The organism is Flavobacterium sp. ZB4R12, assembly GCF_048276375.1.
In the GTDB taxonomy this organism is placed as follows: Bacteria; Bacteroidota; Bacteroidia; order Flavobacteriales; family Flavobacteriaceae; genus Flavobacterium; species Flavobacterium gawalongense.
Window position 1 is genome coordinate 1 of sequence record NZ_JBLNKS010000001.1, and the last position, 115,343, is coordinate 115,343.

Here is a 115,343-nt window from a genome sequence, read left to right on the forward strand (position 1 = left end):
GCATTAGAGATGCAACGCATGTTAGGTCACAAGCGTTATGAACCCATTTGGTTTATGATGCACAAAATACGCCGAGTGATGAGCAAACGTGATGAGAAATATCAATTAAAGGGTTGTATTGAATTTGATGAAGGATTCTTTGAAAGGGTTGACAACAAAGATATTATTGAAGAAAAAGGCAGCGAAAATAGTCAAGAACCTACCCAGAATAAAAGAGACCGTGGAAGTGAAAGACAAGCAAAAGTATTGGTGATGGTTGAATCTGAACCCAGTATCGCCGCACCAAAAAAAGGCAAGCCAAACAGAAAAGTTGGTTATCTAAAAATGGTAGTTATGGAAGATTTAAAATCAGAAACTATTAATAAAGAGGTTGAGAAATCAGTAGATAAAATAGCATCTGTATTGTCTGATGGCTATACTGGATATGCCAAACTTAAAGAAGTGATAACAAACCATTATGTTGTAGTGGAACCAAACAAGCAAAAATCGGCAAAGGTATTTCCTTGGGTAAACAGAACAATCAGTAATGCCAAGAAAGTACTTTTAGGCATCCATCATAATTGCGTAAATCAACAATATGTACAGAATTATCTTGACGAGTTCTGCTACAAATTTAACAGAAGATATTTTGGGGACAAACTATCGGATAGGCTTATGATTGCTGCATTAGAAACAACTTGGTATTAGTTACGGATAGTCATATTGTGCTTTATCATTGTTCCTGTTGTTTGGGAATAGATTGTTTTCATTCCTCGAAAAGATAGAAGGGCAGAAAGCCAGTTTTTTTTCATTTCCATTTTTTTTTATTTCAACAAAAGTTCTGCAACATGTTATTTTGATTATTCAGATCTAACTATTATTTTATTTATTGAACTATTATATTCTTCATTTGAAAAGCCACTGCCTATTTAACTGGCAAATAATTCTTGTTGAAAGAATATATTAAACTCACATTCATGACGAAATCCTTGCTGGTTAAATCCGTTTTAATTGTTTTATTGATGAAGGATTGTAATGAAATGGGATATTTTTTATTTGCCAAGGTAAAACCTGAAGAAAAGTATACTCCGTCTTTACCGTCAATATTTAAATAATAAACTTGTGGATTGAACTTTAAAAAATAATCTTCTGTAAGTTTAATATTTGAAAAATTACTGTTCAAAGTTATGAAATGGGTATTCTTGCTGGAGCTTTCCTTCATCCCTTTAGAATACAAATAATAAACTCCTACACTTACGTTTTTTCTGAGGATATAATTGGGAGAAATTTCAGTAGCAAAATATCGCTGACTAGTAATTATCTCCTTGTCAACTCCATTGACTGTATTGGTAATTGTCTTGAATATAAGAGCAGGATGCGCCCCTATATTTAAATTAAATCGATCAGTCTTTAGCAACTTGTACCTCCCCCAAAGAACGATAGACCATGGTTTTCCTTCCAAAGAAAATCGAAACTGTGGTTCAAATGTAAATTTTTTACCCATTGCCAATTCAATTATACCTGCAGGTTTCCCCAAGGAAAATGTAGGTATTATCGAAATACCATTATTCGTTATTGTGGCTGATGCGCTAAACTGACTAGGGGATTTTGTAGTATCGGCATTTTGAGCAAAGTTGTAATGGCTACTTAGGACGCATAAGGCAACCGTAACCCATAAACATAAGCACCTTCTTTTATTCAATACAGTCATATTTTTTGTTTTCTTATTAAAGAACAAAGTTAGATTGATTATTATGCTTGATGTTAAATAAAATCAAACCTTCCTTGTTCGAGTCGCTTGTAAAAAACCGCAAATCCGTCACCATCCCAATAAAGCAGTTTGATGTGGGTTTTAGATTTATTATTATTATTTCTTAACGCTGTATTTTTCAGTTCTGGCATCTCTGATTAGCCCTTTCCAGTTTAATCCGAAACCAAAATCATACCCATTTCCGTTAGTATCTACATAAGGAATCATGTCGTGAGGAACATCTTCCATTTGTTTTTCAACGGTAGACATGTTCAATGGCATTTGTAAAGGCAATAATCCAGAAGGCTCCGTTTTTCCAGAAACAATATCCATTAGAGCTTCTACTTGTACACCAAATTCACCCACTATTGCATCAACTTCTTTTTCAAATTCACCAAAAACCATTGGATTTGAAATGTTTATTGAAACAATTACCGGTTTCCCATTCATCGCTTTTTTAGTTTCAAGAATCGTATTTAAATCCGGATAGGAATTTGATTTAGATGTTTTATTCAAATACGATCTGTTTGTAATCGTTGGGTCAATCACAGGATCTCCAGCGGCTATACTTTGTGGTCTGGCATCAACTGCCGTATAATCTTTTAATTGCAAACTGATCGGAACATATCCATTTCCACCGGCTTCCCTATCGGCTCTGCTGTATCCGCCGCTTATCGGACTTTTGATAAATACGATGGCAAAATCAGCTTTAGCGGGATCATCCGTTACGGTATAATATTTTTTAATCAATTCTAAATTAATAGGATATTCAATTTTTTCAGGAACCGGTTGACCAAAAAAGTTGATTCCTGCAGGAGTAACTCTTTTCGGGATATATACCGTCTTTCCTTTTGCGATTGGCAAGGTCTTATTTTGATTTTTAATCATCACAATAGACTTTAATTGTGTATCATAGCCCGCCTTCATAAATTCAGGTTGACCCACAATTGCTTTGGTCTCATTGGGATCTAAATAAGAATTTTCAAATAATCCCACTCTAAAAATATTCAAAAGTAAACGAACCGCTGACTGCTCAAAACGCTTACGCATAAAAGTTTCTCCATGTTCTTTAATTCCCATTTGGTACGCTTCAAGCACAGGCTTAATGTCATTATTTCCGCCAAATTGATCCACCCCGGCCATCATAACTTTATAATGTCTTTCGGCAACACTTAATTTTTCAACACCCCATGATTTACCTGCAAAGACATCAGGTGTAGCTCCTTCATTTGCTGTAATCAACCAGTCCGTACAAACCACGCCGTCATAACCGTATTTATTTCTTAATAAATCAGTAATGATATATTTACTAAATCCGTTTCCAACATTCTCACCGTATTTTTTATCCTGACCATACGAAATCGTATAATACGGCATAACTGCCGATGCTTTTTTAGTTTTTCCGTTCAATTTAAAAGCTCCTTCTAAAAAAGTTTTTAAATGGGTTTCAAAATTATTTCCTGGATACACTGCAAATTTTCCATACGCAAAATGACCATCACGACCTCCTTCTTCCGGACCACCACTTGGCCAATGTTTTACCATTGCGTTGACACTTTGATTTCCCCATCCATCATAAACATCAATTGATTTCGGGGATGTTTGAAATCCATCTACATAGGCTCTTGCCATGTCTGTCGCTAATTTTGGGTCTTCGCCAAAAGTGCCCACAAAACGATTCCATCTTGGTTCTGTTGCTAAATCAATCTGTGGAGATAAGGCTGTAGTAATTCCCAGGGCTCTGTATTCCTTAGCAGCAATTAATCCAAATTTTTCCGTAATAGCGGGGTCAAAAGTGGCCGCCAATCCCAATTCCTCAGGCCATTGTGATATGGAGCCGCCTGATCCGGCATTGTATTCGGAATCTTTATTGGCTCCATTTCTTGGGTCAGAACTGTTATTGGATGGAATTCCCATTCCAATCCCTTCCACTAATGTTTGTATGTTGTTATTCCATTCTGCCGCAATTATCGGGCTTTGAACCGAAGTCATTAGCACATGCCGCAAATTATCGTTGGTTAAAAATGCAATTTGTTGATCGGATAAATCCGAAGGTTTTGCGCCACTTTTAGAAAATGGTTTTTCATTATACGTTCCGGTAAACATTCCTGCTTCCTGCGCTGGAATAGCTTGATGCCTGCTGTATAACATTAAACCCGCCATTTGCTCCACCGTCATTTTGGTGGCAAGATCTTTGGCACGTTCTGCTACCGGTTTTCTCCAATCTTCATAAATATCTAACGTGCCATTTTTGTTCAAATCTTTAAAAGCTAAACTGTTTACTTGTATGATTTTAACTCCTGATTTGGGTGAATACCCTAATGTTTGGCCTCCTTTATTTTGAACAATAGTGTGAGAGCCTTTGGGGGTTTCCGTCCATTTTTTTTGGGCATACGTTTGCGTTCCAACAAGTAAAATTAACGCAGGTAATACTATTCTTCTTTTCATATTTTTGTTGTTGTATCTGGGATGTAAATAGCTTAATTATATTGGTTTAATAACATGTTATCCTATTTTTGACGGAGAAAATCGGTATCAACTGCCCGTCTTATTTTCTATTCGATTTACGAAAATGATTTCAAATATAATAAATAATGTGTCACATCAACACAATGAAATAAAAATATTTTTTTAAAATGCCTTCAGAACTAACTAAAAATAAACATTTTAAGAATACTTTGTGTAAAATAAAAGTACTGTTTTAGAGAATGCTACAAACAAAAATTCTATTATTACAAAAAGTGGTAACAAAAAGGAGTATTTGAAAACCGGTATTCCGTTAAACTGGTTTTTTAGTTATTTTTACATCATTCTAATTAACCAAAAATGAATAAATTTTCAGTTTTACTTATCGCATTGATATCGCCCATTTTTCTCTTTGGTCAAGTTAAAGACGATTCGTTATTAAAAGAATTAGATAATACCGTCAATGAATATGAGTTGTATTTAAATCGAAAAGAGGCAGATATAAATAAACTTAAAGGGCTTTTACATTATACGTCTACAGACTTGCAAAAATTCGAAATTTATGGAAAATTGTATGTTCAATATAAAGCGTACCAGTCGGATTCAGCATTAATTTACGCTAGAAAGAGTTTGTTAATTTCCCAAAAATTAAAAAATACAGACAAAGTAAACGAAGCAAAATTAAACGTTACCTCCATAATGGGAACTTTAGGAATGTATAAGGAATCCCTTGATATATTGGAAACAACAAACATCAATTTGACGCCAAATCTAAAGGGAACCTATTATTGGACGAACCGGATTATCTATGGTTATTTGAATGATTATGGCACTTCCAGTCAAGAAAAAAAGGAATATGATGCGTTGACGAAAAAATACAGAGATTCGGCAATGCTTTATTTTTCGCCAAAATCCATAGAATTCGGTATCGCCAAATCAGACCAATTTTTGGAGCATGGGCATCCGGATCAAGCGATAGAATTGCTGCATGTATTCTTTTCAAAAACAGCAAAACAAGATCCGGATAGAGCCGTTATCGCCTATATTATTTCGGAAGGGTACCGATTGAAAAAAGACAAAGAACAGGAAGAAAAGTGGTTGATTATCTCTGCCATTTCCGATTTGCAATTGGTAAAAAAAGAAAATATTTCTTTGCGTAAATTGGCTTTCATCCTTTATGAACAAGGCGATATAGACCGGGCCTATACATACACCAAAAGATCATTAGAAGACGCTCTTTTTTGTAATGCCAAATTGAGAACCTACGAAATATCAAAAATGTTGCCCATTATCAATGAGGCTTATCAGAATAAAAATGAAACCAATAGAACGCAGCTAATCATTTTTTTAATTTGTGCCAGTATCTTATCCTTGTTCTTATTAGTCGTTTTGATACTGCTTTTTAAACAAATGAAAAAATTAGCAAATGCCCAAAAAGAAATAAGTTTAGCCAATACAAAACTGTCGGTATTGAACAAAGAATTAAATGAAATCAATGAAAGGTTGAATCAAACCAATGCAACACTTGCCGAAGCGAGTTTGTTGAAAGAAATTTATATTGGTCGCTATATGGATCAATGCTCGGATTATATTGCAAAACTGGAGGAATACAGACGAAAATTGAATGTAATGGCTACTGCAGGAAAAATGAATGAACTCATAAAAGCAGTGAAGTCAAATACCCATATTGAGAAAGAATTAAAAGAATTTTACACCAATTTTGACCAAACCTTTTTACAATTATTTCCCAGTTTTATTGATGAGTTTTCGAAATTATTAGTAGACAAAGAGGTGCTTCATTTGAAACAAGGGGAGCTTTTAAACACGGAGTTAAGAATCTTCGCATTAATTCGTTTGGGGATTAAAGACAGTACAAAAATTGCAGAATTTTTAAGGTATTCGGTATCGACGATTTACAATTATCGTTCACAAATAAAAAACAAATCGTTAGGACCTAGGGAAGAATTTGAATCCAAAGTCCTTTTAATTGGGTCATCCGGCAAAAACTAAAACCGTTTACCTCGCTATTACTTGTTGAAAAGCATTCTTTATTGCCTTTTTATTTTATAATTCTGCCACTTTTTTTGAGGATAAATTAACTTTAAAATATTGATTTACAGTTAATTGTAAAAAATATAATTTACTTTTTTTTTACCTGTAAAATTTTAAGCAGGGAAAGAATCTACTTTTACTATATCGAAATTTTTGAAATATAAGGCAATACTCAAACGTGTTTAATAAATCGATTTCGTTCAAAAAACCATTAACTAAAAAATTTAAAATGAAAGTAGCATTATCAAAGGGAATGGCCATTGCATTATTTTGCTTTGGATTAGTATCAGCAAACCCATCTGTAGCGCAAGAGAAAAAACCGACAGTTGACCGTAAATGGTGGAAGGAAGCCGTTGTATATCAAATTTATCCAAGAAGTTTCAAAGACACTGATGGAGATGGAGTAGGAGATTTGAAAGGGATTATTCAAAAATTAGATTACATCAAAAGTTTAGGAATAGATGTGGTTTGGTTGAATCCAATTTACGGTTCGCCAAATGCGGATAACGGATATGATATTTCGGATTATCAATCTATTATGAAAGAATTTGGAACCATGGAAGATTTTGATGCATTATTGAAAGGAATGCATGAAAGAGGTTTGAAATTAGTAATGGATTTAGTTGTCAATCACAGTTCAGATGAACATAAATGGTTTCAGGAAAGCAGAAAATCCCGTGACAATCCATACCGGGATTATTACCATTGGTGGCCAGCCGAAAAAGGAAAACCAGCTTTCCGCCCAGGTGCTTTTGAAGCAGATGGAAGTGGTTGGAGATATGATAAACAAACGGATTCTTATTATTTACATTACTTCAGCTATAAGCAACCTGATTTGAATTGGGAAAACCCAAAATTACGTCAGGAAATTTATAGTATGATGAATTGGTGGTTCCAAAAAGGGATTGATGGATTCCGTATGGACGTGATTCCATTTATTGCAAAAGACACCACTTTTCCGGTGATTACTCAAGCCGATTTAGATAAAAACTACCAAGGACGTTGGGATGTTTTCATGGCCAGCGGACCACATTTACATGATTATTTGCAAGAAATGAACCGTGAGGTTTTGAGTAAATATGATGTAATGGCATTGGCAGAAGGTGCCGGAATGACGCTGAAATCAGCTCACGATTTTGTGGATGCCGATAGAAAAGAATTGGATATGGGATATCATTTTGAAGGCACTAACTTAGGATACATTCCGGGTTATTTCAAAAAAATGAATCCAAATTGGAGTTTAATTGATTTCAAAAAAATCTATTCTGATTGGGATGCTGTTTACGACCAAAAAGGATGGGGAACCATTTATTTAGGAAATCATGATCAACCTAGAATGACTTCTCGTTGGGGAAATGACGCACCAGAATTCAGCGCTGTTTCATCAAAAATGTTGACTACTTTTTTACTTTCGATGAAAGGAACGCCCTATTATTATAATGGAGATGAAATAGGAATGGTGAATGCCAAATTCAATAAAATTGAAGATTATAGAGACATCGAAACGATTGCAGAATATGAAAAAGTAAAAATTGCCGGTGGGGATTTAAAACAATTCATAGAAGATCAAAAAACAGGCGGGGCAAGAGACAACGGAAGAACTCCTTTTCAATGGAATAGTTCTAAAAATGGAGGTTTTTCAACAGCGGAACCTTGGTTAAAAGTAAATGACAATCATAGTACTTTGAACGCAGCGGCTCAAGAAAAAGATCCAAATTCAGTATTGAATTATTTTAGAAAAATGACTAAGCTTCGTAAATCGAATCCCGTTTTAGTTTATGGGAAATACACTCTTTTAGACAAAGACAATCCTAATGTGTATGCTTACACCAGAGAATCGGATGGTAAAAAAGTGTTGGTGTTATTAAACTTTTCTGCCAAAAATGCTATTGCAAATACTGGAATTAACTTAAAAAACGCAAAAGTGTTGATTAATAATTATGCAACGGTATCAAAAAAAGCAACACTTAGACCTTATGAGGCCCTTGTTTTAGAGTTGAAATAGCGACTGTATTTTTACTAATAATTTACTATATTGTCTAAGTTTTACATTTAAAAAAAGGACGATATAGTAAATTTTTTTTTTAATAAAATAAAAAACTTCCTTTAAGTTAAGAGGAAGTAAATCCAAAACTGCTCAAATCTTGCGCATAGAAAAGGTTTCAAGATTTATTTCTTGAAACCCATGATTTTAACTAATGGTGCTCACTGGATTGGCAGTCAATGCCCTTCAACGTTTATACATCTATAGAGTCATAAACAACTACTTTTTCCCATAAATGAGAACAGTTCTTTATAAAAGCCTGATGAAGTGGATGGTCCTGATATATTTTTTGACCGGCTTCATCATCAAAAAACATGAGTTCTGAAACACTCCAAGAGGTGTCTACTACCTCACGTTTTTCCGTCGAAGCTAAAACGCCCACATGAATTTGACGAATAGTTGGAATTGCCGCTAAGGTTTTCAAACCGGAAATCAATTGCTGTTTATCAGCTTCTGATTGGGGGTTCTTTAACCAAAAAAACACATGGTGCAACAAGGATTTTTTCTTTGGACGCATTGCAAAGCCCATAATACCTGCAACTCCAAATAAAGCTGCAGAACCAATAAATCTTCTACGTATCATCAATTAATTTATTTTAATAGGTAAATATCGAAATTTAAAAAATGAAAAAAGATAAAATAACTCCTTTATTTTATCTCTAATTTTTAAAATAGTTGAGCACAAAGATTTGTTTAACTTTCTACATCACGCTTTATTGAAAACCCAGACGATTGTAGTGTAACAAGAGCTATGAGCATCATTGGCGGTAAATGGAAACCTATTATCCTATAATTGTATTGGAGATAAATCTGTAAGATTTGGTAAACTCAATCAATTAATACCAGCTATATTTAATAAGGTATTAGCTAATGAATTGAAAGAACTTGTAGCATTTTCACTTGTTGAAAGAAAAAGAATTCGAAGATCTTCCTTCAAGAGTGGAATATTCCTTGACTGATGCCGGAAAAAGTCTAATGCCCGTTTTATATGAAATTGTAAACTGGGGTAATTCAAATCAGGCAAAAAAGATCGTTACGGAAATGGTAAAGTAGAAAATCCATCCATAATTGCTTTAAACAAATTCTTTAAAATTTCAATCCCTGAAAAATCAGGAATCACTAATTTTTAGGCATAAAAAAAACCCGACATTGTGAAATAGCTAAAAAATCAACCCTTCTTAGGCATGGAACCAGAAGACTTTTGATAATTCGATTTCTAAAAGTTCGAAAAATATTTTATGAATAGAAATGCAATTGAACCAAGAATCTTCATTAGATAAAATAACTTTCGAAACTCTTTAAACTTCAAACCAATTTTATATCGAAAAACAAAATACCAAAAAAGAAATAGGTATTTTAGCAGATATTTCGCATTTGAGATTTAAAATCCTTAATACAGAAATTAACAAATAATAATTATTTAAAATGTCAGAAGACCAAAAGAAACAACTCGAACAACAGCTTTGGAATATTGCCAACACGTTGAGAGGAAAAATGAACGCAGATGAGTTTCGTGATTATATTTTAGGCTTTATATTCTATAAATATTTGGCTGAAAAAATGGAAATTTACGCCAATAACATTTTAAGGCAAGACAAAATACAATTTAAGGATATACAAGAAAATACCGAAGAAGGACAACAATATATCGAAGCCATCAAAGAAGCCTCTCTTGAAAAGTTAGGCTATTTCTTAAAACCTTCTGAACTATTCAGCGAAGTTGCCAAACGAGGGAATAGCGACAACAATACTTTTATTCTTGAAGATTTACAAAAAATATTGACTAACATTCAGTTGAGTACAATGGGTACACAAAGTGAAGAGGATTTTGAAGACCTTTTCTCGGATATGGATTTGAACAGCAATAACCTTGGAAGAACAGCCGAGGCTAGAAATGCCATTATCGCAAAAGTATTGATGCATCTTGACCAAATTGATTTCAAATTAGAACACACGGAACTGGATGTATTAGGTGATGCTTACGAATATTTGATTGGACAATTTGCCAGTGGAGCAGGAAAAAAAGCGGGTGAATTCTATACACCTCAAGAAGTGTCTAAAATATTAGCCAAAATTGTTACCACTGGAAAAAACAAACTAAAATCGGTTTATGATCCCACTTGTGGCTCGGGTTCCTTATTGCTTCGTGTAGCAAAAGAGGTAGAAGATGTAAACAACTTTTACGGACAAGAAATGAACCGCACCACTTACAACCTTGCCCGAATGAATATGATTTTGCACGGTGTGCATTTTCTGAAATTCGACATCAAGCAAGAGGATACATTGGAGCATCCGCAACATAAAGGTTTAGAATTTGAAGCCATCGTTGCCAATCCCCCATTTTCGGCACAATGGAGTGCCAATCCCCTATTCACATCCGATGACCGTTTTAGCCAATACGGAAGATTAGCTCCAGGCAGTAAAGCCGATTTTGCCTTTGTGCAACACATGATTTATCATTTGGCAGAAAATGGTATTATGGCAATTGTTTTGCCACACGGGGTTTTGTTTCGTGGTGGAGCTGAATTGCATATCCGGAAATATTTGATTGAACAGAAAAACTATTTAGACGCTGTTATTGGTTTGCCAGCCAATATATTTTACGGTACAAGTATTCCAACTTGTATTTTGGTATTCAAAAAATGTAGAGAAACTCCCGAAGATGTTTTGTTTATCGATGCCAGCAAAGGATTTGAAAAGGTGAAAAACCAAAACATGTTGCGTGATGAACATATTGATAAAATTGTAGCAACTTATCGTGACAGAACCGTCATTGAAAAATACAGCCACAAAGCTACTTTACAGGAAATTGCCAACAATGATTACAACCTGAATATTCCTAGATATGTGGATACATTCGAAGAGCAGGAGGAAATTGACATTCAAGCGGTAATGAGTGGAATAAAAGAATTAGAAGCCAAACGAGCCGATTTGGATGTTCAGATTGAAGTGTATTTCAAAGAGTTGGGATTGGGGGTTTAATAATTAGAAGTTTATGGAAGATCAAAACATTATTATCTACAATACCCAAGATGGTAAATCCGCCGTTTCACTTTATGTTAAAGAGGAATCTGTTTGGATGAATCAACTACAACTTGCGGAACTTTTTGACACCTCGGTGCCAAACATTAGTATGCACATATCTAATATATTAAAAGATAATGAATTAGATCCAAATTCAGTTGTTAAGGATTACTTAACAACTGCCTCGGATGGCAAAAATTACAATGTAACTTTTTATAGTTTGGATATGATACTTGCCATTGGTTTTAGGGTAAGAAGCAAGCGAGGGACACAGTTCAGGCAATGGGCAAATCGCAATCTGAAAGAATATATGATTAAGGGTTTTGTGATGGATGATGAACGCCTTAAAAATCCTGACGGAAGACCTGACTATTTTGATGAACTGCTTGCCAGAATAAGAGACGTTCGGGCATCTGAGAAACGTTTTTATCAAAAAGTAAGAGATTTGTTTGCTTTGAGTAGTAATTATGATGCTACCGACAAAGCAACTCAAATGTTTTTTGCCGAAACACAGAATAAATTACTCTTTGCTATCACAGGAAAAACTGCCGCCGAAATTATAGTAAGCAGGGCTAATGCTAACGAAACCAATATGGCATTAACCAGTTGGAAAGGTGCAGTGGTAAGAAAACAGGATGTTTTTATTGCAAAAAACTATTTGAACGAAGACGAAATAGACAGCCTGAACCGCTTTGTAGTGGTGTTTTTGGAAACAGCCGAATTGCGAGCCAAAAACAGACAAGATATTACAATGAATTTTTGGAAAGAAAATGTAGATAAAATTTTAGACCTGAACGACAAACCTATCCTGCAAGGCAAAGGCAGTATCAGTAATGCCCAAATGGAAGAAATAGCAGAAGAAATCTACCTCTCTTTTAATACAAAACGAAAAACTGAAGAAGCGAAAAAAGCGGATGCCGAAGATTTGCAAGAACTGAAAGCTTTGGAACAGAAGATTAAAAACAATAAGAAATAATACTAAATTGATGTTTTAGCACATCATTTTCCTGATGTTAGGAAGATGGTACAATTTCATCAAATCCTTAATGTTTAGCATTAAGAAATAGAATAGCCAATATGCAAGAAAAATATAAGAGTATGAGCAATGTTCCAAATTTGAGATTTGGATTTGAGAAATCTTGGAAGGAAACTCCTTTTTCTGATGTTGGCATATTTTTAAAAGGGAAAGGAATTCCTAAAGACCAATTATCAGAAGAAGGAACGCAATGTATTTTATATGGAGAGCTTTATACTAAATATAAAAATGAAATTATTAAAGAGGTTTTTAGTAAAACTTCTATAAACCAAAAAGGACTTGTAACAAGTAAAAATAATGATGTAATAATACCTTCTTCAGGTGAATCTGCCATAGATATTTCTACAGCTTGTTGTGTAAATTTAGATGGCGTGCTATTGGGCGGAGATTTAAATATTATTAGACCAGATAAAGACAATGGTAATTTTATTAGTTATCAGCTTAATGGTAAAAGGAAACAAGATATTGCTAAAATAGCTCAAGGTTCTTCGGTCGTTCATTTGTATAATGATAGCCTTAAAAAGCTAAAAATATTTTTGCCAGAAGATAGAAATGAACAAGATAAAATTGCAACTGTTCTATCTTTAATAGACGACCGCATCCAAACCCAAAGCAAAATAATTGAGAATCTGAAAACCTTAATTAAAGGTACAAGCGAAAAATTATTTACACAAAAATTCAGGTTTAAAGATGATAACGGACTAGATTTTCCTAATTGGGAGAATACGTGTTTAGGAGAAATTTGCGAAAAGAAATCCTCTAATATTTCGGCAAACAAAATAGAAGACAATTTTGGAGAATATATTATTTATGGTGCATCCGGAGTTTTAAAGAAAGTTGACTTCTATGAAGAAAAAAAACGATTACATAAGTATTGTAAAAGATGGAGCAGGTGTTGGTAGGCTTTTTTACTGCAAAGGGAAATCATCTGTTTTAGGTACGATGGACATTATTAAACCTCAAGCTAATACAAATGCTTACTTTTTATTTTACCTATTAAGCAACATTGATTTTACAAAATATGTAACAGGTAGTACAATTCCACATATTTACTTCAAGGATTATAAAAAAGAAAATTTTGGAATACCTTCAATAAAAGAACAAACCAAAATCGCTAGTTTTTTGTCTCAAATTGATGAAAAAATTGAAATTGAAAAGCAATTATTGGTTCATTATGAAAATCAGAAAAAGTACTTGCTGCAGAACCTTTTTATATAAAGAGATTTGAAAGTAAATATTTTTTCTGATTTTCAAATTGTTTTAATAGCATTCTTTCTGTTTCAATTTTTTCGTCGATAAAAAAAAGGAAGTTTGCGATTTTGATTTGTTCTTCTACAGAAGGAATAGAAATTTCTAGTTTTTTAATCTCGTTTCCACTTACAGCAGTAAATGTACTCCCTTGTTCTAATTTATTCCATTTATCTTCATAATCTAAAAGAAATTGGTACATAAATTCAATAGAATTATCAGAATTACTTCTAATAACACAAACTCCTCTACCTATACAGGCGTTATGTACTGACTTTGCTACTGCCCCAACAGGTGCTCGTACTGTTAAAATCAAATCGCCAACTATGCATTCTTTTGTCATTTCTGTAGTCCAATTTCTTGGACTTGTAATTCTGTTCAAAATATCTGCATTCCCTTGTATTAAAGGAACTCCTATTTCTTCAGTATTATAGGAAATTGAACTTGGCGATTGTCCCATTACTATTTCACACACATCACTCATTTTTTTAATTTCCCAATCAGAAAAATTATTTTTCCAATCATTTTCAAACCTTAATTGTTGAGAAAATATCTTTTTACTGACTGTACTCTTTATTACCTTTAATTCTCCAATTATTTTGCTTTGGGTTTGAATCCTGTCATCGATTAGTGATAGGAAATATGCGATTTTTTGTTGTTCTGAAATGCTAGGAAAATTTAGTTGAATATTCTTTACATCTTCGGTTCCTAAATTAGTTTGATTTCCTGTACCACCTTTAGCTTCTCCAAAGAAATAAAATAAAAATCTTTCATTGGATAAGATTTGATTGATAAATCCATTAATGCTTTTTCCTTTTTTTTCTCTTAATAGTACTAATCGTTGATTAAGTAAATATTTATTATCATCTTTAATCATTACTGAATAACCAAAATCTCTTTTCCCCACAGTTCCGGTTAGTGTTAAAATTGAATCTCCTTTTTTTAAGAGGAATTCTTTCTCCTTATCATTTATCTTCTCCCAATAAGAAGGATTTCGATCTAACCTTAATTCACTTTGATACACATTTGACATCTTGAGCAACTGATAGTTACTTTTTTCAGAAAGCATATCTTCACTTTTAAAAGCATACCCTGCTTTAAACTCAGCAATCTCCCCCAACTTCTTCACTTCCCACTCTCCCGTAAACTCAGGAAATCTCAAATTTGGAACCTTAAGAACTTAAAATTTCAAATCCTATATTCCTATCTTTTGAGATTAATATAAATCTTAAAATCAAATTTATGAACGAACAAAAGAAAATTTCAGAAGTCATTAACCTATGGAAAACAGACAAAAAGCAGTATGTGAAAAAATCAAGTTTTTCGGCTTATATGCTTTTAATTGAAAATCATTTATTGCCTATGTTTGGAAATAAACACAATATTGAAGAAGCAGAAGTTCAGGCATTTGTGTTTCAAAAAATAGAACAGGGATTGAGCCACAAAACCATCAAAGATATTTTGATTGTACTGAAAATGGTACTCAAATTCGGTGCTAAAAACAAGTGGCTGGATTACCAAGCCTTCGACATTCAATTCCCAACAGAACGAGAAAAACACGATATTGAAGTCTTGAGCAGAACCAATCAAAAAAAAGTGATGCATTACATCCAAGAGCATTTTACATTCCGGAATTTAGGTATTTTCATTTGCTTGAGTGCCGGAATACGAATTGGGGAGGTTTGTGCCCTTACTTGGGAAAATATCGATACTGACAGAGGAATCATTAGTGTCAAAAGAACCATACAACGAATTTATGTTATTGAGGACAACATTCGCAAGACGGAAGTTATTTTGGACACGCCTAAAACCAAGAATTCCATTCGAGATATTCCGATGAGCAGGGATTTATTAAGAATGCTAAAACCCATCAAAAAAATCGTAAACAATTCCTTTTTTGTATTGACAAATGACGCCAAACCTACGGAACCAAGAACCTACAGAAGTTATTATAAAAACTTAATGCGAGAATTAAATATGCCAGAACTCAAATTTCACGGTCTTCGCCACAGTTTTGCCACAAGATGTATCGAAAGTAAATGCGATTATAAAACCGTCAGCGTTTTACTGGGACATTCCAATATCAGTACGACTTTAAATCTATATGTGCATCCTAATTTAGAACAGAAGAAAAAAGCAATTGACCAAATGTTTAGGGCGCTTAAATAGTTACATAAGCATACGACAAATTGCATTTTTCCACTTGCATTTAATCTTTGCAAACACGGTTATAAACAGTGCTTATTCTTTTGGGTTCAATTGCCTTTGGCTTTAGCCAAAGGTTTTTTAGAAGTTACATTTATTGGCTTTAGCCAAATTTGTATAACTATTTTGGCTAAAGCCAATTCAATTGTAAACCTAAATTCCGTTGACTTTAGTCAACGGCAATCCAAACAAAGTATTACAGTAAATTTAATAGTACATTAGTTGCGAATTGTGAGCAATATGTTAGTTTCATTTTTTGTAAGTTTGTAAGAACTTAAGTATTCAAACTACTATTGACACAACTCATAATTCACAACTATTTTGTCCAAACAATCCGAACAAGTTTTAGAAGAGCAACTCATTGCCCAATTACAAAAATTAGGGTATCAATATATTGCTATTGCCGATGAAAAATCGTTGTTAGCCAATCTGAAAACACAATTGGAAAAACACAATCGCATTCAATTCAGCGATTCAGAATTTGAAAAAGTGCTCCATATCCTCAACAAAGGTTCGGTGTTTGAAAAAGCCAAAACCTTGCGTCAGAAACAGCATATTGTAAGGGATAATGGCGACAATCTTTATTTTGAGTTTATCCAAAGTGAGCATTGGTGTCAAAATCAATTTCAGGTTACCCAACAAGTATCGATGAAAGGTACTTACGAAAACCGTTATGATGTTACCTTGCTCATCAATGGTTTGCCATTGGTACAAATAGAACTCAAACGCAGAGGTTTGGAGATGAAGGAAGCTTTTAACCAAATTAATCGGTACCAAAAACATAGCTTTGGCGCTGGACAAGGTTTGTTTCATTTTATACAACTATTCATTATCAGCAACGGTGTGAATACCAAATATTTCAGCAATTTTGGTATACACAAGCAGGAATATCTGCAAACCTTTCATTGGACAGACGAAAACAACAAGCCTCTCAATAATATCTTAAACGAATTTGCCGATACTTTTTTAGAACCTTGCCACATCAGCAAAATGATATGCAAGTATATTGTGCTGAACGAAACCGAAAAGAAATTAATGGTATTGCGTCCGTACCAATATTTTGCGGTAGAAAATATAATTAAAAAGGTTACAGAAAATACCATTTTGAATGGCTATGACATCGAAAAAAACGGCTATATCTGGCATACCACAGGTTCAGGAAAAACATTAACCAGTTTTAAAGCCAGTCAAATTTTATCCACTATTCCAGCGATTCAAAAAGTTGTTTTTGTGGTAGACAGAAAAGATTTAGACTATCAAACCAATCAGGAGTATGATAAATTTAGCAAAGGTTGTGTAAGTTCCGCGGAAAATACCGATGACCTTATTCGTAAATTCAATGACCCGAATGTAAAAGTTATTGTAACCACCATTCAAAAACTAAATAATGCTATTTCGGGTAGAAACATTTTCAAGATGAACAACATTCAGCATCAACGGATGGTTTTTATTTTTGATGAATGCCACCGTTCGCAGTTTGGAGAAACGCATAAAAACATAGTGAGTTATTTTACCAATATCCAACTTTTTGGATTTACCGGTACACCCATTTTAGCAGAAAACGCTAATGGCGAGAAAACCACCACAAGTTTGTTTGGCAAATGTTTACACAAATATGTAATTACCGATGCTATTAGGGATGAAAATGTACTGCGTTTTTCGGTAGAATATATCAAAACCTTCAAGCAGAAAGAACATATCGTAGATTTAAAAATAGAACAAATCAACGAAGCCGAAGTATTTGAAGCACCCGAACGCAAAAATGCAATTGTTGATTATATCTTGCAACATCATAATCAAAAGACACAAAACGGAAACTTTTCTGCGATGATGTGTGTGCAAGACATTGATGCTGTAATTCAGTATTACGAAATTTTTAAAGCCAAAAAACAGCGAGGCGAACACGATTTAAAAGTGATTACCATTTTTAGTTTCGCTCAAAACGAAGAGGAAATGGAGTTCAATATAGAAGAACCGCAATTGGATATTGCTGCCGAACCCCAAACTTAATATGGAAGTAAGCCTAAGCCACATCGCCGTGAAATATTAGACAATTATATAGTCGATTTTAATACTACATTCGGCACTGCCCATAGCACTAAAGACAGCCAGAGTTTTTATAATTATTACAATGATGTAGCCAAAAAAGCAAAACAAAAAGAAGCTGATATATTGCTGGTTGCCAATATGTTTTTGACTGGTTTTGACAGCAAATTTGTAAATACTTTGTATGTCGATAAAAATTTGCAATACCACGGACTGATACAAGCATTCAGTCGCACCAACCGTACATTCGACAAAAACAAAACACAAGGAAATATTGTCTGTTTTCGTAATTTAAAGGATAAAACCGATGAAGCGATAACACTTTTCAGTAACAAAGATGCCATCGATGAAATTATTGTAGAACCTTATGAGCAATATGTGGCGAAATTTAATGAAGCGACACAAAAAATGCTCGAATTAGTTCCGCAAGTACGTGCTGTAGATGATTTATATACCGAGGAAGAAAAAATGCAATTTATTCTAGCCTTTAGGAATATGATGCGATTGTATAAAAAGATGAGCCATTATACTGAATTTACTTGGGATGATTTAGATATTGACGAACAACTTTTTGCCGATTATAGCAGCAAATATCAAGATTTAAAACAACAAATAGCTACTCAACCAGATAAGGATAAAACATCTATACTAAATGACATCGATTTTGAATTGGAATTGATACAAAGAGACACGATCAATGTAACTTACATCATTCAATTATTAATAAAATTAAAGTCAAGAAACAATTCAACAGACAAAGAAAATATTGAAAAAGAAGTTTCTAATTTATTAAACAGCCAAGTTTCATTAAGAAGTAAACGTGAATTAATTGAAAAATTCATTCAAGAAAATTTAGCAATGATTGTCGATACAGACACCATTCCAGACGAGTTTGAAAAATTTTGGAACGAAGAACAAATAAAAGCATTCAAAGCCTTGGTCAACGAAGAAAACCTTTCCGAAGAAAAAACAGAAAAGCTATTGGAGAATTACCTTTTTGCCGAAAGAGAACCATTGCGAGATGAAATCCTAGAATTAATTGAAGGCGAGAAACCATCTATTTTGCATCGCAAAAAAACGGGTGACCGAATTTTGAGCAAGATTATAAGCTTTGTGGATACTTTTGTTAATGGAGTAACTGGAAATTAAAATCATAGAATATAAAAGTATCCCTTTACAAAGAGATCGGAAATACTTGACGTTAAAATCAAGGCTTAATTGATCCTAAAAAATAGATTTTCAGAATATTAAAACGGAAAATCTTCATTTTTAATTTCAATTGCTTTATTTTTAGACATTGCATTATTTATTATATCTAAAATCTCATTTGGAAGGTCTAAGATGTTAGATTCAATTTCAGCTTTTAATTTAACTTCTTTAGGATTTCCAGAGCTAGTCACAGCAGAAATTTCTGTATATCCCCTTAATTCGAATCGTCTAATTGCTGCGCTATAATTTCTAGAAAGAGTGTTGTTTAATTCATTAATTTCCTCCCATTCTTTGATAATACGAAGTTCACCTTCTTCTTGCCAGCCAGTCATTAATTTGATTTTACTTGTTTCTAGGATATAATTCAATAATATTAATTCATGATCTTTTAGTTTGCCAGCAACAATTTCATTTACAAATTTTGAATAAATCCCATTTTCTTCTATAAATGTTTTTTTAACTAAAATGGGATTTGTAATAGTTACATCATTTTTAACTTCAATTATTTCGAATATTTCTTCTTTCGGTTTAGTTTCAAAAATTATTTCTTCAATATTAGTTTTTATGTTTTGATTCTCTAATTTTTTTTCACTTACAAATGAATCTATTTCCTTCAAATATTTTTTTAATTTTTGATTGATAATAACTGATTTTTTAGAAATATTGAAATGTTTTCCTAATTGTTCGATGAATGATAATAATCTTTCTTCATCATTAATATGGAAGCCAATTTCTCGGGGATCTAACGCACCGTTTTGAAATTCTTTACTTCTAATATCAAAATTTGGTGTAAAAATGACTGCATGCTCATTTTCAATTATCCAAGCAGCTCCCATCTCATTTAAGCAAGCAATACTTGAATAATATTCTTTTGAGAGTAAATATATAACAAATGGTTTTTCGCTTATTTGAGATTTTAACCAATTAAAGATATTTTGACCTATTGGAATTCCGTATGCTACATTACTTGTAAATATAATTTCATCTTCATCTATACCTATTCCTCTAAATAATTCAACTAATGAATCACCATATTCCTTGTTTGCAGAAGCGTGAGATATAAATATTTTCATTATTTTATTTTATTAGGTCCTGTTTTATAAAATAGCCACTAACCTTTTATATCTATGTGATTTTATTAAACAAAGCTATCTGTATTCTGCTAGATTGGTTTAATAAGCTATCAATTTTGATTCAAACAAATATAGATAAAAATTGTAGAGGAGAAAGTTGGGGTATTTAATAAAAACAAAAAAGACCTTACATTGCTGTAAAGTCTTTTTAAAAAGCTCCCTCTCTTGGGCTCGAACCAAGGACCCTCTGATTAACAGTCAGATGCTCTAACCAACTGAGCTAAGAAGGAAACTGTGTATTTTTATTCTGGTAATGAATGAACGTTTTTATGTGCTTATTAGTGTCGTGTGTTTCACTTCTAAAGCGGTGCAAATATAGGGCTTAATTTGTTTTTTGCAAACAAAAATCAAACTTTTTTCAATTTTTTTTACTTCCCTACAATTGCCTTGTAAATGTCGTTTCCGTTAGCAAATAACAACAGTGTTATAAGTAATACGAAACCAACCATTTGAGCATTCTCAAGGAATTTGTCGCTTGGTTTTTTACCGCTTACAATCTCATATAATAAAAACATGACATGACCACCGTCAAGCGCTGGAATCGGCAATAAGTTCATCACACCAAGCATTATTGACAATAAAGCGGTGATTGTCCAGAAAACTTCCCAGCTCCAGGTATTAGGAAAAATGTCGAATATAGCTTTGAAACCACCCACTTGTTTGTAAGCGCCAGTACTTGGACTGAAAATCATTTTTAGTTGTTTTCCGTAACCTATTAATTGGTCTTTTCCTTTTACAAGCCCTACCGGAATAGATTCTAATAAACCAAATTCCTGCTTGCTAATTTTGTAGTATCCTAGTTTTTCAAGTGAAGCCATTCCTAATCCGCCTAATTGCACACCTAGTTTTCCATCTTTGGAAACCATAACGGGTACTTGCAATTTTTTTTGATCTCTCAAAACAGTCGCAGTAATAGTTTTGTTTTTATTGCTTTCCAAAACTGTTTTGGCTTCGTCTAAATATTTTATTTTTTGTCCGTTAAGGGCAACAACGATATCCTTTGGTTGTAAAGCGGTGTTTTTAGATTCTGCTGTAACAGCTCCAATTGCAAACGGCATTCTAATGTCTACTAAGGAACCTTTTTCAAACTTTGATAATTGATCCACAAAATCATTTGGCATTGTGATAGATTGTTGGATGCCGTTTCTTTCGATAAGGACCTGCTTTGCCATGACAATTTTCATGTTAATGTCATTGTCAAATTTCACCACTTTCTCGCCATCAATCGAGATGATTTTGTCACCAGTTTTAAACCCTGCGTTTTGCATGGCTTTATTTTCTATCAAAAGACCGTCTTTCAAATCGGAGTTAGCAATATAGGTATCGCCATAAGCAAATGCCATTCCGATATAAATGATAAAAGCCAAAATGAAATTCACGGTTACACCACCAAGCATAATAATTAAACGCTGCCAGGCTGGTTTAGAACGAAATTCCCATGGTTGAGGTGGCAAAGCCATTTGCTCTTTGTCCATGCTTTCGTCGATCATTCCGGAAATTTTCACATAACCGCCAAGAGGTAACCAACCGATACCGTATTCAGTTTCTCCAATTTTCTTTTTTAGAAGGGAATATTTAACATCAAAAAACAAATAAAATTTTTCGACTCTGGTTTTAAACAATTTTGCAGGAATAAAATGTCCTAATTCGTGAAGTATAATAAGTAATGATAAGCTCAATAAAAATTGAGAAAGCTTGATAACTATGTCCATTTTTTAATTTTAGTTCTTTTACAACTTACAAAAGTAAGGTTTTCTAGTTGTTTAATTTACAATAATTGTTCCATACCGTTTTAAATGTTTGTTAATTAATGAAATTTCAATTCTTAGTTTCGCTTCTGTCCCTTAACTTTACTTTTCTGAAACGGATATTTCCTTTATCTTCACTTAAAAAACACATTAAAATAAATAATATGTCTCCAAAATTATTTTCACCACTTCAAATAAAAAGCATTTTGCTTAAAAATAGAATTGTTATTTCTCCCATGTGCCAATATTCATCAGAAGACGGTTTTGCCAATGACTGGCATCTCGTTCATCTGGGCAGTCGTGCCAGTGGCGGTGCGGCATTAGTCATTGTGGAAGCGACTGCAGTTTCTCCTGAAGGCAGAATTTCTCCCGAAGATTTGGGTATCTGGAAAGACGAGCATATCGAAAAATTACAATCCATCAATCGTTTTATTATCGAACAAAATTCAATTCCCGGAATTCAGTTGGCGCATGCAGGAAGAAAAGCGAGTGTAACGGCACCCTGGAGCGGCAATAAAAAACTGGATGAAACCCAAGGAGGCTGGGATGCGGTGGCGCCAAGCGCTGTAGGATATCATTCGGATGAAAAAACGCCAATTGCATTAGACAAAACAGGTATTCAAAAAGTAATTTCCGATTTTCAATCTGCCACCAAAAGAGCAGTACAAGCGGGTTATAAAGTGATGGAAATTCATGCGGCACATGGCTATTTATTGCATGAGTTTCTTTCTCCGTTGTCTAATTTCAGAACCGATGAATACGGTGGGGGTTTTGAAAACAGAATCCGTTTGACATTAGAAGTTGTCGAAGCGGTACAATCAGAATGGCCAAAAGACTTGCCATTATTTGTTAGAATCTCAGCTACAGACTGGGCGGAAGGCGGTTGGAATATTGAAGAATCAGTACAGCTTTCGAAAATACTAAAAGAAAAAGGCGTGGATCTAATTGATGTTTCTTCGGGTGGAGCAGTATCACACCAACAAATTCCGTTGGGACCCAATTATCAGGTTCCTTTTGCAGAAAGAATAAAAAAGGAAACGGGAATTATGACCGGAGCAGTGGGTTTAATTACCGAAGCGATTCAAGCCGAGGAAATTATTGCTTCGGGAAAAGCAGATTTGGTATTATTCGCCAGAGAATCCCTTAGAAATCCAAATTTAGGTTTGACATTCGCCGAGGAACTTCATGCGGATATTCAATGGCCAAAACAATATGAAAGAGCAAAAATTAAATAATTTATTAGATAAATCTTTTGAAGCGATTAATACCGTCAGTTCAAGGCTTAATTTTTTCACAAAAAAAGCAATATAAAATGACGTATTATACCTATCGTCTGGACATAAGTCTAAAAATAAACACGAATTACACGAATTGCCACGAATTCATTAGTGAAATTAATTACACGAACTGTATTAGCCGCATAGATTTGTGAAAATTAGTGGAATTCGTGTTCAAATTTAACCTTTACTATTTGTGTCCATACGATAGGTTTTATATTAGTTTCGAAAAAACGTCAATGGTAGTTTTTTGAGCAGTGAAACGGAACAAAAAAGTATCGAGAACCATTTCTTCAATGAACTTATATTCCTTATATGTTTCAAAGTTTAATCCTATAAGAAATATAAGTTCATGTAAGATTTAAAATTAAAAGTTATAAATTCGTGTTCGACTTAAAAAATATCAGATGCAAAAAATAAGAACCGCTTTACTTTCCTACGGAATGTCTGGAAAAGTTTTCCATGCTCCGTTTATATCATTTCACCCAGGATTTGAACTGATTGGTTCATGGGAAAGAAGTAAAAAATTAATACGGGAGGATTATCCTTCGGTTAAAAGTTATGCCACAATGGAGGCCTTACTCGAAGATGATGTCGATTTGGTTATAGTGAATACGCCAGTGGAAACGCATTATGAATATGCCAAAAAAGTATTGCTGGCCGGAAAACATGCTATTGTCGAAAAGGCATTTACCACAACCGTTGCCCAAGCTCAGGAATTAGCCGCTTTGGCCAAAGAAAGAGGAGTGAAACTAGCCGTTTTCCAAAATAGAAGATGGGACAGCGATTTCAAAACTGTTCAGAAAATCATTTCAGATAAAGTGTTGGGTGAAATCGTGGAAGCCGAATTCCATTTTGACCGTTACAATCCACTTTTGAGTCCAAAGTCACACAAAGAAACTGCCAATTCCGGCGCAGGAATTCTAAAGGATTTAGGACCTCATTTAATTGATCAGGCATTGTGTTTATTTGGTTTGCCTGAATCCGTTTTTGCTGATATTAGAATCACGCGAGAACATTCTTTGGTAGATGATTATATAGATATTTTGCTGTATTATCCTGATTTCCGTGTCCGATTGAAAGCGGGATTTTTTGTCAGGGAGGCCATTCCGTCTTATATGATTCATGGTAAAAAAGGTTCTTTCCTAAAACCGCGTGGCGATGTGCAGGAAGACGATTTAAAACTTGGAAAAAAACCAAATTTAGACACTTGGGGAAAAGAGCCTAAGAGTAAAGAAGGCACTTTACATACTGAAATCAAGAACGACATTTTTAATGCCAAAGTACCAACACTTCAAGGCAATTATTATGATTTTTTTGACGGGGTTTGGAATTCTATTTCAAATGATACACCAGAGCCGGTAACTGCTCAGGACGGAGTTCATGTCATGCAAATTATTGAAGCGGCGATTCAAAGTAGTGCCCAAAAGAAAGTGATTGATTTATAGTTCATTATGATTATCCTTTAAAATCCTTACCACGAATTACACGAAAAACACTAATTTCTTTAGTTTCTAACTAAAAATTCGTGTAAAATTTGTGAAATTCGTGGTGAATAAATCCTAAATACTAATGCTTTTTTAACCTAATTTATAAACAATAACGATGTATTTTTCGGTTTATAAAGTATTTACTAAAATGGAAAGATTGGATTTTGTATTTTTGAATAGCAAAATTTCAAAATCCAATTGTCTTGATAGATTTAAATTTTATAGGTAGGTTCAGAACCAAAGCAAAATATAAGAAAACGTATAAAGACGCTAAGATTTCTTATTTGAACAGAATTCGTTGGGCAGTTTCGATGTTTTATTTTGGTATGGGTTTGTGTTTTGCCACTTGGGCGAGCCGAATCCCGGATATTAAAACAGCATTGCATTTAAGTGATGGTCATTTAGGAACTATTCTATTTGCCTTACCAATGGGACAATTGGTGATTATGCCTCTGTCCGGAAAATTAGTAACCAAATTCGGCAGTCACCGCATCCTTATATTCTCTCTATTATTTTATGTTTTTAGTTTAACTAATCTTGGACTGGCCACTCAGGCTTGGCAATTGTCACTGGGATTATTTGTATTTGGAATATTTGGGAATTTGGCAAACATATCCGTAAACACTCAGGGCGTTTATACCGAAGAACTTTTTAAGAAAACCATAATGTCGTCTTTTCATGGCATGTGGAGTTTGGCAGGATTCACGGGTGCTCTGGTAGGTTTGGGAATGTTAGCATTGGAACTTACTCCGTATCAACACTTTTTAATCGTTGCCTCAATTGTGCTTTTGATGATTGGTTTTAATTTCAAATTTTTAATAAAAGCCAAAGAAACCATCCAAACCGAAAAGAAAAAATTATTTACTAAGCCAGATAGTGCTTTAATTTTCCTTGGTATAATTGGTTTTTGTTGCATGGCCAGTGAAGGTGTCATGTTCGACTGGAGCGGTGTTTATTTCAAAGATGTCATCAAAGCACCTGGGCCATTAGTGATTTTGGGATACACTTCGTTTATGATTATGATGGCTGGAGGACGATTTTTCGGCGATGGTTTGATTCATAAATTTGGCAGAAAACCGGTAATACAAATCAGCGGAATTATGATTTCAGTTGGACTATTTACATCGGTGTTTTTCCCATATATTATTCCTTCGACTATTGCCTTTATGTTTGTTGGTTTAGGTGTTTCCACGATTGTCCCAACACTTTACAGTATAGCAGGAAAAAACCCAACCGTTCCGCCGGGCGAAGCTTTAACCATCGTTTCGAGTGTAAGTTTCCTCGGATTTTTAATGGGACCACCAATAATTGGTTATATAGCTGAGATATCTAGTTTGCGGTTTTCATTTGCTTTCATTGGTGTTTTTGGATTTCTGATTGCACTAATGGTTACCAAAATCAAGGCAATAGAATAAATTTTTAGGAGCATAACATTCCGTTTTTATAGAACATATCACCCGCTGTACACAGTATCTTTTGCGCCAGCCCGAAGCTTCGGGACGGCACAAAAGGATACTTGCTCCCATCGGGGCTATTAAACCCGTTTTTAATTTCTTAGGACATTTTTCAGACCAGACGATTTTTAAAATTATCAGATTTTGTTTATTAAAAATAACAAGGTAATAGTTTTTTTCTTATTTTTAGCATTAGAATCAAAGCAATAGAGTATTCAGTCGTTTGTCTATAATTCTAAATACCACGCTTTTTTAGCAGAATTTTTTTCGGTCTCAAATCCCAATTTTCAAAAACATTTTTCCATTATTTTCGATTCTTTATCCTATTTCGGGATAATCTGCGCTGTATTCAAAAAATTAATACTCAACCAAAATATTGATGATTAAATGACTGTGTCTGATTAAAACGAAAATAGGCTAAAGAATCTTTATTCATTGGCGTATTCCAATTCGCTTTTAAAAGACATAATGCGCTTATGAAAAATATTACCATTATTCTGTTCTTTTTTGTTTCAATACCTTTTGCTTTTGCACAAGAAGAAACAGGGATTTTCGGAAAAGTTATGGATTCCAAAACACAGCAACCAGTATCGTATGTTGTTGTTTCGATTCAAAATACGAATTTAATGCAATTGACAACAGTTGATGGGGAATTTAGATTTGATAATGTTTCACAAGGAAACCAACTGGTTTTATTTCACAGTCAGGGGTATAAGGACGCATTATTTCCTGTTGAAATCATAGCAGGACAACTACTCGATTTAGACCTGATACTATTAGAAGAAGACCAAACTTCAGAACAACAAACCAGTTTAATAACGCTATACGAAAGTGATTTAAGCGATGACAACAGCGGCTCCGAAAGCACTTCGGGGCTTTTGCAATCCTCCAAAGATGCTTTTCAGCAAGCGGCGGCGTTCAATTGGGGACAGGCTCGTTTTAGGATTCGGGGATTGGATAGCGAACATTCCACGATGATGATTAATGGCGTTTCGATGAATAAATTATATGATGGCAGACCACAATGGGGTGATTGGGGAGGCTTGAACGATGCGCTGCGTAATCAGGAATTTTCAGTAGGAACAGCTCCTTCCGATTATACTTTTGGGGGAATATTGGGCACTCAGGAAATCAATACCCGAGCTTCCATTTATAGACCCGGCACCAGAATTTCATTTTCCGGGACCAATACCAATTACAGTTGGCGCATGATGGGAACCTATGCTTCCGGAATGAATACGCGAGGCTGGGCATTGGTGGTTTCGGCAGGAAAGCGATGGGCACAAGAAGGCTATTTCGAAGGAACGAATTACGATGCCAATTCAGGATTTATAAGTGTGGAGAAAAAACTGAACGAGAATCATTCCATAAATTTTACAGCTTTTTATACTCCAAATTCCCGAGGCAAAAATTCCCCAAATACCACCGAAGTTACTCAATTGACAAACGGAAAATACAATTCCTATTGGGGATTTCAAGATGGGAATAAGAGAAATTCGAGAATGAAAACTATCGAAGAACCCATTTTGATGGGGAATCATTTTTTTAAAGTTAATGACAAGACAACTTTAAATTCTAGCTTGATGTATCAGTTTGGAAAAATTGGAAACAGCAACATCGATTATCAAAATGCCAATAGTCCGGATCCCACCTATTATAGAAAACTGCCAAGTTATTACAGTTCGCATTACGATTCAGATAACGGTGAATTTTCAGGAGAATTCACACCGGATTTAGAGAATGCGGAGAAAAGCAAAGAACAGTTTTTAGTCAATCAGCAAATCGATTGGAACGGGATGTACCAAGCCAATCAAAACCCAATTGTAGATGCAAACGGAACAATTTCTGGTTACGAACCAGCCAAAAGCAAATATGTTTTGTATGAAGATCGAACCGATGATAAAACAATCGTGGCGACTTCTGCATTCAATACACAATTGACCGAAAATACCAGTTTAACGGCTGGAGCTTCTTTCAAAAACCTGAAATCACACAATTATCAAAAGCTTTTGGATTTATTGGGCGGTGCTTATTTTGAAGATATTGATGGGTTTTATAACGGAAACCAATCGCAATCAGACTTGAATAATCCAAACCGTCAAGTGGTTATTGGTGAAGAATACGGGTACAATTATAATTATGTTGCCAATACGCTTGATGCGTTTACTCAATTCAAATTCTCGTACAATAAAGTCGATTTTTATCTGGCTCAAAGTTTCTCAAGCACCAATTATCAAAGAGAAGGATTGTACAGAAATGGGATTTACGAAACCAATTCCTTTGGGAAAAGTGAGAAAGCAACATTCGAAAATTTTGGTTTTAAAGGCGGACTAACGTATAAAATATCTGGAAGACAATTGTTGATTTTTAACGGAGCGCATTTGACAAAAGCCCCAACAATCAGAAATACTTTCCCCAATTCACGATTAAATAATAGGATTGTTGATGATTTAAAAAGCGAGAACATCAGCAGTCTGGACGGCAGTTATATCTATCGATCTCCAGTTTTCAAAGCGCGAATTACCGCTTATTACACATTGATAAAAAATGCAACGCAAACTTCTTTCTTTTATGCTGAAGGAATTTTTGATGATGGTGCCGGGTACAACAATACAAGTGCGTTCGTGAGCCAAACGTTGACGCATTTGAACAAGAAGAATTTAGGTGCCGAACTAAGTTTGGAATATCAGCTAAATCCAACGTTGAAAACTACTTTTTCGGCTGCTTATGGTAAATATACCTATGATAGCAATCCAAATCTAACGGTCACCAATGATGCGGAAGCTTCAATAGAAAATACGAATCCTGTTTTTGATTTTGGAACGGCATTATTGAAAAATTACAAACAAGCAGGAATGCCGCAACAAGCGTATTCGATGGGAATTGAATATCGGGATCCAAAATTTTGGTGGATTGGAGCTAATATCAATTATTTAGCAAACAGTTATATTGATGTTTCTCCAATTGCCAGAACTAATCATTTTTACACCAACCCCGCGAGTGGTTTCAACTTTCCTGAAGCTACAGAAGAAACAGGCAGGGAATTATTGCAACAAGAAAAATTCGATCCCACAACTTTGTTAAATATTACGGGCGGGAAATCGTGGAGAATATATGGGAAGAATGTCGGACTTTTTGCAAGTATTAATAATGTGCTTAATACGACTTACAAAACGGGTGGTTACGAACAAGCCAGAAATGCCAATTTCAGACAACGCAATCAGGATGTTTCTAGTGGAACACCATCCTTTGGGAATAAATATTTTTACGGATATGGAAGAACCTATTTCGTCAATCTTGCAATCAATTTTTAGATAAAAACGCATTACGCTTTGAACGCAAACAATTAATATATTCTAAAATTTATATGACCTTGAATCTCTTATATCGTTCAAAAAACAACTGGAATGTTTAAACACATAAGAAATGTAAGGTCATTTAAGTAACAGATTTCCGAAAAATCATTTTAACAATAAACAGTCCTTTATGAAACTAATTTTCAATTCCTTGTTTTTTTCTATAGCAATCACCATCCTTTTGACAAGCTGTGCAAATGATTCCGTTGACATTCCTAAACTAAGTTGTACGCAACCAGATTTAACTGTAAACCGAACCGTTGCCGAAGTTCGGGAAAATGCGAATGCAATTGTAACGCAGTACAAGTATGACGATATCATAGAAGCTTACGTAGTTTCTAGTGATGAATCGGGGAATTTTTTCAAATCGATTTCTTTTCAAACTTTGGCAACAGCCACAACACCTGCAATAGGGTTCAGTGTTCCCGTAGACGCCAGTAACTTATATATTGATTACAGATTGGGGAATAAAGTGTATGTAAAACTAAAAGACCAATACACGGATATTTCGTTTGGGGGCATGCGCATAGGAAACATTTTTGTCAATTCTTACAATGAAGGCGGAGTGGGCCGACTTTCCCAAAATGACTATAAAAAAGTGTTGAATGCTTCCTGTACAACCGTAAAAGAAGAACTTCTTGTAAAGAAAATTTCTATGGAAGATTTATTGAATGATTCTAATTTAAATACGTTGGTCGAATTATCAGATGTTCAGTTTACGGCTGCTGCTATTGGTCGTCATTATTTTGAGGAAACGAATAATGTAGGTGGCGCAACCAATTGGGGTTTGATGGATAAATTGGGGAATCAAGTGTATTTTAGAACCAGCAGTTTTTCCGATTTTTCCAGTAATTTAGTTCCCAATGGTAGCGGAAAAGTAAGAGGGATTTTAACAAAATATGGAACCGATTATCAACTATTACCGCGCTCCGAAAAAGATGTTGTTATGACAGGAAATAGAGTAGTTCCTTTTTTCTCTGAAGATTTTGAAACCGTGGTTGATAAATCGAACTTGAGCCTTCCGGGTTGGGCAAATAGTGTTCAAAAAGGAACACTTTTCTGGAAAGGAACAGTGTATTCAGGGAACGGTTATGCTGAATTCAATATTTCAGGTACAAAAGTTGCGTCCAATATTGCTTGGTTGATTTCGCCAAAAATAGATATGGATTCGCACACCAATGAAGTCTTGACTTTCAGAACTGCCCAACATCACTTAGATGTGGACTCCCAATTGAATTCTTTGGAAGTTTATCTTTCCACTAATTTTGACGGATTGAATGTTGCAACCGCAACTTGGATTCCGGTTTTGGCGAAATTACCAAAACAAGCCACCCCTTGGTATCAATTTATAGGAAGCGGCGGGATAGATTTATCTTCTTACAAAGGCAAAATAAATGTAGCTTTCAAATATACAGGTTCCGGAAAAAACATGGCGTTGGACGGCGCTTTTCAAGTAGATGATGTGCAGGTTTTTGGGGATAAGTAAATTTTTTAGTCTGTCTGTTAAAATTTGATTTCGGCACTTTTTAATGGAGTGTTCTATTATTCGAAATTTTTTTTGTAATATATTGATTATCAATTTGAATGTTTCAGAATGTAAATTTCAAACGGTAAAAATTTTATGCTCTGATTGGTTTTTGTATTTTGGCAATCCCAAATCAATATAAATACCATATGAAAACCTACATTATTGCCATTTTTATGGTGGCCTTCCCATGTTTGACCCAAAGTCAAGTCCAGGAAAATTCAATTAAATTGAAAAAAATTAATATTGTAAAAACAAATTTCCGAAATTTAAAAAGTGGTGAAATTGTAAACAAAACTATCTTATTTGAAGAAGGAAAACTTCAGTCGATTAAAACCTCGGAAGTTACCCAAAGTTTTTTTTATAATCTACAGGGATTATTAGATATGACCGTCAAAGGAAGAGAAGGAAGTAACTGGAAAGAGGTTGTAAACTACAGTTATGACAGACAACAGCGACTAGTTAAGTTTGTTAAAAAATACGAGGAAGGCGGTGAACTTGTTACTAAAACAGTTAGTATAGCGTATGAGGGGGCAAGGGCTAAAGCTATAACTAAAAAAAGTAACAGTCACCAAATTTTAATTGAAGACATTGAATATATTGTTGAGAATGGTCTCGTTGTCAGACGTTCTTCAAGAGACAGAAATCAACAAATTATTAATAAAATAGAGTATGTGTATGCCAAAGATAATATTGTTAGACACAAAGGATTGCTTGGTGATAAATCAATAAAGGATTATACCTTTGATGATAAAAATTCAGCTGATTTGTTAATAATAAAAAATATATTTGGTCAAAATTATAAAGTTATTGTGCCAATAGTTTCTTTTCATGAAGAAGAGTTTGATTTTCAATCGATATCTAATAATAATGAATTGAGCATTATATCTACTTCAGCAAATCACATTAGCGAAAATGGAAAATACAAATACAATAATTTAAATTATCCAATATCGTATTCTCTTTCACAAGAAAAAGGAATGTTAAAAACCGAAAAAACTTATTTTTATGAGTAGTTTATATACATCCTCAGAATATAGGTGCTCAATAAAAACGCCATTTATTATTGAGTTTTCTCTTTGAGAACTTCTGGATTATATAACTCAATTAATTATTTTTTCAAAAAACAAAAAGGCTGTCTTTTCGGACAGCCTTTTGTAATTAATTATTTTTTGGTTTCAACTACACTAATAGCATAACCTCCACCTGGAGCACTGAATTGCGCCAGTTTTGATTTGTTGGTCACCGCCATTTTACGAATAGTATACGCTTGTGGATTTGTTTTAAAATGTGCATCCTTAGCATCTGCATAAATGGTGGCCATGTATTTTTTCCCTTTTTCCAAGAAATCAAATTTGATAGTTGAAGTACGAGAATTTTCTCCGTTTACATTACCAATAAACCAGTTATTTGTCACTTTTGCTTTTCGGGCAACAGTAACGTATTGACCTGGTTCAGCTTCTAGGTATTTACTGTCCGTCCAATCCACTGCCACATCTTTAATAAACTGGAAAGCATCAGCAAATCGGTCATAATTTTCAGGTAAATCTGCTGCCATTTGCAACGGACTGTACATGGTTACGTACAAAGCCAACTGATTAGCCAATGTACTGTTAACATGCGAATTATTACTAGGATTAATTTTGCTTAAATCCATTTCAAAAATACCCGGAGTATAATCCATAGGTCCGCCCACTAAACGTGTAAAAGGTAATACCGTTACGTGGTTTGGTTTAGAACCTCCAAAAGACTGATATTCTGTTCCTCTTGCTGCTTCATTACCAATTAAATTTGGATAGGTTCTGCAAATACCCGTTGGACGAATAGCCTCGTGAGCATTGACCATAATCTTATACTCGGCTGCTTTTTCTACTGCATATTGATAATGATTTACAATCCATTGGCTGTAATGGTTTTCACCTCTTGGCAAAATATCACCTACATAACCACTTTTCACGGCATCATAACCATTGTCATTCATAAACTGATAGGCTTTATCCATGTGACGCTCGTAGTTACGAACGGAACCTGAAGTTTCATGGTGCATAATCATTTTAACTCCTTTTGATTTTGCATATTCATGTAACCCTTTAACATCAAAATCTGGGTAAGGAGTTAAAAAATCAAAAACATAATCTTTTGAGTGTCCAAACCAGTCTTCCCAACCTTCATTCCAACCTTCTACTAATACAGCATCAAAACCGTTTTTGGATGCAAAATCAATATATTTCTTCACATTAGTGTTATTTGCACCATGTTTGCCATTTGGTTTTGCTTTTGCAAAATCAGTAACGCCAAGTTGTACCGTAGGGAATTCATCGGTGTAAGCCCATGAGCTTTTTCCAGTAATCATTTCCCACCAAACACCTACATATTTAACTGGTTTTATCCATGAAGTATCTTCAATTTTACAAGGATCATTCAAATTTAAAGTCATTTTTGAAGCCAGAATTTCGCGAGCATCATCACTTACGATTATCGTACGCCAAGGTGAATGGCTAGGAGCCTGCATATATCCTTTGTCCCCTTTGGCATCTGGTGTCAACCAGGATTCGAATACCATGTTTTTATCATCCAGATTCAAATGCATACAAGAATAATTGATTAATGCTGCTTCATGTAAATTGATATACAATCCATCACCTGTTTTTAGCATAAGCGAGGTTTGAACTCCTGTTGTAGAAAAAGACTTTTGAGAAACATTTGCAGTAGTTGCTTTTTCTGATAAGCCTCTAATTTCAGACAATTTTGAGGTAGTATAATCATATTCTTGGGTGTCATAATCACCAGGGATCCAAAAAGCAGTATGATCACCTGTCATTGCAAATTGGGTTCTTTCTTCTTTAATTACAAAATAAGTAAGGTTTTTTTGCGAAGGAAACTCATAACGGAATCCAAGACCATCGTCAAACAAACGAAAACGAATAACAATCTGTCTGTCGGTTCCTTTTTGATTCAACGTAACTGCCAATTCGTTATAATGATTGCGAATTGTTGCAACTTCTCCCCAAACTGGTTTCCAGGTTTCATCAAATGTTGCAGTCTTAGTATCAATAACAGTAAAATCATTTAACAATGACTTTTTATCATTTTTTAGCTCAAGACCTAATTTACTTGGTTTTACAACTGCTTTGCCTTTGTAATTTAAACTGTAACTAGGTGTTCCGTCATTTTGTAATGAAAACTCCATTACAAATTTTTCATTGGGTGATTTTAACTGCTGTGAATTTGCAGTGTTAAAAAAAGCTAGCCAAAGTAAGGCTGTAAAAAGAAATTGCTTCATTTTTTAAATAGAATTTAATAATTAATTTTTCAGGTTTGGTAATAGAATGCGATTTTCACGAAATCGATTTATTGAAAAATCCAAAGTTTTAATCCAAATTTCGAATTCCGAGAAAGTAAAAGTAAACTCTTTATACACTACATATTTTTATCATTATAAAAAAGTAGATTGAATTTCTGTTTTTAATATGCAATATACTGTATAACTGTGTATTATGTAAATTTATTGTTTAAAAAAAAGTGGTAGATTTATAATAAAAAAAAGGCCTTCAAGATTGTTTTAACCCTGAAGACCTCCTTGAAAAATAGAATTTTTCTATTTTAAATTGGTTCCTATCCGCATTACTTTTGCTTCAAATTCCTCACGTGGACCCGCTGCTTTGTTTTTGAGTTGTGAACGGTAATTGTAAATGGTGGATACCGAATACCGAAGGAATATTGAAATTTTTGCACTATCCTTGATGCCCAAACGAATGAGTGCAAAGATTCTTAATTCTGTATTAAGCAGTTCGCCTTCCTTCAATTGTGTTACTTCATCATCAATCAATAAAGCTCTGAATTCTTGTATGAAATTAGGAAAGAGTTGTAAGAACGTTTTGTCGAAATTAGTATAAAACTCTTTGAGCTCATTTTCGATAAACTGTTTCGATTTTACGGCACTTATCAGGTCGTTCATTTTTCCTGTCGTAGCCATTACATTCAATTTTCGGCGGTATTCGTCTAACTTGCCGATATAGTCTGAACACTGGTCCATATAACGGCCAATGTATATTTCTTTTAAAAGGTTTGCTTCGGTCAGCGTATAATTGGTCTCATTCAATTTTTCATTGAAAGTATTTAATTCAGTATTTAGTTCCGAAAGCTTGGTGTTGGCCAAACTTAAATCCTGTTTTGCTTTGGACAATTTCTTCATTTGCTTAAAAAGCAAAAATAACACCGCCAACAAAAACACTGATAATATACTGGCACTTATCAAAAACAGAATTAATTGGAGTCGGTTGGTTTCATTTTGTTTTTGATACGCCTCGTTGATAATGGGCAGCATCTTAGATATTTCATAAGTCCTTAAACGGGCATTGCAAAAAAGAGCATCTTCCAGTGAACGCTTTATATATTTATAAGCCCGGTCTATGTCGCCTTCTTCATACATCAGAAAAGCCAAAGAACGCAACGAAATATATTCCTTTTTGGCCAACTGCAAATCAGAAATAGCAGAAATTGTCAACCATTTTTTCTCCTGCTTAGAATCTTTTTTTGCGCGATACGCCTGCGAAATAATATAGGCAATAACAGCTCTATCAGGGCTATTAGGAGCAATATTAGGAAAATAATTTAGCAATAAATGAAGCGTCTCATTGAGTTTTCCAGCGTCAATAAGCCTACTGGATTTAGCCATAATATAAGCACTTGATTGCGGTTTGTAGAAATTTAATGACGAATCACGGTACTTCTTGGTTACTAAGACATACTTTTCTTTTTCCTGAAGTGAAGCTGCATAATCAGACATATATCCATAAACCACACTATTTACAGTAAAATAATATCCTTTTAGGTCGGGAGTTGTATTGATGTTGATTTTATTAAGTATATCGGTCGCTTCCTTATACATTCCTAATGTTCCCATTATGGAAGCCAGGTTTAATCGGGCGTCATTTAGCTTTCCGACATCATTTAATTTTTCGGCTATTTGAAAACTCCTTCTTGCGTAAATCAATGCCGAGTCGGACTGATACGATTTATATTCAGCATACAATTTTCCGTAAATGGCATATTTTTGAAGATCAGTAGAAGTATATTTCAGCAGTCCTTTGAGTTTATTTATTTCATTCTCTTTTTTATTTGAATAGGCCTGATAATTATTCACCGTTTTGTCCAATTGATCCAACAACGAGTCAAAATTATTTTGTCCAAAAAGGAGAACGGGAAATAGCAATACAAAAATTAATGTCAAAAATCTATTCATTGTTTGTTCTTTGAGAGAATTAGATATTTTCTGCCCCATTCCAAAAAAACGAGACGAAATGAAAAGCTTGGATGTTTTAGTGTTGCACTACATTAAACTGTCTTTCACAACCGTCAAGCTATCTTTTACAGCAGGATCAATAATGGCATTGTCCAAAGGTTTTGTAACTAATTTTGGGCTCGGTTTTATCTTCTGTTTGATAATTACTGCATCATTCAAAACAAATGGCGTGGGCATCATCCAGTTTTCTCTTTTTGCCATTCCAAATAAAGGATTGGTCATTAAATCAAAAGAACTTTCCATTAATTCCATGTCCAAAATTGTAGCAGCATTGACGCTAAATTGCATTTCCAAAGGCATATTGTCAACTACATAATAACTCAATATTTTCTTTCCGTTTCGCTCGTATTTAGAACCTTTTTGGCCTAATGAAGTTACGCCGTTAGCCCTAAAATTATTGATTGTCATTTTTTCATTGGCAAAAATATCATAACGGTTTACGTTTCGATTCGGTGAAATTTTTATTTTCAAATACCTTTGATTGCCCACAATTCGGTCTTCAAGAAATGCTATAGTTGGTTTTTCTAATACTTTTATGGGAGCATCAGCTTGATAAGTAAACTTGGAATTGTATTTGCTTGGCAATGGCGTGTCCTCCATGGCAGTAGCTTCTTTCGGGTTTTCACCTAAATAACCTTTGGTCCAGGAATCAAGATTGGTATCATAGGTTACCCAGTTGGCTTGGTTCGTATCGGCATTAAAGATGTACAACAAACTGTTTGATTTGGCTTTTCCAAATTCGTATCCTGATTCAGAATGTGCTTTCGCAAAAAAGCCTATGGCGAGTATAAAAAACACAAATGACCAGATTCCCTTTTTGGCGAAAGCCCCAAAAACGGGCAACAATAAACTGAAGGTCAATACGGTAAGAATGGTGCTTCCAAACAGCACTTTTAATCCCAAACCGATAGGGAACATTTGGATAAATGGCACTATGATAATCAAAGCAGGAATGCTGCAAACAAGATTTAGTGTTTTATTAGATCTTTGGGTAACAATAAAAACACTAAAAATAAATAGCCCAAAGTAAACTGGAATAATCAAAAAGCCTGCGCCTTGTAAAGTAAAAGTAAGACCTCCGTTGATGATAATCCATAAAAATAATGGTGCCACATAATGATTCATCGTTACCTTTTTGGCAGAAAATCGGTTGTAAAATGCTAAGGGTATCGCTAGAGCCAAAAGAACAAAAGCGGCAATGTAAGCATGACCATTATAGGTAAATCCGTTGAGTAAGTCATTGTATTGCGGGTACACTTTCAATAATGTTTTCCATCCCAAAAAAGTAATTAATCCGGTAACGATTAGGGAACCCAAAAACGGAATAAATCCTCTGCCAATTTCCCTGAATGATAAAATGCGTTTGGCTTTTCCTAAAAATAACAGAAAAATAAACAACGCCAGTGCGACTATTACCATTGGCAAAATCCAACTGAATGGATAACTTATAAAAGTATACGGAATGGTGAAATAGACGTAATCTTCGCTGGCTTGTGTAGTTTTCAAATCAGCATTCGAAAAATAATTCAGCAAAGGGATCAAATAAGAACCTTGATGCGTTAAGGTATTTTTGCTCAAATGATTGATATCGTCCTGAGCGGTATGATAATTAAAATGATCGTCAATGAATGCAAAATTATACCCTTGAATATTCCCTTGTTCCCTGAAAACGGTCAAATCGGTATCATTGGGTAACATTTTATAAATGCTGTACATCAACGAATTAGAAACGGGAAAAGTCGCATTCGCAGCAGCAAATTCTTTCACCAATCCTGCATTTCCCTTGTTGGTTTCCATCAACATATAACTGGGTCCGGAAGAACCGCGCGCTTCAAAATTGAGCACCAAACCCACTTCTTTTGCCCATTGATGTTGGGTTACAAAAAGAGCTGCGCCATTTAATCCCAATTCCTCCGCATCCGAAAACAAAATAATAATATCGTTTTTATGTGGTGTTTTAGTATACAAAAAAGCACGAACACTTTCTAAGATCGTTGCTACGCCTGAGCCGGCATCACTTGCTCCAGGAGAGTAGGAATGAGGTGCGCTGTCATAATGTGAAAGTAACAACAAAGCTTTAGAACTATTGGTGCCTTTTATTCGAGCTAATATGTTTTTTGATTTTACTAAATTTCCCCAATCGCTCAAGGTATATCCTTCCTGAATTGAAGTTTCTAATCCAAGCTTGTTAAGTTCTTTTAGGAGATAATTAGCAACGATTTCATGATTTTCGGAACCTACATAATGGGGTTGTTTTGAAATGGCTTCCACTTGCTTCAGAGCTCTTTTTGTCGAAAATTCAGAAAGTGGGCCTTCATCATCCGAAGTCCAATGTGGCATCATCGTAAAGTAAATCAATCCCAGAATTACTAGGATAAATAAACTGGCAAAAATAGAGGAGTAATCTTTTTTCATGGTAGGTAGGTTGGGGGTTGTGGGATTAAATATCTTTTTTAACTAACATATAAAAATCATTTTCCAAGGGTAGGTAACCTTGGTCATACAGAAAATAGTAGGTATTTCCTGTTCTGGTTTGTAGAATATTAGTAAAAAACTCAAAATCGAAACCTTTGCTCAGGAGTTTTGCTCGGGTGGTTTTTGATTTTCCTTCGGTATTAAGTTCAGATAGAACGCGGTAATTTTTGCGCAACTTATTGTTGATGTTGCGCATAAAATTAGTACTGTCTTTATTTATTTTATTATTGTAGGCATTACGACAACCGTCACTGCAAAACTTTTTGTCTTCGCGGCCTACAATCTTTTCTCCACATTCTAAGCAGGTTTTCATGGATTGATTTTTTTAATTTCATACAAATCAGTTCTACGGTCTTTTAGGATTCTGGCACTTCCATGTTCGTGAAGCTCTTTAAGTAAATTCAAATCCACATCTACAATCAAAGTCATTTCAGTATTAGGAGTGGTTTCCGCTTTTATTCCGGTGCTAGGGAATGCAAAATCCGAAGGTGTAAATACAGCGGTTTGTGCATATTGAATGTCCATGTTGTTTACTTTTGGAAGATTTCCGACACATCCTGCAATGGCTACATAACATTCGTTTTCTATGGCTCGGGCTTGCGCACAGTGTTTTACTCTTATATAACCACTTTGTGTATCGGTTAAAAACGGTACAAATAAAATATTCATTTCTTCATCGGCCATTAATCTCGCCATTTCCGGAAATTCAACGTCATAACAAATCATGATTCCTATTTTTCCACAATCAGTATCAAAAGTTCTAATTTGTGAGCCGCCTTTCATTCCCCAATGCAGCACTTCATTTGGAGTTATGTGAATCTTATAATACATTTCAGAGGTTCCGTCTCTTTTACAAAGAAAACCAACATTGTACAAAGTGCCATTTTCTAAATAAGGCATACTTCCTGAAATGATATTAATATTATAAGAGATGGCAAGTTCCTGAAATCTTTTGCGAATGGGGTCTGCATATTTTGCAAGCTCTCTAATGGCATCAGGTTCAGATAAATGATTGTAATCTGCCATAAGCGGGGCAATAAACAACTCCGGAAAAAGGGCAAAATCACTTTTATAACCGGATATGGCATCAATGAAAAACTCAGCTTGTTCAAATAAGGCTTCTAAGTTTATTAACGGGCGCATTTGCCACTGAATTAATCCAAGTCTGATGATACTTTTTTGGGTATTTATTAATTGAGGACTTTCATCATAATAAATATTGTTCCATTCTAATAATACAGCAAATTCTTTGGAATCGATGTCTCCTGCCAGATAGTTTTTCATAATTCTCATTACGTGAAAATCATTACTCAGCTGGAAGGAAAGTACAGGGTCATGCAATTCTTTTAGTTTTACTTTTTCGATATACTTTTTTGGAGTCAGCTTTTCAGCGTGTTTGTTATAATTTGGAATCCTTCCGGCAAAAACGATAGCCTTTAGGTTTAATTTTTCACACAATTCTTTTCGGGCATCATACAATCGTCTGCCAAGCCGCAAACCTCTATACTCAGGATGAATAAATACATCAATTCCATACAATATTTCTCCTTTTGGATTGTGTGTCGAGAAAGTAAAATTTCCGGTTATTTTAGCGTAATTAGGATTTTTATCAACTAAAATTTCGTCCACAATTAATGATAGTGCAGCGCCCACCACTTTTCCGTCTGCTAAAATTACTAATTGTCCTTCAGAAAATAGACCAAGTAATTTCTCAATATCTTGTTCTTTCCAATATGAATCTGCCATTTCCGGATAAGATTCCACCATAGATTTTTTTAACTGCTTATAGTCGTCAAATTCTAGATTTCGTAATTCTACTTTTTTTATTTTGGCCTGCATAAGAATTTGATTTTCATCAAATATATATAAATTTTTCCATTTACAAACGGTTACAAATAGTTACAACCGAAAGTAAACAGTTAGTAACCGAATACTTTTTGGAAGTCATCGCATCTTTGCAATGTTGATTTGAAAGAACACTTCAACAAAACATACACTAACATTTAAATAGTATACGCCATGAATGCATTAAGAAACAAAGTACAGTTAATTGGACACGTAGGAAATGATCCGGAAATCAAAACTTTTGAAGGAGGAAAAAAATTAGCCAATTTTACATTAGCTACAAACGAAAGCTACAAAAATGACAAAGGAGAAAAAGTAGAAGAAACCCAATGGCACAAACTTGTAGCTTGGGGAAAAACTGCCGAAATCATAGAAAAATATGTTACTAAAGGCAAAGAAATTGCCGTTGAAGGGAAACTGACCCATAGAAGTTATGATGATAAAAATGGCGAGAAACGCTATGTTACCGAAGTAGTGGTCAATGAGGTAATGCTTTTAGGGAAATAATATCCAGTGATCAGTATTCAGTATTTAGTGATCAGTCCCAGTTTACAGTTATTGTAATGTTGCAAACTGTGATTGAAAACCAAACAAAAAAAGCCATCGATAATCATCCTATACCGTCTGGGCACAAATATTGGATCGAATATTTAAACACGAATTTCACTAATTTACACGAATTAATTCGTGTAAATTAGTGAAATTCGTGTTTAACTTTTTTACATATTAACCTATAAAATCAGTGTAAATCCGCATAATCGGTGTCGTCTGTGTTCTTATTTATACTTGTGTCCACAAGGTAGGATAATCATCGGTGGTTTTTTTTAACTAAAGTGTGGACTGCGACTAATCACTGACCACTATTTTTTTTTGCGTAAATCAAACTTAGGGCAGTTTTTGCAGCGTTTGTCTTCCCCTTTTTTATATTTTTCGCAACACTTTGACTTGAGGTTTTCTTTAGCAGATCCGTTTTTAAGGAGTTTTTTTTTATCCTTTTTCTTTTCCTTCTTTTTATCCTTTTTACTCAATTTCGGCAGCATTAAAATCAAGTTACACTATTTATTCCAAAGAGTGTTTCGCTATTTAGAGCCTTTAGATGTAGCACTGTTTAAAGTCAGCTGCTGAATATCTCTGTCAAATAAATACAAACCACCTTTATCATCACCAATTAGGTTTATTTTATCCAAAATAAGTTTAGCTTGGGCTTCTTCTTCAATTTGTTCGGCTACGTACCATTGTAAAAAGTTGTGTGTGGCATAATCTTTTTCAGAAAAGGAAATGTGAACCAATTCGTTAATCGAATCAGAAACAAAAATTTCATGTTTGTACAGTTCTTCAAACATTTCTTTGAAGGTTTCATAGCTCGTTTTTGGTGCTTTCAATTCAGAAACTCGAGCATGACCGCCACGCTCGTTTATATATTTCACCAACTTAAGCATGTGTGTACGCTCCTCATCGGATTGTGCATACATAAATTTCGAAATCCCTTCCAAACCATGGGTTTCGGCCCATGAAGCCATAGAAAGATAGGTTTGGGATGATTCAGCTTCAATTCGAATCTGATTGTTCAGCGCGTGTTCTATATTTTTTGATAGCATGGCAGTAAGTTTTAAGTAAAGTTACAAAATACTTAATCTACTGATTCATAATTTCTTGAAAATAATCTACAAATTGTCCTAAATGTAAGCCATCTACTAATCCATGATGTACATGAATTGACATTGGCATGGTTCTCTTGCCGTTTTTAGCAATTTTCATTTTTCCAAAAGAAATCTTCGGGCAGCTATCCGGGAAAGTATAACTTCGGGCATGTGATAATGAAGTAAAATTCAACCAAGGAATCGCCGAAAAATGGATTACATTATCATCTTCAAATGTTCGGGTGAAAAGACCGGTCGTGTTTTGTATTCTTTCAATCTCCGCCAATGCAGTCGCAGTAAAAACAGCAAAATCAGAGTTGTATTCGATTAAAGAAAATCCGAAACTGCCATCTTCACGGCCAATAGTTGCAGAAGCATTAATTTGGTCATAAATATATATTTGGTCATCCGAAATCCTGTAGCGAAATGATTCGGTGGTATTGACTGCAACCAACGTTTTTTGTAAATAGTAGGTAAAAAAGGAAGCGTTCAGCGATTTTGCGGTAGCATAGGCTTTGGTACAATCAATTTCTACGGTTGCACCAAAAAAAGGTTCTTCAAATTGTCTAAAAAAATGGAAATGCTCCTTTCTAGACCAGTTCTCTATATCTAAAAGTGTTTTCAAGATTTTGTAATTTTATTGGTCCCAAAAATAGTTAAAACTATGTACTTTAGTGCATTTCGCTTTAGCTTCTAAAAATGTTTTAGTCACGAATTGGACGAATTTTCGTAAATTAATTCGTGTTAATTTGCGTAATTTGTGGCTAATAAATAAGTGTTATAACCGTGCAGACTTTAAGTCTGCCAACCAAATCTATGGACTTTCAGTCCATAGTGGTTTAGTTATGGTTTAAAAATACAGCTATTCTTAATCCTTAAATTCATTTTTTAGGGACTTTTATTGTGAACGGATAATAAAATTGATTATGCTGTAATTCTTAAAACGGAAATTATTAGACATAAAAAAAGCCCTAAAAAGAAATTTCTTCTAGGGCTTTTTTGTGATAAAAAAAGTAGCTTATTTTACTGTGAAAGTAACTCTTCTAACTAATTTTCTTGCATTTTCTGAAGCTTTATCAACTGAAGTATCTTCACCAGCAGCAATTACATTCAATCTTGATGCATCAATATTAGCTTTTACTAAGGTGTTTTTTACATTAGCAGCTCTTGCATTAGATAATTTATCATTGTATGCAGATCTTCCTAATTCGTCAGCATGACCAATAATGTCAACTGAAGCAGAAGGATTGTTTCTCAAATACGTTAAGATAAAATCGATACCTTCAGTAGAAACATTAGTTGGTTTAGATTTATCGAAATCAAAATAAACAGCTACATAACCACCATTAATTAAACTTTTAATCAATTCGTTATCGTATACAGTAGTAGTATCATCAGTTTTACTAACATAATTTTTCAAGATGTAAGCTTCAGTTTCATCAGGAACGTTATTGTTGTTTTTATCAACTGATTTACCTTTAGTATCAACCATTGCACCTGCAGCAGTATTTGGCTCTTGATCCAAATAATCAGCTACTCCGTCATTGTCAGCATCAAGCATCTTTGTTTCGATAGCTGTAAGTCTATTGTCTATAACATTGAATCTATCTTCATTATCAAGAACCCAGTCAGCATGTTTTACATTTTTACCTAAGTAAACTGTTATACCTGCAGTACCGTTAAAAAGAATTCCACCGAAACCTCTAGTGCTTGATGAGCTAGCGCCATCAAAAGCAAGATTTTGTTTCGCATTAAGAATTGTTGTAAAATCTCCTGTTAATGCAATTCTGTCCGTTAATTTGATTTGACCAGTTAAACCAGCCATGAAGTTACCCATTCTGTCTTTTAGGTAAGAAGGCTCTTTTCTTTCTAACATTGATAAACCGAAACCAGCATGACCTAATAAACCAATTGATTGGGTCCAAGTTTCAAAATTCATGATTCTTCCTAAGTTAGCAACACCCTGTAAGTCTACTCTGTAGTACTTAGTGTCGAAATCAACAGATTCCTTTTTTCCTGTGAAACTGTTTAAACCAAGATCAGCTTTCAAACCGAATTTGTTGTTAAACATGTAACGAACTCCTAAATCAACAACGTAAGGGCTTATTAATGTTGTTGCATAACCTGAAGTCATTGGTCTTTGTGGTTTGTTAAAACCACCGGCTAATTCAACTGACCATTTGTTAAAGCCATCTTCTGTGCTTTTTACAGTTTCTGTTTGAGCACTCAAAGTGGTCATTGCAGAAGCAAATACTAAAGTAAGTATGATTTTTTTCATATTGTTTCAATTTTTATTTAATGCAAAAATACATCACAATATTTTATAAAAAAATTCAAACAGTTAATTATGTAATAATTAATAATTATTCTATAATAATAAAAAGTAGTTTTTTAAATCAAGACGCTGTATATCAATATTTTAAAAATAACATAAGAAAATATTTATTTTTAAAAAAATTATCAAATAACAGAAAAACATGTGATTTCATACTTGAAATGTTGCTTATTTAAGCAATTATGGAGGTGTTTTTGGATTAAGAATGCCTTTTTAACACGTTCTCTAATCGCTTAACTCTAGCCTACTTTAGCAATTATTTCCAAATGCGTTTCATTATTCCAATCTCTTTAAAACATCAGTTATATTTTCGAAAGCACTGAAATTCTCATGTTCTACTTTATGGTCAATTTTTTCGTGTGCCCAAGTCGTGTGAAACGGAATGTGAACGGCGTGTCCGCCAATGGCTAAAACCGGTAAGACATCCGATTTTAAAGAGTTTCCAATCATAAAAAATTCGGAAGGTTTTATTTCCAATCGTTTGATCAAATCCGAATAGTCAATTTCTTGCTTGTCTGACATCACCTCGATATGGTGAAAATAATGACCCAATCCTGAATTGTGCAGTTTTCGGCGTTGATCCAATAAGTCTCCTTTGGTGGCAACAACCAATTTGTATTTGCCTTTCAAAGCTTCCAGCGTTTCCTCTACACCATCCAATAAAACAATCGGTTTTTCGAGTAATTCTTTTCCGTATTGGATGATTTTCTCAATGATTTCGATAGGAATGGTATTGTTAGAAATTCTCATCGCCGCTTCAATCATCGAAAGGATATAGCCTTTTATGCCGTAACCATACAATTTCAAATTGTCGATTTCCACCTTGAAAAGTTCTTGGGAAATTCCTTGATGCGAAAGATAATCTTCCATCAATCCACAGAATTTTTTCTCGGTTTCATCAAAATAGGTTTCGTTGATCCATAAGGTATCATCGGCATCGAAGGCAATTACTTTTAGGTTCATTTTTATTTATTTTACCGCAGATTCACAGATTGATAAAAAATAATCAGCGAATCCGCGGTTATTTTTTTAATTTATCGTCTCCCCATTCGCAACGCCATCTGTATCAGGATTTACAAAAACCAGTTTTCCTTCAGCATTTGTAGTCATCAAAATCATCCCTTGACTTTCCACGCCACGAAGGTTTCTTGGAGCCAAATTCACTAAAACAGTCACGCGTTTCCCTATGATTTCTTCCGGTGAAAAACTCTCGGCAATTCCTGAAACTATTGTGCGAACATCAATTCCGGTATCTACTTTTAAAATCAAAAGCTTGTTGGCTTTTGGCATTTTTTCGGCTTCCAGAATCGTTCCTACACGGATGTCCATTTTGGCAAAATCTTCAAATTGAATCGCCTCTTTTTGTGGTTCTGCTTTTTTGTTTTCGGCAGTATTGGCGGTTTTTGTAGCTTCCAGTTTGTCTATTTGTTTCTGGATTTCCTCGTCTTCAATTTTGGCGAAAAGCAATTCAGCTTCACCAATTTGGTGTCCAGCCGGAATTAAATCAGAAGTTTGAGCGATAGTATTCCAGTTTAACGGACTTTCTATTTTTAAAATTCTTGACAATTTTTTTGCTGTAAATGGTAGGAAAGGTTCGCAAAGTGAACTTAGTGCTGCGGCAATTTGCAAGGCCACATACATTTGCGTTTGCACGCGCTCCGGATTGTCTTTGATGACTTTCCAAGGCTCTTCGTCAGCCAAGTATTTATTTCCTAAACGCGCCACGTTCATCAATTCACTCAACGCTTCACGGAATCTATAACGTTCTACAGAACTCGAAATCACCGCTGGATATGCTTTCAATTCCGTCAAAGTCGCTTCGTCCACTTCCGAAAGTTCGTTTGGTTGCGGTACAATTCCGTTGTAATATTTATTGGTCAACACCACCACGCGATTAATGAAATTCCCGTAAATCGCTACCAATTCATTATTGTTTCTCGCCTGAAAATCTTTCCAGGTAAAATCATTATCCTTCGTTTCCGGCGCATTCGATGTCAAAGCATAACGTAAAACATCTTGCTGATTTGGGAAATCTTCCAAATATTCATGCAACCAAACTGCCCAGTTTTTAGAAGTAGATAATTTGTTCCCTTCTAAATTTAAGAACTCATTTGCAGGAACATTGTCTGGTAAAATATAACTTCCTTCGGCTTTCAACATCGCAGGAAAAATAATGCAATGGAAAACAATATTGTCTTTCCCAATAAAGTGCACCAGTTTCGTGTCTTTGTCTTTCCAGTACGGTTCCCAATCTTTTCCTTCACGCAAAGCCCATTCTTTCGTAGATGAAATGTAGCCAATCGGCGCATCAAACCACACGTATAATTTTTTTCCTTCGGCACCTTCAACCGGAACATCGATTCCCCAATCCAAGTCACGAGTTACCGCACGAGGCTCTAATCCACCGTCAATCCAGGATTTTACTTGTCCGTAAACATTCGGTTTCCAGTCATTTTTATGTCCAACGAGAATCCATTCTTTCAAGAAATCTTCATAACGGTCCAAAGGCAAAAACCAGTGTTTCGTCGATTTCAAAATAGGAGTTTCTCCCGTAATTGTCGATTTTGGATTGATTAAATCCGTAGCGTTCAAAGTCGAACCACATTTTTCACATTGATCACCGTATGCTTCTTCGTTGCCACATTTAGGGCAAGTTCCCACCACAAAACGGTCTGCCAAGAATTGATCTGCTTTTGCATCATACAATTGCTCAGTCACTTCTTCGATAAAATCACCTTGGTCATACAGTTTTCTGAAAAATTCCGAAGCCGTATCGTGATGGATTTTAGACGAAGTTCTGGAATAATTATCGAATGAAATTCCAAAATCAGAGAACGATTTACGGATTATTCCATCATATTTATCAATCACTTCCTGTGGCGTAATGCCTTCTTTTTTGGCTTTCATCGAAATCGCCACGCCGTGTTCGTCACTTCCGCAAACAAACAAAACGTCTCTTCCCTGCAATCTTAAATATCTGGAATAAATGTCCGAAGGCACGTAAACACCCGCCAAATGGCCAATGTGAATCGGTCCGTTCGTATAAGGCAATGCCGCTGTAATCGTATATCTTTTTGGATTCTGTATCATGATTCAATTTTATTGAGTGCAAAAATAAGCAATAGAATTTTTATTTGAAGCTATTTCCCGCTATCCGTTGCAATCTTTCTATTTTTAAAGAAAAAATAGAAAGGATTTCCACTGCTATCGGGGCTAGGGGATTCCTAAATTATCAGAATTTTTTTCAATAATTTAATATGTTTTTCAACAAAATAAATTATAATTTTAAAACAAACACCAAAAATTGATTTATCGAGGTGTTTTATTTTTTATATGTTGTGTCTATATGTGTCGTTCCTACGGAACTTTATTCCTTTTATTTTATACCTGCCAACGGATTAAAATCCGTTGCTACAATATGAATTGTTCCTATGGAACTTTTACGCACCTATAAGAGCCGTAGGCTCGGCATATATTGTAGGGATGGATTTTAATCCGTCCACATTTGACGATATATTCATAAAGTGCCGTAGGTACGGACGATATTTACAATCAAATTTGTAGGGAAATAACAAAATAAGGAATAACGTAAAAGTTATTTTATTTGAAAATTGAGCAACTCTTTTGGCTCGATTTCTAGAGCGTTGGCAATTTTTACTAAAGTTCTAATGGTGGTGTTTATTTCTGCTCTTTCGATTCTGCCTATGGTGGTTTTAGGTAAATCGCTTATATCCGCTAGACTTTGTTGAGATAGATTTTTTCTTTCTCTTATTTGCCTAATAAATACGCCAAGATTTATAATAAAACTTTCCTCTGAAATCATATTCAAAGGTCAAAACAAAAATATTTTTGACGGACGCTTAAAAGCGTCTTAATTTTATTATATTTGGAAATAATTAAAAAAATATCGTTGCAATACGGTTTCCCATAAAGTAATGTGTTTTCTTCTTCATAAATTTGACAAAAGAATTAAAAACTAAACACAAGCTTTTCTAAAAAATAACAAGATTTTTTTAATTTTTGAGTTGTAGAAATAGTGTAAATCAATAAATTGTGCGTAATTAGCTTTTAGAAATTGCCATTTATAAATGAAAATAATAAACGAAATACATTCTATAGAAAAATATCAGATTACATCTGAACACTCGTTTTATAAGCAACTTAAAGTTATCATTAAACAAGCTGATTTGGTAACAAGAGAAATTTTTAATGTAAATAGCAATCCTAATCCATTTAATGGAATCTTATTACTTGAGAATAAAATTTCTAATCGAATTGTTTGTTTCAATTCAAACCTAATAAATTTCAGTAATTCAGACACATTTGAAATTGAAAGACAAATTAAAATAGATGATTTTGATGTATCTGCTGTAGCAAATAATCAAAGAATTATTGATTTAGTATATGAGCACGAACAATTATCAAGTGTTATTGAAACACAATTTATTAATTGGTGGGAAGAGAATATTAAAAATTTTGTTGTGACAAAATATTCTAAAATGGAAAAAGCAAATTCAATTTGCCAATTTGCTAGACAAATTAGAAATGGCTTTGGTCATTCGGGAATATCTATAAACGTAAATAATTGCCCAGATCCTATTTGGAATTCGCTAAATCTTAAAAATTACCAAGGCGAAAAAATATTTTCTCTTATAACGATTGCTGACTTGATAAATTTTTGGATTGAATTCGAAGAAGTGGAACTAAATAATTAGTACTTCTGTTACAGCACTTGGCAGATTTGGACTTTAGTGGATTTCCTTTTTAGTTTGTGTTTTAGTTTAGCAGAAAACACTCTCTTCTAAAAACAAATATCACAAAGTGCGGTAACGTTTGCAATACTTTCCTAATTACAAAAACACATATTAAGAATAATAAATAGAACCAAAAGAACTTAATGAAATCACAAGCCTACTTCGAGAAAATACATAAACACATCGAAACCAATTTAAAAACTTCTAAGATAAGTATTAGAATTGCGGTTGCTTGGTTTACAGACACGAAACTATTTGATATTCTTTGCGAAAAAGCCAAAGAAGGAATTCAAGTTGAATTACTTATGGCAAATCACGAAATAAATCACGATAGCAATATAAAATATCGAGATTTAACAAACAATGGAGGACAAATATTTTGGATAGGCAAAGAAGGTGCTTATGCGCCTTTGATGCACAACAAATTTTGTATCATTGACAATACTATTTTAATTTTTGGGTCTTATAACTGGACACAGAAAGCCAAGTCAAATCACGAAAGCATAACAGTAATTGAAGAAGATTACAATCTCATTTTGGATTTCAATCAGGAATTTGACAAGATAAAAGACAAGTATTATAATCCAAATGCCGAAATAGATTGGATGAAGATTGTTATACGATTGGAAACATTAGTAAATGTAATTAAGCTCGAAGATTTAGAAGATATTAATTATCAAATTGATAAAACTAAAAACTTGATTCCTAAAAATCATTCGGATAAAAAACTTGACTCATTAACCATTATATTAAATCATTGTTCAAAAAAAGAATTCAGTCAAGCCGTAGTTTTAATTCAAAATTTCACCAGTGAATTCAAAAAAATAAGTATTTACAATGACCCTGAAATTCCGGCATTACAGTTAGAAATTAGAAGTCTTGAATATCAAATTTCTAGTTTGTCAGACGAAAAAACGGATATAGAAAAGAATATCAGAAGTTTTGAATTAAAATATAATGAAGAATTAGGGGGGTTAATAACTAAAATTCTTCATTATAAAAAAGTTGTAGCCGAGAAAATTGCCAAAGAATCAAGAGAAGATAAACAAAAACAGCAAGAATACGAAGAAGCAAAATTTGACTATGAAGATTTCTCAAAGTCATATAACGATAAATTAAACGAACCAAAACCTTTTGTTTTAGATGAAGAAAAACAAAATGAACTAAAGAAAAATTATCGTAAAGCAACTAAACTTTGCCATCCTGACAAAGTAACGGAAGACCAAAAAGAATTGGCAACCAAAATATTTACCGATTTAAAAAACGCCTACGATAATAATAACCTCGAAAAAGTAAATCAAATTTTAAATGATTTGGAAAAAGGATTTTTTAAATCTCAAGGCGAAACGATAGACCAAAAAGATAAACTTAAAATAATTCGTGAAAATTTAATTCGTAAACGTAATGAATTAGAAGAAATGTTATTATCAATTAAGAATACCGATGCCTTCAACAAGATAAGTCATATTAAAAATTGGGATAATTATTTTGAAGATACGAAAGAAGAATTTAATAGAATTCTTGAAGAACTAGAACACGAAATAACTATTTAGAATATGGAAGAAAATAACAAATCTTTAATTTCTGTAAATATTTCATTAGCAAAAATTGAGAAACAAATTGCTATTGGAGAGAAAATATTAGGTTTAAGAATAACAAATCAAGAACTTAAAAAAATAAAAGATTTACTGATATTTTTAGGCAGTAAAAATAACTTCTCAATAAACCTATTATCACATTTCTATTCATTTAATATAGAAACAATCGACAAAAATATTAACAACTTTGATTGGTCTTTTTTATCAAACAATAATAATATCAATTGGTCAGCCCAATTAATTGATAAATACAAAGATAAATGGTGCTGGGATATAAACTCAAAACTATGTAACTATGGAAAAAAAGTTAAAGTACGTGGATATATTATCGATAATTCAAATATAAAATCAATTTCAACAAATGAATCTATTAAATGGACATTAGATGATATAGAAAAATTTAAAAATTATATTAATTGGCCTGGATTTTCTAGTACTGTAAAATTAGATTGGACAGAAGAAATTATTGATAAGTTTAAATTTGATTTTTTAGGTTTGAGTTCAAATGAATCTTTTGAATGTCCTGAACATATAATGAATAAATATTTTAAATTAAAAAACTTGTCATTCTGGAATTTAAGTAAAAATCCATCTGTAGATTGGAATATTGAAAGAATTAAAAAGAAAATTGATCAAATAGGTTTTTCATATTTGTTTAGAAATGAAGGAATCGATTGGACTGATTCTTTACTTAAAGAAGTATTGGAATTATATGAAAATTTTCTACCCGAAGAAGATAAAAAAGAAAGTATTAAGATGGCTTGGAAATATTTTAGTACAAATAAAAGCTTTCAATGGTCTGAAGAATTTATCGAAAAAAATGAAATGAAATTAAGTTGGGGACATCATTGGGCTAATCCAGAACTTAGCTTAAGTAATAATGAAGGTTTAGCTTGGAATGAAAATTTTATTGAAAAATATCTTGAAAAATGGAGTTGGTTTTATTTAAGTAAAAATTCAAAATTACCTTGGTCAGAAAACTTTATCAATAAGTATATTGACAATTGGGAATGGGATAATTTAAGTGAAAATCAAGGATTACCTTGGAGTGAAAAATTTATAGATGAGCATATTGAAAAATGGAATTGGAAAAAATTAAGCCAAAATCCTAAGTTACCTTGGTCGTTGGGTTTTTTTGAAAAATATTTTGATAAATGGGATTTTAATATTTTGTTGTTCAATAAAGGTTTTTATGAAATATTTAGATCTAGTTTAGATGATAAATTAGTAAATGAAATAATTTTTGAAATCATAAATAAAAAAACACATTACAGTAAATTAGATTTAATCTAAAATCATCCTAAAAAGAATATATAAAATTATGAAAAAAACTATTCAGCATAAATTATTGACTTCAAATGAAACATTAGAATTAGAAATTACAACTCATAGAGATTTTGTTGAATGCCTTCAAAAAGCATCATCTCCATTTTTTGGAAATAGAAATAAATTATTTATAAATCCTGAATTACAAATTGAACAATATGAAACAGTTGTGATAAGATGTTTCATATCAGAAAATGAAAGAAGTAAAGTTTTAAATTTTGCAGGAGAAAATAGTATGAACATAACATATAAAGTTGTTGAAGAGTTTATTAAAGAAAATTGGGCTAAAGGAGAAATATTGGAGGAGCTTGAAAATTTAAGTTGCAATCATTTCGAGCATCAATTTAAATATGCAATAATTAAGTAAAAAAATCAACGACTAAAAATGGCAAGAATTGATCATTGTAGTAATATAATTCATTTTACAAGAGGGAAAAATAACCCTTTAGATTATGAAGAAGCATACCTATCATTCAAAAGAATAATAAAATATAAAACATTGAACAGTGGAAATGGAATGATTCTAGGAAAACATAAATGCATTTGTTTCACAGAGATTCCTGCAAAATGTTTAACAATTAACGGAACACTTGACAAAAAATATTTCTCAAGATATACTCCATTTGGATTTCAACTAACAAAAAAAGACATATACAATCTCAATGGTAGACCAGTAATTTACTCACATAGAGATGAATATAATTTAGAGGAAAATAATCCTAACTTGAATTGGAGATTTGTAACATATGACCCAAATAAAGAAGGGAGATCAGATTTTACGTGGGAAAGAGAATGGAGGATAAAAAATGATTGTATTAAATTAGATAACGAAAAAGTGAAATTAGTTTTTCCTAATATGGGTTGGATAAATCGATTCATAACTGAACACGAAAAAGAATATCACAATTTAAGTTTAGATGATGATTGTGAAAAATGCTATTGCACAAGAGATGCAACAATCTTAAAAATAAAAGATATATTAGAAGATGAAAGCTGCGAAATATCAAGTGGAACTTGCACAAATCCAGATAAATTTCCTTGGATATTAATTGATATGAATGAAAAAGAAACAATTTGCCATTAAGACATCAGAAAGATACTTTTTGCTTTTTTCCGTCATAAAGTAAAATTTTTGTAGTGTCTATATTTTTTCTAAGAATTGGATTTTTAATGGATGAATGGGTCAATAAATCAACTTTTCTTTGAAAAAATTCTTCGAGTTTGTCCCAAATATCCATCAAATTTTCCCCACGCTCGATAGGGTCTTCGGTATCAATTTCGATTAGTAAATCAATATCACTGGATTCATCATTGAAATTTTCAGTCACAGCAGAGCCAAAAGCATAAATATTTTTAACATTATGACTTTTGCATAATGTCAAAAATTCCGCTAATTTCATTTGTATAGACTCTTTCATTTTCATAAGGCTAAGATAGTTTATTTTTTTAAAAGATATTTTCTGTTTTATAGATAACACATCCAGAAAGAGAGGTGCTTTTTTTATATTTGTAAACGCAATTAATGAAGACTGTAAATTATGGCAAAAGGACCCGAAAAAAACACCAATAATAAGGCTTTACATGCCAAATTGTTGAAACGAAAAAAGGCTAAACTTCAAGAGGAGAAAAAAGAAAAAGCCTTGCGTTTGAAAGCTTTAGTTGCAAAAATGAATCAGAAAAAGAGTAGTAACGAATCTGATGTCAGTTAAATGGTAGCGCTAATCAATCTGTGCTAATCTGTGTAATCCGTGGCTGAAAAAAACTTTTCGATTCCTCACTATTTTACCCGAAATTTGCAGCAAATATTCAAACACAAAATCTATGGAATTCGGTAGAATAATTATTTCAGAAACTGCAATGAACAGTGAAAATCTCCAAGATGTAATTCACTCTAATATTTCGGTAATCAATTTAATGCGTGAGGAAGGGGTTAACGATGATTTGATTCACGAAGATGCTTTAATGAGTTATTATTTAGATTATTATACGTCACAATATACGGAGGGAAATTTTGCTCAATTTGTATATAATTCGAGTTGGGATAAGGAATTGAACGAATTGATAGAAGAAGGTTTGGCATTAATTGGCGCCGAAAAGCATTTGGAATTGTTCCAACAACAATCCAAAAAAGTAAAATTAATGAGCAGTGTAAAGCTCAATAAATTCCTGAAAGGGAAACTGGAAGGCGTAAATCCTACCAGAGATTTGCTAAACAACGATACTTTTTTCGAAATAGAAGAAAACCTGATTACTTTGAATGCTAATTTTTTAAAAAAGCATCCAGACTTCGAAGTGCTTTCGGTTGACGATATGTTTGCAACCTTAGAAGAATTTGTGGGTCATGAGATTAAAAGAGAGTAATCTAAAGTCAAAAGTCTAAGGTCTTAAAGTTTTTAAAGTCTCGTTTTTATTGCGTTTAGTTGGTTTCTGACTTTATTCTATTGATTGTAAATCAAATGCAATAATAATCTGGTAATAGTCGGTGTATTTGACTTTAAGACTTTAAGACTTGCGACTTTTGGGTAAACTTTGTCCCGTTTCTATCAAACATTTCCTTAAATTTGCTTCCATTATTATATAAGTTAGCGTTAAAAAAATCAAGCTATGTTACAAATCGCATTTATTAGAGAGAATCAGGAAAAAGTAATCAAGGCTTTGGCAAAGAGAAACATCGATGCTACAAGTGTTGTTGAAGAAGTGGTACAACTGGACGAAAAACGTCGCGCTACGCAAGTGGAGTTAGACGGGATTTTATCCGAATCTAATAAATTATCCAAAGACATTGGCGAATTGATGAAAGGCGGAGAGAAATCTAAAGCCGCAATTCTAAAAGAAAAAACAGTTTTATTAAAAGAGAAAAGCAAGAAGTTGGCTGAAACTGCCGATGTACTTGCCGCTGAACTTTTAGAGAAATTATATACGTTACCCAATCTTCCGGCAGATATTGTTCCAGTTGGTAAAACACCTGAGGAAAACCTAAACGTTTTTGAAGAAGGTGAAATTCCGGTTTTGCACGAAGGAGCACAACCGCATTGGGAATTGGTGAAAAAATACGACATCATCGATTTTGAACTTGGAGTAAAAATTACTGGCGCTGGATTCCCGGTTTATAAAGGAAAAGGAGCACGATTACAACGCGCCTTGATCAATTATTTCTTGGATAAAAATACTGCTGCCGGTTACAATGAAGTTCAGGTTCCGCACATGGTAAACGAAGCATCTGCTTACGGAACGGGACAATTGCCGGACAAAGAAGGACAAATGTACCACGATGCTACCGATGATTTATACTTAATTCCAACGGCGGAGGTTCCAGTGACGAATTTGTTTCGTGATGTAATCTTAAACGAAAATGAATTGCCCGTTTTAACAACGGCTTACACGCCTTGTTTCCGTCGTGAAGCAGGTTCTTATGGTGCGCATGTAAGAGGATTAAACCGTTTGCATCAATTTGACAAAGTGGAAATCGTTCGTGTAGAACATCCGGATAAATCATACGAAGCTTTAGACGGAATGGTAGAACACGTGAAAAATATTCTTCAGGAATTGAAATTACCATATAGGATATTGCGTCTTTGTGGAGGCGATATGGGTTTTACATCAGCATTGACGTATGATTTCGAAGTTTTTTCTACCGCGCAAGATCGTTGGTTGGAAATCAGTTCGGTTTCTAATTTTGAAACTTTTCAAGCCAATCGCTTGAAGTTGCGTTTCAAAGACAAAGACGGAAAAAACCAATTAGCACACACTTTAAACGGAAGTTCATTGGCTTTGCCAAGAGTTTTGGCTGGAATTTTGGAAAACTACCAAACTCCGGAAGGAATCGTAATTCCTGAGGTATTGCGTCCGTATTGCGGGTTTGATATTATAAATTAGTGGTCAGTGTTCAGTTTTTTAGTGATCAGATAGAAATATACCATAATAACACAATTGTTTAGAACCATTGGGGTTTGATTGTGATTTTTTTTGGTATTAAGAATTGAATATTTATTTTTTGAGTACGCTTGCTGAACACTGAATACTGAACACTTTTGAAATGAAACACTTATTTCTACATATTACCCTGTTTTTTTCATTCCTTTGTTTTTCTCAAAACGAACAATTAGCGCAATATTATTACGATAAGGGCGATTTTGAAAAAGCACTGATCAGTTATGAGGAATTACTGGAAAATCTGCCTCAAAACACACAGTATTTTCTAAGAACAATCGACTGTTACCAACAATTACAGCAATTTTCTGTTGCCGAAAAAGCGATACAAACGCGATTAGATAAATACAAACAAGGCAATCTTTTGGTAGAATTGGGATATAATTTTCAGTTGCAAAAAAATGGTGCCAAAGCCAAAATTTACTACGAACAGGCATTAGACCGAATCAAAAAAAATCCAAATGAAGTGTACGGAATTTCAAACTCTTTTGAGAAAAAAGTGTTGCTGGAATATGCCTTGAAATCCTATCAAACGGCAACGGAATTAGAATCTAATTTTAATTTCAATTACCAAATTGGGTTGCTTTATGGTCAATTAGGCAATCAGGAAATGATGATTACTACCTTCCTTAATGAAGCTTATGCGAATCCCCAAAATTCGATATTGATTCAAAATCAACTGGCTCGTTTTATGGTTGATGAGGGTGATGCCAACTTTAGTGAAACATTACGCAAAGCATTAATTGTTAGAACACAAAAAAATCAAGATCTTTTCTGGAATCATTATTTGAGTTGGTTTTATACCCAACAAAAAGAGTTCGAGAAAGCATTTATTCAGGAAAAAGCCATTTATAAACGCGACCCGGAATCACTTGGCAACATCGTGAATTTAGGACAATTGGCTATTGAAGAAGACAATCAGGAAGCAGCTAAGGAAATTCTGGGTTTTGTATTGGAAAACACCAAAGACTTAGAACTGTTGATTCAGGCGAATTCCTATTTGATTAAAATGAAAATAGAAAAGGCCAAAGAAAAAGAGTATGCCGTTATCAATACGGAATTGGAAGGTTTATTGAAACAATTTGAAATAAGTCCTTTTACCTTATCTTTGCAGCTGATTCAGGCGCATTTTGTAGCTTTTAATTTAAAAAAACCGGAGGAAGGAAGAGCCATAGTTAAGAAAGCACTCGAATTACAGTTAGACGATTATGAAGTGGCTCAGGTCAAAATGGAATTGGCGGATATTTTGCTTTACGAAGAAAAATTCAATCAGGCTTTAATCTATTATTCACAGATAGAATTGGACTTGAAAAATGATATAGTGGCACATGAAGCGAGTTTGAAAGCCGCTAAAACCAGTTATTTCAAAACGGATTTTATATGGGCTTTGAAACAATTCAAAGAACTGAAATCTGCGAATACGCAATTGATTGCCAACGATGCTTTAGAATATTTTCTTTTAATCAATGACAATACGGTTGCCGATTCGACACAAACAGCTTTGAAGCAATTTGCAAAAGGAGATTACCTTTTGTATCAAAATAGAAATCAGGAAGCGGTAACGCAGTTTCAGACGATATTAAAAACCTATAAAGGCCAGGAAATAGAGGCGGTGACGTTGTTGCGTTTGGGTAAAATTTACGCAAAACTAGGCGATTTTACTTTGGCTTTAAGCCAATATCAAGCTATTATTGACCAGTACAGCGACGGAATTTATATTGATGAGGCCTTATATTTCTCAGCAGAAATTTATAACAAAAAATTGCAGCAGCCCGAAAAGGCAAAACCATTATACGAAAAGATAATTTTCAGTCACGAAGACAGTATCTATTTTGTGGAAGCCCGGAAGAAATTCAGGCAATTGCGAGGGGATACGAATCTTTAAATTAGACTTGGAGATAATAGACGGATAGAAAATAGATTTTAAAATAAAATTCGATTTCAATAAGAAAATTAAGTTAATTATATTCTACTCTGGCTCCCTCTCCTTTGGAGAGGGTTGGGGTGAGGAAAAATCAAAAGAAATGATAATATACAACGTTACCACAAACATACATGAAAGCGTTCACGATCAATGGATGATTTGGATGCAACACAAGCACATTCCTGAAATTCTGGCTACTGGAAAATTTTCCTCGGCAAGAATGGTGCGGGTTTTAATTGAAGAAGAAATGGGCGGAGTGACTTATTCCGTTCAATACACCACAGACAGTAAGGAAACCTTGGAGAAATATTATCAGGAAGATGCGCCAGCCTTTCGCGAAGAAGGATTGAAGTTGTTTGGAGACAAAATGCTTGCTTTTAGAACCGAGTTGGAATTGATTTCGGATCATTAGTTTTTTAGTGGTCAGTATTCAGTTTTTTGTGATCAGTTGGAAAATGAAGAATAAAATTGGAGGTTGCAATTTGTGATCTCCAATTCAAAAAATAAAAGTTATTGTTGTTTGGTGCATTTTTTTTGGTACCTTTGTACCAACAGTACACACCACGCTACAGTTTTTAGTAATAAAGACAGCGTCCCAGGGTGTGTCTTTTGCTTTAAATACGTTTCGTTTTTTAATTTTTTATATTAATTATGTTCGAAAAATTACCTTTTACTATTCAAGAACAGATAGAAAGATTACAAACACGAGGCTTAACAATCACTCCTGAAGATAAGGCAGCACATTATTTATCTCATATAAGTTATTATCGGTTGGGTGAATATTGGTATTCGATGCAATCAGATAAAGTCAACCATATTTTTAAAGAAAACAGTAAATTTAAAGACGTAATTGCGCTTTATCAATTTGATGGAGAACTAAAAATTTTATTGTTTGATATAATCGAAAAAATAGAAATAAGTTTAAGAACGAAACTAATATATCATCTTTCGCACGAATTCAATCCTTGGTGGTTTCAAAATTTCGATTTATTTATAGACAGTAAAGCTTTAGTAAAAACACTTTCAAGTCTAGAAGAAGAATTAGAACGAAGTAAAGAAATAACAATAAAAAATCATTTTAAAAACCATAAAGACGATTTGCGTTTTCCGCCAGCTTGGAAGTCATTAGAGCAAACCAGTTTTGGATCGTTATCAAAATTAAATGGTAATTTGAAGAATACAGTTAATTCTAAAGATGTAATTGCTAAAGAATTCGGGGTTGTTAATCACACTTTTTTGCCCAGTTGGCTACAATCTATTGCGCAAATTCGAAATTATTGCGCACATCATTCTAGATTATGGAATAAAAATTTGCCAGGAAACCCAAAATTATTGCCGAATCCACCATTTAATTGGGTTAAAGATGTGCCGAAACAGAACGAAAAACTGTACGTCCATCTTTGTATTATGAAATATTTATTAGATAGAATTCAACCTGAAAATGATTTCGGCGAAAGATTAAATACTCTTTTTATAAAATATCCAAACGTTGACCCAAATGCAATCGGAATGAAGCCAGATTGGAATAATGAAAATCTCTGGAAATAGTTTTCAGTTTTTGACATAAATTAGAGGACGTAATTTGCGACTTCCAATTTTAAAAAAATATAAAAACACTTTGTGCCTTCGTGGCAAAAAAACAAACAAAATGGAAAAAGTAAAAGCCAAAAAACACCTCGGACAACATTTCTTGAAAGACGAAAGCATTGCAAAAGACATTGCTGACACCTTGAGCTTAGAAGGATATGATGATGTGTTAGAAATAGGTCCTGGAATGGGTGTTTTGACAAAGTATTTATTGGACAAGCCAATCAATACCTACGTAATAGAAATCGATACAGAATCAGTAACGTATTTAGACGAAAATTATCCAAAATTGAGGGATAAGATTATCTCTAAAGATTTCCTGAAATACAATATCAACGAAATTTTCGAAGGAAAACAATTCGCTATCATTGGGAATTTTCCGTATAATATTTCAACCCAAATCGTCTTTCGCGCATTAGAATATCGCGATCAGATTCCTGAATTTGCAGGGATGTTCCAAAAAGAAGTGGCACAGCGTATTTGTGAAAAAAAGGGAACAAAAGCGTATGGAATTCTTTCGGTTTTGGTTCAGGCTTTTTATGATGCCGAATACTTATTTACGGTAGATGAAAATGTTTTTATTCCGCCACCAAAAGTAAAATCGGGTGTTTTACGTTTGCGCAGAAAGAAAGATTATAGCTTGCCTTGCGGCGAAAAATTGTTTTTTACTGTGGTTAAAACCGCTTTTCAACAACGTAGAAAGACGTTGCGTAACAGTTTAAAAACCTTAAATTTGTCCGATAATTTAAGAGAAGATAAAGTTTTTGATCTTCGTCCGGAACAACTTAATGTAGAACAGTTCATAGAACTTACCCAAAAAATAGAAGCCGATGGAGTTTAAAATCAGCAAAGAACTAATCCAAGAATTAGAGCAACTCATTCAAAGTAAAAACGACCAACAGTTGGAAGTTTTATTGAATGATATGCACCATGCTGATATTGCCGAAATTCTCGACGAACTCGATTTTGACGAGGCAACCTATATTTTTAGAGTATTAGACAGTGATAAAACAGCAGAAATTCTTCTTGAATTGGAAGATGATTTGCGGGAGAATATATTAAGCAGGCTTTCGCCAAAAGAAATTGCGGAGGAATTAGACGAACTGGAAACCAATGATGCCGCTGATATTATTGCCGAACTTTCCCAAGATTTGAAAGCGGAAGTAATATCAGAATTGCAAGACGTTGAGCATGCCAAAGACATTGTAGATTTACTTCGTTATCAAGAAGATACTGCGGGTGGAATCATGCACAAGGAATTGGTTAAAGTCAATGAAAATTGGAACGTGCTTACCTGCGTAAAAGAAATGCGTATTCAGGCCGAAAATATTTCAAGAGTCCATTCCATTTATGTGGTGGATGATGAAGACCGATTGAAAGGACGATTGTCACTCAAGGATTTATTAACCACTTCGTCCAGAACTGCGATCAGCGATGTTTACATCCGAAAGCTGAATTCTGTAAAAGTAGATACCGAAGACGTTGAGGTTGCCCGAATCATGCAAAAATACGATTTAGAAGCCATTCCGGTGGTGGATGAATTAGGGCGTTTGGTGGGAAGAATAACCATCGATGATATCGTCGATGTAATCAAGGACGAAGCCGATCAGGATTACCAATTGGCGGCGGGTATCTCACAGGATGTCGAAGCCGATGATAGTATTATGGAATTGACCAAAGCGCGTTTGCCTTGGTTGGTTTTAGCACTTTTGGGAGGTTTTATAACCGTAAGAGTGCTTGGTTTGTTTGAAGGAGCCATGTTGGAACATGGGAATTTATTCTTTTTCACGCCACTTATTGCGGCCATGGCTGGAAATGTAGGGGTGCAATCTTCGGCAATTATTGTTCAGGGTTTGGCTAATAATACGTTGAGTGGATCCTTATTTAACCGATTGATAAAAGAAGTTTCGCTGAGTTTATTAAACGGAGTGATTCTGGCAACCATATTGTTTCTGGGAAGTCATTTTCTGTTGAATGTTGAAATCATCATTGGAATCATCGTTACCATAGCATTAGTTTCTGTAATCATTATCGCGTCGCTTATTGGAACCTTTATCCCATTATTGCTCGATAAATTCGGAATTGACCCTGCATTGGCAACGGGACCATTTATTACAACAAGCAACGATATTTGCGGAATTCTTATCTATTTTTCGATAGCAAAATTGATTTTAGGGTTTTAATAATGAGATGATTTTTGGAGTTAAAAGAATATAAAACCTTGTTGGGTACAAATATTAAAAACGTTATTTTAAGTGTTTTTGTGAAGTAAAACGGAACAAAAAATAGTTGAATGGACGAAAAACAATAAAAGCAAATTGGATTCAAATGCTTATAAAAGAATCTAAAATATATAATAATAACTAACACTTTCCATATCGACTCCCTCTCCTTTGGAGAGGGTCGGGGAGAGGAAAACCACAACCAGCATGAAAGTACACATTATTGGCGGAGGAAACTTGGGTGTTTCTATCGCATTGGGGATATCAAAATTTTCACAAGAAAATCAAGTTACCGTAACCAGAAGAAATACGACAAGTATTCTCTATTTGGAGAAATTAGGCATTACGGTTTCTACTGATAATACCCATCAGATTCAAGAAGCAGATGTAATTATCCTTACCATAAAGCCCTATCAGGTCGATACTGTTTTAGCCGAAATCCTTCCGGTGATTTCTAATAAAGTAATTGCTTCAGCGGTTAGTGGATTGTCAATAGAAAATTTACAAAAGAAGATAGGCGATTCCAATAGCGCTATCCGAATCATGCCAAATATCGCATCACAATTTGGTGCATCTGCTACTTGTATTGCGTTTCATGAAAAAGACAAAGAGAAAGCACAAAATGTGGTAGCTCTTTTCCAGGATTTAGGAACCGCTCCCATTATAGACGAAAAACTGATGGATGCAGCAACCGTTCTTGCGGCTAGCGGAACTGCTTTTGCTTTGCGTTATATTCGTGCATCGATGCAAGCCGGAATCGAAATAGGATTTGACTGGCAAACGGCACTAGCTATTTCTGCACAAACCGTAAAAGGTGCTGCCGAAATGCTGCTGGAAGAAAAAGGACATCCGGAACAATTAATTGACAGAGTGACAACACCACAAGGCTGTACGATTGCTGGATTGAACGAAATGGAAATGCACGGATTCAGTTCGTCATTGATACGAGGAATCAAAACTTCTTTGAAACAAATCAAGGGATAAACGTCATTTGGGCGTGCCCCCATTAAAAAAAGGGTCTTATCAGCGTAACTGTTGATAAGACCCTTTTTTTAATGGTGTCGGGCTATCCGCGCTACTTCGGTAGCTTGCTTTTATCCCTCACGCGGGCAGAATTGATTTTTGATCGCAGATTCTTGATTAACGATTTCAAATTTTGTCTGCGGAATCTAAGAGTGTTCATTTTTAGCGATTTATCTGCGTTTATTTACATCTAAAATCAAAAATCGTTAATCAAAAATCTGCAATCATTCGCTATGCCTTGTTTATAAAATCATTTTATGAAAAAAATCTTATATTTGAAGAGATAAGGTTAAAAAAAATCAGACCAAAATGGTTCGTAAGGATGATTTTGTTAGTTTTATATTAAAGCCTTATCATTAACGGATCACGAACGTACCAATTCGAATCATATCGAATCAAAAAAATAGTTTTCGAATATTCGAATAAAATCGAATCATATCGTATCGTTTTGGATGCTAAGTCTTTTGCCAAATACAATCAGTATTGAAATTCTGTTAAAAAGTCAGGAGACTTTAAGGCGATTGCATTTAATAAGAGGATTGTAAAATGGCGCAAAGTCAGAGACATTTGCGCAGCTTTTCACAACATATTTTGTGTTAAACTTTAAGGCGTTTGTATTTAATAAGAGGATTGTAAAATAGCTTAAAATCAGACACATTTGCGCAGCTTTTGCTGACTTGTTTTTGGTAGCGGAGGAATTGAATAGTTTGATTGCTTCCCTGCAAATCCAACTCAAATAAATCGTATATTTCAAAAAAAACCACAATGAAAAAGGTACTACTTATAACCCTTATTTTACTCTCAACGTACAGTATCGTAAATGCGCAACAAGGCAAACAAAAACAAGTGCTCAGGCATGTAGTTATGTTTGGATGGAAAGAAGGTACGGATGCCGCATATATCACTAAAGTAGTAACGGCTTTGAGTGATTTAAAGCATAAAATCCCAACAATCAAATCATTTGAATGGGGAACCAATAACAGTCCTGAGAACTTGAACAATGGTTTGACTCATTGTTTTATACTTACATTCAGTAGCGAAAGTGATAGAGATGCCTATCTAATTCATCCTGACCACAAAGCTTTTGTAGCGCTGTTGAATCCTATTCCTGATAAAATTACCGTATTCGATTATTGGGCTAGTAAGTAGAACTGACCTAGTTTTACATTACCCAGTTCTATAGCGCTAATTTGCAATCATCAGTATTCGAAACCTCTTTGAAACAAAAAAAGGGTGTTTAGTTTTAAAACTAAACATCCTTTTTTATTGGAAGAATCAATTAAACTGTTGATTTAGTCTTTATTTTTTTAATTGGAGTTTTTAATGTGTTTTTCAACCACAAAAATCCAATCGTTCCAGCAATAAAAGAAGCAATTAGAATCGCAATTTTAGAATAGGTAATTACTTCCTCACCATCATTTTTAAACGCAAGCAGTGTAATGAAAATAGACATTGTAAATCCTATTCCACCCAGCATTCCTGCTCCAAGAATAGTATTCCATTTTAAATCTCTAGGCAGGGTGCAAATTCCTAAACTAACGGCAAGAAATGAAAACAACCATATTCCTAATGGTTTCCCCACAACAAGACCCAGCATAATTCCAATCGTGTTGGGATGATTCAATCCTTCATGCCAATCTTGGCCAATAGCAATACAAGTATTCGCTACGGCAAATAAGGGAAGAATAAAAAAGGCTACCGGTTTGTGTAAAAAATGCTGTAATCTATAGGAAGAGGTGCTTTTGCCTCCGTCACCAAACGGGATTACAAAGGCCAACAATACGCCGGTAATAGTTGCATGCACACCGGAATTCAGCATAAAATACCACATGGCGGCTCCGCCAATCAGATAGGGGATGAGACGGTGTACCTTTCTTCGGTTAAGGATAAATAAGCCTCCCATAATAGCAAAAGCGATAAATAAATTGACAAAAGCAATCGTTTTTGTATAGAATATGGCAATGACAATAATGGCACCCAAATCATCAATCACGGCAAGTGCAGTCAAGAATACTTTGAGCGATGTAGGTACGCGATTTCCTAAAAGCGATAGGATACCAATAGCAAAAGCAATATCAGTTGCCATTGGAATCCCAGCTCCATTTTGTGTTATGGTTCCAAAATTCAACAATAAAAAGATTCCTGCAGGGACAATCATTCCGCCTAATGCTCCAAAAATTGGCAAAGCGGCATTTTTGATACTGGACAATTCTCCATTATAAATTTCCCGTTCCAATTCTAAACCTATTAAAAGAAAGAAAATGGACATTAAGCCATCATTAATCCAATGGGTAATGGAATGATGTCCAACATTGGTTTCCCAAAACTGTATGTATTCTGTCTGGATGGGTGAATTGGCAAGATAAAGGGATAAAATGGTAACAAAAAGCAAAAGAAGTCCTCCTGCTTTTTCGCTTTCAAAAAAGGTGTTAAATGTTCTTGTTAATCTCATTTTAGATTTTTAGTTATAAGAAGCGGCTGTAGTTTATCATGAAAAATAAGCAGAATGCTAATTTAGGCATTTTTGGGTGTTTTTTTTTTCTTAAAATAATAAACCGTATTTTTTTTGTTAATTTGATGTATCAAAAAAAGTATATTTTATGGATATCAAAATCCTTCATATCGATAGCAATCACCCTTTGCTTTGGGATCAATTGCAAAATTCTGGATTTATAAATCATAGCGATTATACATCATCAAAAGAAGAAATCGAAGCCAAAATTCAAGATTATCACGGAATTGTTATTCGAAGCCGATTCAAAATTGACAAGACTTTCTTGGATAAAGCGACTAATTTGCAATTTATAGCTCGCGTTGGAGCAGGATTGGAAAGTATTGATTGCGAGTATGCGTTGTCAAAAAACATTACACTTATCGCTGCACCCGAAGGCAATCGTAATGCTGTGGCCGAACATACCTTGGGAATGATTTTATCTCTTTTTAATAAATTAAACCAAGCGGATAGTGAGATACGATCGGGTCATTGGAACCGGGAAAGCAATCGCGGTTACGAATTGGATGGAAGAACAGTTGGCATAATTGGTTACGGAAATATGGGGAAATTATTCGCCAAGAAACTCCGTGGTTTTGATGTCGAAGTGTTGTGTTATGATATCCTGGAAAATGTGGGAGATGCCAATGCTAAGCAAGTTTCTTTGGAAGAATTTCAACAAAAAGTAGATGTTGTAAGTTTGCATATTCCGTGGACACCACAAACGGATAAAATGGTTGACAGTGATTTTATCAATGGGTTTGCAAAACCATTTTGGATTATAAATACCTCTCGTGGCAAGAATATAGTTACCGCTGATTTAGTGTCTGCCATGGAATCCGGGAAAATACTTGGAGCTGGTTTGGATGTTTTGGAATATGAGAAATTGTCTTTTGAAACTCTTTTTCAACATAAAAATACGCCAGAGGCTTTTCAATATTTATTGCAAGCCAAGAATGTGATTCTTAGCCCACATATTGCTGGTTGGACATTCGAGAGCCACGAACGTTTGGCACAAGTAATAGTTGATAAAATCAAGGTAAAATATTTTGGTCAAGCCAAAGTTACAGAGCCGGAGAAACGAGTTACTGGAATTGGCGGTTTCTTCTTCAAGTCTAAAAATCCAAAAGAACTTGTGGCTTGGTACGGAAAGCATTTAGGTTTAAAAACCGACGAATATGGTTCAGCTTTTTGGTGGAAAGATAAAAATGGGAATGATTGTTCTACCCAATGGTCACCGTTTGCAGATGATACTACTTATTTTGCGCCAAGCGAAAAACAATTCATGCAAAACTTCAGAGTAGATGATCTAGAAAATTTATTACAAAAATTATCCGCTGAAGGTGTAACAATTGTAGGGGATGTGGAGACTTATGATTATGGGAAATTTGGTTGGATTTTAGACATCGAAGGAAATAAAATCGAACTTTGGGAACCAATTGATACAGCATTCCAATAATTTTTATATTTTTAATCACTGAAAAACAACCTTATAACAATCAATCTATGGAAAATTCGAAACATGAAGAATGGAATAATCCACGACCAGTTCAACAAGACAATAAAAAACTTGCAGCAGGACTGCTTGCTATTCTTTTGGGACCTTTCGGGATTCATAAATTCCTTTTAGGGTACACTACGGAAGGGATTATATGGTTGGTAATTAGTTTGTGTACCTGTGGAACAGTAACAGGTATATTAGGAATAATTGAGGGAATCATATATTTAACAAAATCAGACGAAGAGTTTTATCAAACGTATCAAGTAGGCAAAAAAGGTTGGTTTTAAAACATAAAAAATCCCAATTTTTTCGGGATTTTTTATATAATCTGAAATCTGAAATCAATCTTCCTTTTCACTTAGTTTTCGTTCCAGTTCTTTCTGAAACTCTTCCATAACGGGCTTCATCGTGCTTTCTGGAATGTCTGCAATTCGAATGTACATCAATCCGTCAACGGCATTGTTAAACAGCGGATCCACATTAAAAGCGACAACTTTTGCATTTTGTTTGATGTATTTTTTAATCAAAACAGGTAAACGCAAACTTCCTGGTTCCAATTCATCGATAATTTTATCAAACTTATTTAAATCTGATTCGGCTTCGTCAAAAATGAAATCCTTATCAGCATCTTTTAGTTTTACTTTATAGGCTTTCTTTGGGTGAATGTATTGCGCAATATACGGATCATAATAATTCGATTTCATGAATTCAATCATCAGCGATTTTGAGAAATCTGAAAATTGATTACTGATACTCACGCCTCCCAGTAAATATTTATGCTCTGGATAACGCAACGTGGTGTGCATAATTCCTTTCCAAAGCAAGAAAAGGGGCATTGGTTTCTGTTGGTATTCTTTGATGATGAAAGCGCGGCCCATTTCTATGGATTTGTGCATCATATCATGTAGTTCTGGTTCAAATCGGAAAAGATCGTTGAGGTAAAAACCATTTATTCCGTATTTCGGATAAATTTCTGATCCTAAACCCATTCGGTAAGCACCGGCAATTTTATTGGCATCGCTATCCCATAAAAAAAGGTGATGATAATATTGATCATGCTTGTCCAAATCGATAGATTCGTTTGTTCCTTCGCCCACTTCTCGGAAGGTAATTTCTCGAAGGCGACCAATTTCATGCAAAATATTCGGAATTTTGGATGCTTTAGCAAAGAAAACTTCATAGTTTTTACTTTGTAACAGTCGGTAATCGGTACTTCGCAATGCATCAACTTCGGCAATCATTTTCTCACCATTGGCAGGAGTAACAATTTTCTTCGGACTTTTTGGAAGTTTTAAAGTTGGAGTTGGTAAAAAAGGACTCTCTTTTTCAAAAGGATTCGCAAGCATGTACGTTTTCTTTCTCAAAAATTCTGAATATTCCTCTAGCGTTGTGAACTCGTTTTGCTCACTTACCGAAATAGGTTTGCCAATACGCACTTTTATCACACGATGCTTTTGACTGAACACTTCCGAAGGCAGTTTTGCAGTTCTAAAAGTGCCGCTTATTTTAGAAAGTAAATAAAATAATCGGCTGTTTTTGGCATGAAAATAAATGGGAACAACAGGAACCTGAGCCTTTCTGATCACTTTGATAGCGCCTTCCTCCCAAGGTTTGTCCACCATTAATTTGCCGTCTTTATACGTAGAAACTTCTCCTGCAGGAAACATTCCCAACGGTTTTCCGTCACTTAAATGACGTAGTGTTTCTTTTATTCCTACCACGTTAGACTTGGTATCCTTATGATTTTCAAAAGGATTTACCGGCATGATGTATTTTTTGAGTGGTCTGATTCGGTGTAAAAGAAAATTGGCAATAATTTTGAAATTAGGTTCCCTGTCAAGCATTAATTTCAATAATAAAACACCGTCAATTCCTCCCAAAGGATGATTTGAAATCGTGATGTAAGCACCTTCTTTTGGTAGACGTTTTAAATCCTCTTCCGGAATTTCGAATTTTATTTGTAAATCATCTAATATTCCGTTCAGGAAGTCAACATCTTTTAAATGTTTGTTTCTATTGTAGACTTTGTTTAAGGTAGAAATCTTTAGCACCTTCATCAGCATCCATCCGGAAAAAGTACCCAGAACTCCGTACTTATCTACATTTATCGCTTTTGCAACTTCTTTGGCGGTTACTAAACCCATTTATTTATTGTTTTTAGAGCAAGAAACAAAGATAGCAAAAAACTCCATTTTCTCTATTTTTCTGAATCAAACTTCTACTTTTTTATTATATTTGAAACCCACAGATAAACAATATGATTTTTTCCGATAAAATAAAAAAGTGGGTTCCTGACAACCTTAGGTAGGCAATGATTTTTCGGAAGAAGCTCAAAAAACACTTTAATGAAAATTATTTCATACAACGTCAACGGAATCAGGGCTGCGATTTCAAAAGGATTTATAGATTGGTTGGAACACGCAAATCCGGATATTATTTGTCTTCAGGAAATAAAAGCAACTGAAGACCAAATCCCGGTTGAAGACATTGCAAAAGCAGGTTATCCGTATCAATATTACTATTCAGCCACAAAAAAAGGCTATAGCGGCGTGGCCATTCTCTCTAAAATAAAACCCAATAATGTTGTTCATGGAACCGGGATTCACCACATGGATTTCGAAGGAAGAAACCTTCGGGCTGATTTTGATGGGTTTTCTGTGATGAGTTTGTACTTGCCATCGGGGACAAATATCGAGCGATTAGACCATAAATTTATGTTCATGGATGATTTTAAGAATTACATTGACGAGCTCAAAAAAGAAACGCCAAACCTAATCATTTGTGGCGATTACAATATTTGCCACGAGGCAATCGACATTCACGATCCCATCAGAAACAAGACCGTTTCTGGGTTTTTACCTCAAGAAAGAGCCTGGTTGGACAGATTCATGAAGTCCGGATTTGTAGATAGTTTCCGCCATTTCAACAGTGAGCCACATCAATATTCGTGGTGGAGTTACCGTGCCGGAGCAAGGGCAAACAACAAGGGCTGGCGTATCGATTACAATTTAGTTAGCGATTCCCTAAAACATAAACTCAAAAGAGCCGTTATCCTTCCAGACGCAGTGCATTCAGATCATTGTCCGATTTTAGTAGAAATGGAGTAATCATCCTGAGCGGATCCCGAAATTTCGGGAGAAGGGAGGAGCTATTTCCCGCTATCCGTTGCAAATGAAATTCACTGAACACCGAAATAAAATATTAACTTGGTGAAGTAATCTTTTTAGTCCTGAACTTGTTTCAGGATCCTGAAACAAGTTCAGGACTAAAAAGGATTTTCACTTTTATCGGGGCTAGGGCATCCCAATATAATTGCGTTTTTGCTTTCAAAACAACAATAGAAATAACATTAAAATACCACGAAAAATGATAAAAAGAGTTTCCATCGGATTAGTAGTACTGGCACTTTCAACCTCATGTGTATCCAAGAAAATATACAATGATTTAGAAAGTAAGTTTGCCGATTTAAAAAAAGAAAACAGAAGCATTTCTGATGAGAATGCCGATTTACTAAAAGCTAAAAATCAGTTAGAACTAGATCGTGACGCTTTAAAAACAGATTTGAGTAAATCAAAATCAGAGCTGGATAAATTGAAAGCAGATTATGCGGCGGCTCAAAATAAATTCAAAGTCTTGCAGGATTCCTATGCCGCTTTAGAAAAAAATAGCAATGATGCTTTGCAAAGCAACATGAAGAAAAATCGCGATTTGCTGGAGCAATTAGACGAGAAAGGGAAAGCTTTGGCATTAGAACAAGAACGTTTAAACAAAAGCGCACAGCGTTTAGATGAACTGGAATCTTTGATTGCTGCCAAAGAAGCCAGCATGAAAAAACTAAAAGAAACATTGTCAAAAGCCTTAAATAGTTTTGAAGGAAAAGGATTGACAGTCGAACAAAAAAACGGAAAAGTATATGTTTCTATGGAGAACAAACTACTTTTCAATTCTGGAAGTTGGACAGTAGGTTCCGAAGGGAAAAAAGCAGTGATTGAAGTAGGAAAAGTTTTGGGAGACAATCCAGAAATTTCTGTTTTGATAGAAGGTCACACGGATGATGATGCATTTACGACTTCAGGGCCAATTGCGGATAACTGGGATTTATCAACTAAAAGAGCCACAGCAATAGTTGCTATTTTGAGTGAAAACAAAAAAATCAACAAGCAAAGTCTTACGGCTGCAGGTAGAGGAGAATTTTCGCCATTAGCTAGCAATTCAACTGCTGACGGAAAAGCTAAAAACCGTAGAATCGAAATTATTCTTACGCCAAGATTAGATGAAATCTCTAAAATGTTGAATGATATTAATTAAAAAAGGGTCAAAGGTTCAAAGATATAAAGGTTCAGAGTTTTTACTTTGAACCTTTATCTTTTGAAACATACCTTTGTATCTTTGCGACTCTGTAACACTGAACCTTAAAAATGAAATATACTACTTTACCGAATACCGATATAAAAGTCAGCAAAATTTGCCTTGGAACCATGACTTTTGGACAACAAAATACAGAAGCTGATGGTCATGCCCAAATGGATTGTGCTTTAGAAAACGGAATCAATTTCTTTGATACCGCCGAAATGTATTCTGTTCCAGCACGTCAGGAAACCTATGGAAGTACGGAGAAAATCCTTGGAACCTGGTTTAAAAAAACAGGTAAAAGAAAAGAAATAGTTTTAGCGTCTAAAATTGCAGGACCCAATCCTAACTTTACCTACATGCGCGAGAAAAATGATTTTTCGCCTGCGAGTGTCAAGTTTGCATTAGACCAAAGTTTGCAACGCTTACAAACCGATTATATTGATTTATACCAATTGCATTGGCCGGAACGTAAAACCAACTTTTTTGGGCAACGTGGTTTCAAAGTGCAGGATGATGCTTGGGAAGACAACATTCACAACGTTTTGGAAACCTTAGACGGTTTTGTCAAAGAAGGAAAAATCAAACATATTGGACTTTCTAATGAAACGCCATGGGGGATTATGCGTTTTCTGGAAGAAAGTAAATACCATAATTTACCAAAAATAAAAACCATTCAAAATCCGTATTCATTATTGAACAGACTTTTTGAAGCGGGTTCCGCTGAAATTTGTATGAGAGAAAATGTGGGGTTATTGGCGTATTCTCCAATGGCTTTTGGTGTTTTATCCGGTAAATTCCTGACCGGAGAAAGTCTTCCAAATGCGAGAATCAATTTATTTCCACAATTTTCAAGATACAACAGCGCACAATGTACCGAAGCTACTCGATTGTATCAGGAAATCGCCAAGAAAAATGGACTGACCTTAACGGAAATGTCTTTGGCATTCATAGAACAACAACCGTTTGTAACTAGTACCATTATTGGCGCCACAACATTGGAACAATTAAAAGAAAATATTGATACGATTCAAGTAACACTTTCGGATGAAATCTTAAAGGCGATTGATGAAGTTCAGGCTGTAATTCCTGATCCGGCACCGTGAATAATAAACCATTTTTTTGTCATTGCTTCGCCAGTTCGGGGAAATCCCTCGTGTCCGACGAAGGAGGAATCCCATTACGTGAGATTCCTCCTTCGTCGGATTGACAATTTCTTTTTACAATTTCCAATAATTAAAGATCAAATTCTTCATCTACGACTAATGAATCCACTTTTATTTGCGTCGAATCTTGTACTTTAAATTTAATAAAAGATTTTGCAGGTCCGGAAATGAGTATGGGTAGCGACTTGTAAATAGTGTCGTCAGGACTCAAAAGCCCTCTTCGGAACATAATATTTGTTAAGAAAGACTCTTGTTTTATCGCAAAATCTTTCAACATGCCTTGGTCGTTGAACTGGTACATGAATTTTTTAGGACTTGGAATAATTCGGGCGAGGTACAAGCATTCATTAAGCGATAACTCCGAAGGTGCTTTCTGGAAATAAAATCGACTTGCTTCGCCAATTCCATATACATCTGGTCCCCATTCGATGATATTAAAATACACTTCGAGCATGCGTTCCTTACTTACGATTCGGTTGTTCTCCAGAATGTACACCAGTAAAATTTCTTCCAGTTTACGTGAAACTGTTTTTTCCCGACTCAGAAAAACATTTTTTACCAATTGCATACTAATAGTGCTGGCACCGCGTGAAAATTTTTTGGTTTTTATATTTTTTGCGATGGATTGTTTGAATGCTTCGTTGATGAAACCACGATGTGAAAAGAAAGAAGGATCCTCTGTGGTCAAAACGGATTTTCTTAAATAAGGGGATATTTGGTATAAAGGTGTATAGTTCGGATTGACTGAACCAACTAATACCGGGCGTTGCAACACATTTTTTATAAGTGCCCGATAAACAAATTCTCCATTGAGTTTATTCAGATTGGCTTCGCCGTATTTTGTAATTTTTAGATTTTCTTTATTCAATTTGCTGTCAAAAACCAGTTGATTGGGTTTGTTTTTATTGAACATAAAATCCAGTTTGTAATCGAAATTACCGTTGGCTTCCATTCCTTGAAAATGGGTGAATAAACCATCAGGAAGCGAAGAAATAAAGTCCTGCGCTTTCATTTTTGGGATGGCCACTTTGAGTTTGTAAATGGTGTCTTTTTCGGTTTCGTAAGCCAGATAAGGATGAAATTTTATTTTATTGAACTGAACCGTCGAAGTACTGTCTATTGAAATAAAATCAGAACCCAATAAGAACCGGTAATCAAATTTGGCATTTTTTAGGATTACATCTTTGCTGGCAATTTTTTGATGATTGATTTTTAAATTGGTAATAGCCATAAAACCATCAATATGTAATTCATCGCCATCCTTATCTATGTTTTGAATATTCAACCGAATGGAATCAAAGCTCGATTTCAGATTGTAGCGCTCGTCAAAATAAGGTACTTTGATAGCACCGGTATCAATATTTACGAAACGAATATCGGCTTTTTTATTTCTTGGATCTGCAAATCCTTTAATTTTCCAACGCTGTGTAAAGGTATTGGTTTGAACTTTTATCGAAGTTTCAAGTTGCTTATTGACCAATCGCAATTTTTGGAAATTGATGGTCGCTTTTTTTCCATTATCATTTAATCGAAAAGAAAGATTGTCCAAAACCATATCGGTTGGAACTAAATTTAGTGCTTTAGAGATGATTCTGTAGGTAAATTGAGCGTAGTCTCTTTTTTCGTTGTTTATTTCTGTTTGGTTGTCTTTTTTTAGAAAAGTATCAAAATTTCTCACTTTCCCTTTCTTTACTAATTGTATAAAACCATTCTTGATTTCTAAAGTTCCAAGTTGAAGATTGCCTACTGCTAATTGCCATAAATTGACACTTGTTTTCAATTTTTGTATTTTAAAAAGAGTATCTGCATTTTTGGGAACTAACACTATATCGGAAAGGTTTATACCTGAGATTCCGTCAAAAGAAGCTTTTTTTACTGAAAAAGTACTGTTGTAATCAATTTCCATTTCATTGGAAACTTTGGCAATAGTCTGCTGTAAAACCGCATCACGGAATAGGTAAAAAGCAACAATTAGAGCTACAAATAATACACTAAGTATTTTTGTCGCTAGAATTATTTTTTGTTTTCCGGTTTTCATAAACAGTTTGATAATTGATAAATTGGGATTGCAAACCTAAGATAAATTTGGTTTGCAATCGATATCTATAAAGAAAAGGAAAATATTCTTAACGGAAATAGTTTTATGTTTTCTTTAGAATTTCGATTAGATTTCATTCTCTTTTAAAGGCATAAAAAAACTACAACCTAAAAGCGTTGTAGTTTCTAAATTATTTTATGGCAGCTAAATTAGCTTTTTGGCTCTGGTTCTTTGTATTCAAATGGGTTATAGAATCTTCTGACTTTAGCCACAATCTCATTTAAGGTCATTTTATCTTCTGTTTCCACTGATTTCAGTTTTCCCGGTTCAATTAAATTATCATCTATTAATTTTTGTTCCAATCTTGTTTTGGTTTGTGCCGGACCAAAAACAATGAGTTCGTCCGATTTTTTAACATAAGACAGAACTGATTTTATAAAATAATCCAGTTCTTGCTTTTTTCGGTCATCAAATTTTTTGTCGCTATCGCCATGATGACCCTCCGAAAAGATCCCTTTATTGCCTTCTTTGTTATGATAAACGCTGTTTTCAACATCAGAATCTATTTCGGTAATTTTTTCTGTATCACCATCAAGAGCAACAATTATTGCTTTTGAGGAGTCTATCCAAATGCCAGTTTGTCTTTTCATGTCTTTGATTTTTTATGTTAAAGTAGATTGTTTTAAAACAGCTTTATTTTGATTCAACAACGGTAATAGTTTTAATCGTATTTTATTGTATCAGAATAGCACTTAGTTGACTTATAAAAACATGTTCTGATCTGTTTTTTTCTAAAAAAGAATTTGCAATGGTATTTGCCGTTTTTAAAATTAAGGTAATAACCTCTGGTGTAAACAAGTGCTGATGCTCTTTTCTGAAAATTTTAAAATCAGGAATCACTTGTTCAGTATCCCATTTGTTAGCCAAAAGCCAGTCAAAAACAATTTCGATTTCATAGGCTGTGTCGTCACCAAATTCATTAAAAGTATTTTCAAACGGAAGCCATTCTGTCTTTACAATTTCTTTGAGTTGCGCGATTTCTTCTTTACGAATGGTTTTGTCTATGGCCGCAATGCAGTAAAACACTTTTCCCAAGTGTTCATAGAGACGAGTCATAGTTTGGTGTGATGGTTTCATTTTTCAATCTTTAGATAAAAAACAATACATAAATTTACAACAAAATAATGAATCTCATTCCTGATTTTAATTTTTTATTAAGTAAGATTTTGATTTTATTGAATATAATCATTTGATTTTCAATTAAAATAAAAACAATTATTTTAATTAACTTGGAGTAATTATGGCTTTTTCTTACTAATACAAATCTTACTAATTATAATTATGAAAGTATAAAAAAAGAGAGGGTACCATATAAATGATACACTCTCTTTTATGGAAATAACAAATTACTATTTTTTTGAATATTCTTTTTCTAAAAATAAGTAGCGGGCATCATTTTCCGCTCTTTTTGATTTTGAATTGACATCAATAATCATGATTTCTGGATTTTCTTCATTTTTTGCCGTTGGCCAAACAGGAAGTTTATCACCGTTTGGATTTCCTGTTTTAATGAAGTTTGCAAAAAAGTTCATCATCATATCAGAGACTTTGAAATCATCTTCTGTCCAAGCATAATCTTTATTGGTTGCTAAATTTCCCATTGCATATTCTATTTCAGCAGAGTGAACAGCTCCTTTTGGTTTAGGTGTTTTTGGAATATTTTTGTCTTTTTTAATGACGCCACCTGCAAGACCTGCTTCTAGTTCATTGTCGCGTATTTCTGGTCTGGGATGTTTGTAATAATAGCGATATACAGGTTGTGTGCTGTTTTTTCGATGCAAATCGAACCATTTCCAAGTGCTGTAGGCAATAAATCGGTCGCTGGCCAGATCTGTGGCAGATTGCTCCGTTACTTCGGGAGTTCCTGCGGGATATAATTTTAAGACTTCCTCGGCTTTATTGCCATATAATTCCTTGATTTTTTGCGTATAATTTTCATTGTTCAGATCTTTTTCCATCATTAAAGCACGGTAGTTCATCTCCTCTGAATTCCATCCCAATAGCAAAGGAATCATGGCTTGTTGTTTGGCTTCAAAAATTTCGGGTAAAGATTTTGGTAAAAAATAACCGTCAATGGTAGTTTTGAAAACACCTAAACTTGTTCCGGCTGATTTTTGATATAATTCAAAAGTAGACATAGTGCGAAGTTCTTTTAATGATGAAGCTCCGATTTTTTTAGCAAATTCAAGACCTGTTTTTTCGCCTTCGGCCAAAGGAACCGGAGATAAGGTAGGAAAAATGGAACCGCCACTTTCGCCAATAGCTCCTGCGATAAGACCTTTTGATAAAGGAGAAGCCATTTGAGCGCTTACGGCAATAGAACCTGCCGATTCTCCTGCGATAGTTACGCGTTTTGGATCACCTCCGAATTTTGAAATATTGGCTTGTACCCATTTCAAGGCGGCATTTTGGTCTAATAACCCATAATTTCCTGAGGCGTGATTAGGAGATTCTTTGGTCAGTTCAGGATGGGAGAAAAATCCCCAAATCCCTAATCTATAGTTTACGGTTAGCGTTACAATTCCTTTTTTTGCCATATTTTCGCCATCATAACGATTTTCTGAACCATCACCGGCGGCAAAACCACCACCGTAGAAATAAACTAAAACCGGGAGTTTTTCATTGGCAGATTTGGCGGGAGACCAAACATTAAGATATAGGCAATCTTCGCTTGTGCCATCACTTCTAAAACCCATATCGCCAAATATATTGGATTGGATTGCTCTCGGTCCAAATTTTTTGGTTTGTTTTACTCCTGTCCAATTAGTTAAAGCTTGAGGAGCTTTCCAGCGTAAATTACCCACTGGTGGCTGTGCAAAGGGAATTCCTTTGAAGCTTTGAATATTCGTTTTTACATCAAATTCACCTTCAATAATTCCGTTTGAAATGGTTGTCTGAACAGGGAAAGCATTTTGATTTTCGGCATGTTGCGCTTTGGAAAAGAAAGGAATTGCCAGTAGCATTAGTCCAATGCATTTTATTTTTAGATTCATAATTTATTGGATTTTATCGTTTAATGTTATTAGTTTTCATAAAGGATAAATAGTTACAAGTAAAAACTAAATAATACATTCATTTCACTTATTTCCTGAATTCTGTTATAAATCTAGAATTCATTCGGGATTATAAAGTTGATTATGACAGTCCGCAATATGTTCCAAAGGATAAAATATGGCACACAGATAACACGGATTGAACGGATTTTGCACAGATTTAAATAACAGTTTGATTCACCGAGTAAAAAAATCCGTGTAAATCGGTATAATCTGTACAATCTGTGGGCTAATATTTATGCTTTATAAATGTACAAACGACGAAAATTGTATTCGAAATGATTTTAGTCCGCATTACGGATAGTCATAAAGTTGATTATGGAATGCTTTGGTCAATGTCTTTTTAAAGAGATAAATGCAATCCTACCCAAATAATTCGCTTGCAATGTCTTCAATCTTTGCGACTAATCGAATTTTAATTGCTGTATTTTTCAAGGCAATTTTATTGTATTTGGATACAAAAATGGTAGAAAACCCCAATTTTTCAGCTTCCTGAATGCGCTGGTCTACACGGTTTACAGGACGAATTTCACCAGAAAGTCCCACTTCTCCGGCAAAACAAAAATCTTTATTTACAGGAATATCTTCATTTGATGATAAAATAGCCGCTACAACAGCTAAATCAATTGCGGGGTCATCTACAGAAATTCCTCCAGTTACATTGAGAAAAACGTCTTTGGCTCCCAAGCGAAAACCTGCTCTTTTCTCTAAGACGGCCAAAATCATATTCAGTCTTTTGGCATTGTAACCCGTTGTGCTGCGCTGTGGTGTTCCGTAAACAGCTGTACTCACTAAAGATTGAATTTCAATCATCAGCGGGCGCATTCCTTCAAGTGTAGATGCAATCGCAGTTCCGGATAATTCTTCGTCCTTATGTGAGATTAATATTTCCGAAGGATTCGAAACTTCTCGCAAACCATTCCCTAACATTTCATAAATACCAATTTCAGCAGTAGAACCAAAACGGTTTTTTAACGAACGCAAAATGCGGTACACGTGATTTCTGTCGCCTTCAAATTGTAAAACGGTGTCGACCATGTGTTCCAGGATTTTTGGTCCGGCAATGTTTCCGTCTTTGGTAATATGACCAATAAGAATCACTGGAATGTTAGTTTCTTTGGCAAATTTTATCAGTTCAGCAGTAGTTTCCCGTATTTGAGAAATACTTCCTGGTGTCGACTCGATATAATCCGTATGAAGCGTTTGAATGGAATCGATAATCACGATTTCAGGCTGTATGGCTTCAATTTGTTTGAAGATATTTTGTGTCTTAGTTTCGGTAAGAATGTAGCAATTGTCTCCGCTTGGCGTGATTCTTTCGGCACGCATTTTTATTTGTTTCTGACTTTCTTCGCCCGAAACATATAAAGTTTTATAAGGTAGTTTTAGGGATATTTGAAGCAAAAGTGTGCTTTTTCCTATGCCGGGTTCGCCGCCTAAAAGAATGAGAGAGCCGGGAACTATTCCACCGCCAAGTACGCGATTAAGTTCACCGTCAGTGGTGTCCATGCGGATTTCCTGAGTGGAATCAATTTCGTTTATTTTTAATGGTTTTGGTGCTTTATTACTAGAAGCGGATTCACTCTTCCAAGCCACTTTTTCTTGTTTTTGAATGATTTCCTCCGCTATGGTATTCCATTCTTTACAGGAATTGCATTGCCCTTGCCATTTTGCATATTGGGCTCCACAGTTCTGGCAAAAAAAAGTAGTTTTTACTTTTGACATTATTTTTTTGGTATTAGACTTTTCATATCATCATATTTTTGATACATCATGTCTTTGGTTAAACTGCCAATCTCTTCTAATTGGGAAGCTGTTTGATATGATTTTGCCGCTTTTTTAGCGTCACCCATTTTTTCATACATAAGGCCCAATTCATAATCGGCAAGCATGGATTTCGGATAGTTTTTCTTGGCAATATCAGATAATTTATCCAATTCCCGGTATGCTTTATTTTTTAGAATAGCGGCTTCAATTGCCTTGAAATCGTTTATTCGAATAGGGATTTTTAAGCCTAAATTTTTGGACATAACATCGTATTTATTCGTCAAATAATCTACATAACCAGCTTGAAGTACAGCAATTTTTTCTGTGTATTCGGTTGATGAAATAGGTTTATAGGAATCAAAAAAATGATACAAAGCATTTGGTATAGAATAAAGTACGAGTGAATAATGTGACGCTCCTTTAAAATTATCAAATTTGTAATTGATTAAAGGATTGGTAACCAGTTTCATATTTTCGTCTAATTTTTTTATAGGCTCCTGAAGCTTTTTCACATCGCCATCTCCAGTGGATTGATAATAAAAAATGGGTTGTTTTAGATTTGAAAGTTTTTCAGAAATACGATTTTCCATCTCAGGAGCAAGTTCTGGACTCAAAGAAATGTAGGCATTAAATAGTGGCACATCTTTGTACAGGAAAAAGTTCAAATAACCAGCTGTGGTACCGTGTCCCGCAATCATTCGGAATGGGGCGATACGGTATTTTTTTTCAAGGTAGGGAAGTAATTCACCGCCAATAAATTCGAAGAATTTTGCTCCTTTTCCTGAAGGTACACCATCTGCCGCATCATAATCGCTGTCGGCTATTCGCTCGTCTTTTTTATTTTGAGTTATACCAACGATTATAGTTTCTGGTAAATCATCCCAATAAGCACCGTAGTTTAAAGCGCCATAAAAAGGATCGAACAGGTAATCTCCATCAAGCAAAATGAGTAATGGATATCTTTTGGTAGGATTTTTTTCATAGGAAGGGGGTAATCCAATTGTGATTTCTCTACTTTCACCTAGCTTATTTGAATCGAATGGTTGCGTTGTTTTTTGAGAAAATGCTGTAATAGAAAATAGTAATAAGAGTAATACTTGTTTCATGATTCGGGTGTTTTAGAAATTAAATTTATTCTAAATGGAGTAGCAATATAATACTTTTATTTGCTTAAAAAACAAGAATAGGTAAAGAATGGAGACGTATTTTGGCTTTTTTACAAAATTAAGTATGTTCTGTTTGTGTAAAATAACGTAGAAATTTTTAGTCACTGATTCGCTGATTTCATTGAAAAAATCAGCGAATCAGTGACTAAAAACAGGATTGTTCGTTATGAAGCAATTGCTTTAGATTCAAAAAAACAAAACAAAAAAAAGGTTTTTTTAAAAGATTAGGTCAAAGAATTATCATTTTCATTAGGGAAAATAATCCAGGGCTTGAAGGTTTTGGCTTCTTCAAATTCTAGGAGGGCATAAGAAATAATGATAATAATATCGTCTCTTTGTACTTTTCTGGCAGCTGGACCGTTTAGGGTTATAATGCCTGAATTTTTTTCGCCTTTGATGGCATAGGTGTCAAAGCGTTCGCCATTGTTGATATTTACAATGAATACCCTTTCTCCTTCAATGATATTGGAAGCTTCCAGTAAAGCTTCGTCAATGGTAATGCTTCCGATATAATTTAAATCGGCTCCAGTTACTTTTACTCGGTGTATTTTTGATTTTACGACTTGAATTTGCATGCTACAAAAGTAAATTAATTTAATGAAATGGTGTCAATCAAACGAATATTGTTGACAAAAACAGCGATAAAAGCGCGGTATTTTTTATTTTTATTTTTTCTTACGCAAGGTAAAAGGGTTGCCTCATCAGCAATTACGAAATATTCTAATGTGAAATGAGTGTTCTTTTCGAATGATTTTTGAATCCATTTCGCTACAGATTTGGCGCTGTTTGTTTCAAATTTTTCTTTCGAAATAGTTAGCGTTTTATAGATTATGGCGGCTTCTTCTCTTTCTGGTGCTGATAAGCGTTCGTTTCGAGAACTCATAGCGAGATTGTTGGATTCTCTAAAAATGGGACAGCCAATTATGTTCACGTTTAAGTTGGTTTTAGCGACCATTTTTTTTACGATTTGCAATTGCTGAAAATCTTTCTCACCAAAATAAGCGTTTGTAGGTTCTACAATTTCAAAGAGACGTTTTACAATAGTCCCAACACCATTAAAATGGCCAGGTCTGAATTCTCCTTCCATTTGATTTTCTAATCCGTCAAAATCAAAAGATTGTGACAGGGGTTGTCCATCATAAATGTCAGCAACAGTTGGAGCATACAAGATGATTTCTGGACTCAAAGCGGTAAGTTTTTTCACATCTTCTTCTAATGTCCTTGGATATTTTGCTAAATCTTCCGGATTGTTGAATTGGGTAGGATTTACAAAAATACTCACTACTGTATTTTCATTTTCCAATAGCGATTTTTGCATTAAAGCCAAATGTCCTTGATGTAAAGCGCCCATAGTTGGAACAAATCCAATAGTGGAATTCGAAGTTTTGATAGATTTCAAATAGTCTCTCAAAGCTGCTTTTCCATAGAAAATATGCATGGTGGTATTATTAAAATTAAATGCAAACATAATATTTTAGTTAATAACTGCATAAATTTTTGTAATTTTGCGTGGTTTTTATTACCAATAAACTAAGTAAATTACAATATGAAAGATAAGAGGATATTATATGTATCATCTGAAGTGGTGCCTTATCTCGCTGAAAATGAGGTTTCTTTAATGTCTTATGACGTGCCGAAAATGATTAATGATCAAGGAGGACAAATAAGAATTTTCATGCCTAGATATGGAAATATAAATGAAAGAAGACACCAATTACACGAAGTAATTAGGCTTTCGGGGATGAATTTGGTAGTAAATGACTTAGATATGCCATTGATTATAAAAGTGGCTTCAATTCCTAAAGAGAGGATACAAGTTTACTTTATTGATAATGATGAGTATTTCAAACGAAAAGCAACATTTGCAGATGAAGAAGGTGTTATGTATCCAGATAATGATGAGCGGGCTATTTTCTTTGCAAAAGGAGTTGTAGAAACCGTAAAAAAATTGAACTGGGTTCCGGATATTATTCATGTTCACGGATGGATGGCAGCAATGTTGCCTATTTACATGAAACATTTTTATAAAAACGAAGCTTTATTTTCAGAAACAAAGATTGTTACTTCCGTTTACAGCCAGTCTTTCGAAGGAACATTAGACCCAGAAATGATTAATAAGGTGAAGTTTGACGGTATTCCTAATGAAGCAATAGCTGATTTAGAAATTCCTGATTATGAAAACATTATAAAAGCAACCGTTATGCATTCGGATGCCGTAATTATTGCTTCAGAAAACCTGTCTTCAAGTTTAACAAAATTTATAGAATCTTCGGGTAAACCTTTTTTACCTTTCACCCCGAAAGACAAATTCGCGGAAGCGTATACTAATTTCTATAAAAACGAAGTTCTTTAAATTAAACTTTTATTATTAAATATGTACAATATTTCTTTTTTTAAGAAAATGCTTGTTTTAGCAAGCATCATTCTTTTGTATTCATGTGATAAAGATTATAATGCGATTGGTGGTGATTTAATTGGTGACAATCACTTTGATCTTAGCAAGTATACATCAAATGTAATAGCCTACAACCAAAAAATCGGACCGATTCAATCTAATAATTTGGCGGTTAATGCTTTGGGAATATATAAAAATCCCGCTTTTGGTACAACAAACGCAAATTTTGCTACACAATTGGTTTTGGCTTCCCCTAATCCAGAAATAGGTGCCAATCCGGTTATAGACAGTGTTTACTTAACGGTGCCTTATTACAGTACTTTAAAATCAACAAATGCAGATGGAAGCCATGAGTACGAGTTGGATTCTATATATGGTGAAAGTAAAGCGAAAATAAAACTAAGTGTTTTTGAATCTGGATATTTCATGAGAGATTTAGATCCTATTGGAGGATTTCAAGAGCCTCAAAAATATTTTACGGATCAAAATGCTGATTTCGATAATGCTAAAGTGGGAAGTCGTTTAAATAATGATGTCAACTTAGTTCAGAATGATGGATTCTTTTTTGATTCTGAAGAAATTGTGGAAACAACCAAAGACGATGCAGGTAAAGTTACCACTACACGTTCAGTTCCTGCAATGCGCCTAAAATTAGATGCAAATTTTTTTAAGAATAAAATCATAAATGCTCCGGCAGGTAAATTGATTACAAATGATGTGTTCAAAGAGTATTTTAGAGGTTTGTATTTTAAAGTGGAAAAAGCAGATGGGAGCGATGGTAGTATGGCTATGTTGAATTTTAAATCAACAAATGCTAAAATTACTATAAAATACAAAGAAGATTTGGCCTCAACAACTGGAGGTTCTCCAACAAGAGTGGAAAAATCGATAGTTCTTAACCTGTCCGGCAATACGGTAAGTTTATTGGAACAGAGTAATACAAACACTACTTATGCTAATGCGTTGATTTCTCCTGATACGTCATTAGGTGACGAAAAATTATATCTAAAAGGAGGGGAAGGTTCTTTGGCTATTTTGGATCTTTTTGATAAAAAAGATTTGAAAGGATATGATTCCAATGGAAATCTAACAGGTCCTAATGGCATTTCAGATGAATTAGACGATTTGAGAAATCCAGCTGATGGTAAAAAGTGGTTAATTAATGAAGCGAATCTTGTTTTCCATATTGATGCAAGTGCAATGGCAAATAGCCATGAGCCGAATAGAATTTATTTGTATGATTTAACAAATAATAGACCTCTTGTTGATTATTATGACGCATCAACGAATAGCAATCCTAAAAAAGCAAAAGGAATATTTGATGGTAATATAAATAAAGAAGTTGTGGCCAATGGTAGAGGGTTAAATTATAAAATCAGAATCACAAATCAGATACGAAATCTTATAATGAACGCCGATTCTACAAATGTTAAGTTAGGCCTTGTGGTTACAGAAGATATAAGTACTAGTGCTTCTTCCAAAATGAAAACTCCAAATGCATTTATTTCTCAAGCACCAAAAGCGAGTGTAATGAATCCATTAGGGACAATCCTTTATGGTGGAAAATCAACAGTTCCTGAGGACAAAAGATTAAAACTTGAAATTTTTTATACAAAACCTAATTAAGTAAAAAGTATGTGTGGAATTGTTGGATATATCGGTTATAGAGAAGCTTACCCTATTGTTATAAAAGGGTTGAAACGATTAGAATATAGAGGATATGATAGTGCTGGTGTCATGTTATATGACGGCGAGAACTTAAAAATCTCTAAAACTAAAGGTAAGGTTGCAGATTTAGAAGAGAGAGCATCTAAAGAAATTTCAATAAACGGAACGATAGGAATGGGGCATACGCGTTGGGCAACACATGGTGTTCCAAACGATGTTAATTCTCATCCTCATCTTTCTAATTCAGGTGATTTGGCAATAATTCACAATGGAATTATTGAAAATTATGCGCCTTTGAAAAAAGAATTAATAAAAAGAGGATACGTATTTCATTCTGATACCGATACTGAAGTACTTGTAAATCTTATAGAGGAAGTTCAGATAAAAGAAAAATTGAAAATTGGTAAAGCTGTTCAGCTCGCTTTGAACCAAGTGGTTGGCGCTTATGCGATTGCTGTTTTTGATAAAAAAAATCCGGATGAGATTGTTGCGGCACGTTTAGGAAGTCCTTTGGCAATTGGTGTAGGAGAAGGAGAATATTTTATTGCATCCGATGCCTCACCATTTATTGAATATACATCTAATGCTATTTATTTAGAAGATGGTGAAATGGCAAATATCAGATTGCATAAGCCAATGAAAGTTAGAAAAATTAAAGATGATTCTTTAGTTGATCCTTATATTCAAGAACTTCAAATGAATTTGGAGCAAATTGAAAAAGGAGGTTACGATCACTTTATGTTAAAAGAAATTTATGAACAACCTGATGTTATAAGAGATACATATCGCGGAAGGCTTCACGCAAATGAAGGAATTATTCAGATGTCGGGGGTTGAGGACAATTTAGAGAAATTCTTAAATGCTGACAGAATAATAATTGTGGCCTGTGGTACCTCATGGCACGCGGGTTTAGTGGCAGAATATATATTTGAAGAGTTTGCTCGAATTCCGGTAGAAGTAGAATATGCCTCTGAGTTTAGATATAGAAATCCTATCATAAATAGCCGCGATGTCGTTATTGCAATTTCACAATCTGGTGAAACGGCTGATACAATGGCAGCAATTAAGTTAGCCAAAGAACACGGAGCTTTTGTATTTGGGGTTTGTAATGTTGTTGGTTCTTCTATTTCGAGAGAAACTAACGCAGGTGCTTATACTCATGCTGGGCCTGAAATAGGTGTTGCATCGACAAAAGCATTTACTACACAAATTACTGTATTGACAATGATTGCGCTGCGTTTGGCGAAAGCCAAAGGAACAATGTCTAACACCGACTTTCACAGGTATTTGCAAGAATTAGAAATTATTCCTGAAAAAGTAAAAGAAGCTTTAGAAACAAATGATAGAGCAAAAGAAATTGCTTCTGTGTTTAAAGATGCTCCTAACTGCTTGTATTTAGGAAGAGGATATAACTTTCCTGTGGCTCTGGAAGGTGCATTGAAACTTAAAGAGATATCTTATATTCATGCTGAGGGCTATCCTGCCGCTGAAATGAAACATGGCCCGATAGCATTAATCGACGAACATATGCCTGTGGTGGTTATTGCTCCAAAGCAAGGTCATTATGATAAGATTGTAAGTAATATTCAGGAAATTAAATCCAGAAGTGGAAAAATTATTGCAGTGGTGACCAAAGGCGATACTCAGGTTCGTGATTTGGCTGACTATGTGATCGAAATCCCAGAAACGTCGGATGCTTTGTCTCCGCTCATAACTACGATTCCTTTACAGCTTTTATCCTATCATATTGCTGTTATGAGAGGATGTAATGTAGATCAACCCCGTAATTTAGCAAAATCAGTTACTGTAGAATAAAAGTGCATATATTAACTTTAAATAAAAAACCCTCGGAAGATTTTTCTTTCGAGGGTTTTTGTTTGCTTTTACTTGCCAATTTAAAAAATTACCATAAAAATGAATTTTTTTTTCCTTTCATTCACTTTTATTAAATAGTTAAAAATTAAGAAAATTATTAAGATTAATGTATTTATTATATGCATGCATAATGTTATTTTGATTTTTTTACTTAATTTTTAACAAAAAATAAAAAACAAAAAATGTAGAATAAGTATAAATGAGTCAAAATCATTGATAATTATGAAATTTTAAAGGCTCTTTTTTATTAATATCAAAAATATTTGTACTTTGGCGTCATAAACCAACAAACTTTAACCCAATGAGAGTGTATTTACTTTTTTTGTCATTGTTTTTTTGTAGCCTAACTTTTGCTCAAAATTCAATTTCAGGCATTGTTACAGACAGTAACAATCAGCCTATTCCTGGAGCCAACATCAAAATTGTTGGAGAAACCGCTGGTAGTATTACCGACATCGATGGAAGATTCATTTTAAATTCATCAAAAAAACCACCTTTTGTAATTATTGTTACAAGCGTAGGGTATGGTTCTCAAAAAGTTACGGTTTCATCAAATAATCAAAAAGTAGCGGTTAAACTTGCCGATGAAGAAACTAAACTGAATGAGATTGTAGTTTCTGCTTCAAGAACCCCAGAAAGAGTATTGGAATCTCCAGTTACAATTGAGAGAATGAGTATTGCTGATATCAAAAAAACGGCATCTGCAACTTTTTATGATGGTTTAGAAAACTTGAAAGAAGTTCAGATGAATACAAGTAGTTTGTCTTTTAAATCAATAAACACACGTGGTTTTGCTACTGTAGCCAATACACGTTTTATGCAATTGGTTGACGGAATGGATAACTCTTCACCATTATTAAATTTCGTGTTAGGAAATATGATTGGTGTTTCAGAAATTGATGTTCAAAGTGTAGAGTTGTTGCCGGGTGCGTCATCTGCTTTATATGGTGCAAATGCTTTTAATGGTATTTTGTTTATGAATAGTAAAAGTCCATTTACAAGTCAGGGAATTACTGCTTATGCAAAATTTGGACAGACAAGTCAAGAAGCTGCAGGATCAAATGATTTCATTGATTATGGAGTAAGGATGGCTCATGCGTTCAGTTCGAAATTAGCTGGAAAAGTTAATTTTACTTATATGCGAGGTACTGATTGGTATGCTACAAACTATAATGACAAGACCCATTCCGGTATAGATAGAAGTAATGTAAATTATGATGGAATAAATGTATATGGTGATGAAGTTTCAACTAACATAAAAGGAGTTGGGCAAGCATTAGCTTCTTTAGGTTTAATATCTGGTGCAGCGGTAAATTTACTTCCAAATTATAATGTAAGTAGAACAGGGTATAATGAGGTAGATTTAACAGATAACAAAGCGAGTAATACAAAAATTGATTTTTCACTTCATTACAGACCTTTTGGAAATGAAAATTTAGAAGTGATATGGCAAAGTAAATTTGGTTTCGGAAATGCAGTATATCAAGGAGCCAATAGATATTACTTAAATAACTTTTTCATGCAACAGCATAAATTAGAGTTTAAAGGGAAAAACTTTTTTGTAAGAGGTTATACTACTACTGAAGATGGTGGAGAATCATACGATATGCTTTTTACAGGGATTAATGTAAATAGAAAATGGAAAGATGATAAAACATGGTTTGGGCAATATGCAGGAGCTTATATTCAATCTACATTAGCAGGAATGACGCCTGAAAATGCGCATATAATAGCAAGGAATACTGCTGATACTGGAAGATTTCTTCCTGGTACTCCAGAATTTAAAGCTGCTTTTAATAGCGTTATTGCTGATCCAAGTGTGCTTTCGGGTTCAAAATTGGTTGATAATTCTAAAATATACCATTCTGACGCTAATTATAATTTTAAAGACATTATAAAATTTGCAGAAATCCAAGTTGGAGGGTCTTTCAGACTTTATGAATTAAATTCTCACGGTAGAATTTATACGGATGCAAATGGGCCTATTAATTATAATGAATATGGTGCTTATACACAATTAACAAAAAGATTTTTAGAAGAACGATTGAAATTTACAGGTTCTGTTCGTTATGATAAATCAAAAAATTTCGACGGTAGTGTTTCTCCAAGAATATCACTAGTATATTCAGGAGGAGAAAGTAAGAAACACAACTTTAGAGCTTCTTTTCAAACAGGTTTTAGAAACCCGTCAACACAAGATCAATACATTGGTTTTAATGTGGGAAGCGCCATATTGCTTGGTTCGGCTCCGGATAATTTAACAAGATATAGTGAAACTTTACCGGTTTCTACTGCAGTTGGTCAAGCTTTTGCCGGAGGATCATCTGTTGTTATGACTGGTTTGAATGCCTATAATAATTCGTATACCGCATCATCAGTACAGGCGTTTGGTGCATTGGCAGCTAGTGACCCTATTGCAGGATCAGCTTTGTTAAGAAAAACAAATGTAAATTATGTGAAACCAGAACAGGTGAAAGCATTTGAATTAGGATATCGTTCATTGATAAAAGATGTATCAATTGATATTAATGGGTATTATAATATTTACAATGATTTTATTGGGAATCTAAATGTTGTGGCTCCGTTTTATGGTACGGCAACTGATTCACCAAATCCTCTAGCAGGACCAACAGATTCTGGAGTGCAATCATTACACGCGCTTCAAAATGGCAATTATAGAGCGTATCAATTATATACCAATACTAATATAGAAATCAAATCGCTTGGTTTTGGTCTTGGACTTTCTAAAAAAGTGTATAGAAATTTTGAAGCGGGTGTTAACTATAATTTCGCAGAATTTAATTTCGATCAAGAAAAAGACCCAAGTTTTGAAGCGGGCTTTAATACGCCAAAACATAGAGTAAAAGCATCATTTGGAAACGAAAAGTTATTTGATAATTTTGGATTTAACATAAGTGGAAGATGGAATAGTGAGTATTTGTGGCAATCTACAATGGTAGATGGTATGATCGATGCGGCTACTGTAATTGATGCTCAAGTTAATTATAATATGCCAAAATTAAAATCAACTCTTAAATTGGGAGCTTCAAATATTGGTGGAAAAGAATATACTCAAGTATTAGGTGCGGGATTAATTGGGCAGCAGTTTTTTGCTTCTTGGACAATCAACCCGTAATTGAGTCAATAATTTAAAAAACATAACCATGATAAAAAATTTCAAATGGCTACTATTGGTTTCTTTAAGCTTTGTAGCATGTAATAACGATGATGATAATACAACTGTTGTTGAAGAGCCAGTTACTTCAGGGACAGCTAGCTTTACGAAATATGTGGCATTAGGAGATTCTTTTGCTGCGGGATATAGTGATGGCGCACTTTTTAAAAAAGGGCAAGAAGGTTCTTATGTTAATATAATATCGCAACAATTTGCTACAGCTGGTGGGGGTGAGTTTAAAACGCCTTTTACATCTGATAATGTTGGAGGATTGTTGTTAGGAGGAAATGTAATAGCGGGTGTTCGTTTGTATTTTAACGGTGTCGCGCCAGTATCGGTTAGTGGGACTCCTACGACTGAGGTGACTACTAAAATTACGGGACCTTTTAATAATTTAGGTGTGCCTGGAGCAAAAAGTTATCATCTTGTAGCGCCGGGATATGGAAATGTTGCGGGTGTTGCTACTGGTGCTGCAAATCCTTATTTCGCGCGATTTGCCACTGCTTCTGGAACAACGGTTTTAGCGGATGCTTTAGTTCAAGTGCCTACTTTCTTTTCATTGTGGATTGGTGTTAATGATGTTTTGAGTTATGCAACATCTGGGGGTGTTGGTGTAAACCAAACAGGGAATTTAAATCCGGCTACTTATGGGGGAAATGACATAACAGATCCTAATGTTTTTGCAAGTGTTTACTCAGGTTTGGTTACTAATTTAACAGCCAACGGCGCAAAAGGAGTAGTTGCGAATCTTCCTTATGTAAATACATTTCCTTATTTTACGACCGTTCCTTACAATCCATTGACTGCTAAAGTTCTTGGTAGTGGTAGTGAAGCTGTAGGCCAAGCTACGATAGCTGCTTTAAATGCTCAGTTATACGGTCCGTTAAAACAAGCATTAACGGCATTTGGAGCAGGAGATAGAATTAACCTTCTTTCTACAACGGTTGCTAATCCAATGTTGATTAAAGATGAGTCTTTGGTAAATTTGTCTGCTCAATTAACAGCAGCTTTTACTCCAAGCTTGGGTGCGGCTACTGCAGCTTTTTACGGAAGCGTTTTTGGACAAGCCCGACAAGCTACTGCTGCTGATTTGGTTGTTTTGCCAACACAATCTGCCATAGGAGCAGCTCCTACTGCCAGTGATTCTGGTATTGGAATGGCACCTCCATCTCCTTTAAATAAATTCGGAATTACCTATCCATTACAAGATAAACATGTGTTAGTACCAACTGAAGTTGCAGAAGTAAAGGTTGCTACTGACGCTTATAATAGCTCTATAAAAACAATTGCTGATGCTAAAGGATTGGCTTTTGTTGATACGAAAGTGATTATGACTCAATTATCAACTGGAGGAATTGTAAGTAATAGTTTTACATTAACTTCTGCGTATGTAACTGGTGGAGCATTCTCACTGGATGGTGTTCACCCAAGTCCTAGAGGTTATGCTTTAATTGCGAATGCATTTACGGCTGCAATTAACGCTAAATATTCTTCAACATTAAAACCGGTTGATTTAAGTCTTTATCCAATATTATATCCAGCCATAATTCCATAATCGCAATTTTGGTCAAGCCTAAAAAACCACCCATTTTGCGATGAGGTGGTTTTTTTATTTTGTACAGAAAATAGGTTTTTATTTGTTTTGAAACGCTTTTAAAACAAACTAGTAAAATTATCCTGTTTTTTATAAAAAAAATTATTGATTTTATATTTTAAAAATTTATCTTTGCGCACTGAAAAAAGTGTCTAATCGATGAGTTTCGATTGGTTCTGTTTCATAAACCTAAATAGCTATTTAATAAATACATAAGTAATGTCTAAAGTAATAGGAAAAGTTGCCCAGATCATTGGCCCAGTAGTTGACGTTGTTTTCAACGGTAAGGATGTTGAACTTCCAAAAATTTATGATTCATTAGAAATCACAAAAAAAGATGGTACTTTATTAGTACTTGAAGTACAATCTCACATTGGTGAAAACACCGTTCGTACCATTTCGATGGACTCAACAGATGGTTTGAGTAGAGGTTATGAAGTAGTTGGAACAGGAAATCCTATCCAAATGCCGATTGGTGCCGATGTTTACGGTCGTTTATTCAACGTAATTGGAGACGCCATTGATGGTTTAGGTAATTTACCAAAAACAGGTGAAAACGGAATGTCAATTCACCGTCAAGCACCAAAATTCGAAGATTTATCTACTTCTTCTGAAGTTTTATTCACAGGAATTAAAGTAATTGATTTAATTGAGCCTTACTCAAAAGGAGGTAAAATTGGATTATTCGGTGGTGCTGGTGTTGGTAAAACAGTATTGATTCAGGAATTGATTAACAATATAGCAAAAGGGCACGGTGGACTTTCAGTATTCGCAGGAGTAGGGGAAAGAACACGTGAAGGAAATGACTTACTTCGTGAGATGTTAGAGTCAGGAATTATAAAATACGGGGATGAATTCATGCACTCTATGGAAAATGGAGGATGGGATTTATCTAAAGTTGATATGTCAGGAATGAGAGAGTCCAAAGCTACTTTCGTTTTCGGTCAAATGAATGAGCCACCAGGAGCTCGTGCTCGTGTGGCACTTTCTGGATTGTCTATCGCTGAATATTTCCGTGATGGTGCAGGTACTGATCAAGGGAAAGATGTATTGTTCTTCGTGGATAATATCTTCCGTTTTACACAAGCAGGTTCTGAGGTTTCGGCACTTTTAGGTCGTATGCCATCTGCGGTAGGCTATCAGCCGACTCTTGCTACTGAAATGGGTGCGATGCAAGAGCGTATTACATCAACAAACAAAGGTTCTATTACATCTGTACAGGCGGTTTACGTTCCTGCGGATGATTTAACTGACCCTGCGCCAGCAACAACATTTGCTCACCTTGATGCAACAACAGTATTGTCTCGTAAAATTGCTGAATTAGGTATTTATCCTGCAGTGGATCCATTGGATTCAACTTCAAGAATCCTTACGCCACAAATTTTGGGTGATGAACATTATGACTGTGCTCAAAGAGTAAAAGAAATTTTGCAAAAATACAAACAATTACAAGATATCATTGCGATTCTTGGTATGGAAGAATTATCAGAAGATGATAAATTAGCCGTTTCAAGAGCACGTCGTGTTCAACGTTTCTTATCTCAACCTTTCCACGTTGCTGAGCAATTTACAGGATTAAAAGGAGTTTTAGTTGATATTAAAGATACTATCAAAGGATTTAATATGATTATTGACGGTGAATTAGATCACTTACCAGAATCAGCTTTTAACCTTAAAGGTACCATCGAAGAAGCTATCGAAGCTGGAGAAAAAATGTTAGCGGAAGCATAAATTAGTATTCAGTGTTCAGTCGCAGTATTCAGTACTGTGACTGTAAACTGTGACTGTAAACTAAAAACCATGATTTTAGAAATAGTATCACCAGAAGCGAAATTATTTTCAGCAGAAGTGACTTCGGTTACATTACCAGGAGTTGATGGAAGCTTTCAAATTTTGAATAATCACGCACCAATCGTTTCTATTTTAGGAAAAGGAGTTGTGAAAATTGCAGCTTCTAATTTTGCTTTTGCAAAAGAAATAGCAAGTAAATTTACAAAGCTTGATGACCAAAATTATACGCTAGCAATCACTTCAGGGACAATTGAAATGAAAGACAATAAAGTTATTATTTTAGCTGACTAAAGTAATTTCGATTATAAAAAATGAAAGCCTAACGTAATTGTTAGGCTTTTTTTTATGCCCAATCCCAAAGCATAATATTCCAAACAATTCCATTTTCTTCATAATTATCTATCGTTTTGAAACCAATCGCCTCATGTGCTTGCATCGAGCGAAGGTTTATAGCGGCGACTTCAGTAATTAGATAATCAAATTTATGTTGCAGTTCCTCTTTGTAAAAATGATAGAGTCCTCGGAATATTCCTTGTTTTCTATAATTTTTATCTACGCAAATTTGGCCCATTACAACGTATGTTTTATCCTTGGGTACTAATTCATCAATTCTTTCAAACATGGGGATAAGAACCTTAATTTCGTTTCTAAAGTCAGAAAGCATTACCAAAGCAAAACCAACGACTGTATTATTATCCTTGGCTATAATATGTGCACAAGCTGCATTCATTTGTTCTAATAAGGCAACAGTGTGCTGTACGGTGACAAATCCCTCTTGAAGTTTTTCTTCAGAAGTTATATTTTGGGGACTATTTTGTAATTGAAGTGTTCTGATTTGTTCCAGTTCGTCTAGAGTTGACGCTCTTTTATAAGTTATGGATTTCATTTGATTTTATTGATCACGGATTAATTAATTGGTATTTTTCTATCTGTAATTATAAAATTAGGAAATCTTAGATTATGCTTCACAAATTTTAATTTTTATTTTATAATTAGTTTCGAATTCATTTCAGTATAATACTTTTCGTTGTATTTTCCAGCAATTACAAGAGCTCCAGAAATTAAGATAAGATTTTTAATTATGTATTGCCCAACTAAAGTAGGACAGTAAGGAAATACATCGAAACACATAGTTTTTAGTATGAAAACAGGAAAGAATGTAACGGCCATGTGCATTAATAACAATGCAATTGTATAGGGGATAAATCGTTTTACGAGTAATCCAAGACCAATAATTACTTCGCATATACCAAGAATTGGAATAAATATTTCTGGTTTAAACCAATAAACTGTTTTTTCTACCAGATCACCAGCAGGAGTCATTCCGAAAATTTTCAAAGCACCAAACCAGATGTAAACTATTGCCAGAGAAATTCGCATCATATTGACACTGTGTTTTTCCATTTCTTTACTAAATCTAAAATAAAGGAGGTTGAATGTTGGTTTCATAATAATGTTTAATATTCGTTTTTTAGAGTCAAAATTGGAAGTTTATTATTATTTCCAATTGAATAGCATCATATTGCAGGAATTTTAGTTTTTTAAATATACTTTAAACTAAATTTTTATAGAAAGCGTCCCTGAAAATGTTCTTCCGTCTGATGGCCAAATCCCTGGACCTGGGTAGAATTGAGGTCGTTTAGTGAAATAATGCTCATCTAAGATATTGTTAGCGTTGATTTGAAATTTGATCTTATCAGTCAATCGTATTGCAAGATTTAAATCGAGTAATTGATAGGAAGGAACTATGCCACTTGCACCACTTATTGACGGTTCAGCCGTATTTAGGGCATCAGCAAAACTATCGGAAGTGTAACTGTAAAGTGCCGAAAGGCTAACGACAGAGTACTTAAGGGTAAATCCATTTCTACTATTCCAATTTGGAACACTTTCTACTTTATTTCCACTAACATTAGTATTTGTATTGCCAGATTTTATAATTGCATCTTGATATTTAGCATCCATATATGAAGTGGAAGTAAACACGGATAAACTAGCTTGGTTTCCTAAATAGAAATCTTTTTGCAAGAATAATTCAACTCCTTTGGTTCTGGAATTCCCTATGTTTGTTTTGAAAACAATCAGGTCACCTTGTGAATTGGTTTGTGCTATTGTTCCTAATCGATTATTGTATTGAAGATAAAAACCAGTTACATCCCATTTTAAAGACTTCCATTTGCCTCTAAAACCAGCTTCAGCATTATAACCGTAAGCATCTTTTAGATTTTTATCTGAGACTTCGTAAATAGAAGCCGGAATAATATCTTTTAAAATTACAGGGCGATAGGCTTGTGATACACCCCCATAAAAATTTATATTTTCGGTTAAATCATATTGTATACTTACACCAAATAACGGGAATTTATGTTTGATGGTGTTTGGTAACTCGGCATCTGAATAGTAAGTGGTAGTGCCTGTCATATTTGTTTCGCCAATTTCTATTCTTAATCCAGTGTTAACGGAAAATTTATTGGAGAGTAGCCAACGGTTTTCAGCAAATAGAGCAATATTATTTGTTTTATAATGAAGATCTCTTCCCCATCCAGGAGTGACTAATGATAAATCAAAGTCGGTCCCGGTTGTTCCTTTTCCTTGTTGTTGGCGATGTAAATCGTTATTCATGAGCTGAATCCCTGTTGTAAACGTGTTGGTACGTTCCAAAAATTTATAGGAGTGAAGTCCTCTTAACTCTGTTGTGTAGCTATTAAAATGATCGATATCAACTTGACGATTAGCGTATTGAAGTGTTGTGGCTGAAATGGCATCTTCAATAGTTGCCGGTTTGTCAAACAACACACTGTTTCTGGCCCCAAGAACGGCTGATGATGTAAGTTGTAATTGCGTTTTTGGAGTTATTTTCCAATCTACCGTTATCGAAGGTATATGAATATTAGGATTGTAATAATTTCTTGACCTAGTGGACATTTTTGGATTGCTGTTAAACATTTCATCTGTAAGAGGACCTGCAAGATGAGTAATATAATTGGAGTGTGTCCACTCTAACTTGAAATGTAGTTTTTCAGAAGGATCATAGTAAAGAGACACTGCTTCGGCATCATACTGCGAATCGCTATTGTCTCTATAGCCTGTAATCCATTTTTTGTTTAACCAAGTGCTGTATCTGAATTTTCCAATTTTACCTGACGCCCCATTATAAGTACTAACCAATCCATAAGAACCAATTGTATTAATAGTTTCAAAAGTAAATGCTTTGGTCGTGTCTGGTTGTTTGCTAATATAGTTAAGCATGCCGCCAAACTGCGCGCCGTATTGCAATGAGCCTGTTCCTCTTAGCAACTCAATGCGTTCCACGGCTTCCATAGGAATGTTGTAGTGGCTGGCAGGATAGCCATACATGTCAGAGTTGGTAATGATACCATCTTTACGGATGTTAAATTCCCAACCACGGTGCGGGTCAAGGCCACGAGTAGAAATGTTCATTTGATTGCCTGTACCATCCATATCATACACAAAAACACCTGGAACTTTGGCAAAAATTTGCCGACCATATTTTTCAGTCTGCGCAATATTTTTTTGGGTCAGGTCAATCACCTCATTCTTTTTACCGGAATAGATGTAAGTTCCTTGTATTGGGGCAAGGCGGAGAATATCTTGATTTATTCTTGTTGCTTCAACTTTTACAGTATTTAGATTATGAATTTTTGTTGTGTCTGTTGTTGATTGAGCGAGAAGAGGTATTGTAAAAAATAAAGATACTGCAATCAGTGGGTATTGTTTCATTTTATGCTTTTTTAAGTTGTGAAACTTTTATTGGACTAATCATTGAAACCATGATTTAATTTTATCATAATCTATTACAAATAGTTTATATTAAACATTAGAAGTTATTCCCTGTTTTTTTGAAAAAAAGCTTAACAGATTTCCAACGTCTGTTAGGCTATAATTGATAATTTATTCAATGTTTAAAACATGGGGATAAGAACCTTAATTTCATTTCTAAAGTCAGAAAGCATTACCAAAGCAAAACCAACCACTGTATTATTATCTTTGGCTATAATATGTGCACAAGCTGCATTCATTTGTTTTAATAGGGCAACGGTGTGTTGTACTGTTACAAATCCCTCTTGAAGTTTTTCTTCAGAAGTTATATTTTGGGAACTATTTTGTAATTGAAGTGTTCTGATTTGTTCTAGTTCGTCTAGAGTTGATGCTCTTTTATAAGTTATGGATTTCATTTGATTTTATTGATCACGGATTAATTAATTGGTATTTTTCTATCTGTAATTATAAAATTAGGAAATCTTTGATTATACGAAATGGATTTAGATTTTATTTTTCGCTTAATTTCAAATTCATTTCTGCATAATATTTTTCATTGTATTTTCCTGCAATTACAAGAGCTCCTGAAATTAAAATAAGATTTTTAATTATGTATTGTCCAACCAAAGTAGGGGAGTAGGGGAAAGCATCAAAACATACTGTTTTTAGTATAAAAATCGGAAAAAATGTAACTGCCATATGCATTAATGATAATACAGTTGTATAAGGAATAAATCTTTTTATGAGCAAACCAAGGCCTATAATTACTTCACAAATACCAAGAATTGGAATAAATATTTCTGGTTGAAACCAATAAACAGTTTTTTCAACTAGCTCACCGGCAGGACTCATTCCGAAAATTTTCATTGCTCCAAACCAGACATAAACTATTGCCAGAGAAATTCGCATCATATTGACACTGTGTTTTTCCATTTTTTTACTAAATTGGAAATAGAGGTTGAGGAAAGAATATCTCATGCTGATTTTTTTAAATTAAATTTATGGATTGGGAACCATCAACTTATTAGTTGAAATCTCACCACTTGGAATAGGCCAAATGTAATTACTACTCGTAATTAATACTAATGGAGCTGTTCCAATGGAGCCTATTTTGGAAGGAAGTTTTTGTAGTTTTCTTTGTAAATCCATTAGTCTAAACCCTTCTCCTAAAAGTTCAATCCTTCTTTCGGTCATAATGGTGTTTAATAAGGCGGTTTTAGTATCAATGTCTGTATCTGGAAATACATAACTTGGATCAGATCGATTTCTTACTGCCTTTAATAAAGCGGTTGCCGTATTTAAATCGTCGGTATTGGCTGCTGCTTCTGCATAATTCAATAAAATTTCTGCATATCTAATTACAGGAACATAGTCTCTAAAAGGAGCTGTGGTAATACTAAATTTCTTTAGTACCTTTTGTTTGGCGGCATTTGTAGAAATCAAACTGGAACGTGTATCCGAACTGGAATTTAAGGCTGGATTGCTTGAAATACCTGCAGTTGTCAAAAATAAGATGGGTTGTCCCAAATAATTGAAAGCCAATGCACTTTGTGAAGCGGGTGTTTCGGTAATACTATTGGCAAAAGGAATTGAAAAAACAGCTTCTGAACCAGTATAACTTCCTCCAAAAATAGTGGTAAAATTGGACTCTAATTTATGCGTTAAATTACCTGCCGTATATTGAAAAGGAGCACCAGGAGACACTATTTTTTGAGATTCAGCAACGGCTTTTTGATAATCGCCCTGAACTAAATAAACTCTAGTTTTTAAGGCAATTGCGGTGCTTTTATTAGCTCTTGATACGTTTAATAATGCGGTAGTGTAGGATTCTGGTAAATCTTTTTCAGCCTCATCCAAATCTTTTAAAATTTGTGTGTAAATAGCATCAATTGAACTACGTGCCAAGTCATTGTAACCAGATGATGTAATGGGTGTAAGTCGAAGTGGAAGCCCTAGTCCATTTTTATCTAAATTATACGGCTTTGAATACGTTTGAATCAAGCTAAAATAACAAAAAGCACGAATGAATTTTGCTTCGGCAGTATAGTTTTTAGCTAATGTCTCGGAAACAACAGTTGTGGTATTGAGTTTACTTATCAAAATATTTGAGGCGTTGATGGCGGTATAACCAACGGACCAAACTTTATTTACAAAATCATTCGTTGAGGACACGTTTTGATTCCAAACGGCCGATCCTGTAGCTGCGTTACCATCATTTTGTCCAAATTCATCAGCTCTTTGTTCATTAAAAATAATGAATCGACCGCCATAAAAACTGGCATTTTGAATCTGACCGTATAGATTATTTACTTGCGCTACTATCTTTCCGGGAGTACTATATGCTGCATCTTCGGCTACACTTGTTTTGGGAACAGTATCCAAAAAATCACTTTCGCAGGCTGTCATTGCAACGAGAAAGAGTAAGCTTGTTACTATAATTTTTTTCATTTTTTTATGCTTTTTCAAATTAAAAATTAAAATCCAACATTCAAACCTACTGTAAATACCTGTGCGTTGGGCGGTATATTTTGGTCTTTTCCAGAGTCTATCGAGTTTCCGTTAATGGAAACTTCGGGATCAGAACCTCTATATTTTGTTAGTGTATATACGTTTCCAGCTTGCATATATACATAAGCTGTTGAAACATTATTTTTCAAGAATGTGCCAGCCATATCAATATGGTAGCCCAAAGAGATGTTCTTTACTTTCAAATAAGACCCGTCTTCCACTTTTGAAGTGCTTGAAAAAGAGAATCCAGCAGATACATTATCTCCATAATATAGTTTTTGAATCTCGGTTATTTGACCAGGTGTTGTCCAACGGTCTTTGATGAATGTTCCATTATTAAAATAGCGTTGGTCAGAATTGGTAGCTCTTGTACCGTTGTATAATTTATTGCCGGCAACAAAAGTTAAATTGATATTTAAATCAAATTTTTTGTAGTTGAAAGTAGAGTTTAATCCACCAAAAACTTTTGGTAATGAAGGGTCTTGAATCACCCCATCTCTATAGTTATCAATTGCTGGAGCTGCTGTACCATCTAGATAGGTCCATTTCGGAGAGCCAATGTGATTGTATTGTACTTCTTTTCCTTGACTATTAATAAAAACCATTTGCCCATTCTCTGGATTGACCCCTTTGCTGGGTACGGCAAAAATGGATCCTATAGAATATCCTACTCTTGTCATGTTTTGTACTCCAAATATGCTTGGAACAAATACATCGCTGACCAATGAGGTTACTTTGTTTTTTAGCGTAGATAGGTTTACGTTTACAGACCACTTAAAGTCGTTTTTGTCAATTAGCAACGCATTAATGCCTAATTCTATTCCTTTGTTATACAACGCACCTGCATTTTCATTGATATAACTGTTTGGTATTCCTGTCGATAGTGATTGTGGTGATTTTAGGATTAATCCATCTACATTGTTTAGGTAATAATCAAATTCAACAGCGATACGATTGTTGAGAACGGAGAAATTCAGTCCTAAATCTAATTTTTTACTGGTTTCCCATTTTAAATTTGGATTAGCGGTTTGCGAATAGGATAGGGTAGGTTCCCCTCCATAAGTAGAAGAATTGTAGATTCCAACGGAGGGATAATCACCAATTTCACTATTACCAACGATACCGTAGCTCCCTCTAATTTTTAAAGTATCAAAGAAAGTACTCATAAATGAATTTTTTAAAAAGGCTTCTTCGTAAATGTTCCAACCAAGTGATCCTCCACCAAAATTCCCAAATTTATTTCCCTCTGCTAAAGCCGAAAGCCCGTCTCTACGAAAATTAATATTCAAGAAATACTTCTTTTTATAATCGTAACTCACACTAGAAAAATAAGAAAGCAATGCATTTTCAGAAAAAAGATTACCCGTAGGAGCTATATTTTTAAATCCACCTTGATAATTAGAATAGAAAGGGTCTGTAATATTACTTTGTGTAGCTCCCCAGCCATCCGTGGTTGTTTTGATTTTTTCTTGTCCCAAAAGTATGTTTAGATTGTGGTTTTCGTTTATTTTGGTGTTGTAAACAAGCGTATTAATCCAATCTGTTCGGAATAATTTGGTAAATATATTTGTTGCAATACCGTTTGATGATGCGCCTCCACCATGCAAAGGATTCAAGAACGATTTGTTGGTAACCTGAAGATTATTTATCCCGTAACTGGTTTTAAATTTAAGATTTTTTGCTAGGGTTATTTCCCCAAATAGGTTTCCAATGAAGGTGTTGTTTTCAGAAGAACTCAAATCTAGGGTTTGTACTAAGGCTAAATTATAGGCATTAATTGTTCCTACAACTGCAGGAATATTGGCTCCGTAACCAACGCTATTTCCGTTTTGAATGCTATAGGTACCATCTTGGTTATATACGGGTACGTTTGGAGGCAATACATAGGTCATTCTTCCCAAAGGTTCGTTAGTGATATATTGGGTATTGTACGTAGAGGATGCCGTTGAATTTCCCGCTATTGCGCCTGTATTTGGACCAATATTTTTACCATTACTGTACGTAACATTTGCACCTATTTTTATAGAATTGTTCAATTGGTGATTGATGTTTAGCCTCGTTACATAACGTTGAAAAGTATTGTTTTTAATAAAGCTATTTTGATTGGTATAGCCAGCTGAGAAGTAATAATTGGTAGCCTCATTTGCTCCTGATATGCTGATATTTTGATTATTAGACAACTCAGGGCTATAGGCTACGTTATACCAGTTGGTATCTACGATGCTTCCGTCTGGGTTTTTCATTAAATTGAAACCAGCTGGCTTTCCTGCGTTTGTTAATGCTTCATTTTTGATGGTAACATAATCTTCTGCGTTCAATAATTTAGGTAAATTATAAGGAGTACTCATACTATACCAACTATCATAGTTTACTTTTGGTTTGCCGATTTTTCCTTTTTTTGTGGTAATAATCATGACGCCATTTGCTGCTCTTGAGCCATAAATTGCTGCTGCCGAAGCATCTTTGAGAACATCAATGGATTGAATGTCATTGGGATTAATATCTGCCAAAGGATTATTACCAACCAATCCTCCGATTGATCCCACAAAAACAGTTACACCATCTACCACTACTAATGGAAAAAGCCCTGAAGTTATAGTGTTGAGACCTCTTACTCTTAATATAGGTGTGCTGTTTAACACACCAGTGGGTTGGATGATATCTATTCCTGTAGCTTGTCCTCCTAATAATTGGTCAAAACTAGTAGTAGCACGATTTTGTAATTGTTTAGACGAAATGGTTGCCACTGCTCCTGAAAATTCAGCTTTTTTATGCACTGCATAACCGCTTGAAATCAGGACTTCGTCGAGTTCATTAGATGATTTTTCTAAAGTTATTGAAACAAAATCGGCACTGGTAATACTAACTTTTTTGGAAGTATATCCAACGATACGTATTTCTAAAACTAAAGGAAATGGCAGTGTAGTTTGGAGAGAAAAAGCCCCTTTTTCATCCGTAATTGTAGCTGTTTTTGAGTTTTTCACAATAATATTAACTCCTTCAAGAACAGTGTTTTTAGAATCGAGTACAATTCCTTCAAGTCTTTTTTCTTGAGCAAATGTTGTTATGGAACAAATTAAAAAGAATAGAACCAGCTTTTTTGATGTAAGGACTGTTTTTATAAAACAGCATGGATTAATTACAAGTTTCATTATTAAATTTTTTGTTTTTTAATTTATATAGGATAAATGCAAAAGTGAGTATGGTAATACCCAAAACTATTTTTAAATCAATGGAGTCATTGTAAAAAAGCGCTAATGAAATTTGGATGATAAAAAGGATAATTCCCAGAATGATTTTTTTCATGGTTTTAGAAAAATTTAGTTAAAAAATCGGCTAATAAACCAGTTCCGATACCGAAAATAAAAGTAATGCCAAGTAATAGTAAAGGTATTTTGAATCCTCCAAGTTTTTGTTTGGTAAGTACCATTGTAAACAAACCATAGGAAGGCGCTGTAAAAACTATAACGGCTATAGCGCCATTACTAAAACCTAAATGAAGCAGTATTGTGCCTAATAAAATTTCGAATAACACAGGTACGGATAACATTGTACCTATAAAGGAAATAATCACCAAAATAAGATAGGGGTTGTAAGTAGTAATGTGATGCAATACTTCGTTTGAAAATCCCGCACGAAACAATGCTGTAAACAAGGTGCCTATTAACATAAGCGGAATTAATTTATAAGCGATATTGCCTACAGCCAATAACCAGTCTTCTAGCGTTTTTAGAAGGGTGTCAAACCAATTTGTTTTTGGTGTATATAAAGATTTGATGTCTAATTCGAAAGGTGCTACTCGGTCAGGTTCTTGTGAATTGACCATTTTGGCAACAAAAGGGACTACAAATAAAATAAGGATTAAACTAAAAACAACTCGAGAGATAACAACCGCTGGATTAAATAACCCAAACATGGTTACAATACCTATAATGTTAAGTAGTGCACCGCCAAAAATAATTCCTAATGTTGATTCGGTACTGCCTTTTTGACCTGTAATTCCCACGCTAGTAATAGCTGAGCAATTCGCACACATATTTAAGGGCATGCCAAAAACACTGCTTAAAGCAGCACCTTTAATGCCTTTGAATTGTAGTATTTTTTCAAATTTTTCCCAAGAAAGTAATAGCGAAAGTGCGGCTCCCCCAATGATAATGGCAAAAGTCATCCCAGTTGCATTAGCTTCCCAGAAATTAGCAAAGCTTTTTAAGGTGGCTGTTGCAAAATTATCTTCATGTTCGACAGGAAAACGTTCGTGATAATTTAATTGCCCATGTTCGTGTGGTTTCTCGCATTTTTCTTCAATACAGGTTACTTTTTTGGCTTCAGCAGGAAAACGACTTCCAGATAAAAACAAAACCAGTAAACTAAACACTAATGCTAGTTTAAGTATGTTTTCTTTATTCATTTGATAGTTATTTGATTTTCTTAAGGGTATAAAAATAGTAAACCTAACAGGTTTTCAAAGCCTGTTAGGTCACATAATTGATTAATTTATTTAATGTTTAAAACAAACCATTTGAAATTAACCATTTACTATAAAAAATCAATTTTAATATTTATTCAGCACCGTCCGTGGCTGCTCTTGCAACGGCAAAGCTGCCTACTTTTTCGCCTAATTGAAGTCCTTTTTCACAATCGCTTCTATAATGAATAGCGCCAAACATTCTAGAATCAGAGGCTTGTTTTGCCATAGCTTTGAAGCTTTCTGCTTTTGCAGGAACAATATGCGATAAAATCGCACAGGCAGCACCACTAAAGGTAGAGTGTCCTGATACATAAGCAGGGAAATTAGGAACTCCAGTCAATGTTTTTATTGATGGATCCATCTGACATGGTCTTGGATTAAAGTAAAAATACTTTGCATCCCAACAGCTGATAGCAGCATCCATCATCGCAATATTTAATAATGCCATATTTCTTGCCCATCGTACTTCACTATAATTTTGTTCTACAAATGACTCTGATGCAATAGCATTCCAGTGGCCAGGTGGTGTATAAGTTCCTACACCATCAGCCCAAAAAGTAACAATTTCCATGTTCTTTCTAGATGGATTTTTACTATAGCTTTTTATTTCAGCTAATTCTTTTGCAAATTGTTCTGATTTTGTAGAAGGTGGCGGAACCGGACGACTGGCAACAACCATTTCAGGAGTCATTATAAATGACTTTACTTTTCCAAATAATGGTAACATTGGAGGTCTTGCAGGTAAATCTAATGACAACCATGGTGTTTCTCCAGTAGCCGCAGTTTGCGTTTCCAGTTGAGTCCAAAGCACTTGATTTCCTATAGCAGCTCCAGTTCCATCAGTAGCGGCTCGGGCAATAAATTTAGCGGCAATTTTTCTGCCTAAAATAATTCCTGCATCAACATCACTTCGAACATTGGCGCCACTGATAATGCGATATAGTTTTTGTTCTTCCGCTTTTCCATCAATGTATGCGATTTCAGTTGGAAATAATAATTTCAATAATTCAACAGTAACTCCCGCTAAAACACCATCTTCTGATGGGTATGAAGGCATGGTGCTTTTTGGGATTAAAACTTGTAAATTGGCGTCTACCGTAAAAGGCGCTGCTCTGTTGTATAATTTTTTATAATGCCAAGTGGCAACCATTGCATCGTATTGTGCGGCACTTACATAGGCATAAGCTCTTGCTGCATAAGGAGGATTTGAAAATGGAAATTGCGGATTCGCAAAAGGATTCGCCGCAGATGGTGCAGGATAGGTTCCGTCTTCATTTTGATAAGGAGGTCGGTTGTGTCTTGCCACTAAAGTTCGCATGATTTCATTCCAGCGTAAAACGCCACCAGCGCTCCAATATTTTATTATTCTTTTTTGATCTTCTGATATATTGACTTGGTAGCTTTTTATTTCATTGATTTCTCTTGTGAAGGCTGGCGTATTTGTGGCAACGGGTGCATCAAGTGGGAATTCGTTTGGAGTTGTTAATAAAAAAGTTTTCCAAGTTCCGGCTAAATCGTCTGTATTGGTAGGATTTAAAGCGTGAAATTGTTCGTTTTTTTCAGTAATATCATCACTACACGAATAAGTACAGGCAAGAAATAAAGCCAGAAGAGTAGTATAGGCTGTTTTTTGTATATTATTTTTCATCTTGTTTGCTCGTTTTTTTTAAATTAATCACATAAAATAGACCTCCATAGAAGGTGTCCGATTTCCCAACGTTTCTTCCTTCTACTACATAGTTATAACCACCTACAAGAGATAATTCAGGTATTTTTTTAAATGTATATTTAGAATTAACACCATATTTTAACGCATTCATGGTGTTGCTTGGAAAAGGCATATTGTTTTTTGTAATGTCAAATCCTCCAGACTGAGTTACCCAATTGTCTATAACAAATTCGGCTATTAATCTATTAGAACGATAACCTGCTCTGAAATTCACTGAAATGGCATCAGGCATATCGACTTCGTTTGTATAATGGATTTCGTCAGTTAGATAAGCATTTCTATCGATGGTTATGTTCGCTCTTTTTACATAAGCGCCAGAAAATGTAGTAAAGAAATTTCCTCTCTGATAATCTCCCATTAATCGCAATGAAGCTGTTCTGCTACGTAAACCAAGGCTCAACGGTAAATAATCAGCAGGATAATCGGATAGGGGAGTTGTAAAACTTCCCAATGCATAAATGGAATAGGTTGACTGGCCAACTGTTTTTTCCAAAGGCATGTATTTTAGCGTAAGCGAAAGATCTTGTATTCCCTTTTGACCTTTCATGGTTCCGGCAGAAGCATTAGTTTCTACATACGGCACACTAAAAATAGCATTTAATTTATCAGAGATACCATAGTTTCCCATAAGTCCAATGGATTTTGTCGATACGGTACCAAGATTTAGATTCTCTCTTTTAAGAGACCCTTCCCAGTATTGATCCCAGCTACTGTATTGATATATTGCTCCAACGCAAAAATTGTTTTTGCTCATCATAATGGCATCAATCTCTGTTTGGGCATTCATAAATAAAGGTGCCAATAGCAGGCAACTCAGATAAAATTTTTTCATTAAAAAATAGTTTTTGGTTAATAGTTTGGTTTAAATTATAACTTGTTTATTGCATAGTGATAGGTTTGCACATGATTGAATTCTGACTTTTGTCAGGAAAAATTATCTTATTAAGTTTTACTTTAGTAATAACAGTACTTCCTTCTTTTATTTTAATAAATTGATTTGGCTTTATATTTCTAAAAATTTCTGTTTTGTGGGTTTTAGACCATGTAATAGCGATCTCATTTATCATTTTTGCTTGACCAATGCCTATTTCTCTTCTCAATGCTGATGCTCCAAAGCTACCGCCAGAGTTTACTTCTCTGTACACAACTCTTTTAATGCCATTTTCTTTGAAGCTGATCTTAATTCGTGTGCCAATTGCGGAGCGATTTGTTTTGTTGCCCTCTAATTGTAGCTTGATCCAACGGTTCGTATTCTGACCTGGGTTTAAGTATAGGGAATTGTTGAAAGAATCACCAATATAGGCGCCACCCACTTCTATAAAAATATCGGCATCACCATCATTGTCTAAATCATTAATGGCAACTCCATGTCCTTTCTGTAAATTACCAACTCTGCCGGAAACGGTAACATCAGCAAATTTGCCATCACCCATATTTCTGAAAAGACGATTTGGGACAAGTGATTTATAATCGGGATTCCCAGTCCCCAAATACATGTCTAGATAACCATCATTGTCAATATCACCAAAGTTAGAACCCATTGCAAATACAGATTTATTTAAACCTGCTTTTTCAGAAACATTGGTAAATGTACCATCGTGATTATTATGATATAAGTACATTTTACTGGCTTTGTTAGGAACGTTTAATGCTTCTGTCGCGGCAGTAAAGGCAATGGTGATGTCAAATTTATAACCACATACAAAAAGATCTTGCCATCCATCATTGTCATAATCCCAAAACCAGGTTGGGAATGTTCCGACTTTTATATCTGCTAAACCGGCTTTTTGCGTTACATCTTCAAATTGAGGAATACCATTTTTTATTCCCGTGTTTTTGAGCAGGGTTTTTCTTTCTCTATTACCCGATACATATAAATCTTCTAGGCCATCATTGTTATAATCACTAGCTGTAACTCCTTTTACAAAATCTACAACTGCACAATTTGCTTTAACCGAAACTTCTTTAAAAGTGCCGTCTTGATTGCTGATGTACAATTCGCATGGATTAATTTCATTTAATTCTGGTCTGCTTTCATTGCCAATAAATAAATCCAGCCAGCCATCATTATTAAAATCTTTCCATACTCCGGCTTGCGTGGGATGTTCAGAATATAAACCACTCTTGATCGTTACATCGGTAAAGGTATCATCGCCGTTATTTCTTAACAAAGAGTTGGGTTGCTTTCCGTAATTTCCCATCCATGCACCTCTTAAAACAAAAATATCTACATCGCCGTCATTGTCATAATCCGCTTGAATCATGTTTAATCCGCCTTTGAAACGCCCTAATTCGGACTTTTTTGAGGAATCGATAAATCCCCCTTTTTTATCGTTTTGATAATAGTGCATGGTGCCATTTAAACTCCAATCGGAAGTTATAAGATCCAAATAGTTGTCATTATTAAAATCGTCCATAATAATTCCACCCGCCATATTTCGGTTATTAACACCTAAATTAGGAGCTACATCTGTAAAAGGCTTAATGGCATAATTAGAGTTGTCTTTATCCAAGTTCGGAATAAGCCATTTAGCAGGAACTTTTGATGGGTATTCGCCCAGTGTCATATAGGCAATATTTAGCAGCCATCTCGACTCATAATCCCCAGGAAAGGTATTTAAAAGAAGTTCATAAACTTCAATTGCCTTTTTAGAGCCCAACTGTTTTAGGTGTATTCCTGAATTTCTAATGGGCATGATACAGGATTCAGTCGAGTGATTGGTAACGCAGTTTTGTCGTTCGCCTAAACGCATATAGGAGAGTGCCATACTTCGTAATACTTCTGGGCTATTATCATTTGACAGTCCTATTCTCTGAATAATAGATTCAAAAGCAGCTACAGATTCGTTTTCTTTTCCCAATTTCAAAAGACTATTCCCTTTGTAAAGAGTAGCTATAAACCGGTTATTGGTTTCAGCTGGTGCAGTTGATAAAGAATCAAAAAAAGTTAATTCTGCCTCTGGGCAAAAAGGATTGTCTTTGACACTAAACTGCTTGTATTTTTCAGCTAAAATTTCGACCATTTTGTCATTAGGGTTTCTAAAATTCTCACATGATTGTGTGAAAAAGGAAAGTAAAAACAAGACGAATATATATTTGGTTTTCATTTATTAAAAATTTAATTTCCTTTCTTAAGATGAATTATCTGATTCCATTATTACAGAGATAATGTTACTCTCTAATAATGGAATGAAATTTAATGCTTCATAGTCATTTTTATTTTTTTATTTAAATTGAAACGATACGAATAACCTACATTGATAGAGTAATCAGCAAATGCTGCATCACCTTGAACGTGAACATATTTGCTTGGATCTGTAATTACTGAATTTTGTAAATCTTGACTAGCAATATCTGCTGCGCTTTGAATGCGGTTTTTAACAACATTATAAGGGATGTATAAGCTTAAGCCGTGATTTCCTATTCTATATGAAAAACCATATTCAACTGCAATTACATATCCAGGGCGACGATAAGCCACTTGACCACCAAAAGCATCATAAGCAGGAATACCTTCTAATCTTCCGGCTAGTGATACCGTGAAATTTTCTTTTTTGTCTACTGCAGCCATAAATCCTGCACGGCCAAAATATTGATCAGGGCTTGCGTAGATTTCATATCCTTCCAATCCTGGTTTTGGGGCTGATTTGAAAGTGCCATTGGATTCTCTGGGATTAAACAAATAATACCCATTTGCAAAACCATAAAGACGCCCTGTTAATTGTCGGAATGCTTGAAGTTCCACTGAAAAACCTACGCCTCCGTCTCCCGGTTGAATAGCTTGATCCATTACAACACTTTTGGTAGTTCCGTCTGCTTGTGGCGCATCATCCATTTCGTCATGGCTTCCGTTATTTAATTTCACACCCAATCCTATCATAACATTACCTTTTTCGGCCTTTTTTGGGTCAACAACCCAATAATTTACGCTCAATCGGGCATCAGCAATCCCATCAGCATAGACGCTATAACGTAATGTATCGATTACGGGTGTTTTTTGTCTTAGTACTTGTGAGCGCTCATTGTTTACATAAGGTAATGTGGCGTTCAACTGGATACGGTCCGTTAATCCATAAGAAATATTTAAATCAACAGCATGAGAATAGATATTCACTGCATTGCCACGTTCTTTGCCATTTGCGTCATGTCCACCATTGGTTGTTTGGCGGTGCAGTTGTTCTTCCGTGCCAACAAAATGTCTCCAAGAGTGAAAATAGCGATAATTAGCACCTACTTGAAATTCGCCTTCACTTAAATTATAAGAATTTGAAGAATTCATGTTTTGTCCTCCCATTTGGCGGACAGCAACACAGCCTTGAGCAGTCATGTTTTCGGTATGAAAAGCCATTGTAAGGAATAAAATAAAAATAAAAGCGGAATGTAAAAAGGATAAATTTTTCAAGGTTTGGTTTTTTAAAATGATTAATAATATATAAAACATACCAACAACAACTTCTTTCGCGACAGAGAAGGTTGGTGTTTTAAAAAAAATATACGGATTTATAGGCTTTATCGTTGTAAAACAAAATTTTATTTTGGCTTTCGCCCAAAAAGTTTCACGAATGGATCAAAGATTACTTTTGGAACAAATAGTTCTTTTAGAAATCCATTTTTTGAATTTGTAAATAAATTTAAGTCATGATTTTGAAAGCAGAAAACGCAACTACAAATTAAAAATATTAAATATGCCAATATATTACTCTCAAAAATGAGTAGCTATTAAAAACACAGATGAATATTTTGTGTTTTTTAATTAGTAAATTCTAAATATTTGTAATTAGTGTACATTCTTAGCTTAAGTGCAATCATAAATTAAATGTTTTTGCAAATGCCTAATGTCAGTGAAAGATTTCACTAGAAATAAAAAGAAGAATTATGCGATATCTGGCGGAGAATACGATAAGGAAGTATATCCAGAATCAGGCGCCTTATTTGGCGTAATGATAGGTTTAATAGAATTCAAATCTATTTTGGGAGAAAAATCAACGCAAACAGTATGGTTTGGAATATAATCTTGAAGAAAAGACTTCATGAGTTTTTTAACTGGTGATTCTTTTGAAGAAGAGCTATTAAATAATTGATTGTCAACAATATCTTTTAAATCCTTGCCAATTGCATCTTGGTGTGAATTGCGTAGGTAATACAGGCTTAGTATGTTGTTTTGAATTCTTTTTTTGAAAATATGATAACTTTTATTGTTAATAACCACATCTTCATTTACATACTCAAAATCAGTGTCTTCGATAAAGGAGTATAAAGTGGCATTTAATTTGATTACTTGAAACTCTGAACTAGGTGCTTTTTTCATACTACTCACCCATGCCTGCTCTTGTTGATAAGCAAACATCAGATAGTATCCCAGAACATTGTAAAACAATGTTACTAATAAGAAAAGTGATGCAATTCGTTTCATAATGGCCGAAAGTAGAAAACTATTTCATAACGAAATGGCTCCGATGTAAATTTTAAGATTTTTTTAACATAATTTTAGCAATTTATCAAATCGAAACCGTTTTCGGAATTTTTTGTTAATTTTATTTTGATTACTATTCCGTGATTTGTTAATTATTGGAGAATTAAACTTTTTGCGATAATGCAATATGATTTGGAATTAGAATCAATACTTAGAAAACCCATTGATTTCAAAAAATCAGCAAACAATAATTGTACAAAATATATAAACCGAAAAAGATGCTTATTTTTGTGGCGTATGAGAAAATTTCCACAAAATCTATCCGCTAAATTGGAGAGCCGAAAGCAAAATAATGCTTTGCGACAATTGCCTTTATCCAGTAAAGGGATTGATTTTGCTTCCAATGATTATCTCGGATTGTCTAAATCAGCAACTATTTTTCAGGAAACACACCAGTATTTAATTGAAAATAATGGGGTTCAAAATGGTGCAACAGGTTCCAGATTATTATCCGGAAACCATAAGCTATATCCAGAAACTGAAAACTACATCGCACAGTTTCATAAATCGGAATCGGCATTGATTTTCAATTCGGGTTATGATGCCAATGTTGGTTTTTTTAGTTCGCTTCCGCAAAAAGGGGATTTGATTTTATACGACGAATTGTGTCACGCGTCCATTCGGGATGGGATTCAATTATCGAATGCCAAAGCCTATAAATTCAATCACAATGATTTTGAGGATTTGGAACGATTAATTCTTCGAAATCAAAACACAGTCATTTATATTGTTACCGAATCTGTTTTTTCGATGGACGGCGATACACCAAATCTTGAAGAATTAGTACAACTATCCGAAAAACACAACAGTTATTTAGTTGTTGATGAAGCGCATGCTTTGGGCGTTTTTGGTTCAACAGGGGAAGGTTTAGTTCAGGATTTAAACTTGCAAGATCATGTTTTCGCCCGAATTATGACTTTTGGAAAAGGATTGGGATGTCATGGCGCTGCCATTTTAGGCTCTCCAGAATTGAGGGATTATTTAGTGAATTTTTCCCGAAGTTTTATTTACACGACGGGACTTTCGCCACATTCGGTTGCCACGATTTTAATGGGGTACCACTATTTAGACAACGAAAAACAAAATATAAAACTGCTTCGAGAAAACATTATTCATTTCAATCAAGAGAAGAATTTATTGGGTTTAAAACAATTGTTTGTTCGAAGCAAATCGGCCATACAATCCGCGATTATTCCGGGAAATGAAAATGTTAAATCCATAGCCCAAAAACTGCAAGAAAAAGGTTTTGATGTCAAAGCCATACTTTCGCCAACGGTTCCCGAAGGGCAGGAGCGATTGCGATTTTGTTTGCATAGCTTTAATTCAAAAGAAGAAATCTCCGAAGTATTACGATTGTTGAGTACTTTTGTTTTTGAATACTGATTTTATATTTTTTGATAAAAAGTAAGTATTACTGTCTTATTCAAAAATGAAACACAGATTTGACAGATTGAACTGATTTCCACAAATTTCAGAATAAATGTTTTCAATTAAGATAAATTAAATATGGCTAATTTTTTGCATAAAAGTTTGAGTGACTCTATTTTGAAAGCTTATTATGAAGTTTATAATGAATTAGGGTATGGCTTTCTAGAAAAAGTCTATCAAAATGCAATGTATTTTGAATTAAAATCGCAAGGATTTAAAGTAGAAGCGCAGAAACAAATTAAAGTGTATTATAAAAGTCAATTAGTTGGAGAATATTTTGCCGACTTAATAATAGAGGATTCAATAACAGTAGAACTTAAAGCTTGTGAATGTTTAATGGATGAACATAAAGCACAGCTGTTGAATTATCTCAAAGCGACTAAAGTAGAAATTGGAATATTGTTGAATTTCGGGACTACACCAGAATTCAAGAGACTTATTTATACAAATGAGCGAAAAAAAATTAAAGAATAAATTCAAAAATCCGTGTAAATTTGTTCAATCTGTTTAATCTGTGTTCCAAATCTATGAAACTATTCATCACGGGAATTTCAACCGATGTCGGCAAGACTATTGCATCAGCCATTATAACGGAATCACTAGAAGCCGATTATTGGAAACCCATTCAAGCGGGCGATTTAGAAAATTCGGACAGTCATAAAATCAAATCGTTTTTGTCTAATAAAAAGGCCGTAGTTTATCCTAATAGTTATGCTTTAAATACACCGGCAAGTCCACATCTCGCAGCAGAATTAGACGGGATTGTTATTGATTTAAAGAATATCACCGAACCCAAGACAGCTAATCATTTAGTAATCGAAGGGGCTGGAGGTATTTTTGTCCCATTAAATGACAAGGATTTGGTTATTGATTTAATCCAACCCGATTATAAAGTGATTGTTGTTTCCAGACATTATTTAGGAAGTATCAATCACACTTTGCTCACGATTGAAGCCTTACAAAATAGAAAAATAAACATTGCAGGAATCATATTTAATGGTGAAGAAAATAAATCTTCGGAAGCAATAATTTTAAATAAAACAGGTATAAAATGCATTGGAAGAATTGAGCAAGAACCGTATTTCGACCAAAATGTAATAAAAGAATATGCTGATTTGTTTCGGGATAATCTATTGGAATTATAAATTAAGAAAAAAGAAACAAGAAGAAAGAATGCTTTGTTATGTGAAGTCTTTTATCTTGTCTCTTACTTCTTTTTATCTAAAATAAAATGAACTTAACAGAAAGAGACAGTCAATATCTTTGGCATCCCTATACACAACACAAAACTGCAGCACTTCCCATTGCCATTAAAAAAGGAGAAGGTGCTTTGCTGTGGGACGAAAATGATAAAGAATACATTGATGCAATCGCCTCTTGGTGGGTGAATCCTTACGGACATTCCAATAAATTTATTGCAGATGCGATTTACAAACAACTCACGACATTAGAACACGTACTTTTTGGTGGATTTACACATGAGCCAGCTGTTTTGGTTGCCGAGAAGTTGATGGAAATTTTACCAAAAAACCAGCAAAAAATATTCTTTTCAGATAATGGTTCTACGGCGGTTGAGGTAGCGATTAAAGTCACACTGCAATATTTTTTCAATAAAGGGGAAAAGAGAACTACAATAATAGCTTTCGAAAATGCTTTTCATGGCGACACCTTTGCGGCAATGGCGGCAAGCGGAATTTCTTTTTATACGCAGGCCTTTCAAGGGATGTTCATTGATGTGGTTCGGATTCCAGTTCCTGTGAAAGGAAAAGAACAGCAAAGTTATGATACTTTAAAAGAGGTAGTAAAAAACAATAACTGTGCTGGTTTTATTTATGAGCCACTGGTTCAGGGAGCGGCAGGAATGGTGATGTATGAGCCGGAGTCTTTAGATCAATTAATGCGAATTTGTCAGGAAAATAATGTTCTCACCATTGCCGATGAAGTGATGACCGGTTTTGGAAAAACTGGTAAAACTTTTGCGACAGATTATTTGGTAGAAAAACCAGACATGATATGCTTGTCAAAAGCTTTGACGGGAGGGACAATTCCCATGGCAATTACGACTTTTACCCAGGATATTTTCGAAGCTTTTTATGATGAGGATATTAATAAAGCATTATTTCACGGACATACTTTCACGGCAAATCCTACAGGTTGTGCAGCGGCTTTGGCAAGTTTTGAGTTGTTACAAACCGATGAAATGCAAGCTAATATTGCCCGTGTAAATCAAAGTCATCTGGGTTTTCAGGAACACATAAAAAATCATCCAAAAGTAACCACAACGCGTGTTCTCGGAGTTATTTTTGCATTAGAAATAAAAACCGAAAGTTCCGCCAGTTATTATGGAACCTTGCGCAACAAACTCTATGATTTTTTTATCGAAAATGGAATAATCCTGCGCCCTGTTGGTAATATAGTTTACATCTTACCTCCTTATATTATCACCGATGAGCAATTACAAAAAGTGTATCAAGTGGTCGAAAATGCTTTAGAAATAGTTTAAATTTATAACAATAAAGGTGCATTTTGCATGTATAAATTTTCAAACCCTCGTGAACTTTGCGAAAAACTTTGCGACCTTTGCGGTTAAATAACAATATTTTGCCCAAAATAATCTCTATAACCGCTATTGCTTCCATCTCGCCATTAGGGAATACACCAGACGCTATTTGGGAAAATTATCTTAATGCGAATCATTGTTTTACAGAACGCGAATTAGATCATAAAAAAACTTATGTTGCTTCACTAGACGCTATTTCGAAACAAGTTGTTGACACATTACAACAATCGGATAACAAATATAAATTTTTAGATAAGTCGGTTTTGTATGCTATGGCCGCTTCTCGAAAAGCCATGCAAAA

At 34.4% G+C, this 115,343-nt stretch carries 92 protein-coding genes, 1 tRNA gene and 2 pseudogenes (1 of these 95 running past the window's edge); 51 read left to right on the forward strand and 44 right to left on the reverse strand.

The window, feature by feature from the left end; translation table 11 throughout:
- A partial coding sequence (locus tag ACNO7W_RS00005; protein ID WP_417936520.1) for an IS1595 family transposase occupies positions 1 to 687 on the forward strand: 687 nt, incomplete at its 5' end.
- Positions 688 to 904: 217 nt separating this feature from the next.
- On the opposite strand, the gene ACNO7W_RS00010 is transcribed toward ACNO7W_RS00005, so the two are convergent.
- Genes ACNO7W_RS00010 through ACNO7W_RS00020 form a run of 3 tightly spaced genes read right to left on the reverse strand, consistent with a single transcriptional unit; the run spans position 905 to position 4,177 of the window.
- Complete coding sequence (locus tag ACNO7W_RS00010; protein ID WP_417936521.1) at positions 905 to 1,690, reverse strand: hypothetical protein; 786 nt, start codon at positions 1,688 to 1,690, stop codon at positions 905 to 907.
- 53 nt (positions 1,691 to 1,743) lie between these two features.
- A complete protein-coding gene (tnpB, locus tag ACNO7W_RS00015) occupies positions 1,744 to 1,881 on the reverse strand; it encodes an IS66 family insertion sequence element accessory protein TnpB (RefSeq protein WP_417936522.1) in 138 nt (45 codons plus the stop codon).
- Positions 1,847 to 4,177 (reverse strand): glycoside hydrolase family 3 N-terminal domain-containing protein, encoded by a 2,331-nt coding sequence (locus ACNO7W_RS00020; protein WP_417936523.1) that lies wholly within the window; start codon positions 4,175 to 4,177, stop codon positions 1,847 to 1,849. Before ACNO7W_RS00020 ends, tnpB begins: the two co-directional genes overlap by 35 nt.
- A gap of 378 nt (positions 4,178 to 4,555) precedes the next feature.
- On the opposite strand from ACNO7W_RS00020, the gene ACNO7W_RS00025 reads away from it, so the two are divergent.
- Both ACNO7W_RS00025 and ACNO7W_RS00030 read left to right on the forward strand, forming a co-directional pair.
- Positions 4,556 to 6,205 (forward strand): DUF6377 domain-containing protein, encoded by a 1,650-nt coding sequence (locus tag ACNO7W_RS00025; RefSeq protein ID WP_417936524.1) that lies wholly within the window; start codon positions 4,556 to 4,558, stop codon positions 6,203 to 6,205.
- 271 nt (positions 6,206 to 6,476) lie between these two features.
- On the forward strand, positions 6,477 to 8,252 hold the full coding sequence (locus tag ACNO7W_RS00030; RefSeq protein WP_417936525.1) for a glycoside hydrolase family 13 protein: 1,776 nt from the start codon (positions 6,477 to 6,479) through the stop codon (positions 8,250 to 8,252).
- A gap of 232 nt (positions 8,253 to 8,484) precedes the next feature.
- Here the strand turns inward: ACNO7W_RS00030 and ACNO7W_RS00035 are convergent, their stop codons facing one another.
- Entirely contained in the window at positions 8,485 to 8,874 is a 390-nt protein-coding gene (locus ACNO7W_RS00035; RefSeq protein ID WP_417936526.1) for a Dabb family protein, read from the reverse strand.
- Between the two features lie 178 nt (positions 8,875 to 9,052).
- On the opposite strand from ACNO7W_RS00035, the gene ACNO7W_RS00040 reads away from it, so the two are divergent.
- From ACNO7W_RS00040 to ACNO7W_RS00065, 6 genes are all read left to right on the forward strand, one after another.
- Positions 9,053 to 9,250 carry a winged helix-turn-helix transcriptional regulator gene (locus ACNO7W_RS00040; protein ID WP_143387074.1) on the forward strand — a complete coding sequence of 66 codons (198 nt, stop codon included), beginning with the start codon at positions 9,053 to 9,055 and terminating at the stop codon, positions 9,248 to 9,250.
- Positions 9,195 to 9,344 (forward strand): winged helix-turn-helix transcriptional regulator, encoded by a 150-nt coding sequence (locus ACNO7W_RS00045; RefSeq protein WP_262711530.1) that lies wholly within the window; start codon positions 9,195 to 9,197, stop codon positions 9,342 to 9,344. Before ACNO7W_RS00040 ends, ACNO7W_RS00045 begins: the two co-directional genes overlap by 56 nt.
- Before the next feature lie 372 nt (positions 9,345 to 9,716).
- Entirely contained in the window at positions 9,717 to 11,273 is a 1,557-nt protein-coding gene (locus tag ACNO7W_RS00050) for a type I restriction-modification system subunit M (protein ID WP_417936527.1), read from the forward strand.
- 13 nt (positions 11,274 to 11,286) lie between these two features.
- Complete coding sequence (locus tag ACNO7W_RS00055; protein WP_417936528.1) at positions 11,287 to 12,291, forward strand: virulence RhuM family protein; 1,005 nt, start codon at positions 11,287 to 11,289, stop codon at positions 12,289 to 12,291.
- Between the two features lie 101 nt (positions 12,292 to 12,392).
- On the forward strand, positions 12,393 to 13,253 hold the full coding sequence (locus tag ACNO7W_RS00060; RefSeq protein ID WP_417936529.1) for a restriction endonuclease subunit S: 861 nt from the start codon (positions 12,393 to 12,395) through the stop codon (positions 13,251 to 13,253).
- A complete protein-coding gene (locus ACNO7W_RS00065) occupies positions 13,198 to 13,569 on the forward strand; it encodes a restriction endonuclease subunit S (protein ID WP_417936530.1) in 372 nt (123 codons plus the stop codon). The genes ACNO7W_RS00060 and ACNO7W_RS00065 overlap by 56 nt, the downstream gene beginning before the upstream one ends.
- Here the strand turns inward: ACNO7W_RS00065 and ACNO7W_RS00070 are convergent.
- Positions 13,562 to 14,761: a restriction endonuclease subunit S gene (locus tag ACNO7W_RS00070; protein ID WP_417936531.1), complete on the reverse strand. Its 1,200-nt coding sequence runs from the start codon at positions 14,759 to 14,761 to the stop codon at positions 13,562 to 13,564. The two genes, ACNO7W_RS00065 and ACNO7W_RS00070, sit on opposite strands and share 8 nt — an antisense overlap.
- A gap of 80 nt (positions 14,762 to 14,841) precedes the next feature.
- On the opposite strand from ACNO7W_RS00070, the gene ACNO7W_RS00075 reads away from it, so the two are divergent.
- Both ACNO7W_RS00075 and ACNO7W_RS00080 read left to right on the forward strand, forming a co-directional pair.
- Positions 14,842 to 15,768: a tyrosine-type recombinase/integrase gene (locus ACNO7W_RS00075; protein ID WP_417936532.1), complete on the forward strand. Its 927-nt coding sequence runs from the start codon at positions 14,842 to 14,844 to the stop codon at positions 15,766 to 15,768.
- Positions 15,769 to 16,125: 357 nt separating this feature from the next.
- Positions 16,126 to 18,999 (forward strand): annotated as a pseudogene (locus ACNO7W_RS00080) (type I restriction endonuclease subunit R).
- Positions 19,000 to 19,097: 98 nt separating this feature from the next.
- Here the strand turns inward: ACNO7W_RS00080 and ACNO7W_RS00085 are convergent.
- The 3 genes from ACNO7W_RS00085 to rseP form a co-directional block, all read right to left on the reverse strand.
- Positions 19,098 to 20,132: a toll/interleukin-1 receptor domain-containing protein gene (locus ACNO7W_RS00085; RefSeq protein ID WP_417936533.1), complete on the reverse strand. Its 1,035-nt coding sequence runs from the start codon at positions 20,130 to 20,132 to the stop codon at positions 19,098 to 19,100.
- A gap of 216 nt (positions 20,133 to 20,348) precedes the next feature.
- Positions 20,349 to 20,422 (reverse strand) — tRNA-Asn (locus ACNO7W_RS00090).
- Positions 20,423 to 20,560: 138 nt separating this feature from the next.
- The gene (gene rseP / locus ACNO7W_RS00095; RefSeq protein WP_417936534.1) at positions 20,561 to 21,904 is read right to left on the reverse strand and encodes an RIP metalloprotease RseP; all 1,344 of its coding nucleotides are present in this window, start codon (positions 21,902 to 21,904) and stop codon (positions 20,561 to 20,563) included.
- A 200-nt stretch (positions 21,905 to 22,104) separates the two neighbouring features.
- Here rseP and ACNO7W_RS00100 point away from each other — a divergent pair, with 200 nt between their 5' ends.
- From ACNO7W_RS00100 to ACNO7W_RS00125, 6 genes are all read left to right on the forward strand, one after another.
- Positions 22,105 to 23,175, forward strand: a complete 1,071-nt coding sequence (locus ACNO7W_RS00100) for an NADH:flavin oxidoreductase/NADH oxidase (protein WP_417936535.1) — start codon at positions 22,105 to 22,107, stop codon at positions 23,173 to 23,175.
- Between the two features lie 449 nt (positions 23,176 to 23,624).
- Positions 23,625 to 24,665, forward strand: coding sequence for a Gfo/Idh/MocA family oxidoreductase (locus ACNO7W_RS00105; RefSeq protein ID WP_417936536.1), 1,041 nt, complete (start codon positions 23,625 to 23,627; stop codon positions 24,663 to 24,665).
- Positions 24,666 to 24,910: 245 nt separating this feature from the next.
- The gene (locus ACNO7W_RS00110) at positions 24,911 to 26,122 is read left to right on the forward strand and encodes an MFS transporter (RefSeq protein WP_417936537.1); all 1,212 of its coding nucleotides are present in this window, start codon (positions 24,911 to 24,913) and stop codon (positions 26,120 to 26,122) included.
- Positions 26,123 to 26,637: 515 nt separating this feature from the next.
- Positions 26,638 to 29,475, forward strand: coding sequence for a carboxypeptidase-like regulatory domain-containing protein (locus ACNO7W_RS00115; protein WP_417936538.1), 2,838 nt, complete (start codon positions 26,638 to 26,640; stop codon positions 29,473 to 29,475).
- A 172-nt stretch (positions 29,476 to 29,647) separates the two neighbouring features.
- Positions 29,648 to 31,003, forward strand: a complete 1,356-nt coding sequence (locus ACNO7W_RS00120; protein WP_417936539.1) for a DUF5689 domain-containing protein — start codon at positions 29,648 to 29,650, stop codon at positions 31,001 to 31,003.
- A gap of 269 nt (positions 31,004 to 31,272) precedes the next feature.
- On the forward strand, positions 31,273 to 32,058 hold the full coding sequence (locus tag ACNO7W_RS00125) for a hypothetical protein (protein WP_417936540.1): 786 nt from the start codon (positions 31,273 to 31,275) through the stop codon (positions 32,056 to 32,058).
- 149 nt (positions 32,059 to 32,207) lie between these two features.
- Here ACNO7W_RS00125 and ACNO7W_RS00130 read toward each other — a convergent pair whose 3' ends face one another.
- The 5 genes from ACNO7W_RS00130 to ACNO7W_RS00150 all read right to left on the reverse strand — a co-directional run bounded on the left by ACNO7W_RS00130 (position 32,208) and on the right by ACNO7W_RS00150 (position 40,661).
- Positions 32,208 to 34,325 carry a glycoside hydrolase family 97 protein gene (locus tag ACNO7W_RS00130; protein ID WP_417936541.1) on the reverse strand — a complete coding sequence of 706 codons (2,118 nt, stop codon included), beginning with the start codon at positions 34,323 to 34,325 and terminating at the stop codon, positions 32,208 to 32,210.
- A gap of 315 nt (positions 34,326 to 34,640) precedes the next feature.
- Positions 34,641 to 36,287, reverse strand: coding sequence for a DUF6377 domain-containing protein (locus tag ACNO7W_RS00135; RefSeq protein WP_417936542.1), 1,647 nt, complete (start codon positions 36,285 to 36,287; stop codon positions 34,641 to 34,643).
- An 87-nt stretch (positions 36,288 to 36,374) separates the two neighbouring features.
- Complete coding sequence (locus ACNO7W_RS00140) at positions 36,375 to 38,762, reverse strand: M28 family peptidase (protein ID WP_417936543.1); 2,388 nt, start codon at positions 38,760 to 38,762, stop codon at positions 36,375 to 36,377.
- A 25-nt stretch (positions 38,763 to 38,787) separates the two neighbouring features.
- A complete protein-coding gene (locus tag ACNO7W_RS00145) occupies positions 38,788 to 39,135 on the reverse strand; it encodes a hypothetical protein (RefSeq protein WP_417936544.1) in 348 nt (115 codons plus the stop codon).
- Positions 39,132 to 40,661: a GNAT family N-acetyltransferase gene (locus tag ACNO7W_RS00150; protein WP_417936545.1), complete on the reverse strand. Its 1,530-nt coding sequence runs from the start codon at positions 40,659 to 40,661 to the stop codon at positions 39,132 to 39,134. Before ACNO7W_RS00150 ends, ACNO7W_RS00145 begins: the two co-directional genes overlap by 4 nt.
- A 180-nt stretch (positions 40,662 to 40,841) precedes the next feature.
- Between ACNO7W_RS00150 and ACNO7W_RS00155 the strand changes: the two genes are divergently transcribed.
- Positions 40,842 to 41,174, forward strand: coding sequence for a single-stranded DNA-binding protein (locus ACNO7W_RS00155; protein ID WP_417936546.1), 333 nt, complete (start codon positions 40,842 to 40,844; stop codon positions 41,172 to 41,174).
- Positions 41,175 to 41,746: 572 nt separating this feature from the next.
- On the opposite strand, the gene ACNO7W_RS00160 is transcribed toward ACNO7W_RS00155, so the two are convergent.
- The 6 genes from ACNO7W_RS00160 to ACNO7W_RS00185 form a co-directional block, all read right to left on the reverse strand.
- On the reverse strand, positions 41,747 to 42,265 hold the full coding sequence (locus ACNO7W_RS00160) for a ferritin (protein ID WP_131914494.1): 519 nt from the start codon (positions 42,263 to 42,265) through the stop codon (positions 41,747 to 41,749).
- 37 nt (positions 42,266 to 42,302) lie between these two features.
- The gene (locus ACNO7W_RS00165) at positions 42,303 to 42,932 is read right to left on the reverse strand and encodes a CatA-like O-acetyltransferase (RefSeq protein ID WP_417936547.1); all 630 of its coding nucleotides are present in this window, start codon (positions 42,930 to 42,932) and stop codon (positions 42,303 to 42,305) included.
- 393 nt (positions 42,933 to 43,325) lie between these two features.
- A complete protein-coding gene (locus ACNO7W_RS00170) occupies positions 43,326 to 44,585 on the reverse strand; it encodes an OmpA family protein (RefSeq protein WP_417936548.1) in 1,260 nt (419 codons plus the stop codon).
- 333 nt (positions 44,586 to 44,918) lie between these two features.
- A complete protein-coding gene (locus ACNO7W_RS00175) occupies positions 44,919 to 45,605 on the reverse strand; it encodes an HAD family hydrolase (protein ID WP_417936549.1) in 687 nt (228 codons plus the stop codon).
- Between the two features lie 66 nt (positions 45,606 to 45,671).
- Positions 45,672 to 47,732 carry a methionine--tRNA ligase gene (gene metG, locus ACNO7W_RS00180; protein ID WP_417936550.1) on the reverse strand — a complete coding sequence of 687 codons (2,061 nt, stop codon included), beginning with the start codon at positions 47,730 to 47,732 and terminating at the stop codon, positions 45,672 to 45,674.
- A 505-nt stretch (positions 47,733 to 48,237) separates the two neighbouring features.
- A complete protein-coding gene (locus tag ACNO7W_RS00185; RefSeq protein WP_417936551.1) occupies positions 48,238 to 48,465 on the reverse strand; it encodes a helix-turn-helix domain-containing protein in 228 nt (75 codons plus the stop codon).
- Between the two features lie 265 nt (positions 48,466 to 48,730).
- Here ACNO7W_RS00185 and ACNO7W_RS00190 point away from each other — a divergent pair, with 265 nt between their 5' ends.
- The 5 genes from ACNO7W_RS00190 (at position 48,731) to ACNO7W_RS00210 (ending at position 53,404) form a co-directional block, all read left to right on the forward strand.
- Complete coding sequence (locus ACNO7W_RS00190; RefSeq protein WP_417936552.1) at positions 48,731 to 49,357, forward strand: hypothetical protein; 627 nt, start codon at positions 48,731 to 48,733, stop codon at positions 49,355 to 49,357.
- Positions 49,358 to 49,539: 182 nt separating this feature from the next.
- A complete protein-coding gene (locus tag ACNO7W_RS00195; RefSeq protein WP_417936553.1) occupies positions 49,540 to 50,949 on the forward strand; it encodes a phospholipase D-like domain-containing protein in 1,410 nt (469 codons plus the stop codon).
- 3 nt (positions 50,950 to 50,952) lie between these two features.
- Positions 50,953 to 52,287, forward strand: a complete 1,335-nt coding sequence (locus ACNO7W_RS00200) for a hypothetical protein (RefSeq protein WP_417936554.1) — start codon at positions 50,953 to 50,955, stop codon at positions 52,285 to 52,287.
- 28 nt (positions 52,288 to 52,315) lie between these two features.
- A complete protein-coding gene (locus tag ACNO7W_RS00205) occupies positions 52,316 to 52,687 on the forward strand; it encodes a hypothetical protein (protein ID WP_417936555.1) in 372 nt (123 codons plus the stop codon).
- An 18-nt stretch (positions 52,688 to 52,705) separates the two neighbouring features.
- Positions 52,706 to 53,404, forward strand: a complete 699-nt coding sequence (locus tag ACNO7W_RS00210) for a hypothetical protein (RefSeq protein WP_417936556.1) — start codon at positions 52,706 to 52,708, stop codon at positions 53,402 to 53,404.
- Between the two features lie 4 nt (positions 53,405 to 53,408).
- Here ACNO7W_RS00210 and ACNO7W_RS00215 read toward each other — a convergent pair whose 3' ends face one another.
- Complete coding sequence (locus ACNO7W_RS00215; protein ID WP_417936557.1) at positions 53,409 to 53,738, reverse strand: nucleotidyltransferase family protein; 330 nt, start codon at positions 53,736 to 53,738, stop codon at positions 53,409 to 53,411.
- A gap of 120 nt (positions 53,739 to 53,858) precedes the next feature.
- On the opposite strand from ACNO7W_RS00215, the gene ACNO7W_RS00220 reads away from it, so the two are divergent.
- The 10 genes from ACNO7W_RS00220 (at position 53,859) to ACNO7W_RS00265 (ending at position 64,155) form a co-directional block, all read left to right on the forward strand.
- Positions 53,859 to 54,029: a hypothetical protein gene (locus tag ACNO7W_RS00220; protein ID WP_417936558.1), complete on the forward strand. Its 171-nt coding sequence runs from the start codon at positions 53,859 to 53,861 to the stop codon at positions 54,027 to 54,029.
- A 112-nt stretch (positions 54,030 to 54,141) separates the two neighbouring features.
- On the forward strand, positions 54,142 to 54,681 hold the full coding sequence (locus ACNO7W_RS00225) for a hypothetical protein (protein WP_417936559.1): 540 nt from the start codon (positions 54,142 to 54,144) through the stop codon (positions 54,679 to 54,681).
- Between the two features lie 243 nt (positions 54,682 to 54,924).
- On the forward strand, positions 54,925 to 56,196 hold the full coding sequence (gene serS / locus ACNO7W_RS00230; protein ID WP_143387120.1) for a serine--tRNA ligase: 1,272 nt from the start codon (positions 54,925 to 54,927) through the stop codon (positions 56,194 to 56,196).
- Between the two features lie 160 nt (positions 56,197 to 56,356).
- Entirely contained in the window at positions 56,357 to 58,135 is a 1,779-nt protein-coding gene (locus tag ACNO7W_RS00235; protein WP_417936560.1) for a tetratricopeptide repeat protein, read from the forward strand.
- Between the two features lie 139 nt (positions 58,136 to 58,274).
- The gene (locus tag ACNO7W_RS00240; protein WP_143387122.1) at positions 58,275 to 58,586 is read left to right on the forward strand and encodes a DUF4286 family protein; all 312 of its coding nucleotides are present in this window, start codon (positions 58,275 to 58,277) and stop codon (positions 58,584 to 58,586) included.
- 239 nt (positions 58,587 to 58,825) lie between these two features.
- A complete protein-coding gene (locus ACNO7W_RS00245; protein ID WP_417936561.1) occupies positions 58,826 to 59,722 on the forward strand; it encodes an Abi family protein in 897 nt (298 codons plus the stop codon).
- Between the two features lie 100 nt (positions 59,723 to 59,822).
- Positions 59,823 to 60,602 carry a 16S rRNA (adenine(1518)-N(6)/adenine(1519)-N(6))-dimethyltransferase RsmA gene (gene rsmA, locus ACNO7W_RS00250; RefSeq protein ID WP_417936562.1) on the forward strand — a complete coding sequence of 260 codons (780 nt, stop codon included), beginning with the start codon at positions 59,823 to 59,825 and terminating at the stop codon, positions 60,600 to 60,602.
- Positions 60,592 to 61,944, forward strand: a complete 1,353-nt coding sequence (mgtE, locus tag ACNO7W_RS00255) for a magnesium transporter (RefSeq protein ID WP_143387124.1) — start codon at positions 60,592 to 60,594, stop codon at positions 61,942 to 61,944. Before rsmA ends, mgtE begins: the two co-directional genes overlap by 11 nt.
- A 246-nt stretch (positions 61,945 to 62,190) precedes the next feature.
- Positions 62,191 to 62,967 (forward strand): pyrroline-5-carboxylate reductase, encoded by a 777-nt coding sequence (gene proC / locus ACNO7W_RS00260; RefSeq protein ID WP_417936563.1) that lies wholly within the window; start codon positions 62,191 to 62,193, stop codon positions 62,965 to 62,967.
- A gap of 804 nt (positions 62,968 to 63,771) precedes the next feature.
- Positions 63,772 to 64,155 carry a Dabb family protein gene (locus tag ACNO7W_RS00265; RefSeq protein ID WP_314895902.1) on the forward strand — a complete coding sequence of 128 codons (384 nt, stop codon included), beginning with the start codon at positions 63,772 to 63,774 and terminating at the stop codon, positions 64,153 to 64,155.
- 130 nt (positions 64,156 to 64,285) lie between these two features.
- Here the strand turns inward: ACNO7W_RS00265 and nhaA are convergent, their stop codons facing one another.
- Positions 64,286 to 65,458, reverse strand: coding sequence for a Na+/H+ antiporter NhaA (gene nhaA, locus ACNO7W_RS00270; RefSeq protein WP_417936564.1), 1,173 nt, complete (start codon positions 65,456 to 65,458; stop codon positions 64,286 to 64,288).
- A gap of 148 nt (positions 65,459 to 65,606) precedes the next feature.
- On the opposite strand from nhaA, the pseudogene ACNO7W_RS00275 reads away from it, so the two are divergent.
- The 3 genes and pseudogenes from ACNO7W_RS00275 to ACNO7W_RS00285 form a co-directional block, all read left to right on the forward strand.
- A pseudogene (locus ACNO7W_RS00275) lies at positions 65,607 to 66,545 on the forward strand (2-hydroxyacid dehydrogenase); the annotation flags it as partial.
- Between the two features lie 45 nt (positions 66,546 to 66,590).
- Positions 66,591 to 66,956 (forward strand): VOC family protein, encoded by a 366-nt coding sequence (locus ACNO7W_RS00280; RefSeq protein ID WP_394364614.1) that lies wholly within the window; start codon positions 66,591 to 66,593, stop codon positions 66,954 to 66,956.
- A 47-nt stretch (positions 66,957 to 67,003) separates the two neighbouring features.
- Complete coding sequence (locus ACNO7W_RS00285) at positions 67,004 to 67,285, forward strand: TM2 domain-containing protein (protein ID WP_417936565.1); 282 nt, start codon at positions 67,004 to 67,006, stop codon at positions 67,283 to 67,285.
- A gap of 54 nt (positions 67,286 to 67,339) precedes the next feature.
- Here the strand turns inward: ACNO7W_RS00285 and ACNO7W_RS00290 are convergent, their stop codons facing one another.
- The gene (locus ACNO7W_RS00290) at positions 67,340 to 69,142 is read right to left on the reverse strand and encodes a GNAT family N-acyltransferase (protein WP_417936566.1); all 1,803 of its coding nucleotides are present in this window, start codon (positions 69,140 to 69,142) and stop codon (positions 67,340 to 67,342) included.
- A 201-nt stretch (positions 69,143 to 69,343) separates the two neighbouring features.
- On the opposite strand from ACNO7W_RS00290, the gene ACNO7W_RS00295 reads away from it, so the two are divergent.
- The 3 genes from ACNO7W_RS00295 (at position 69,344) to ACNO7W_RS00305 (ending at position 72,454) form a co-directional block, all read left to right on the forward strand.
- Positions 69,344 to 70,105: an exodeoxyribonuclease III gene (locus ACNO7W_RS00295; RefSeq protein ID WP_417936567.1), complete on the forward strand. Its 762-nt coding sequence runs from the start codon at positions 69,344 to 69,346 to the stop codon at positions 70,103 to 70,105.
- 259 nt (positions 70,106 to 70,364) lie between these two features.
- Positions 70,365 to 71,306 carry an OmpA family protein gene (locus ACNO7W_RS00300; protein ID WP_417936568.1) on the forward strand — a complete coding sequence of 314 codons (942 nt, stop codon included), beginning with the start codon at positions 70,365 to 70,367 and terminating at the stop codon, positions 71,304 to 71,306.
- Positions 71,307 to 71,416: 110 nt separating this feature from the next.
- A complete protein-coding gene (locus ACNO7W_RS00305) occupies positions 71,417 to 72,454 on the forward strand; it encodes an aldo/keto reductase (RefSeq protein WP_417936569.1) in 1,038 nt (345 codons plus the stop codon).
- 130 nt (positions 72,455 to 72,584) lie between these two features.
- Here the strand turns inward: ACNO7W_RS00305 and ACNO7W_RS00310 are convergent, their stop codons facing one another.
- The 8 genes from ACNO7W_RS00310 to panC all read right to left on the reverse strand — a co-directional run bounded on the left by ACNO7W_RS00310 (position 72,585) and on the right by panC (position 82,066).
- Positions 72,585 to 74,552, reverse strand: a complete 1,968-nt coding sequence (locus ACNO7W_RS00310; protein WP_417936570.1) for a transglycosylase domain-containing protein — start codon at positions 74,550 to 74,552, stop codon at positions 72,585 to 72,587.
- 209 nt (positions 74,553 to 74,761) lie between these two features.
- Positions 74,762 to 75,202, reverse strand: coding sequence for a hypothetical protein (locus ACNO7W_RS00315; RefSeq protein ID WP_417936571.1), 441 nt, complete (start codon positions 75,200 to 75,202; stop codon positions 74,762 to 74,764).
- An 82-nt stretch (positions 75,203 to 75,284) separates the two neighbouring features.
- The gene (locus tag ACNO7W_RS00320) at positions 75,285 to 75,689 is read right to left on the reverse strand and encodes a hypothetical protein (RefSeq protein ID WP_143387138.1); all 405 of its coding nucleotides are present in this window, start codon (positions 75,687 to 75,689) and stop codon (positions 75,285 to 75,287) included.
- A 272-nt stretch (positions 75,690 to 75,961) separates the two neighbouring features.
- On the reverse strand, positions 75,962 to 77,605 hold the full coding sequence (locus tag ACNO7W_RS00325) for a carboxylesterase/lipase family protein (RefSeq protein WP_417936572.1): 1,644 nt from the start codon (positions 77,603 to 77,605) through the stop codon (positions 75,962 to 75,964).
- A gap of 423 nt (positions 77,606 to 78,028) precedes the next feature.
- Entirely contained in the window at positions 78,029 to 79,390 is a 1,362-nt protein-coding gene (gene radA / locus ACNO7W_RS00330; protein ID WP_417936573.1) for a DNA repair protein RadA, read from the reverse strand.
- On the reverse strand, positions 79,390 to 80,538 hold the full coding sequence (locus ACNO7W_RS00335) for an alpha/beta hydrolase (RefSeq protein WP_417936574.1): 1,149 nt from the start codon (positions 80,536 to 80,538) through the stop codon (positions 79,390 to 79,392). Before ACNO7W_RS00335 ends, radA begins: the two co-directional genes overlap by 1 nt.
- 284 nt (positions 80,539 to 80,822) lie before the next feature.
- Positions 80,823 to 81,173: an aspartate 1-decarboxylase gene (panD, locus tag ACNO7W_RS00340; RefSeq protein ID WP_143387146.1), complete on the reverse strand. Its 351-nt coding sequence runs from the start codon at positions 81,171 to 81,173 to the stop codon at positions 80,823 to 80,825.
- A gap of 14 nt (positions 81,174 to 81,187) precedes the next feature.
- Complete coding sequence (panC, locus tag ACNO7W_RS00345) at positions 81,188 to 82,066, reverse strand: pantoate--beta-alanine ligase (RefSeq protein ID WP_417936575.1); 879 nt, start codon at positions 82,064 to 82,066, stop codon at positions 81,188 to 81,190.
- Between the two features lie 78 nt (positions 82,067 to 82,144).
- On the opposite strand from panC, the gene ACNO7W_RS00350 reads away from it, so the two are divergent.
- The 7 genes from ACNO7W_RS00350 (at position 82,145) to ACNO7W_RS00380 (ending at position 93,387) form a co-directional block, all read left to right on the forward strand.
- Positions 82,145 to 82,951, forward strand: a complete 807-nt coding sequence (locus ACNO7W_RS00350) for a glycogen/starch synthase (RefSeq protein WP_143387150.1) — start codon at positions 82,145 to 82,147, stop codon at positions 82,949 to 82,951.
- A gap of 48 nt (positions 82,952 to 82,999) precedes the next feature.
- Positions 83,000 to 84,619: a DUF4270 domain-containing protein gene (locus ACNO7W_RS00355; RefSeq protein ID WP_417936576.1), complete on the forward strand. Its 1,620-nt coding sequence runs from the start codon at positions 83,000 to 83,002 to the stop codon at positions 84,617 to 84,619.
- A gap of 9 nt (positions 84,620 to 84,628) precedes the next feature.
- Entirely contained in the window at positions 84,629 to 86,476 is a 1,848-nt protein-coding gene (gene glmS / locus ACNO7W_RS00360) for a glutamine--fructose-6-phosphate transaminase (isomerizing) (RefSeq protein ID WP_417936577.1), read from the forward strand.
- Between the two features lie 361 nt (positions 86,477 to 86,837).
- The gene (locus ACNO7W_RS00365; protein WP_417936578.1) at positions 86,838 to 89,672 is read left to right on the forward strand and encodes a TonB-dependent receptor domain-containing protein; all 2,835 of its coding nucleotides are present in this window, start codon (positions 86,838 to 86,840) and stop codon (positions 89,670 to 89,672) included.
- A gap of 28 nt (positions 89,673 to 89,700) precedes the next feature.
- The gene (locus tag ACNO7W_RS00370; protein WP_417936579.1) at positions 89,701 to 91,266 is read left to right on the forward strand and encodes a G-D-S-L family lipolytic protein; all 1,566 of its coding nucleotides are present in this window, start codon (positions 89,701 to 89,703) and stop codon (positions 91,264 to 91,266) included.
- Positions 91,267 to 91,524: 258 nt separating this feature from the next.
- Positions 91,525 to 93,036 (forward strand): F0F1 ATP synthase subunit beta, encoded by a 1,512-nt coding sequence (gene atpD / locus ACNO7W_RS00375; RefSeq protein WP_417936580.1) that lies wholly within the window; start codon positions 91,525 to 91,527, stop codon positions 93,034 to 93,036.
- Positions 93,037 to 93,105: 69 nt separating this feature from the next.
- On the forward strand, positions 93,106 to 93,387 hold the full coding sequence (locus ACNO7W_RS00380; protein WP_143387158.1) for a FoF1 ATP synthase subunit delta/epsilon: 282 nt from the start codon (positions 93,106 to 93,108) through the stop codon (positions 93,385 to 93,387).
- Between the two features lie 52 nt (positions 93,388 to 93,439).
- Here ACNO7W_RS00380 and ACNO7W_RS00385 read toward each other — a convergent pair whose 3' ends face one another.
- From ACNO7W_RS00385 to ACNO7W_RS00450, 14 genes are all read right to left on the reverse strand, one after another.
- Complete coding sequence (locus ACNO7W_RS00385) at positions 93,440 to 93,982, reverse strand: GNAT family N-acetyltransferase (RefSeq protein WP_417936581.1); 543 nt, start codon at positions 93,980 to 93,982, stop codon at positions 93,440 to 93,442.
- Positions 93,983 to 94,077: 95 nt separating this feature from the next.
- Entirely contained in the window at positions 94,078 to 94,545 is a 468-nt protein-coding gene (locus ACNO7W_RS00390) for a DoxX family membrane protein (protein WP_417936582.1), read from the reverse strand.
- Positions 94,546 to 94,653: 108 nt separating this feature from the next.
- Positions 94,654 to 96,837, reverse strand: a complete 2,184-nt coding sequence (locus tag ACNO7W_RS00395) for a TonB-dependent receptor family protein (protein ID WP_417936583.1) — start codon at positions 96,835 to 96,837, stop codon at positions 94,654 to 94,656.
- Positions 96,838 to 97,019: 182 nt separating this feature from the next.
- Positions 97,020 to 97,292, reverse strand: a complete 273-nt coding sequence (locus ACNO7W_RS00400) for a hypothetical protein (protein ID WP_417936584.1) — start codon at positions 97,290 to 97,292, stop codon at positions 97,020 to 97,022.
- Positions 97,293 to 97,386: 94 nt separating this feature from the next.
- A complete protein-coding gene (locus ACNO7W_RS00405) occupies positions 97,387 to 97,809 on the reverse strand; it encodes a DUF417 family protein (protein WP_417936585.1) in 423 nt (140 codons plus the stop codon).
- 66 nt (positions 97,810 to 97,875) lie between these two features.
- Positions 97,876 to 99,324, reverse strand: a complete 1,449-nt coding sequence (locus ACNO7W_RS00410; protein ID WP_417936586.1) for a RagB/SusD family nutrient uptake outer membrane protein — start codon at positions 99,322 to 99,324, stop codon at positions 97,876 to 97,878.
- A gap of 26 nt (positions 99,325 to 99,350) precedes the next feature.
- The gene (locus ACNO7W_RS00415; protein ID WP_417936587.1) at positions 99,351 to 102,536 is read right to left on the reverse strand and encodes a SusC/RagA family TonB-linked outer membrane protein; all 3,186 of its coding nucleotides are present in this window, start codon (positions 102,534 to 102,536) and stop codon (positions 99,351 to 99,353) included.
- Positions 102,520 to 102,690, reverse strand: a complete 171-nt coding sequence (locus tag ACNO7W_RS00420) for a hypothetical protein (RefSeq protein ID WP_417936588.1) — start codon at positions 102,688 to 102,690, stop codon at positions 102,520 to 102,522. Before ACNO7W_RS00420 ends, ACNO7W_RS00415 begins: the two co-directional genes overlap by 17 nt.
- Before the next feature lie 4 nt (positions 102,691 to 102,694).
- On the reverse strand, positions 102,695 to 103,792 hold the full coding sequence (locus tag ACNO7W_RS00425; RefSeq protein ID WP_417936589.1) for a permease: 1,098 nt from the start codon (positions 103,790 to 103,792) through the stop codon (positions 102,695 to 102,697).
- Between the two features lie 151 nt (positions 103,793 to 103,943).
- Positions 103,944 to 105,500, reverse strand: coding sequence for a phosphatase PAP2 family protein (locus ACNO7W_RS00430; protein WP_417936590.1), 1,557 nt, complete (start codon positions 105,498 to 105,500; stop codon positions 103,944 to 103,946).
- Positions 105,490 to 106,413, reverse strand: coding sequence for a hypothetical protein (locus tag ACNO7W_RS00435; protein ID WP_417936591.1), 924 nt, complete (start codon positions 106,411 to 106,413; stop codon positions 105,490 to 105,492). The genes ACNO7W_RS00430 and ACNO7W_RS00435 overlap by 11 nt, the downstream gene beginning before the upstream one ends.
- Positions 106,414 to 106,459: 46 nt before the next feature.
- On the reverse strand, positions 106,460 to 108,688 hold the full coding sequence (locus ACNO7W_RS00440) for an FG-GAP-like repeat-containing protein (protein WP_417936592.1): 2,229 nt from the start codon (positions 108,686 to 108,688) through the stop codon (positions 106,460 to 106,462).
- An 89-nt stretch (positions 108,689 to 108,777) separates the two neighbouring features.
- A complete protein-coding gene (locus ACNO7W_RS00445; protein WP_417936593.1) occupies positions 108,778 to 109,983 on the reverse strand; it encodes a hypothetical protein in 1,206 nt (401 codons plus the stop codon).
- A 471-nt stretch (positions 109,984 to 110,454) separates the two neighbouring features.
- Positions 110,455 to 110,994, reverse strand: coding sequence for a hypothetical protein (locus ACNO7W_RS00450; protein WP_417936594.1), 540 nt, complete (start codon positions 110,992 to 110,994; stop codon positions 110,455 to 110,457).
- Positions 110,995 to 111,291: 297 nt separating this feature from the next.
- On the opposite strand from ACNO7W_RS00450, the gene ACNO7W_RS00455 reads away from it, so the two are divergent.
- The 5 genes from ACNO7W_RS00455 to ACNO7W_RS00475 form a co-directional block, all read left to right on the forward strand.
- Positions 111,292 to 112,437, forward strand: a complete 1,146-nt coding sequence (locus ACNO7W_RS00455) for an aminotransferase class I/II-fold pyridoxal phosphate-dependent enzyme (RefSeq protein ID WP_417936595.1) — start codon at positions 111,292 to 111,294, stop codon at positions 112,435 to 112,437.
- 123 nt (positions 112,438 to 112,560) lie between these two features.
- The gene (locus ACNO7W_RS00460) at positions 112,561 to 112,956 is read left to right on the forward strand and encodes a GxxExxY protein (protein WP_417936596.1); all 396 of its coding nucleotides are present in this window, start codon (positions 112,561 to 112,563) and stop codon (positions 112,954 to 112,956) included.
- Positions 112,957 to 113,009: 53 nt separating this feature from the next.
- Entirely contained in the window at positions 113,010 to 113,627 is a 618-nt protein-coding gene (gene bioD, locus ACNO7W_RS00465) for a dethiobiotin synthase (protein WP_417936597.1), read from the forward strand.
- Between the two features lie 86 nt (positions 113,628 to 113,713).
- Positions 113,714 to 114,985 carry an adenosylmethionine--8-amino-7-oxononanoate transaminase gene (gene bioA / locus ACNO7W_RS00470; RefSeq protein WP_417936598.1) on the forward strand — a complete coding sequence of 424 codons (1,272 nt, stop codon included), beginning with the start codon at positions 113,714 to 113,716 and terminating at the stop codon, positions 114,983 to 114,985.
- Between the two features lie 98 nt (positions 114,986 to 115,083).
- Positions 115,084 to 115,343 carry the beginning of a beta-ketoacyl synthase N-terminal-like domain-containing protein gene (locus ACNO7W_RS00475; protein WP_417936599.1) on the forward strand. 895 nt of this gene lie beyond the right edge of the window, so the window shows 260 of its 1,155 coding nt (coding positions 1–260); the start codon lies at positions 115,084 to 115,086; its stop codon lies beyond the right edge, outside the window.

Coding starts and splice junctions, on each gene's coding strand:
- ACNO7W_RS00010 (WP_417936521.1), bottom strand. CDS start 1,690: ATGACTGTATTGAATAAAAGAAGGTGCTTATGTTTATGGGTTACGGTT.
- tnpB (WP_417936522.1), bottom strand. CDS start 1,881: ATGCCAGAACTGAAAAATACAGCGTTAAGAAATAATAATAATAAATCT.
- ACNO7W_RS00020 (WP_417936523.1), bottom strand. CDS start 4,177: ATGAAAAGAAGAATAGTATTACCTGCGTTAATTTTACTTGTTGGAACG.
- ACNO7W_RS00025 (WP_417936524.1), top strand. CDS start 4,556: ATGAATAAATTTTCAGTTTTACTTATCGCATTGATATCGCCCATTTTT.
- ACNO7W_RS00030 (WP_417936525.1), top strand. CDS start 6,477: ATGAAAGTAGCATTATCAAAGGGAATGGCCATTGCATTATTTTGCTTT.
- ACNO7W_RS00035 (WP_417936526.1), bottom strand. CDS start 8,874: ATGATACGTAGAAGATTTATTGGTTCTGCAGCTTTATTTGGAGTTGCA.
- ACNO7W_RS00050 (WP_417936527.1), top strand. CDS start 9,717: ATGTCAGAAGACCAAAAGAAACAACTCGAACAACAGCTTTGGAATATT.
- ACNO7W_RS00055 (WP_417936528.1), top strand. CDS start 11,287: ATGGAAGATCAAAACATTATTATCTACAATACCCAAGATGGTAAATCC.
- ACNO7W_RS00060 (WP_417936529.1), top strand. CDS start 12,393: ATGCAAGAAAAATATAAGAGTATGAGCAATGTTCCAAATTTGAGATTT.
- ACNO7W_RS00065 (WP_417936530.1), top strand. CDS start 13,198: ATGAAGAAAAAAAACGATTACATAAGTATTGTAAAAGATGGAGCAGGT.
- ACNO7W_RS00075 (WP_417936532.1), top strand. CDS start 14,842: ATGAACGAACAAAAGAAAATTTCAGAAGTCATTAACCTATGGAAAACA.
- ACNO7W_RS00085 (WP_417936533.1), bottom strand. CDS start 20,132: ATGAAAATATTTATATCTCACGCTTCTGCAAACAAGGAATATGGTGAT.
- rseP (WP_417936534.1), bottom strand. CDS start 21,904: ATGGACATAGTTATCAAGCTTTCTCAATTTTTATTGAGCTTATCATTA.
- ACNO7W_RS00100 (WP_417936535.1), top strand. CDS start 22,105: ATGTCTCCAAAATTATTTTCACCACTTCAAATAAAAAGCATTTTGCTT.
- ACNO7W_RS00105 (WP_417936536.1), top strand. CDS start 23,625: ATGCAAAAAATAAGAACCGCTTTACTTTCCTACGGAATGTCTGGAAAA.
- ACNO7W_RS00115 (WP_417936538.1), top strand. CDS start 26,638: ATGAAAAATATTACCATTATTCTGTTCTTTTTTGTTTCAATACCTTTT.
- ACNO7W_RS00120 (WP_417936539.1), top strand. CDS start 29,648: ATGAAACTAATTTTCAATTCCTTGTTTTTTTCTATAGCAATCACCATC.
- ACNO7W_RS00130 (WP_417936541.1), bottom strand. CDS start 34,325: ATGAAGCAATTTCTTTTTACAGCCTTACTTTGGCTAGCTTTTTTTAAC.
- ACNO7W_RS00135 (WP_417936542.1), bottom strand. CDS start 36,287: ATGAATAGATTTTTGACATTAATTTTTGTATTGCTATTTCCCGTTCTC.
- ACNO7W_RS00140 (WP_417936543.1), bottom strand. CDS start 38,762: ATGAAAAAAGATTACTCCTCTATTTTTGCCAGTTTATTTATCCTAGTA.
- ACNO7W_RS00145 (WP_417936544.1), bottom strand. CDS start 39,135: ATGAAAACCTGCTTAGAATGTGGAGAAAAGATTGTAGGCCGCGAAGAC.
- ACNO7W_RS00150 (WP_417936545.1), bottom strand. CDS start 40,661: ATGCAGGCCAAAATAAAAAAAGTAGAATTACGAAATCTAGAATTTGAC.
- ACNO7W_RS00155 (WP_417936546.1), top strand. CDS start 40,842: ATGAATGCATTAAGAAACAAAGTACAGTTAATTGGACACGTAGGAAAT.
- ACNO7W_RS00160 (WP_131914494.1), bottom strand. CDS start 42,265: ATGCTATCAAAAAATATAGAACACGCGCTGAACAATCAGATTCGAATT.
- ACNO7W_RS00170 (WP_417936548.1), bottom strand. CDS start 44,585: ATGAAAAAAATCATACTTACTTTAGTATTTGCTTCTGCAATGACCACT.
- ACNO7W_RS00175 (WP_417936549.1), bottom strand. CDS start 45,605: ATGAACCTAAAAGTAATTGCCTTCGATGCCGATGATACCTTATGGATC.
- metG (WP_417936550.1), bottom strand. CDS start 47,732: ATGATACAGAATCCAAAAAGATATACGATTACAGCGGCATTGCCTTAT.
- ACNO7W_RS00185 (WP_417936551.1), bottom strand. CDS start 48,465: ATGATTTCAGAGGAAAGTTTTATTATAAATCTTGGCGTATTTATTAGG.
- ACNO7W_RS00190 (WP_417936552.1), top strand. CDS start 48,731: ATGAAAATAATAAACGAAATACATTCTATAGAAAAATATCAGATTACA.
- ACNO7W_RS00195 (WP_417936553.1), top strand. CDS start 49,540: ATGAAATCACAAGCCTACTTCGAGAAAATACATAAACACATCGAAACC.
- ACNO7W_RS00200 (WP_417936554.1), top strand. CDS start 50,953: ATGGAAGAAAATAACAAATCTTTAATTTCTGTAAATATTTCATTAGCA.
- ACNO7W_RS00205 (WP_417936555.1), top strand. CDS start 52,316: ATGAAAAAAACTATTCAGCATAAATTATTGACTTCAAATGAAACATTA.
- ACNO7W_RS00210 (WP_417936556.1), top strand. CDS start 52,706: ATGGCAAGAATTGATCATTGTAGTAATATAATTCATTTTACAAGAGGG.
- ACNO7W_RS00215 (WP_417936557.1), bottom strand. CDS start 53,738: ATGAAAGAGTCTATACAAATGAAATTAGCGGAATTTTTGACATTATGC.
- ACNO7W_RS00220 (WP_417936558.1), top strand. CDS start 53,859: ATGGCAAAAGGACCCGAAAAAAACACCAATAATAAGGCTTTACATGCC.
- ACNO7W_RS00225 (WP_417936559.1), top strand. CDS start 54,142: ATGGAATTCGGTAGAATAATTATTTCAGAAACTGCAATGAACAGTGAA.
- serS (WP_143387120.1), top strand. CDS start 54,925: ATGTTACAAATCGCATTTATTAGAGAGAATCAGGAAAAAGTAATCAAG.
- ACNO7W_RS00235 (WP_417936560.1), top strand. CDS start 56,357: ATGAAACACTTATTTCTACATATTACCCTGTTTTTTTCATTCCTTTGT.
- ACNO7W_RS00240 (WP_143387122.1), top strand. CDS start 58,275: ATGATAATATACAACGTTACCACAAACATACATGAAAGCGTTCACGAT.
- ACNO7W_RS00245 (WP_417936561.1), top strand. CDS start 58,826: ATGTTCGAAAAATTACCTTTTACTATTCAAGAACAGATAGAAAGATTA.
- rsmA (WP_417936562.1), top strand. CDS start 59,823: ATGGAAAAAGTAAAAGCCAAAAAACACCTCGGACAACATTTCTTGAAA.
- mgtE (WP_143387124.1), top strand. CDS start 60,592: ATGGAGTTTAAAATCAGCAAAGAACTAATCCAAGAATTAGAGCAACTC.
- proC (WP_417936563.1), top strand. CDS start 62,191: ATGAAAGTACACATTATTGGCGGAGGAAACTTGGGTGTTTCTATCGCA.
- ACNO7W_RS00265 (WP_314895902.1), top strand. CDS start 63,772: ATGAAAAAGGTACTACTTATAACCCTTATTTTACTCTCAACGTACAGT.
- nhaA (WP_417936564.1), bottom strand. CDS start 65,458: ATGAGATTAACAAGAACATTTAACACCTTTTTTGAAAGCGAAAAAGCA.
- ACNO7W_RS00285 (WP_417936565.1), top strand. CDS start 67,004: ATGGAAAATTCGAAACATGAAGAATGGAATAATCCACGACCAGTTCAA.
- ACNO7W_RS00290 (WP_417936566.1), bottom strand. CDS start 69,142: ATGGGTTTAGTAACCGCCAAAGAAGTTGCAAAAGCGATAAATGTAGAT.
- ACNO7W_RS00295 (WP_417936567.1), top strand. CDS start 69,344: ATGAAAATTATTTCATACAACGTCAACGGAATCAGGGCTGCGATTTCA.
- ACNO7W_RS00300 (WP_417936568.1), top strand. CDS start 70,365: ATGATAAAAAGAGTTTCCATCGGATTAGTAGTACTGGCACTTTCAACC.
- ACNO7W_RS00305 (WP_417936569.1), top strand. CDS start 71,417: ATGAAATATACTACTTTACCGAATACCGATATAAAAGTCAGCAAAATT.
- ACNO7W_RS00310 (WP_417936570.1), bottom strand. CDS start 74,552: ATGAAAACCGGAAAACAAAAAATAATTCTAGCGACAAAAATACTTAGT.
- ACNO7W_RS00315 (WP_417936571.1), bottom strand. CDS start 75,202: ATGAAAAGACAAACTGGCATTTGGATAGACTCCTCAAAAGCAATAATT.
- ACNO7W_RS00320 (WP_143387138.1), bottom strand. CDS start 75,689: ATGAAACCATCACACCAAACTATGACTCGTCTCTATGAACACTTGGGA.
- ACNO7W_RS00325 (WP_417936572.1), bottom strand. CDS start 77,605: ATGAATCTAAAAATAAAATGCATTGGACTAATGCTACTGGCAATTCCT.
- radA (WP_417936573.1), bottom strand. CDS start 79,390: ATGTCAAAAGTAAAAACTACTTTTTTTTGCCAGAACTGTGGAGCCCAA.
- ACNO7W_RS00335 (WP_417936574.1), bottom strand. CDS start 80,538: ATGAAACAAGTATTACTCTTATTACTATTTTCTATTACAGCATTTTCT.
- panD (WP_143387146.1), bottom strand. CDS start 81,173: ATGCAAATTCAAGTCGTAAAATCAAAAATACACCGAGTAAAAGTAACT.
- panC (WP_417936575.1), bottom strand. CDS start 82,066: ATGTTTGCATTTAATTTTAATAATACCACCATGCATATTTTCTATGGA.
- ACNO7W_RS00350 (WP_143387150.1), top strand. CDS start 82,145: ATGAAAGATAAGAGGATATTATATGTATCATCTGAAGTGGTGCCTTAT.
- ACNO7W_RS00355 (WP_417936576.1), top strand. CDS start 83,000: ATGCTTGTTTTAGCAAGCATCATTCTTTTGTATTCATGTGATAAAGAT.
- glmS (WP_417936577.1), top strand. CDS start 84,629: ATGTGTGGAATTGTTGGATATATCGGTTATAGAGAAGCTTACCCTATT.
- ACNO7W_RS00365 (WP_417936578.1), top strand. CDS start 86,838: ATGAGAGTGTATTTACTTTTTTTGTCATTGTTTTTTTGTAGCCTAACT.
- ACNO7W_RS00370 (WP_417936579.1), top strand. CDS start 89,701: ATGATAAAAAATTTCAAATGGCTACTATTGGTTTCTTTAAGCTTTGTA.
- atpD (WP_417936580.1), top strand. CDS start 91,525: ATGTCTAAAGTAATAGGAAAAGTTGCCCAGATCATTGGCCCAGTAGTT.
- ACNO7W_RS00380 (WP_143387158.1), top strand. CDS start 93,106: ATGATTTTAGAAATAGTATCACCAGAAGCGAAATTATTTTCAGCAGAA.
- ACNO7W_RS00385 (WP_417936581.1), bottom strand. CDS start 93,982: ATGAAATCCATAACTTATAAAAGAGCGTCAACTCTAGACGAACTGGAA.
- ACNO7W_RS00390 (WP_417936582.1), bottom strand. CDS start 94,545: ATGAAACCAACATTCAACCTCCTTTATTTTAGATTTAGTAAAGAAATG.
- ACNO7W_RS00395 (WP_417936583.1), bottom strand. CDS start 96,837: ATGAAACAATACCCACTGATTGCAGTATCTTTATTTTTTACAATACCT.
- ACNO7W_RS00400 (WP_417936584.1), bottom strand. CDS start 97,292: ATGAAATCCATAACTTATAAAAGAGCATCAACTCTAGACGAACTAGAA.
- ACNO7W_RS00405 (WP_417936585.1), bottom strand. CDS start 97,809: ATGGAAAAACACAGTGTCAATATGATGCGAATTTCTCTGGCAATAGTT.
- ACNO7W_RS00410 (WP_417936586.1), bottom strand. CDS start 99,324: ATGAAAAAAATTATAGTAACAAGCTTACTCTTTCTCGTTGCAATGACA.
- ACNO7W_RS00415 (WP_417936587.1), bottom strand. CDS start 102,536: ATGAAACTTGTAATTAATCCATGCTGTTTTATAAAAACAGTCCTTACA.
- ACNO7W_RS00420 (WP_417936588.1), bottom strand. CDS start 102,690: ATGAAAAAAATCATTCTGGGAATTATCCTTTTTATCATCCAAATTTCA.
- ACNO7W_RS00425 (WP_417936589.1), bottom strand. CDS start 103,792: ATGAATAAAGAAAACATACTTAAACTAGCATTAGTGTTTAGTTTACTG.
- ACNO7W_RS00430 (WP_417936590.1), bottom strand. CDS start 105,500: ATGAAAAATAATATACAAAAAACAGCCTATACTACTCTTCTGGCTTTA.
- ACNO7W_RS00435 (WP_417936591.1), bottom strand. CDS start 106,413: ATGAAAAAATTTTATCTGAGTTGCCTGCTATTGGCACCTTTATTTATG.
- ACNO7W_RS00440 (WP_417936592.1), bottom strand. CDS start 108,688: ATGAAAACCAAATATATATTCGTCTTGTTTTTACTTTCCTTTTTCACA.
- ACNO7W_RS00450 (WP_417936594.1), bottom strand. CDS start 110,994: ATGAAACGAATTGCATCACTTTTCTTATTAGTAACATTGTTTTACAAT.
- ACNO7W_RS00455 (WP_417936595.1), top strand. CDS start 111,292: ATGAGAAAATTTCCACAAAATCTATCCGCTAAATTGGAGAGCCGAAAG.
- ACNO7W_RS00460 (WP_417936596.1), top strand. CDS start 112,561: ATGGCTAATTTTTTGCATAAAAGTTTGAGTGACTCTATTTTGAAAGCT.
- bioD (WP_417936597.1), top strand. CDS start 113,010: ATGAAACTATTCATCACGGGAATTTCAACCGATGTCGGCAAGACTATT.
- bioA (WP_417936598.1), top strand. CDS start 113,714: ATGAACTTAACAGAAAGAGACAGTCAATATCTTTGGCATCCCTATACA.